We start from the raw sequence: 98,317 nt of genomic DNA on the forward strand, positions 1-98,317 counted from the left end.
TATTCGGATCGCGGTAGCCAATTCACCAGCGCCGACTACCAGCGCTTTCTGAATCGCAACACGCTGGTTTGCAGCATGAGTGCCGTCGGGCATTGCGGCGACAACGCTGCCTGTGAAGGCTTCTTCGGTCAGCTCAAACGGGAGCGCGTTGTCCATCAGTCGTATCGAACTCGTGATGAAGCACGGGCGGATCTATTCGACTACATCGAGCGGTTTCATAACCCACGAATGCGTTGTAGAGTCGCCCGGCAAGATCTGAAGTTTTCAGCCCTTTTCAAACCGTCCGTGGAAATGGGGTAGACCCCCGGGGTAGAACCCAGCAGGCTTTCACCATCACGATGGCTTATCAGGCAGGGCCATATCTGATGGCCCTGCGGAAGGGTCAGGACGCTAGCTCTGCCGGTTCGAAACTGTCGGCGCGGGCCATGTGCCACATGCGTTCGTAGAATTCGCCCTTGATCTGCCCACTGAGCAGTTCGCCTGGGGCGAGGAATAAGTGCTGTTGCGAGAACAGCTTGATCTCGGTGGCCGACAGACGTTGCACTAGGTGTTTGGCGTCGATCTGCGACGGGTGTTCGAGGCCGGCGGCAGCGAGCATTTCGGCCAGGGCCTTGAGCGTGTTGCGGTGGAAGTTGTAGACGCGCTGGGCCTTGTCTTCGACCACCAGAGCGCGCTGGCGCAGCGGATCCTGGGTGGCGACCCCGGTGGGGCACTTGTTGGTGTGGCAGGACTGCGACTGGATGCAGCCGATGGCGAACATGAAGCCGCGCGCCGAGTTGGCCCAGTCGGCACCGATGGCCAGTACCCGGGCGATGTCGAAGGCGCTGACGATCTTGCCGCTGGCGCCGAGTTTGATCTTGTCGCGCAGGTTGCTGCCAACCAGGGTGTTATGCACGAACAGCAGCCCCTCGCGCAGCGGCACACCGAGGTGATCGGTAAATTCCAGCGGTGCGGCTCCGGTGCCGCCTTCCTTGCCGTCGACCACAATGAAGTCGGGCAGGATGGCGGTTTCCAGCATGGCCTTGACGATGCCCATGAATTCCCAAGGATGCCCCAGGCAGAGCTTGAAGCCCACCGGTTTGCCGCCGGACAGCTCGCGCAGACGGGCGATGAACTGCAGCAGCTCGATGGGTGTGGAGAAGGCACTGTGGCACGATGGCGAGATGCAGTCCTGACCCATGGGCACGCCACGGGTGCTGGCGATTTCCTTGGTGATCTTATGTTTCGGCAGGATGCCGCCATGGCCCGGCTTGGCACCCTGGCTGAGCTTGATTTCGATCATCTTCACCTGCGGGCTTGCCGCCTGAGCAGCGAAACGCTCGGGGTCGAAGAGACCCTCCTCGGTGCGGCAACCGAAGTAGCCACTGCCCAGTTCCCAGACCAGGTCGCCACCATGCTCGCGGTGATAGGGGCTGATGCTGCCTTCACCGGTGTCATGGTAGAAGTTGCCGAGTTTGGCGCCCTGGTTCAGAGCCCGGATGGCATTGGCGCTGAGTGAGCCGAAGCTCATGGCCGAGATGTTGAACAGCGAAGCGGAGTAGGGCTGGCTGCACTGTGGCCCGCCAATGTCCACCCGGAAACCGGCCGGATCGGACAGTGGTGCCGGGCGCATGGAGTGGCTGATGAATTCGAAGTCGTTCCGGTACACGTCGCTCAGGGTGCCGAAGGCCTTGTCGGCGCCTTCGTTCTTGGCGCGGGCGTAGACCAGCGAGCGCTGGGCGCGGGAGAACGGCAATTGCTCGGCGTCGCCTTCAAGCAGGTACTGGCGGATTTCAGGGCGGATGCCCTCGACCAGGTAGCGGATGTTGCCCAGGATCGGGTAGTTGCGGCGAACCGCGTGTCGGGTCTGCAGCAGGTCAGCGATGCCGATCAGGCTCAGAACTGCGGTTGTCAGGGTGAAAGGCCATATCCACTCGTGGGAGATGAAGGGCAGGCTGACAAGGGTGAACAGGGCGCAGAAAGCGAAGAAGGCGTAACGGCTGAGCAGAGAAAGGTTCATGCAGGCTCCGGTTACATGGATTAAGCAGGAACTTTAGACCAGAACCATTCATTTAGTCATGTTCTGTCCATCGGGACAGCATCGGGGGTTGAGGACGAATGACGCCGGCCTGTGGCACACTCAGTGGCCCGAAGCCAGCCGTCGTCAAAGTCTGGTTCGGGATTCCCGTTTCTCGGCCGGCGTCTTGGTTGCCGGCCTACTGCCCGAGGCCGCCAGCGGCCAAGAAAGAGGAAAGACCGTGCATAACGTCGTGATCAGTGGTACCGGCCTGTATACCCCGGCTAACAGCATTTCCAACGACGAGCTGGTGGCATCCTTCAATGCCTACGTGCAGCAGTACAACGTAGACAACGCCGAGGCCATCGCCCGGGGCGAGCTGGAGCCACTGAGCGAATCCAGCAGCGCTTTTATCGAAAAGGCTTCCGGCATCAAGAGCCGTTTCGTCATCGACAAGGACGGGATCCTCGATCCGCAGCGCATGGTGCCGCGCATTCCGGAGCGCTCCAACGACGAGTGGGGCATTCTTTGCGAGATGTCCGTGGCCGCTGCCCAGGAAGCTTTGCAACGTGCCGGGCGCAGTGTTGAGGATATCGATGGAGTAATAGTCGCCTGTTCCAATCTGCAGCGTCCCTATCCTGCCGTGGCCATCGAAGTGCAGGCTGCGCTGGGCATCAAGGGGTGGGGCTATGACATGAACGTGGCCTGTTCCTCGGCCACTTTCGGCATCCAGGCTGCCACCACCGCGATCCAGGGCGGACAGGCGCGCGCCATCCTGATGGTCAACCCGGAAATCTGCACCGGCCACCTGAACTTCCGTGACCGCGACAGCCACTTCATCTTTGGTGACGCTGCCACTGCGGTGATTCTTGAACGTGCCGACCTGGCGACCTCCGCTCACCAGTTCGAAGTGGTCAGCACCAAGCTGCTGACGCAGTTCTCCAACAATATCCGCAACAACTTCGGTTTCCTCAACCGGGCGGCCGAGGAAGGCATCGGCGCCCGCGACAAGCTGTTCGTGCAGGAAGGACGCAAGGTGTTCAAGGAAGTCTGCCCGATGGTGGCCGAGCTGATCGCCGCCCACCTGGCGGAAAACCAGCTGGAGCCGACCCAGGTACAGCGTTTCTGGCTGCACCAGGCCAACCTCAACATGAACCTGCTGATCACTCGCAAGCTTCTGGGGCGTGATGCCGAGCCGCACGAGGCGCCGGTGATTCTCGACACCTACGCCAACACCAGCTCGGCCGGATCGGTGATTGCCCTGCACAAGCATCAGGACGACCTGCCGGCCGGCAGCCTGGGTGTGCTCAGCTCCTTCGGCGCAGGTTATTCGATCGGCAGTGTAATTTTGCGCAAGCGTTGAACTCTTTATAGGAATGCCTGATGTGCGCGGGGTGTTCGAGCTCCGTGCACAGGCTTTACCTACAGGAGTCTCATGTCCGATTCTGAATTGCTGGGTCGTCTGCTCGCCGGTGAGCAGAAGGCCTACTGCGAGCTGGTTGCTCGCTATCAGGGGGCAATGCGCGCGGTGGCCTATGCCATTGTCGGCAGCCGTCATGCCGACGAGGTAGTGCAGGATGCCTGGCTTGCCGTGGTGCGTAGCCTCAATGGTTTCCTGGGGCGCTCCAGCCTGAAGACCTGGTTACTGACCATTACCGCCAAGACCCGTCTCAAGCACAACCGTCGCGAAGTGCTGCTCGACGACCTGGCCGCGCCCCACGGTACGGTGGGTGACGAGCGTTTGGCCGATGACGTGCTCGAAAAGCTATTGCTCACTGCTTGTGGGGAGAGTCCATATAGGAATTGTTAGGCGTTGCTCTCATGACTGTTGACGTAGTAACCCATAGCTCCCCTGCTTCTTGTATGTAACGGCCTTGCTGCCTTTAAGACGCCTAACGCCAGTGGTAATGGGCGACGACGGAGCGCAGCGTAGTTGGCGTCCCGTTGACCACCTTGTTATGAGATTTGCGACTTGGTGTCAGGTAGACAGTCAGCAAATTCTATTTGAATAAGTGGCATTTTGCCACGCTGCGCACCACCACCATGCAATATGACCAATAGCATTCCTACCATTACTGACACACCATTGGATATTCGGACCATCTGCTCGAGTAAAGGAAGTGGATAGCCTTTGCTGTGGCGGTGGATTGCATGAATACCGCCGTGGATGAACGAACTTAGAGGCTTCCAAGAGTACTCTTTAAATTCCAGCAGCATATTCACCGGTTCCTGGGGTGCTTTACCCTGTAATTTCTCAAGCATTTCGCTGAGCATCGGAAGCCTATTCGCTTTATTAGCTGCCTCTTGTGTCAGCTCACTGGTCAACTTAGAAACGGCGGTGTCGGAAGCCGCGTAGAGAAGCCACATTGCCCTGACCAGAGCCTCATACTGAAGACGAACAAGTCCCGTCGCGGAGGTGAGATTGCCACCCGAAATCAGCATCTTCGCGCTTTCAGCATGCTCGAATGCAATACTACACATGACTCTACTAGCCATGACTCTCTCCGAATCATCAAAAGGAGCGAGCGCTAAAAACTCCAAGAGTCTGCTTTCGAGTTCAGCAGATCGTGATAGCAGACTATTTATCAATGGTGTCCCTACTTATAACGTTTGGTTAAGGGGCGGGCTTTAGCCCGTCCCAGTGAGCGTAGCGAGCGGTTTGAAGCATTTGTTAGCCTTCAGGTAACACTTGATTTGCTGCTAAAACCACAACGTCTTGACCAAAACTATTTTTGAAGGCGTGCACTGTTCCTTTTACTCTGATCTTAGAATGCGACTTTAATTTCAAAACCTCGCCTGTTAACTCCGTTGGTACGGTTAGCGCAAAATCTGGAATCGCTAAGTCGTTGCTTCCGAGAGGGGTGCTTTGACTAGTATAAGAGCTATCTCTATGGTTTAAGGTTATGACATTGTCTGGAAATTTAATTCCGTATACTTGCTCAAGGTTCCAGGGGCCAAGATATGTTGCCTGAATCTCAATTTCAGTATTTATATGTTTTTTGGCTAGTTTTGAATTTGAAAGTTCTTGATATGGTATAGAAAGCTCTACTGGCGTTGTTTTTATTACAATGCTGGTTTCTGGTTTGTCCATGATTATGGACTGGATGTCGGCAAGAAAACCTGTAACCCCAATAAGAAGTGTTCCGCAGGTTGCTAAAGTCAATTTGCCTTTAAATGTGCTGAAAATTTTCACGAATTTTCCTTCTGAAGGCTAACGCCCGCAGCATGCGCGGCTTTGGAATGGGGGCGAAGCCGCCATGGAAAAGACGTCGCCGTGCCTGCGATGGTTATACCGATTCATACTCACTCGGATGATTGAGCTCACGCTTTTTCCCCTTGAACGCCTCGTAAAGCGCCCGATGGCGACGGAGACCGTATTCGTCTGAACGGGTGTCGTAGGCAGCTACCCATTCGATTAGATTTTCCAAGTTTTCATCCTGCTCTTCTTTCGAGCTGAATTTCTCTGGCTCCCAGGGGCGCGCGCGACAATGAGCGATACAAATCTCAACTCCGGGGTTCAGAAAAATGAGTTCGTCACACTCGCACATAATCGGCTCGATGATGTCTGCGTAACAGCCTTCAATTATCCAGCTCTCATTATGGGCAATAAAAAGCCTTACATCCGCGATGCTATCTTGGATCGGGCGCCGCTGCGCCCCATTGTGAAATGCCACTTCATCAAGAGAAAGGCGAGCGGCTGGATGTTTGGCAATTAATCTCTTTGAGAGAGTGCTTTTACCAGCACCGGCATTTCCAAGAAGTATCGTTCTCACCGCGCTGTTCCTTCCTCGGTATAACGTTTGGTTAAGGGGCGGGCGTTAGCCCGTCCCAGTGAGCGCAGCGAACGGTTTGAACCTATTGTTAGGCTTTAACACGGGCATGCGGCCTCGAAAACTATTGCACCTAATTTTTGGATTTCTACGGTAAGGTCTTCGATATTAGGAAATGTTTTTAGCGATTTTGTGCGGTACTCAAGCTCTTTTCTCTTGTACAAGTTCGCAAGCTTATTTAGCTGCTCGAAAGAGGCGCTTTTTGATATGCCTTTTTCTTTTGATTTTTTGATGAGTCTTTTCAGATCATGGCCAATTGTTTTTAGTTCGTCAGAGCTTAGGCCTTGGTGAAATAGATAGGACTTTAGGGTTAGCTCAGCTGCGTGACCTAGTAAGTAATAGGATACAGAGCGGTAATTTATTTTGGTGGGCGGCGTGGCCTGTAATGTTATTGCCGCCTCAAGAAACTCTGTTGCGAGAGAAAATAATGTGCTTTCGTCTTCGCTGCGATCGCCTGCGGTGTTGAATATTTTTGAGTAGCACATTTATGAGCCTAACGTTTGGTTAAGAGGCGGGCTTTAGCCCGTCCCAGTGAGCGAAGCGAACGGTTTGAACCAATTGTTAGATCTTGCATGGTGAATTTTTAAACATTCTTTGAATTGTTTGAGTGTGCTCATTTTTGCTGGCTGAATAAAATATTTTTCTGTCCAAAAGAATGCGTTTCATTGAGATGTTTGAAATCAAGTGACCGGGTTTCACCTGAAGTGTAATAGCTTTTTCAATTGACTCACCAGTAACCTCTATCTCGTAAACTTCAATTTCCCCGTTTTCCTTTCGCTTTGAGCCTTTGTGAAGGAAATGTATTTTCTGCTCTTTAATCATATGGAATACCCAACGATTGAGATAGCTGGCGGTCAAAAACGCAGCTATTACTGACCAGCAAAGGAAGCGAGGGAAAGTTGACGCATTATGAGTTCTTCAATAGACCTCCTACCAGTTTCACCGCCTGCAAGGTTTCAGGTGGAAAATAACTATTCTCTCGGATGTTTGCGTACATTTCCTGGAGGCTCTGCTCAAATGCGGGAATAAACTCTGGGTTTGTCTTTCCTATGGTTTGCACGAGACAGGCTGTCAAAACTGCGATTGTTTGAGCTGCTTGATCTGGAAGAGGGTTGGACATATGTATTTCTCCGAATTGAAAAATCTAACGTTTGGTTAAGGGGCGGGCTTTAGCCCGTCCCAGTGAGCGAAGCGAACGGTTTGAACCAGTTGTTATATTGCACGTTAATGACCAATGGCCATCCACGTGATTTCTTTTACCCCAGGAACACAGGGCTTCCCTTCGGAGTTAATAAACTTAGCTCTCATGCCACTTCTGGTCGCTATGTAAGTGAAATACTCTGCTGGAAAAAATTCAGGCTGCAGCTTCTGGAGAGGAAGTGGGAGGCTTTTAAGAAATTCGAAATATGCAATATTATGTTCTTTTTTGCCGGGAATGAGGTATTCAATACCCTCAAGAATTTCCTCCTCAGACAAGAAAAACATGTAGTTCAGTACGATGGAGTCGAAAGTCTCTCCATTTTTCAATGGGGCTTTGTATCGGTGGAATAGCTGGTTTCTAGTTTGCTCTGTGGGGATTGCAGAGATGTTGGATATACCTAGAGCTGATTTGGCTATTGTTTCTTCAGCATGCCTTAGGACGGTGCATCCTGCCCATTCTTGCCTAAGTTCAAATTTAGCAAGCTCTGGAAAACGCTCACTTAGGAAAATATTTCGCTCTTCGTCGTGCAAAAAGTTTCCTTGGCTTATTGCGCCTCGAAGTGGAAGCTTATTTTTAAAGCCAAGCTCAAGAAGCAACGACACCGCGCTTATGAAGTTGTTTACATTGTAAACATCATCAATAGGGCATGAAACTAAAACGATTGAGTCGAACAAGAACTGAGAGAAATCAAAGTTTTTCCTTCCAGTGTTGTCACCTTGCGCGGCAAAGAATGTGGCGTTTTTTGCCTCATCGATAAACGAAGAGTACTGCTTGTGTAAGGATTCAATTTCTTCACTTTCGAGGCGTGCTGAAAAGCCTAGGACGTCTAGAAAGGCTATTAGACGATTTTCTAAATTGACTATCACAGCGCCTCCTCGGCAAGTGCAATATAACGCCGAGCACAGCGGCGACCTTGGAGTGGCGACGAAGGAGCCACGTAAAGGGCGTCCGGCGGCCATCGGTCGCGAACTGCTGCGATTTGTTATAACTTGCGCCCAAATATGACTTCATTGTGATATGAAATGCTACGCTCAGATATCCTGTGGTCCTCTGTAGTCCTCAAATCTGAGAGAGTTAATTTAATAGCGCCATAATCACATAGAACGTGGTGATTTGGGCATAGGACTATCACATTATCTGGAACATCAGATCCGTTGTGAGGCGCGCCCAAAGGTATGATGTGGTGAGCTTCAGAATAGGTTTTCCCGTCAGATAGACTAACCACCATGCCACAGATCTGACAGTGATCCTGATGCAGGACTTTTATCTTCCTGGCCAGAACCGTGTCCCGCAGAACCCGATATGTCAGCGAATAAGCTCGACCGGGCTCCTCAACACCGTCCGGCAAATCCGAAGCTTTTGGCGTTTCTTCCAGATATGAACGTAGGCCCCAAACGCCAGCACCCAACCCTTCCACGGAAAAGAACAGGTCTCGCCCCTCTTTAAAACCGGCAGAATCAGACGAAAGATCTTGAATGCGCCGTCTTACAACCGATTTCCATGTGCTCGGGAGCCCAGTGCGAATTCGCTCAATCTCGGCGTATAGCGAATCGTAGCTCGCACTTCCACCAAGATTTTTAAATGCTTTAATAATGTCTTCATCCCAACTCGACATCAGGATTCCCCGTTATAACGTTTGGTTAAGGGGCGGGCTTTAGCCCGTCCCAGTGAGCGAAGCGAACGGTTTGAACCAGTTGTTAGGCTTTGGCTGGGTGACTGACAATTTTACCTTTCTCACCATAGGCAGATTCCCACTCTACTACCACCCCAAATCTTTTCGCTATCTGGCTAGCAAAACCTTTGACGTCGTTTGCAATTCGTTTTCTTGTTTCTTTGTCTGCTGGCAAATCGTATTTGAGGGTGTCCCACTTTATCTCAATAATTGAGCACACCTCGTCTTTGGATATGGCGCTTCCTGGCTTAAGTTTATTTATAGATATACCGAATTCTGAAGGTAGATTCTCAACGATATTGAGGAGTTCTTTAAATTCCACTTTCGCCCCGTCTAAATGATACGAGGTGGATTTTATGATTGCTGGGCCTAAGCCTTTATTGATTAAGTAAAAGCCACACTTGAAGTTGATCGAGTCTCTATCTATTGCGTCATACAAATGCGGGCTAACCGTTAGTCTGTTATGCCTTCTACTGCTAATGATTGACCAGACAGCAACAAATAGCGCCAGTAACGCAATAACTGATCTTGGGTCGAATAACTCAGTTAGGGTCATGTGGTTTCCTGTTCTGGTAGGCCTAACGCCTCAATAACCGGCGCAGCTTTGCTGCGTCCGGCGCCGAAGGCGCGAAGTTGATTGATTTGTTAGAGCTTTGCTCACAACAGGCTCAATATATCTCCAACGACCAAGTATGTATAAACAACATAGCGGTCTGCTTCTTCTTTGGAAACAGCAGCGTGGGAGCCTTTTTGGGCTGCTTTAAATACGCTATCAAGCCTATCACCTACAAACCCGAGATGACTTCCAACAATTTCTTCAAACCTTTCTGATCCTGCATTTTCCTCTAGAAAAGCTATCAATCTGTTTATGTAGTTATCCGGACCAAGTTTTATTATTCGTTTTTTTCCGCCTATTTCTTTTTCAATATCATGTCTTGGTGGATACAACGAATCTGCCAGATCCTGGAGAATTCGACGACAACTATGGACGGCATTGGCCCAGTCCTCTGGGTTCTCGGATTGCAAGTTCTCATAAACAGCCGCAAGCTTCTGGGCCGCATCTGGAACTCTCTCACCAATGGCGTTATCCACGCCTTCACGTACTCGCGAAAATATATCGTCTGCTATTCCGGAGAATTTGAGTTCATGATGCCGCTTTAATGCATATGAATATATGAACGACCGCCGTGATGATAGTCGGCGCTGAGCGCGGGCTGCATTCGTCCGAATAGTATCCCTCTCGAATTTATTCCCAACGGGATTCCAGACCATTTGGTTTGGATTAGCTGATGATACTGAGACATCAGGATCACGGGCGGCGACTAACGCCGAGTCAGCAGACTTTACTTCCTGCTCCAGCTCCTCGATCGAAGTTGTATATATGTAATTATTTATTTTTTCTGTTTTTGCATCTTTCTGCTGGTACTCACGACCCGCAATAACGGCAAGACGATAAATATCAGGATTCACACCATTAGGAGAGGAAGGATACCCGCTAGCCTCTAACTCCATTATTTTTTGACTATCAAAATCATTTAACAGTCGAGCCAGCCTAGATGCTTTCAGCAAAATATTTGCTAAAGGCATTTCGCTTAGCTCAATATTCTTTAGTATGTCTTCCGATAATGCCAGCGCTTCTCGCATGGCTTGTCGGGAAGGAGGTATTTGTTCACTCATACTCTATTGCTCTAACGTTTGGTTAAGGGGCGGGCTTTAGCCCGTCCCAGTGAGCGCAGCGAACGGTTTGAACCATTTGTTAGGCCGTTTCTGTATGTGCTGCCTGGAAAGGGCTATCTGCTCTTGCACGTTATTGGAGTTAGAATTCACTTTCTGGTTTTAGATATACCGTGCCGTTGGCGTATTCGAATATTTCTAAAGTTTGTACCGTGCGGCCGTCGATTTTTATATGGGCGTGAAGTGGTTTATCACTATTGTCGTACGGATGTCTCTCTTCTTCATAAACGTCTATTTCGATACGATCTCCATAGGCATCAATAAACCAGTTGTATTCAAATTCTGGTTCGTCAAGGCTCTCTTCATACTCGATGTCTACGAGTTCGCATCCATCGAAATATAGAATTGTTCCATTGATAATTACGCTATATCTGAAATTTTCCATGTTTCCTCCAGTGCCTAACAGTGATTAGATGGATGGCGGTGCTAATCCGATAGTAGAGCCTTCCATATAACTCCGCATCATCCTCGTAGCTGCCCTGGAAAAATTCCTTTCAAATCATGGTCTTACCGGCCATCTTTCTATGTCTGGGCGTATTCGCTTGACTTCCTATTTTTGCTCTACCATTACTACTGTACAAAAATACAGCTATGGAGTCGGCCATGGAAACCTCCACCAAACCTCGCCTACAAGAGCAGTTCAGGACGGTGATGCGCTTACATCATTACAGTATTCGCACAGAAAAATCCTACTGGTACTGGATTCGCTATTTCATCCGTTTCCATCAACTGCGCCATCCATTGGAGCTTGGTGCTGCCGAGGTCAACGCCTTTCTCACCTGGCTAGCAGTTGAGCGCCAGGTGGCAGCCGCGACCCAGAATCTGGCACTTAATGCACTGGTTTTCCTTTACGCCAAGGTGTTGCAACAACCCCTCGGACAAGTTGGAGAGGTCGTACGCGCAAAACGCTCGGCGCGTATTCCCTGCGTACTCACGCATGAAGAAGCCACGGCGCTCATTTCCAGACTTCGCCAACCGCATCAGCTACTGGCTTCGCTAATGTACGGCGCCGGCTTGCGAGTGGTGGAGGCCGCACGTTTGCGTATCAAGGATATGGATTTCGATAGGCAGGTCATCACCATCCATGATGGCAAAGGCGCCAAGGATCGAACAACACTTCTGCCGGCGCCCTTGATCACACCTCTGCTGGAGCGCAGAGAGCGTATGTTTCGCGCTTGGAAGCAACAGGATCGGTTTTATCACGCTCCCGTCAGCCTGCCATTTGCCTTACGTCGCAAATACCCAAATGCTGGGCGTTCATTCGAGTGGCAGTGGCTATTTCCATCGACGGGGCTTTGTACGGATGAGGACGGGCAGATTGTTCGTCATCACCTTCACGTCAGTGCCATTCAAAAGGCAGTCAGACATGCAGTACGGCAATCCAACCTGCGCAAGTCTGCAAGTTGCCATACCTTTCGCCACAGTTTCGCCACCGAGCTACTGCGTCGGGGTAGCGATATACGTACAGTGCAGACGCTACTGGGGCACGCGGATATACGTACGACGCAGATTTATACACATGTGCTGGGCCAGGGGTTTGCTGGTGTGGTCAGCCCGCTGGGTTGAGCGAGATCGTCATGGCGGTATTCTCGGGTTGCATCCGGGTTACAGAGATCGGCAAAGCGAGGGCTTGGGCAGCGCTTCCATTATCTGTAGATACAGATCTTGCAAACGCTGGGCGTCCTCTTTATCCAATGCTTCTTGCTACAGATGGCGGGCGAATACGTCCTCAACGCTCAGTTCGTCGAGTGTTTCACGCACGTCGCTGGCTACGCTGGCTGCGGTGTTACCACGCTCACGGTGGATGCGCAGTACTTCCACTGGAAGCCCTTCACAGAGTGTATTGATGCGGCTCTGCAGGTCACTCAGGTAGTCATCGATGTTGACCTGTACTTCCGCCACACGGGCCGCTCGGGCGTGCCCTGAACCGCTACATCGGCGATAGCGTCGGCCTGTGCCTTGAGCGAGCCTCGCAGGCTGGTCATGGGTTGGAACACCGGCACGAGCAGCGGCGTAATCGACCGCAACGCGCCATCGATAAATTCCAGCGACGCGTAGTGTGGGTTAGCCGCTTATCACATCTACCGGACGATTCGCCGTGCCTGGCGTGGAGTAACCCACCATCGGCACAACGCGAGGCATCGTCTGGCGGGTTACGCGGCACGCCGCTCTCATCGGTGCCTGCCAGATGAGTGTTCAGCGCCGCTAACCCGCCCTACGAGGAGCCTCCGGCATTTGCCCAGGCATCACCTGTGTGGCCCGTGACGAAACGTCAACAGACCCTAGCCCAGCGGATTGTCCCGGCGCCGGCTTTCGCGGAATTCGCCCGGCGTCTGCCCGGTCCAGTTCTTGAAGCTGCGGTGAAAGGAGCGGGGTTCGGTGAAGCCCAGATAGCAGGCGATGTCCTGGATCGCCAGGTCGCTGCGCAGCAGGTAGTGCTTGGCCAGTTCCTGGCGCAGTTCGTCGAGTATCTGCTGGTAGCTGGTGCCGGCCTGCTGCAGGTGGCGCTGCAGGGTGCGCACGGTCATGTCGAACTTCTCCGCCACCCGCTCCTTGCGCGGCAGGCCGTCCTTGAGCAGCAGGCGCAGAGCGTTCTTCACCCGGTGTGGCAGCGGCTCGTCATCGTCCAGTCCGGCCATCAGGGCCAGGGCATGTTCTTCCAGTGTGCGCAGCAGGTTGGCGTCGGCCTGGCGCAACGGCACGCCGAGGTAGTCCAGCGGCACCAGCAGGGCGTTGCAGCTTTGTTCAAAGCGCACCGGGCAGCCGAACAGAGCCTGGTATTCCTCCAGTTCGGTGTCGGCCGGTTGCGCGTGCTCGAACCACACTTCGCGCGGTGAATGCTCGGAGTCGGCGATCCAGCGGGCGTACAGCAGCCAGGACGCGAGCACGTTCTCCACCATGTGCCGGTGCACCTCCGGCGCCTGATGGCGACAGTTCCAGATCAGCCGCACGTGATCCTCCGCCGCCTCGATACGGCTGGTGCCCATGTCGCCCACCAGTTTCTCGTAGGGCACGATGCGGCTCATGGCTTCGCCCAGGGTGGCGCAGTTCATGGCGATGTAGCCCAGCACGCTCCACGAACCGGGCTGGACGAAACGCGCCGAGTGCAGGCCGAACAAGGGGTCGCCCGACACCTCGATCAGATGCGCCAGCAGGCGCTCATGCACCTCGCTGGGCATGCGCCTGCCGTTATCGGCCAGATCCTGCGCCTGGATGCCGGCGGCGCTCAGCGCACGATCGATGTCCAGACCGAGCTGTTCGGCCTGGCGCAGGTATTTGAGCAGGGCCGGAACCGAGGTGTAACCGAGGTTTTCCATGGATTCTTCTTGTTCTGGGTGCCTGTCTTGATTGGCGATAGCGCCTGTCCCGATTCGACAGTGACGCAAATCGGCGGCTGGCTAGTATAGGCAGCCATGAATGCTGACCGGAATGGGGGATGTGATGCGACGCTGGAACGGATGGGGTGACGAGGCGACTCAGGTTGAGCTGCCGGCCCATGGCGAGGCCTTTCTCGCTGAGTTGGTCGGTGTGGGCCAGCGTCTGACCGATGCCAGCCTGGAACAGGTAATGGCCCGCGTGCCGGCTTCGCGCCTGACGGCGCATCCGCTAATCAGTCTTGATGCCGAGGTGCGCGTGCGCCATGCCCGTGGGCAGAGTCTGCCGGACTGGCTGGCGATGCGTTCCGGCGACTTTGGCGTGTTTCCCGATGGGGTCGCCTTCCCGGAAACGGCCGCGCAGATCCGCGAGCTGTTGGCCTGGGCGCAGCAGCATGACGTGACGCTGATTCCCTATGGGGGGGGCACCTCGGTGGCCGGGCATATCAACCCGCTACCGGGCAGCCGGCCGGTACTGACGCTTTCACTGGAGCGCATGACGCGCCTGCTGGAGATCGACGAGGAGAGCCTGATCGCCACTTTCGGCCCTGGTGCCAATGGCCCGCAGGTTGAAAGCCAGTTGCGCGCCCGTGGTTACACCCTGGGGCATTTTCCTCAGTCCTGGGAGCTGTCGACTCTCGGTGGCTGGGTTGCCAGCCGTTCCAGTGGCCAGCAGTCGCTGCGTTACGGGCGCATCGAGCAACTGTTTGCCGGCGGCAAGCTGGAGACCTTCGCCGGCACTCTGGAGAGTCCCACCTTTCCGGCTTCGGCTGCCGGGCCGGATCTGCGTGAACTGGTGCTGGGCTCGGAAGGGCGCTTCGGGGTGATTTCCGAGGTGCGTGTGCGCATCAGTCCGCTGCCTGAACAGGAGCGCTTCTACGCGGTATTTCTGCCGGACTGGCCGCGAGCATTGAGCGCGATTCGCCGTCTGGCGCAGGCGCGGGTGCCGCTTTCCATGCTGCGGCTGTCCAATGCCGTGGAAACCCGCACGCAACTGGCGCTGGCCGGCCATCCGCAGCAGATCGCTCTGCTGGAGAAGTATCTGGCTCTGCGCGGGGCGGGCGAGGGCAAGTGCATGCTGACCTTCGGCGTGACCGGCAGCCGTGTGCAGAACGCTGCTTCGCTGAAGCAGGCGAGAAGGCTGCTGAAGGGCTTCGGCGGGGTGTTCACCGGCACTCTGCTGGGCAGGAAGTGGGAGCAGAATCGCTTCCGTTTTCCTTATTTGCGTCACGGGCTGTGGGAGTGCGGCTATCTGGTGGACACCCTGGAGACCGCCACCGACTGGGCCAATGTCGACAACCTGCTGAACCGCATCGAGGCAGCCCTGCGCGAGGAACTGGCCGGCGACGGCGAGCGGGTGCACGTATTCACCCATCTGTCGCACGTCTATGGCGAAGGTTCGAGCATCTATACCACCTATGTGTTCCGTCCGGGGGGCGACTACACCGAGGCGCTGGCGCGCTGGCAGCGGCTGAAGGGCGCCGCCAGCCGGGTGATTGCCGCCAACCGGGGCACCATCAGTCATCAACATGGCGTTGGCCGCGATCATGCGCCGTACCTTGCCGTGGAGAAGGGCGAGTTGGGCATGGCTACGCTGCACAGCCTGGCCCGGCATTTCGACCCCGAACGTCGTCTCGCCCCTGGCGTGCTGCTGCAAGATCATGACTAGGGGCGGGAGGCAGGCATGAGTGAAAGGCGCTGGAACGCTGCCTGGCGTGAGCAGGCGCTGCCGCAGCTGGCCGCGCAGGAGTGGGATCTGCTGGTGATAGGGGGTGGCATCTGCGGTGCCGGCATCCTGCGCGAGGCGGCCAGACGCGGCTGGCGCTGTCTGTTGCTGGAGCAGCGCGATTTTGCCTGGGGCACCTCCAGCCGCTCTTCGAAGATGGTGCACGGCGGGCTGCGCTACATCGCCAAGGGCCAGTTGCGCCTGACCCGGGACTCGGTGCGTGAGCGCCAGCGCCTGCTCGGTGAGGCACCTGGGCTGGTGGAGCCGCTGAGTTTCATGCTGCCGCACTATCGTGGAGGTTTTCCCGGGCCTCGGCTGTTTGGCGCTCTGCTGAACCTGTACGACGCGCTGGCCGGCCGGCGCAACCATCGTTTCTACCCGCCGCAACTGCTGCGCTATCAGGCACCGGGGCTGAGCGAGGCAGGTTTGCTCGGCGCCACGCAGTTTTTCGATGCGGTGACCGATGATGCCCGCTTGGTGCTGCGAGTGCTGGGCGAGGCGCGTGCCGATGGCGGTGAGGCGCTTAACGGCATGCGCGTGATCGAGTTGTTGCGGGAGGACGGTCGGGTGGTCGGGGTACTGGCCGAGGATAGCGAGACGGGTAAGCGCTACTCGCTGCGCAGCCGTGCCGTGGCGCAGGCCATCGGTGCCTGGGCCGAGCGCTTGCGCCAGCCGGACAGTGTCCGGATTCGTCCGCTGCGCGGCAGCCATCTGCTGTTGCCGGGCTGGCGGCTGCCAGTGGCCCATGCCTTCAGCTTCATGCATGAGCAGGATGGCCGGCCGGTATTCGTCTTTCCCTGGGAGGGGGCGACGGTGATCGGCACTACGGATCAGGATCATGCCGACGATCTGGATCGCGAGGCCGCCATCAGTCCGGCCGAGGTGCGCTATCTGCTGCAGGCTTGCGCCCAGTCGTTTCCGACGGCACGGATCACGCGGCGCGACGTATTGTCTTGCTGGGCCGGTGTGCGACCAGTGGTCAGCGATGGCCAGGCCGGACTGAAACCCTCGGACGAAAAGCGCGAGCACGCTCTGTGGCTGGAGCCGGGGTGCGTGACTCTGGCCGGCGGCAAGCTGACCACCTTCCGCTTGCTGGCACTGGAGGTGCTGCGGGCCTGCGCCGGCTTCACCGGCCGGTCGCTGGCGGACAGTGGCGGTGCCGTGTTCAACCGCCCGAATGAGCCGTTGGCCGGCCTGAGCCCGTCTCTTGGGCGGCGTCTGGCTGGGCGGCATGGCCGCCAGTTGAGCGGCGTACGGCGTCTGATTGATGAACTTGGTGAAGAGCGGGTCGACGCCAGCGACATTCTCTGGGCCGAGCTGGCCTGGGCTGCCGAGAGCGAGCTGGTATTGCATCTGGACGATCTGCTGCTGCGGCGTACCCGTCTCGGGCTGCTGCTGGCCGGCGGCGGGCGTGACGAACTGCCGCGCATCCGCGCCCTGTGCCAGGCCCGGCTGGGCTGGAGTGATGCACGCTGGCAGCAGGAAGAAACCGACTATCTGGCATTGTGGCAGCGCTGCTATGGCCTGCCGGAGGATGACGCATGATGGGCCTTTCGCGCCCCTGCGGGCAGGTCGCCGTGAGCGAGCCTAGCTATCTGCTGAGCATCGACAATGGCACCCAGAGCGTGCGTGCGCTGTTGTTCGACACCGCCGGCAACCTGCTGGGCAAGGGCAAGGTGGAGCTTGAACCGTACTATTCCCGCGAGCCCGGCTGGGCCGAGCAGGACCCGGAATACTACTGGGCCTGTCTCGGCGAGGCCTGCCGGCAACTGTGGCAGCAGGTGGGCATCGATCGCAGCCAGATCAAGGGCGTCGCCGTGACCACCCAGCGCGGCAGCATCATCCATGTTGACGAACAGGGCGCGCCGTTGCGTCCGGCGATTCTCTGGCTCGACCAGCGTCGTGCCGAGATAAAGGGGCGCATCAAGGGCCTGTGGGGATGGCTGTTCAAGCTGGCGCGGGCCGAGGATGCTGTGAATCACTTCCGTGGTCAGGCCGAGGTCAACTGGGTTGCCCGGCACCAGCCGGAAATCGCCGCGCGCACGCACAAGGTGCTGTTGCTTTCGGGCTTTCTCAGTCATCGCCTGTGCGGTCGTTTCGTCGACTCCGCCAGCAGTTGCGTGGCTTATCTGCCGTTCGATTACAAGCGTCTGCGCTGGGCTGAGCCCGGGGACTGGAAGTGGCAGGCGCTGGCGGTTCGCCCCGAGCAGTTGCCGGCGCTGTACAAGCCGGGCCAGGAGTTGGGTCGTATCACTGCCGAGGCCAGTCGCCATACCGGGATTCCCGAAGGGCTGCCGCTGATCGCCGCTGGTGCCGACAAAGCCTGTGAAGTACTCGGCGCCGGTGTCCTGGATCCGGCCACCGCCTGTCTCTCCTATGGCACCACGGCCACCATCAACACCACCCGGCGCCGCTATCTGGAAACCATCCGGCTGATTCCTCCCTATCCGGCGGCACTGCCGGATCATTTCAACACCGAGGTGATGATCTTCCGCGGCTTCTGGATGGTCAGTTGGTTCAAGCGTGAGTTCGGTCTGTGCGAGATGCAGCGCGCCGAAGCCCTGGGGGTATCGCCCGAGGCGCTGTTCGATGAGTTGGTCAACGCCGTGCCACCCGGCTCAATGGGGTTGATGCTGCAGCCCTATTGGTCGCCTGGCGTCCGTGAGCCGGGCCTGGAAGCCAAGGGTTCGATCATCGGCTTTGGCGACGTGCACACCCGGGCGCACCTGTACCGGGCGATTCTGGAGGGGCTGGCCTATGCCCTGCGGCAGGGCAAGGAGCGCATCGAGAAACGCTCCGGAACCCGCATCCGCCGTCTGCGGGTGTCTGGCGGTGGCTCGCAGAGCGATGCGGCCATGCAACTGACTGCCGATATCTTCGGCCTGCCTGCCGAGCGTCCGCATCTATACGAAACCAGCGGGCTGGGCGCGGCGATCAACTGCGCGGTAGGTCTGGGACTGCATGCCGACTACCCGACGGCCATTGCCGCGATGACTCGCGTGGGCCGCATATTCGAGCCCGATCCTGTGGCGCAGCCCACCTACGAGCAGCTTTACGGACAGGTCTATCTGCGCATGTACCGCCAGCTCAAGCCGCTCTACCAGCGTATCCGCCGGATTACCGGATACCCGGCCTGAGCTGTCTCAGGCCAGTTCCACCAGGACAATTTCGCTGTCTTCCCGGGCTTCGATGTGCAGCAGCGTTTCCCCCTCGATAGCCACGCCGTCACGGGCCTGGGCAGCTATGCCGTTGACCGTGAAGGCGCCGCTGGCCGCGACCAGGTAGGCGCGTGCACCTTCCGCCAGGGGATAGTCGGCAGCGCTGCCGGCCCTGAGGGTGGCGGCGGCAAGGCGCGCATCGGCACGTAGCGGCAGGGCCTCGCCATCTTTGTCATGACCGCTGGCCAGCACGATGAACTGTCCGGCACGTTCGTCGCGCGGAAACGGACGAGTGCCCCAGCGTGGCGGCAGGCCGAGGCGGTTCGGTTCGATCCAGATCTGAAAGATCCGGGTGGTGTTGTCCTCAAGGTTGTATTCACTGTGGACGATTCCGCTGCCGGCGCTCATTACCTGGATGTCGCCTGCCTCGGTGCGGCTTTCGTTGCCCAGGCTGTCGCGGTGGCTGATGGCCCCTTCGCGTACGTAGGTGATGATCTCCATGTTGTGGTGTGGATGCGGGGCAAAACCGGATTGCGGGGCGATTTCGTCGTCGTTCCAGACCCGCAGGCGGCCCCAGTTCATCCGCTCGGGATCATGGTACTGAGCAAAGGAAAAGTGGTGACGGGCGCTGAGCCAGCCGTGGTTGGCGGCACCAAGCCCGGCGAACGGACGTACTTCGATCATGGTCAATCTCCTGTGGGTGCGGCGCTATCGCGCACGGCGTTGATGGGCGCATGATCTTTTTTATTTTATCGATTTAATAGTGCAATTTATCCGATAAAATCATCGATTTTTTAGATGCGTTAGGTGCCGTAACCGGTCGAGACGCATCCTCAGGGAGGTGTGTGATGGGCGAGCGCAAGGCCTGGCTGATCCTGCATGGCAAGCAGGCACTGAACGAGGACGTGAGGGTGGCCGTAAGCGCTATGCGCGAGCGTGGCTGGGAGATGGCAGTACGTCCGACCTGGGAGGGTGGTGATGCCGAAAGACTGGTGCAGGAGGGACTGGCGGCCGGTTATCGGACTCTGGTCGCCGGCGGTGGTGACGGGACGCTGCGAGAAGTGACCGAGGCGCTGTTACAGGCAGGCAGCGCGGCCAGCCTGGCACTATTGCCGCTGGGCACGGCCAATGATTTTGCCCATGCCGCTGCTATTTCGCTGGTGCCGTCCGATGCGCTGGCGTTGCTTGAGCACGAGCCTGTGGCGGTGGATGTCGGGCGGGCAGATGAGCGGGTGTTCCTCAATATGGCCACCGGTGGCTTTGGCTCCAGCGTTACCGCCAGCACCTCGGAAGAGTTGAAAAAGGTTCTCGGTGGCGCCGCCTACCTGCTTACCGGCCTTGGCCGCTTCTCCGAGGTGCGTGCAGCGACCGGGCGTTTCGTCGGGCCGGACTTCGAGTGGCAGGGAGAGTTTCTTGCGCTGGGTATCGGCAATGGCCGGCAGGCTGGTGGCGGGCACCAACTCTGTCCGGAGGCCAGCATCGATGATGGACTGCTGGATGTGTGCATCGTGCCGGCCGCGCAGGATGTAGTGGGAGCCCTGGGGACGCTGATTAGCGGCGGAATACTTGGCCTGCAGAGCGTGGCGATCAGCGCCCGTTTGCCGTGGCTGCAGGTTGAAGCCCATGAGGCGCTGGATCTGAACCTGGACGGTGAACCTCTGAGCAGTCGGCGCGTACGCTTTAGTGTCGAGCCTGCGGCTCTGCGCATGCATTTGCCGGCGCATTCTCCACTGATCGGTCGCTGGCAAGTGGCACGGGGCTAAGGCATGATGGCCTAGTGCTATTTTTGGGTGGGGAAGTGCCGGCAAGCCCTGACAGAAGTGAGAGAGCAATGCTCACTTGCAGCGCGTGAGTTCGGTTTGAGTTCGCACGCGGCGATTTTCGCGCGCAAGGTCGGCTTCAGTTCGCCGCAAACCGGCCGATAACTCCGACGCAGGCCCCATGGCATGACCCGGTGAGTCCGGGCGGTGACAGACGCCTATGCTCAGAACACAGACCTTGGAGTAGATGATGGCCAGCATTCTTGACTCGGTGGATCAACGCACGCAACTGGTCGGCGAGAATCGTCTGGAGATTCTCATGTTCCGCCTGGCTGGTCGGCAGTTGTTCGCCATCAACGTGTTCAAGGTGCAGGAAGTGCTGCAGATGCCCAAGCTGACGCTGATTCCCCAGCGCCACCGACATGTATGCGGCGTGGTCAATCTGCGTGGCCAGACCCTGCCGGTGATCGACCTGTCCCAGGCCATCGGCATGCGCCCGCTGGTGCCGGATGAGAACAGCACCATCATCGTTACCGAGTACAACCGTTCGGTGCAGGCCTTTCTGGTCGGTAGCGTCGACCGCATCCTCAACCTCAATTGGGAATCGATCCAGCCGCCACCGGGTGGCGCGGGGCGTCAGCACTATCTGACCGCCATCACCCGGGTGGATGAGCAGATCGTCGAGATCATCGATGTGGAGAAGGTGCTGGCCGAGATCGTACCGATGAGCACCCGGGTTTCCGAGGAAAGGCTCAGTGATCCACTGCTGCAGAAGGCCCGGGGGCGGGAAGTGCTGCTGGTGGACGACTCCAGTGTGGCCCTCAACCAGTTGCGCGAGACCCTTTCGCAATTGGATATCCGCATGCACATGGCCAGCGACGGCCTGAAGGCGCTCCGGCTACTGAAGAAGTGGGCCGACAGCGGCACGGTGATGACCGACAAGTTGCTGATGGTGTTCACCGACGCCGAAATGCCGGAGATGGACGGCTATCGCCTGACCAGCGAGATTCGCAACGATGCCCGCCTGCGCGACCTTTACGTGGTGCTGCACACCTCGCTGTCCGGCAGCTTCAACGAGGCGATGGTGCGCAAGGTGGGCTGCGACAATTTTCTCTCCAAGTTTCAGCCGGACAAGCTGGTCGATGTGATCCGCCAGCGTCTTGAGCTGGACGAGTCTTGTTAGGCGTCTCCGGCATGGGTTGTGGGGCCGGTCGCCAGGCCGTATAACGGCCTTTTGCCAGAGGAAGCCTGATTCATGCCGAGTCTCTCGGGCCTGTACCGCTATCCGCTCAAATCCGCACGTGGCGAAGTGCTGCAGCGTAGCGCCGTCGATGCCCTTGGTCTGCATGGCGATCGCCGCTGGATGCTGGTCGATGCCGCCAATGGACGTTTTCTCACCCAACGCCTGTTGCCTCAGATGAGCCAACTGAGCGCGTTGTACGACGAGCGTGGCGGGTTGCAGCTCAGTGCTCCCGGGCACGAAGCGTTGAGCGTAACGCTGCCGGCTCCCGGGGATAACCTGCGCGGGGTGATCATCTGGCGTGACGGGTTGCAGGTTCCGGATGCCGGCGATGTGGCTGCTGCCTGGCTGGAGCAGGTGTTGGGCAAGCCCTGCCGTCTGGTGCAGATGCCCGAGGAGCGGGCCCGCCAGGTGGATACTGTCTATGCCCGGCCAGGTGACCGGGTAGCCTTTGCCGACGGTTTTCCACTGCTGCTGATCGGTCAGGCCTCGCTGGATGATCTGGTGCAGCGAGTCGGCCGGCCACTGTCGATGCTGCGCTTTCGCCCCAATCTGGTGGTCAGCGGTTGCGAGCCCTATGCCGAGGATCGTTGGAAACGCATTCGTATCGGTGAGCTGGAGTTCGAGGTGGCCAAGCCCTGTTCTCGCTGCATCCTTACCACGGTGGATCCGGAGCGCGGCGAGCGTGACCCCGAGCGTGAGCCGCTGAGTACGCTGCGGCAGTATCGCGAGCGCGAAGGTGAAGTGCTGTTCGGGCAAAACCTGCTGCCGCGCGGCATTGGTGAGCTGCGTCTGGGCATGCCGGTTGAGGTGCTGGAGTAGCCCGCCTGCGTCAGGCCGCGCAAGCGGGCCGCTGGTGTACTACTGGTCGTCGAAGTAACGTTCGTTCCAGGCCACCAGCGGGTGCGGTGCGCCCAGTTTCTGACCATAGATCACCGAGTAGGACAGCACGTTCTGCACGTATTGGCGGGTTTCATCGAAGGGAATGTTTTCCACCCACACGTCATAGCTCAGGTGATTGGCCCCGCGCAGCCACTGGCGTACCCGCCCGGGGCCGGCGTTGTAGGCGGCCGAGGCGAGTACCCGGTTGCCGTTGAACTGGCCATAGACCTGGCTCAGGTAGGCTGCGCCAAGCTGGATGTTGATGTCCGGATTCAGTGCCTGCTGCGGTGAGGTCAGGGGTATGCCGAACTTGCGCGCGGTTTCCTTGGCCGTTGCCGGCATCAGTTGCATCAGGCCCATGGCGCCGACGTGAGAGCGGGCGTCGGCCATGAAGGCGCTTTCCTGGCGGGTGATGGCGAACACCCAGCTCGAGTGCAGGTCGCGGCGTCTGGCTTCGCGGACCAGTTCGTCGCGATGGGCCATGGGGAAGCGCACGTCCAGATCGTCCCAGTACTGGGCCTGGCTGATGGTGCGGATGGCCGGGAAATACCATTCCATTTCGTAGGCCAGGCGCGCCTGTGCCACTAGTTCGTCACGGCTGAACAGACGGCTGACGTGATACCACTCGCGACGACCGTCGACGATCTGGCCGCGAGCATGAAACTCCATGGCCCGCTTGATGCCGGCGGTGTTGCGCACTTTCTGCACGACCTTCGGGTCGAGTGCCAGTGGCTTGTGGTTGAGCTGGTAGGGTGCCTTGACCTGGTCGGCCGCCATAAAGCCGTAGAAATCACGTTCATTGGCCAGGGCCTGGTAAAGAGCGAGTGGCTGCTGGCTGTTGGGCTGGGCCAACTGCAGGCTGCGTGCGTTCCAGTAGCGCCAGCGGCTGGTGCTGGCCAGTTCGGCCGGCATGCGCTGGGTCAGCTGGTAGGCTTCGTCCCAGCGGCCGTGGCGTAGCAGCAGGCGGGCGCGCCATTCACTGACGGTGTTGTCACGCAGCTGCGGATCGTACTGAGTCATTACCTGCAGGCCGCGCAGGTCAAAGCGTTGTGCTAGGCGCAGGCCGATCTGCCGGGCTATGGCCAGCTTTTCTTCTTCGGAGAACTGCAGGCGCTTGGCATAGCCCTCAAGCAGAGCCAGTGCGTCCTCGGGATTCTGCCGCGCCAGACGACGCAGGCCGAGACCGACCACATCGGCCATGGCCGCATCGGCAGGAGCGAAGCGTGCCGTGTCCTTCAGAAGCAGCGGCTTCTGCGCCACTTCGACCAGCAGGCGGCCGCGCTCGCCCAGGGTCGGCATGCCCTTGATCAGGAAGTTGGCCAGGCCGTAGTTGCCGCTTTCCACCGCCAGTCTGGTGCGTTGCCAGCGCAACTGCTCGGTGAGCCCGCCTTCGGCGGCCCAGCGCTCGAACAGCGGATCACAGGCATTGGGCTGAGACTTGCCCACCAGCCAGAGCTTCTTGGCGGTGGCGTGAGCCTCGGCGGCGGGCCGCTGGTTCATCTGATACTGGCCGTAAAGGCAGTCCAGTTCGGTGAAATTCAGAGCTGGGTCGTAGTGATCGAGAAACGGCTTCCAGTCGCCGCGTTCGGCCAGCATGCGCAGCCAGCGCAGCTTCATCCAGCCGATCTGCGGCAGGTCGCCATGTTCGGCGAGGAATTTCTCGACCTCGGCATTGCTGGCCGTCTTCAGGCGATTGGTCAGCTCGTCGTAGGCGAGGTAGGGCGTCAGCGGGTAGTCGCGCAGAGCGTTGGCATAGCGCTGGTAAGGGGCACTGTCGCCTTTGGCCAGGGCACGTTTGGCCTCGTCGTAATACAGGCGCTGTTGTGCCAGGCTGGCGGCTTCAGCGCTGGCCAGGCCGGCGCTGGTGGTGAATATCAGGCAGGAGAGAACAGAAAAAAGACGACCGCGCATGGCATTTCCAGGATGCTGAGAGTGGGGCCGCAGGTTCCGTCCTGCGACATGTCCCTAGCTTAGCGTTTCGACGGGGTGCGGTGAATGCCGCCGGGCGGGGTGGACACATATGGCAAACAAGCGGAGCGGCATTCGCTGGAGGCGGCGCGGGCTGCGCGCAACTCGGGTAGAATGCGCCCCCTGTTTCCGGAGGTGCCCCATGACACTGCTGAAGTTTGCCGACGTATCCCTCGCCTATGGCGCCATGCCCTTGCTCGATGGTGTCTCCTGGCAGATCGCTCGGGGCGAGCGGGTATGCATCATCGGTCGCAACGGTACAGGCAAATCGAGCATGTTGCGCCTGGTCAAGGGAGACCAGATGCCCGATGACGGCGAAATCTGGCGGGCCCCGGGGCTGAAGATCGGCGAGCTGCCGCAGGAACTGCCGCGTGCTGATGATCGCACGGTGTTCGATGTGGTGGCCGAGGGGCTGGCCGGGGTCGGCGAGCTGCTGGCGCGCTATCACCACCTGGCGCAGCACATCCGGGGTGACGACGATCTGGAACAGCTTACCCGCGTGCAGCAGGAGCTGGAGGCGAAGGACGGTTGGCGCCTGCAGCAGCTGGTGGAAAGCACTCTGAGCCGCCTGCAGCTGCCGGCCGACAAGACCCTGGCCGAACTTTCCGGCGGCTGGCGTCGTCGGGTGCTGCTGGCCCAGGCGCTGGTCAGCGAGCCGGATCTGCTGCTGCTTGATGAGCCAACCAACCATCTGGATATTGGTGCCATCGCTTGGCTGGAGGAAGCGCTGCGCGACTTCACCGGTGCGGTACTGTTCATCACCCACGACCGTGCCTTTCTGCAGGGGCTGGCCACGCGCATCCTTGAGCTGGATCGCGGTGGGCTGATCGACTGGAGTGGCGACTATGCCAGTTTCCTGGTGCACAAGGAGCAACAACTGGCAGCGGAAGAAAGCGCCAATGCCCTGTTCGACAAGCGGCTGGCTCAGGAGGAGGTATGGATTCGCCAGGGTATCAAGGCGCGCCGTACCCGTAACGAAGGGCGCGTGAGGGCGCTCAAGGCAATGCGTGCTGAGCGTGCCGAGAGGCGTGAGCGACAGGGCAAGACGAACCTGCAGATCGAGGCGGCGGACAAGTCCGGCAAGCAGGTGATAGTGGCAGAAAATGTCAGTTTTGCGCACGCTGGGGGAGTTCCACTGGTGCGCGACTTCTCCCTGGTGCTGCAGCGTGGTGACCGCATCGGCCTGCTCGGCGCCAATGGCAGCGGCAAGACCACGCTGCTCAAGCTGCTGCTGGGCGAGCTGCAACCTTCTGCTGGCACGATAGTGGCAGGGACGAAGCTGGAGGTTGCCTACTTCGACCAGTTGCGTCACCAACTGGAGCCGGAAAAGACCGTTATCGACAATCTTGCCGAAGGCCGCGATTTCATCCTGATCAATGGCCAGAGTCGGCATGTGCTCAGCTACCTGGGAGATTTCCTGTTCAGTCCGCAGCGGGCGCGAACGCCGGTCAAGGCGCTGTCCGGGGGGGAGCGGGCGCGTCTGTTGCTGGCCAAACTGTTCAGCAAGCCAGCCAACCTGCTGGTGCTGGATGAGCCGACCAACGATCTGGACGTGGAAACTCTGGAGCTGCTTGAGGAAGTGATGTTGGGCTTCCCGGGAACCGTGCTGATGGTCAGCCACGATCGGGCGTTCCTCGACAACGTGGTTACCAGCACCCTGGTATTCGAGGGTGAAGGGCGGGTGCGCGAGTATGTCGGCGGCTATCAGGACTGGCTGCGTCAAGGTGGTTCGCCGCGTCTTTTGGGCGTTGGCGAAAGTCGTTCGGTCAAGGCCGAGGCGGCTGTTGTCGCGCCGCAGCCGGTGGCAGTCGCCGTGGCGGCGCCTGCAGCGGCCGAGCCGGCGAAGAAGAAGCTGAGCTACAAGCTGCAGCGTGAACTGGAAGCCATTCCAGAGCAGATCGATGCTCTGGAGCAGGAACTGGCCGGGCTGCAGGCGCAGATCGCCGATCCGGCCTTCTATCAGCAGGCGGTGCAGGTAACCTCGCAGGTATTGGCGCGTTTCGAGAGTCTCCAGGCGGAACTGGATCGGCTGCTCGAGCGTTGGGCAGAACTGGAAGCCTGAGCAGGGCCACCCTGGATCGATGCATGCCGTGACGGTGTGTCAACGGGGAAGGCCCTGACGGGCGGAGAACCGCATGAGCATCGAGTACCGCATTACTCTCGACGACAACCATCAGTTCAGTTACCGGATCGAACTCAACCGCGAGTACGATCCGCAATTGGCGGAACAGGCGCCGGCATGGACCCGGCTAGGGCATCAGCAATGCAGCAACTGTCCGCTCAATCGCGAGCAGTTCAGCCATTGTCCGGCAGCGGTCGACCTGCATAGGGTGGTCGAGGATTTTCGTGGCCTGCCGGCTTTCAAGAAGGCCAGTGTCTGGGTGCGCACGCCCGAACGTGAATACACCAAGATCCTGGGCGTGGAAGAGGGGCTGCGGGCGCTGCTCGGGGTTATCATGGCCACCAGCGCCTGCCCTCTGCTGGGGCGCCTGCGACCGATGGCTCAGCATCATCTGCCGTTTGCCAATACTCAGGAGTTCATCCTGCGAGCAGTGTCGTTGTACCTCGCCCGGCAGTATTTCAACATGCGTGAAGGGCGCTGGGCCGACTGGGAGCTGAAGGGACTGGTGCGTCTGTTCCTGCAGCTCAAGCTGGTCAACCAGGCCTTCTGGCAGCGCATTCACGATACCTGTGAAGGCGACTCCAATCTCAAGGCATTCCTGACCTTCTTCTCTCTGTCCTCAAGCATGACGGTATCGCTGGAGACGCAGTTGCAGAAGATCCGTCCTCTGGTGATGAGCTCCGGTGACGCTTTCGAGTGAAGCGTCGCCGGAAGGTGCGCACGGAGACGGTCTGAAAAGGTCTTAAGCCTTCTCGGTTTTCTTCAGGCGCACTGCCAGTACATCGCAGGGTGCGCCGTGCAGCACGTCGTTGGCGGTGGAGCCGAGCAGCAGGGCGAGGCCGTGGCGGCCGTGGCTGCCGACCACGATCAGATCGCAGTCCTGCTCTGCGGCCAGGCGGTGGATTTCCTGGCGCGGCTGGCCGTAGGCCAGATGAAGCTGATCGGCACTCAGTTCCGGGTACTTGCCGGTAAAGTTGTTCAGACGCTCGCGGGCTTGCTCGAACTGCTGCTGCTGAAGCATTGACAGGTCCATCGGAACGTCGCCGCCGAACGCCATGGCCATCGGCTCGACGATGTGCACCAGAGACAGTTTCGCACCACTGGCCAGGGCCAGCGTGTGTGCGCGAACCACTACGGGGTCGCACTCCTCGGTCAGGTCGACGGCGACCAGAATGTGCTGATAGGGCATGGTTGGATTCTCCTCGGTTGGTAAGGCGTCTGTAGGCAAGTATGGATCCGTGGCACCGGTTACGGGGGGGCGTTTGTCGCAAAACACCGTAGCAGGAGTGTCACAACTGCCGGGCAGCATACTGGGCGGATACGTCTTCAAGCCCCTCAATGATGCTGTCGGAATACTTGCTGATCAGAAAGGGCACGCTGTTTTCGTTGTAATTGCGCAGTGATTTTTCGATGTAGCGCCACTTGGTGGTGATGTTCTGCAGTGCCGAGCTGATCTGTGGCGTGTTCTGCGGAGCGTTGGCCAGTTTGTCGAGACGGCTGGCGAACTGGCCGGCCAGTTCGTCGAGCGCGCGCTCTTCGCCACCACCGAAGAAGCTGTTGCCAATCGAGGCGCTGCGCGAAGCGTAATCGGCGGCCATACCCTGCATCAGCAGGCTCTGTTCCCGGCTTACCTGAGTCAGGGGAGGAACAGCCTCGCCGCTGTCCTGCTGGATCTGTTGATAGAGCTGTTGGCTGAGCTGCATCAATTTCTGGTTGGTCTCGGCCAGATCCGCCACCGGCTGCAGTTCCGTGTAGCCCTGGTTGCGCATTGCCTCCATCAATTTCAGCAGGCCCTGCCGGTAGCGCTGCCAGCCAGCTAGCAGTTGGGTCTGCAGCTCGGTACTGGCATGACCGGGCATCTGCCCCAGGCGCTCAAGGTTGTTCTGGCCTTCCTGCAGGGCATCACTAATCTGGCGGGCATAGCGCTGGTCGCCTTCCATACTGTTGTACATGTAGAAATCACCCAGGCTTCTCTGCAGCGCCAGGCGCATTTGGTGCAGGTGCAGCAGGTCGTCGGCCGGGGAGGCCTGGGGCAGGGTCGGGTAGAAGAAAGCGAAAAGGAAAACGAGCAGAGCGCTCAGGGGAAGGACAAGCGAACGGCGGTTCGACATGGGCGACTCCGTATGGCCCATCGAGGGGCTCGAATTGTTGTTGTATTGATCTCGGTTGGCATTGATCCAGCCGAAATTGCTCCGACTGTACCCGCCGTTTTGCGTTTTGGCTAGATTTCGTGTTATTGCAATTATCGCCGCCAAAATCTGCTTTTTGTCTGACAATCGGCACAGTTTCTTGAGATTTCGTCCGTGCTTGAGCAGCTGTGAAGTTGGCTGACAGGTTACGCAAGGCTAATTGACAAGTGCCGGCTTTTGATTGATGGTGTGCACACCCAAATCAAACGGGCGTATGAATTGAGCGTTTGCCTGGTCAGGCACGCTATTACAGCCCGAACATCGCGTCGGCGGGTGTGTCGTACCGATAGGGGCTATGCTCGTCGGCAGCGCCATGAGCTGGCCTTGCGGTTGGCTCCGATGTGTACTGTTCAGCTTCCATACCGTGGAGATCAGTTGATGATTTACGAAGGTAAAGCCATCACGGTTAAGGCTCTTGAGAGCGGCATCGTCGAATTGAATTTCGACCTCAAGGGTGAGTCCGTCAACAAGTTCAACCGTCTTACCCTCAATGAGCTGCGTGCTGCTGTCGATGCAATCAAGGCCGACGGTTCCATCAAGGGCGTGATTGTCACCAGTGGCAAGGACGTGTTCATCGTCGGTGCCGATATCACCGAGTTCGTCGACAACTTCAAGCTGCCCGACGAAGAGCTGGTCGCTGCCAACCTGGAAGCCAATAAGATCTTCAACGACTTCGAAGACCTGCCGGTACCGACCGTGGTCGCCATCAACGGTATCGCCCTGGGCGGCGGTCTGGAAATGTGTCTGGCCGCCGACTACCGTGTGGCCAGCGAGAGCGCCAGGATCGGCCTGCCGGAGGTCAAGCTGGGCATTTACCCGGGCTTTGGCGGTACCGTGCGCCTGCCGCGCGTGATCGGCGCCGACAACGCTGTCGAGTGGATTGCCTCCGGCAAGGAAAACAAGGCCGAGGACGCCCTGAAAGTGGGTGCCGTGGATGCTGTCGTAGCGCCGGCCAAACTGCAGGAAGCCGCACTGGATCTGGTCAAGCGCGCCATTGCCGGCGAGCTGGATTACAAGGCCAAGCGTCAGCCCAAGCTGGAGAAACTCAAGCTCAACGCCATTGAGCAGATGATGTGCTTCGAGACCGCCAAGGGTTTTGTCGCCGGTCAGGCCGGCCCGAACTACCCGGCTCCGGTCGAGGCCATCAAGACCATCCAGAAGGCCGCCAGCCAGGGGCGTGACAAGGCGCTGGAGATCGAGGCCGCCGGCTTCGTCAAACTGGCCAAGACTTCGGTTGCCGAAAGCCTGATCGGCCTGTTCCTCAACGATCAGGAACTGAAGAAAAAGGCCAAGAAGCACGATGAAATCGCCCGCGACGTGAAGCTGGCTGCCGTGCTGGGCGCCGGTATCATGGGTGGCGGTATCGCCTACCAGTCCGCTTCCAAGGGCACTCCGATCTTGATGAAGGATATCCGTGAAGAGGGTATCCAGATGGGTCTGAATGAGGCCTCCAAGCTGCTCGGCAAGCGCGTCGAGAAGGGCCGCATGACCCCGGCCAAGATGGCCGAGGCGCTGAACGCGATCCGTCCGACCATGAGCTACGGCGATTTCGGCAACGTCGACATCGTGGTCGAGGCGGTGGTCGAGAACCCGAAGGTCAAGCACGCCGTGCTGGCCGAGGTGGAAGGTCATGTGCGTGAGGACGCCATCATCGCCTCCAACACCTCGACCATCTCCATTACCTACCTGGCCCAGGCGCTCAAGCGTCCGGAAAACTTCGTTGGCATGCACTTCTTCAACCCGGTGCACATGATGCCGCTGGTCGAGGTGATCCGTGGCGAGAAGTCCAGTGACGTGGCTGTTGCCACCACCGTGGCCTACGCCAAAAAGATGGGCAAGAACCCGATCGTGGTCAACGACTGCCCTGGCTTCCTGGTCAACCGTGTGCTGTTCCCGTACTTCGGCGGCTTCGCCAAGCTGGTCAGCCTGGGGGTCGACTTCACCCGCATTGACAAGCTGATGGAGAAGTTCGGCTGGCCCATGGGCCCTGCCTACCTGATGGACGTGGTCGGAATCGATACCGCGCACCATGCTCGTGACGTAATGGCCGAAGGCTTCCCGGAGCGCATGAAGGAAGAACGCAAGACCGCCGTCGACGTACTGTACGAGGCCAACCGCCTTGGCCAGAAGAACGGCAAGGGCTTCTATGCCTATGAAACCGACAAGCGCGGCAAGCCGAAGAAAGTGGCCGATGCAGACATCGCCGCGATTCTGGCGCCGATCGTCTACGAGCAGCGCGAGTTCAGTGACGAGGACATCATCAACGCGCTGATGATCCCGTTGTGCCTGGAGACTGTTCGCTGCCTGGAAGACGGTATCGTCGATTCACCGTCCGAAGCAGACATGGGCCTGATCTACGGTATTGGCTTCCCTCCCTTCCGTGGTGGTGCGCTGCGCTACATCGATTCGATTGGTGTGGCCGAGTTCGTTGCACTGGCCGACAAATACGCTGACCTGGGCCCGCTGTACACCCCGACCGCCAAGCTTCGCGAAATGGCCGCCAACGGCCAGAAGTTCTTCGGTTAAGCGTGCCACGACTAGAGCGAGAGTGAATTTATGAGCCTGAATCCTAGAGATGCAGTGATCGTCGACTTCGGTCGTACCCCGATGGGTCGTTCCAAGGGCGGCATGCACCGCAACACCCGCGCCGAAACCATGTCGGCGCACCTGATCAGCAAGCTGCTGGAACGCAACAGCAAAGTCGACCCGAAAGAGGTCGAGGACGTGATCTGGGGTTGTGTCAACCAGACCCTGGAGCAGGGCTGGAACATCGCCCGCATGGCTTCGCTGATGACCCAGATCCCGCACACCAGTGCCGGCCAGACCGTCAGCCGTCTGTGCGGTTCCTCCATGAGCGCGCTGCACACTGCCGTGCAGGCAATCCAGACCGGCAATGGCGATGTATTCGTTGTCGGTGGTGTGGAGCACATGGGCCACGTCGGCATGATGCACGGCGTCGATCCGAACCCGCATTTGTCGCTGTACGCTGCCAAGGCGTCCGGCATGATGGGCCTGACTGCCGAAATGCTGGGCAAGATGCACGGCATCACCCGTGAGCAGCAGGATGCCTTTGGTGAGCGTTCGCACCGTCTGGCACACAAGGCTACCGTTGAAGGCAAGTTCAAGGACGAGATCATCCCGATGCAGGGTTATGACGAGAACGGCTTCCTCAAGGTCTTTGACTACGACGAAACCATTCGTCCGGACACTACCCTGGAGAGCCTGGCTGCCCTGAAGCCGGCCTTCAACCCGAAAGGCGGTACCGTGACTGCTGGCACTTCCTCGCAGATCACTGATGGTGCTTCCTGCATGATCGTCATGAGCGCCCAGCGCGCCAAGGATCTGGGCATCGAGCCGATGGCCGTTGTTCGCGCCATGGCTGTAGCCGGCGTGGATCCGGCGATCATGGGCTACGGCCCGGTCCCGTCCACTCAGAAAGCGCTCAAGCGTGCCGGCCTGACCATGGACGACATCGACTTTGTTGAGCTCAACGAAGCCTTCGCTGCCCAGGCTCTGCCGGTGCTGAAGGATCTGAAGCTGCTCGACAAGATGGACGAGAAGGTCAACCTGAACGGCGGCGCAATCGCTCTGGGCCACCCCTTCGGTTGTTCCGGTGCCCGTATCTCCGGTACCCTGCTCAACGTCATGAAGCAGAATGGCGGCACGCTCGGCGTGTCCACCATGTGCGTGGGCCTTGGCCAAGGCATCACCACCGTCTTCGAGCGCGTCTAAGCGACCCCGTTTAAACGCAAGCGGACAGAAACCGGGGCCCCGTGCCCCGGTTTTGCTTTTTACGGCTTTTTATTTCGGGAACCTCTCATGCAGTTGCAGCCAGGACTCTATCGCCATTACAAAGGCCCGCAGTATCGTGTATTCGGGGTGGCACGGCATTCCGAGAACGAGGAGGAGCTGGTGGTCTACCAGGCGTTGTACGGCGAGTTTGGGCTGTGGGTAAGGCCGCTGAGCATGTTCTGCGAAGAAATTGAAGTGGACGGCAAGCGTGTTCCACGCTTTGCTTTGATTCAGGCCGACGTCAGTCCCATCGGCAGTTTGGGAGGCTGATTGCGCAGCCCCTGCGCTTGACCTTCGCTTGGTCGCCACTATATATAGCGGGGCCTTAGAAGCTGTTCACGATCTGTTGCGCGTCGGCGCTACTGCGTTAAGAGCAAGCTTGGACAGTGACTTGTCACTGAATGTCAGGAGGACGGCCCGAAGGGCGAGTGAAACGAGTAATGCTCATTTACCACTCGTAAACTCCACTTCCTCGCTTGTTTTTGCGGGACTGCCACCGGATTTGTATCACTCTGGCTCACGATCTCGTGAGCAGGCTCATAGGACTTCCAGTCCTCTATATTTCGCAATTCAGGAATTTTCTGATCCATGGGCAAATCGCTGGTCATCGTGGAATCCCCGGCCAAGGCCAAGACCATCAACAAGTACCTGGGCAGCCAGTACGTGGTGAAGTCGAGCATCGGCCATATCCGTGACCTGCCTACCAGTGGTTCGGCCAGTGTCGGCAAGGAACCGGCCAAGCGTGGCAAGGCTGCCGCCGAGGCGCCTGCACTGTCGCCGAAGGAAAAGGCCAAGCGTCAGTTGTTCGCCCGCATGGGCGTCGATCCCGAGCACGGCTGGAAGGCCAAGTACGAGATCCTGCCCGGCAAGGAAAAGGTGATCGAAGAATTGCGTCGGCTGGCCAAGGATGCCGACACCATCTATCTCGCAACCGACTTGGACCGTGAGGGGGAAGCCATTGCCTGGCATCTACGTGAGTCTATCGGTGGTGATGACAGTCGCTACAAGCGCGTAGTGTTCAACGAGATCACCAAGAAGGCGATTCAGGAGGCTTTCGCCAATCCGGGCGAACTGGACATCAACCGGGTCAATGCGCAGCAGGCCCGACGCTTCCTCGACCGTGTGGTGGGCTACATGGTTTCGCCGTTGCTGTGGTCGAAGATCGCCCGCGGCCTGTCGGCCGGTCGCGTGCAGTCGGTAGCAGTAAAACTGGTGGTCGAGCGAGAGAAGGAAATCCGTGCCTTTGTACCGCAGGAATACTGGGAGGTGCATGCCGACCTCGGCACTGCGAAGAACGCCAGGGTGCGCTTCGAGGTGGTGCGCGAAGGCGGTGCTGCCTTCAAGCCGGTCAATGAAGCACAGGCCATGGCCGCGCTGGAGAGGCTCAAGGCTTCCAGCTACAGCGTGGTCAAGCGCGAGGACCGTCCGACCAGCAGCAAGCCCTCGGCTCCCTTCATCACCTCCACCCTGCAGCAGGCGGCGAGCAACCGTCTGGGCTTCGGCGTGAAGAAGACCATGATGATGGCCCAGCGTCTCTATGAGGCGGGCTATATCACCTATATGCGTACCGACTCGACCAACCTGTCGGCCGATGCCATCGACATGGTGCGCGGCTTTATCGACGACGAGTTCGGCAAGAAATACCTGCCGGCCAAGCCGAATGTCTATTCGAGCAAGGAAGGCGCCCAGGAGGCGCACGAGGCGATCCGGCCGTCCGACGTCAACCTGCGGCCGAACCAGTTGTCGGGTATGGAGCGCGATGCCGAGCGACTGTACGACCTGATCTGGCGTCAGTTCGTGGCCTGCCAGATGCCGCCGGCCGAATACCTGTCTACCAGCGTCACCGTGGCCGCCGGCGACTTCGAGCTGCGTGCCAAGGGCCGTATCCTCAAGTTCGACGGCTATACCCGCGTACTGCCGCAGCAAAGCAAGCCGGGCGAGGATGATGTGCTGCCTGACATGAGTGAGGGCGAGGCTCTCAAACTGCTGCAGCTCGACCCCAGCCAGCATTTCACCAAGCCGCCGGCGCGTTACTCCGAGGCCAGTCTGGTCAAGGAGCTGGAAAAGCGTGGCATCGGCCGTCCGTCCACCTATGCGGCGATCATTTCCACCATTCAGGAGCGCGGCTATGTGACGGTACACAACCGCCGTTTCTATGCCGAGAAGATGGGCGACATCGTCACCGAGCGTCTCGACGAGAGTTTCGCCAACCTGATGGACTACAGCTTTACTGCCACTATGGAAGAACATCTTGACGATGTGGCTCAGGGTGAGCGCGAATGGAAGCACCTGCTTGACGAGTTCTACGCAGACTTCCGCAAGAAACTGGAAGCCGCCGAGGCGGGTGAGGGTGGTATGCGCGCCAACCAGCCGACGCCGACTGATATTCCCTGTCGCGAGTGCGGTCGTCCGATGATGATTCGGACTGCGTCCACCGGGGTCTTTCTCGGTTGCTCAGGCTACAGTCTGCCGCCCAAGGAGCGCTGCAAGTCGACTATCAACCTGGTGCCTGGCGACGAGATTGCCGCGGACGACGAGGGCGAGTCGGAGTCGCTGGTACTGCTGGGCAAGCACCGCTGTCCAATCTGTTCGACGGCCATGGATGCCTACCTGCTGGACGAGACCCGCAAGTTGCACATCTGTGGCAACAACCCGGACTGTCACGGTTACGAGATCGAGCAGGGGCAGTACCGCATCAAGGGTTACGAAGGGCCGAGCCTGGAGTGCGACAAGTGTGGCAGCCAGATGCAGCTCAAGACCGGGCGCTTCGGCAAGTTTTTCGGCTGTACCAACAGCAGTTGCAAGAACACTCGCAAATTGCTGAAGAATGGCGAAGCGGCGCCGCCGAAGATGGATCCGGTGAAGATGCCGGAACTGAAGTGCGAGAAGGTCGACGATACCTATGTGTTGCGTGACGGCGCCTCTGGTCTGTTCCTTGCTGCCAGTGGTTTTCCGAAGAACCGTGAAACCCGCGCGCCGCTGGTGCAGGAGCTGTTGCCGCATCGCCACGAGATCGATCCTAAGTACCACTTCCTGCTGGACGCGCCGGTGCTCGACCCGGAGGGACGTCCGACAGTAATTCGCTATAGCCGCAAGACCAAGGAACAGTACGTGCAGTCCGAAGTTGACGGCAAGCCAACCGGTTGGCGCGCGTTCTACGATGGCGGCAAGTGGAAGGTGGAAGACAAGCGCTGAAAAATTCTGGCACAGTTCGGGCTTCCCCGGCTGTGCCCCCTTGTTGCGGCAGCAGGCTTGTGCGCACTGGCTGCCTGTGGCGCGGGTATGAAGCATCAGCAGTGGAGAGCGCCAGCATGGCCAACGAACGCTATACCCGGACCAATCAGAAAATATTCTTTGCCGGCATTGCCCTCGACAACTGGCGTCGGGCAGCTGTTTCCCATGCGTTCAATACTGCGGCGTTGGTTCAGGCCGAGCGCGAGGCGGCACTGTTTCATCTCTATGGCGGACTTTTGGGGTTGTGCCATGAGATTGCCGGTTACTACCGCATGGCCGATGCGGCTCCGGAGCGTGTTGAGGACTTTGTCCAGCCGATCGTACTCGAGCGCTCGCCCTGTCCGGAGCTGGCCGAGCTGCTGGAGTTGACACAGCATCGCGAGACCTGGCTGGCGCAACTGCTGGCAGCCTATGCCGCCTTGTTTCAGCCGCCACGTGAGATGCCTAAGAGCCAGGTCGATCCGGCCATGCCTCTGATCACTGCGGTAGGTATCGGTAACGAACGGACGGAGCCGGATCTCGACGAGCTGGATGCCTGGCGTCTGCAACTGAAGGCGTTGGTACTGCACTTCCGTGAAGGTCTGAGCGAGTGTTGAGTGTACTTATCTGGACGGGTGGCTGGGGATGATGTTGTCCAGCTGCTATAATGGCGCGTTTTCTCATCGAGACAGACCTCATGCCCACATCCTTTCTGGAAATCGTCGAACTGCCCGATGGGCGCATTGCGCTGCGTCGCGCAGAAGATGAGGAGGCGCTGGTGACGCTGGACTTTTCCGCTGATGCCAAGGAGTTCCTGCAGGGGCAGCATGTGGAGGTGGCCAAGGCCATGCTCAATGTCGGCGTGCAAATGGCTGGGCGTATGGCCGAGGGTGATTTCAGCACAGAGGACGAAGGGCCACGCGTGCTGCACTGATGGTGGTGTTACAGTCCTGTCTACGGGCTCCTGCGGGAGCCCGTTTCATTTTCCGTCGATACCGCTTGCCCGAACTCGGGTGGCGTTCACATCCCGCCTGCTAGGAACTTCGCCTTCGGAGTGAGCGGGGCGGGGTATGAGCGCTGTTGCGATTTACTGCGGAGTTGGTAGTGCGTGTCTGGCTCGATTTGTCGTGGTGACACATCTGTACCGATTTTTACGAAGCTTATCGCTTCGCGAGCAAGGCGGATAAGCTCAGCCCAGGCTGATATTGAGGCTTTGAGCCTGACCGTCCCGGGCTGCCCGGGCCAGGCGAAGACGGCTGCTTCCGGGCATCGGGTGGAGCCAGCTGATTACCGTGTGGCTGCGGCCGAGTCGGAGGGCTTCTTCCGCCAGTTCCAGCGGACTCTGACCTCGGCGTGGATGCAGAAGCAGGATGCGTTCGCGGTTGAGTCCGGCGTCGCGCAGCCAGGCTTGGGTCAGGCTGGCTGGCGGTGCTACCAGGGTCAGCCAGCGGGCGTCCTGATTCTGGCTTAGTTCGCGGAGGATCGGGGCCAGCAGGTGCAGGCAGTGGCCGGTGGCGCCACGCAGAACCAGCTCGCTGAAACCTTGTTCGTCAAATGCGTCGACGTGGCTCTGCTTATCCAGTAGCTCTTGTGAAGCCGTTGCGGCGAGAAAGGCATCGAACAAGGGGAGTTGGGGGCGTTCGAACGACTGCAGCTGCATACAAGCCTCCTGCGGGGGGTTATCGGCGGATGACGCCAACGCTGAGACCTTCGATCACCAAATCCTGGTGCTCGAGATCCACTTCTATTGGAGAGAACTCCGGGTTTTCAGCCAGCAGCCAGACCTTGTTGCCCTCGCGTTTGAAGCGCTTGACCGTCACCTCGTCATCGATGCGGGCAACGACGATCTGGCCGTTGCGGGCCTCTCGGGTGGTATGCACGGCCAGCAGATCGCCGTCGAGGATGCCGATGTCCTTCATGCTCATGCCGCGTACGCGTAGGAGATAGTCGGCCCTGGGATGAAAGAAGGTCGGATTGATCTGGCAGGATTCCTCGATATGCTGCTGTGCAAGGATGGGTTCACCAGCAGCAACGCGGCCTATCACCGGCAGACCCTGCTCCTCCTCGGTAGGTCCCGGTTCAAAGCCTGGAATGCGGATGCCGCGCGATGCGCCGGGCGTCATTTCGATGGCGCCCTTGCGGGCCAGAGCGCGCAGGTGCTCTTCGGCGGCATTGGGGGACTTGAAGCCGAGCTCCTGGGCAATTTCGGCCCGGGTGGGCGGATAGCCGTTGTCCTCCAGGCAACGCTTGATGAATGCGAGGATCTCGGCTTGGCGGGGCGTCAGTTTCAGCATGGCGTGCTCTGTTTTTTTATACAGGTGCTGGGATTATATACAGTCATCTGTCATTGGCAATGATCTATTTCATGAGGGGGTGAGTGCCCTGTGTGGTCAGGGAAGATGATCGGACGTCCCCCCTGTTGTAAGCTGTGAGCGGCTGGCCAAAAGGCGGCCGCTGCGACTTGACAATTCGATGGTGTGAAACGTATGTTTCAAACGAGTGTTTGTCAGGTGATCAGTTATGGCCCAGTCGGAAACCGTTGAGCGCATTCTCGATGCTGCAGAGCAGTTGTTTGCGGAGAAAGGTTTCGCCGAAACCTCATTGCGGCTGATCACCAGCAAGGCCGGGGTTAACCTGGCTGCTGTCAACTATCACTTTGGCTCGAAGAAGGCGCTCATTCAGGCAGTATTCTCGCGTTTTCTCGGGCCTTTCTGCGCTAGTTTGGAGAAGGAGCTCGACCGCCGTCAGGCCAAGGCCGAAGCTCAGGCCTCGCTGGAGGAGTTGCTCGAGCTGCTGGTAGAGCAGGCACTGGCAGTCAAACCGCGCAGCGGCAATGACCTGTCGATTTTCATGCGTCTGCTCGGGCTTGCTTTCAGCCAGAGTCAGGGGCACCTGCGCAAGTATCTCGAAGAGGTATACGGCAAGGTTTTTCGTCGCTATATGCTGCTGGTGCATGATGCCGCGCCGCGCATTCCGCCGTTGGAGCTTTTCTGGCGCGTGCACTTCATGCTCGGCGCAGCGGCCTTCAGTATGTCCGGGATCAAGGCGCTGCGGGCCATGGCTGAGAATGACTTCGGGGTGAATACCTCAATTGAACAGGTGATGCGAATGATGGTGCCTTTCCTCGCCGCTGGCATGCGTGCCGAGTCCGGGGTGGTCGATCCTGCGCTGGCTGATGCTCAGCTCAGGTCGCGCAGTAAATCTGCCGGAGCCTCTGGCAAGGCCTGACACATCCACCAGGCGGCAGTGGGCTTGTCGTCGGGCATCGGCTAAGCTAGGCGCCATGCCGGATCTTGACCTGTTGCATATATCCATTGCCGATCAGATGCTCTACGCCTTTCGTGAAGGGCGGTTGCTCCTGCGTCTGCCGGTGTCCACTGCACTTAACGGCGTCGGTGAACTCAATGGCAGTGGTTGCACGCCGCGCGGCCTGCATCAGGTACGTGCGCGTATCGGTGCGGGCTTGCCCTTGGGGGCAGTGCTGCGTGGAAGACGCTGGACGGGTGAGGTTTGGTCGCCCGACCTGCACGACCGGTTTCCAGGTCGGGATTGGATCCTGACTCGCATTCTCTGGTTGAGCGGCCTGGAGCCTGGGCGCAATCGGCTCGGTTCGGTCGACACCTTTCGTCGTTACATTTATCTGCACGGTACGCCGGATACTGAACCGATGGGGCAGCCGCTGTCCCATGGCTGTGTCCGCCTGCGCAATACCGATATGCTGACCCTGTTCGAGCGTGTCCCGGCCTATTGCAGGGTGCGCATCGACGAGGCGCCCTGCCCGCAGTGGGCTGCCTGACCTTTCGAAGGATACCCCCAAATGCAAGGCTCTCTGATGATGGATGTCGGCGGTACCTGGCTTACTGCCGAGGATCGCCACCTGTTGCGTCAGCCCGAAGTGGGCGGCTTGATCATTTTTGCCCGCAACATTGAATCGCCGCGCCAGGTGCGTGAATTGTGCCAGTCGATACGTGCGTTGCGTCCGGATCTGCTTCTGGCAGTGGATCAGGAGGGTGGGCGGGTACAGCGCCTGCGCCAGGATTTTCTGCGACTGCCGGCAATGCGTGAGTTGGCGGCCTGTGACGATGCAGAACTTCTGGCTGAGCATTGTGGCTGGCTGATGGCTACCGAGGTACTGGCCGTTGGCCTGGATTTGAGTTTCGCCCCTGTGCTGGATCTCGATCACCAGCGCAGTGCAGTGGTTGGTAGTCGCGCCTTCGAGGGTAATCCACAGCGGGCGGCGGTGCTGGCAGGTGCCTTCATCCGCGGCATGCATCAGGCCGGAATGGCCGCGACGGGTAAGCATTTTCCTGGCCACGGCTGGGCTGAGGCCGATTCGCATGTGGCAATCCCGCGCGACGAGCGCAGCCTGGAGGAAATCCGTGCCTGTGACCTGCAGCCGTTCCGCCTGCTGGCGAGTGAGCTGGATGCGGTAATGCCGGCACATGTCATTTATCCGCAGGTGGACGAACAACCGGCCGGCTTTTCACGGCGCTGGTTGCAGGACATTCTGCGGGGTGAGCTGGGTTTCGATGGGGTGATCTTCAGTGACGACCTGTCCATGGCCGGGGCTCATGTGGCCGGTGATGCCGGTCAGCGTATCGAGGCTGCGTTGGGGGCAGGCTGCGATATGGGATTGGTGTGCAATGACCGGGCTGCTGCCGAGCAAGCACTGATTACCCTGCAGCGGCTGAAGGTGAAGGCGCCGGAGAGACTGCTGTGCATGCGTGGGCGCGGTCATGCCTGTACCAACTACCGTGAGGTGGCGCGTTGGCAGCAGGCGGTCGCTGCATTGCGTGGCGCCGGGCTGCTGGATCGATAGGGCTGCGTTACGGCGCGAGAGCCGCAAAATGCGGCCCCGTAGATTTCCGTCTCAAAGTGGTGAGAGGCGAATCAATGCGCCGAGGCTGCCGCGGTCGAGGTAGGTCAGGACATTGTCCTTCAGCCGTTGGGTGAGTTGCAGGTACTCGCTGGCTTCAAGCAGGCCGTCATTGCTGAAGTGGTTGATCCACAACTCCATCTCCAGGGCAGTGAAGCGATCCTCAGTCAGTTTTATCAGGCCTTCGACCGGGTGATGGCCGAAATGCGCTTCGCCGCTGCTCACCGCCACGCTGCTGGGGGCGTTGCCGACGCTTTGGCTCCAGGCCTTGTGCAGTAGCAACTGGTAGCCGTTTTCCGGGGTCAAGCGGGCTGCTTCGGCATTCAGGCTGGTGGATCGTTCGCTGGCGCCGATGGGCAGGGCGTTTCCAGCCCAGTCGTCGGGGGACGGGCGGGGAGTGATGATCGGTTCGCCGGCCTGGCGAAATACCAGCAATTCCACTTGGTACAGGCGTTCGGCGAAAGCATTCGGTGCGAGCAGAAAGAGCAGTAGGGCGGTCAGATGCAGGGCGCGCATATGGCAGTCCTTCAGGTTGTGGGCGCGAGGCGTTCGAATAGTGCTTCAAGGGTATTGAAGCGTTCTTCGCTGCGTTCCATTGGCAGTTGAAGCTTGAATACGGTGGCACCTTCGAACTTGTAACGTTTGGGCTGAGCCTGAATCAGTTTGATCAGGGTCAAGGGATCTACGCAGGTTTCCGCGGCAAATTCGATACGGCCGCCCTGAGGGCCGGCGTCGACCTTGGTGATGCCGAGCCTGTCGGCCTGCAGCTTGAGCAGGGTCAGGCGTATCAGGTTCTTGGTCGGCTCCGGCAGTAGGCCGAAGCGGTCGATCATCTCCACCTGCAGCTCCTTCAGTTCTTCCTCGTTGGCTGCATTGGCGATGCGCTTGTAGAGGATCAGGCGGCTGTGCACGTCCGGCAGGTAGTCCTCGGGAATTAGCGCCGGCACCCGCAGGTTGATCTCGGGGCCACCGCCCAGCGGTTGGTCGAGGTTGGGCTGCTCGCCCTTCTGGATGGCCTTGACCGCCCGTTCGAGCATTTCCATGTAAAGCGTGAAGCCGACGGCCTGGATCTGGCCGCTCTGGCCGTCGCCGAGCAGTTCGCCGGCACCGCGGATTTCCAGGTCGTGGGTAGCCAGGACGAAGCCGGCGCCCAGATCCTGGGCATTGGCGATGGCTTCCAGGCGCTTTTCCGCGTCAGGGGTCATCTGCTTGCGTGGCGGCGTGAGCAGGTAGGCGTAGGCCTGGTGGTGACTGCGGCCGACCCGGCCGCGCAACTGATGCAGTTGGGCCAGGCCGAACTTGTCGGCGCGTTCGATGATGATGGTGTTGGCGCTCGGTACATCGATGCCGGTTTCGATGATGGTGGAGGCCACCAGCACGTTGAAGCGCTTGTGGTAGAAGTCGCTCATTACCTGTTCCAGCTCGCGTTCGCGCATTTGCCCGTGGCCGATGCCGATGCGTGCCTCCGGAACCAGCTCGGCCAGCTCGGCGGCGCACTTTTCGATGGTCTTCACATCGTTGTGCAGGTAGTAGACCTGGCCGCCGCGCAGCAGCTCGCGCAGCAGGGCCTCCTTGATGGTCGGCTTGTTGGCCTCCATGACGAATGTGCGTACCGACAGTCGGCGCGCCGGTGGCGTGGCGATGATTGACAGGTCGCGCATGCCGGCCACGGCCATGTTCAACGTTCTGGGAATCGGCGTAGCTGTCAGTGTGAGGATGTCCACCTCGCTGCGCAGCGCCTTGAGCTGCTCTTTCTGACGCACGCCGAAGCGGTGTTCCTCGTCGATGATCACCAGCCCCAGGTTGTGAAACTTGACGTCGTCCTGCAGCAGCTTGTGGGTGCCGATGACGATGTCCACCTTGCCTTCGGCCAACTGCTGTATCGCGCCTTCGACTTCCCTGGCGCTCTTGAAGCGGCTCATTACCTCGACCTTTACCGGCCAGTCGGCGAAGCGGTCGCGGAAGCTGTTGTAGTGCTGTTGGGCGAGCAGGGTGGTGGGCACCAGAACCGCCACCTGCTTGCCGCTGTGGACAGCGATGAAGGCCGCGCGCATGGCCACCTCGGTCTTGCCGAAACCTACATCACCGCAGACCAGGCGATCCATGGGTTTGCCCGACAGCATGTCGGCGCGTACCGCGTCGATGGCCGCCTGCTGATCCGGGGTCTCCTCGAAGGGGAAACCGGCACTGAAGGTGGCGTAGTCGGCGGCCGGGTCGCGGAAGGCGAAGCCTTCCCGGGCCGCGCGGCGTGCGTAGATGTCGAGCAGCTCGGCAGCGACGTCGCGCACCTGTTCGGCGGCCTTGCGCTTGGCCTTTTGCCAAGCCTCCGAACCCAGTCGGTGCAGTGGTGCCAGGGCATCGTCGCTGCCCGTGTAGCGGGCGATCAGGTGCAGGCTGGCAACGGGTACGTAGAGCTTGGCTTCGTCGGCGTACTGCAGGGCAAGAAACTCGGTCGCCTGGCCGTCGAACTCCATGGTGACCAGGCCGAGATAGCGGCCGACGCCATGGTCGATGTGTACTACCGGTGCGCCTTCGCGCAGTTCGGTAAGGTTCTTGATGACATTGTCGCCGCCGTCGCGCGATTTCTCGCGGCGTCGACGCTGCATGACGCGCTGGCCGAACAGCGGGCTTTCCGCGATCAGAGCCAGTTCCTCAAGCAGCAGGCCTTCATCCAGCGGCGCGATGCAGATGCACAGACGCTCGGCGCTGGCCACGAAAGCCGGCCAGCCGTCCACCTCCCGGGGCTTGAGCTTGAGTCGGGCGAGCAGCTCCAGCAGCACTTCGCGGCGACCGGCCGATTCCGCGCAGAACAGTACACGCCCGCTGTGCTGCTCAAGGAAACGGCGCAGTGCCGCCATTGGTTCGCCGGCCTTAGCCTGGATCGCCAGATCCGGCAGTGGACGGGCCTCGAAGCGCGCTTGGCCGACGCCTGGCTCGATATCCTGCGGGTTGACTACTACCCGTGGCCAGTCCTTCAGGCGGGCGAAGCAATCCTCCACCGGTAGGAAAATTTCCGCAGGTGGCAGGATCGGTCGCTCCGGATCCACTCGGCGATCTTCGTAGCGACTGCGTGCATCCTGCCAGAACTGCTCGGCGGCCTTCTCGATGCCGGCCAGGGAAAACACCTGGGTATTGCCCGGCAGGTAGTCGAACAGTGTGTCGGTCTGCTCGAAGAACAGCGGCAGGTAGTATTCGATGCCCGCAGGGGTGATGCCGCTGGTCAGATCCTGATAAATCGGGCAGCGGCGGAAGTCGACGTCGAAGCGCTCGCGGAAGCGGTTGCGGAAGTTGCTGACGGCCTTCTTCTCCAGAGGGAACTCGCGGGCCGGCAGCAGGCGGATCGACTCCACTTTGTCTACAGAACGCTGGGTCTCCGGGTCGAAGGTGCGCAGAGTTTCGATCTCGTCGTCGAACAGGTCGATACGGTAGGGCGTGTCGCTGCCCATGGGAAACAGATCGATCAGGGCACCGCGCACAGTGAATTCGCCGTGCTCGCTAACTGTGTCGACATAGCGATAGCCGGCGGCCTCGAGCCGGCCACGGGTTTCCTCGACATCGAGCTTCTGGCCAACGTCCAGTACCAGGCTGCTGCCCAACAGGAAGCGCTTGGGCGCCAGGCGGTGCAGCGCGGTGGTGATAGGAACCACGAGAATACCGCTGGTCAGTTCGGGTAGCCGGTAGAGCGTGGCCACACGCTGGGAAATGATGTCCTGGTGAGGGGAGAACAGATCGTAGGGCAGTGTTTCCCAGTCTGGAAAGTGCAGTACCGGCAGGCTGGGAGCAAAAAATGCCAGCTCCTCCTGCAGACGCTCGGCGCTTTGGCTGCTTTCGGTAAGTACCAGGGTAAAGCGTTCGGCATTGCTGGCGGCCTCGGCGATGGCAAGGGCCAGAGCCGCGCCCGGTAGATTGCCCCACTGCTGCTTGCCGGCACTGGCCGGCAGGGGCGGGAGTTTGAGTACGGTCTGGGACGTGGTGGACACGGGGGGCTCAGGGTAGTTCGGACAAGGTGCCGATTGTAGCGAGGCGGAGCGAAGGTGTCAGTGCCGTCAGCTGTGCATTGCTCCGGCCTGCAAGCGCCGTCATAATGTAGCCCCTTTTTTCAGCCCCTACATGTGGAAGGTACTGCCCGTGACTCAGAAGCCCGACCAGTGTCTCGGTGAATGGATTGATCGTGAAGCCCTCGCGGAAGCGATGATTCCGCTGATTGGTCAGCTCTATCGCAACAACAATGTCGTGACCTCGATCTATGGTCGTGGTCTGATCAATCGTTCGGTCATCGACATCCTCAAGGCTCACCGCTTTGCTCGTCACCGCCTGGCAGATGAAACCGAACTGTCGGTGCACGACACCTTCCCCATGCTCAAGGCCATGAGCGAGCTGAAGCTGGGTGCCGCTTCCGTTGACCTGGGCAAACTGGTTGCCAAGTTCAAGGCCGAAGGCGCCGGTCGCAGTGTCGAGCAGTTCGTCAGGGACGAGCTGGAGGTGGTGGTAGGCAAGCAGAACGGCGCTGCCCGTGAAGGCACTGATGTCGTGCTGTACGGTTTCGGTCGTATCGGTCGTCTGCTGGCACGTATTCTGATTGAGCGTACCGGCGGTGGCGATGGTCTGCGCCTGCGTGCCATTGTTGTGCGCAAGGGTGCCGAGAACGACCTGATCAAACGTGCCAGTCTGCTGCGTCGCGACTCGGTGCACGGCAAGTTCAACGGCACCATTACCATCGATGAGGCCAACAACACCCTGATCGCCAATGGCAATCTGATTCAGGTGATCTACTCCAACGATCCGGCTTCGGTGGACTACACCCAGTACGGCATCAAGAACGCCCTGCTGGTGGACAATACTGGCAAGTGGCGTGATGCCGATGGTCTGGGGCAGCACCTCAAGTGCCCGGGCATCGACCGAGTGATCCTCACTGCGCCTGGCAAGGGCGAGCTGAAGAATATCGTGCATGGTATTAACCATGGCGACATCACCGCCGACGACAAGATCATCTCCGCTGCTTCCTGTACCACCAATGCCATCGTGCCGGTGCTCAAGGCAGTCAATGACAAGTTCGGCATTGTCAACGGCCACGTCGAGACCGTTCACTCGTACACCAACGACCAGAACCTGATCGACAACTTCCACAAGGGCAGTCGCCGTGGTCGCAGTGCCGCGCTGAACATGGTGATCACCGAGACCGGTGCTGCCACTGCCGCTGCCAAGGCGTTGCCGGTGCTCAAGGGCAAGCTGACAGGCAATGCCATTCGCGTGCCGACCCCGAACGTCTCCATGGCCATCCTCAATCTGAACCTGGAGAAGGCCACCAACCGTGACGAGATCAATGAGTACCTGCGCCAGATGGCCATGCACTCGGATCTGCAGAAGCAAATCGATTTCGTCAGCTCGCAGGAAGTGGTCTCCACCGACTTTGTCGGTTCGCGCCACGCCGGTGTGGTGGATGCCGAGGCGACCATCTGCAACGACAACCGTGTAGTTCTGTACGTCTGGTACGACAACGAATTCGGTTACAGCTGCCAGGTTGTTCGCGTCATGGAGGAAATGGCCGGGGTCAACCCGCCGGCTTTTCCGCGCTAATCGCCTCTGTCGCTAGGGAAACGGGAGCTTCGGCTCCCGTTTTTCATTCTGGAGAGATTAGCCTTTGGTCGTAGAGATACCTTTGCAGGGGTGGCTTTGCGGAGTGTCGTGACCTGTCTTTAGGGTTGTGCGTCAAATTGCCGCATCCCTTGTGGATCGCGCTATTGCGCTGTTCTTGCGGGAATTTTCCGGTTTTGGAAGGTGATCGCTTGGACTGTTTTTTCGGAAGCAAGACTATTGCCAACTGTTACCAAATAACTCAAAAAAACAATCGCTTGGGTGGTCAGGCAGGGGGGGGGTATTTATAATCGGGCAGATTTCATGCCCGGTTTCGGTTTCGCTTTCCACGTCTCCAGCAATGGATGTCGTGGTGTCGAGCTTTGGATCTCGGATCCTCCGTCACCTACTTAAAATTTTTATAAATCAAGTGGTTAGGCAACCCTATGATCAAGATAAAGCTTGGGCTCGATTTGCCCATAACGGGAGGGCCGGCACAGCACATAGATGCAGCCAGGCCTGTCCGGAGCGTGGCCGTACTTGGCCCCGACTACCACGGAATGAAGCCAACCATGGAGGTGGAGGTCGGCGACCGGGTTAAGTTGGGGCAGGTGCTGTTCAGTGACAAGAAGACTCCAGGAGTCTACTTCACGGCTCCGGCTGCTGGTGTGATCAGTGCCATTCATCGTGGCGAGCGCCGTGTATTGCAGTCGGTGGTGATCGATGTTGAAGGTGACGAACAGGTCAGCTTCAACCAATATTCCGCCGAGCAACTGTCGCTTCTGAGCCAGGAGCAGGTGCGCGAGAATCTGCAGCAATCCGGACTGTGGACAGCGCTGCGCACTCGTCCTTTCAGCAAGGTGCCGGCTCCGGACGCCCAGCCCAGCTCTATCTTCGTCACCGCCATCGATACCCACCCTCTGGCTGCCGATCCGAAAGTCATCATCGCCGAGCATCCTGCCGACTTCGAAAGCGGTTTGAAGGTGCTCTCGCGCCTGGCGCGGATCTTCCTATGTAAGGCCGAGGGAGTCAGTCTCCCCGGTGAAGGGCTCGCCGATGTCCACAGTGAGAGCTTCAGTGGCCCGCATCCGGCTGGTCTGCCGGGCACCCATATCCATTTCCTTGATCCGGTGAGCGAGACCAAGACTGTCTGGCATATCGGTTATCAGGACGTAATTGCCATCGGCAAGCTGTTCACGACCGGGCAACTGTGGGTTGAGCGCGTCGTGGCTTTGGCCGGCCCCGTGGTGGAGAGGCCACGTCTGGTGCGTACCCGTCTGGGTGCCAACCTGGAGGAGCTGGTTGCCGGCGAACTCAAGTCGGGCCAGAACCGCGTTATCTCCGGCTCCGTGTTCGGTGGCCGTACCGCACGTGGTCCGTTCGCTTTCCTCGGCCGTTATCACAATCAGGTTTCCTGTCTGAGTGAGGGTAGTGAGCGCGAGATGCTGCATTATCTGCGTGCTGGGGTGAACAAGCATTCGGTGCTCAACGTATTCGTCTCCAAGCTGATGGGCGGAAAGTTGTTCGATTTCACTACCACCACCAATGGCAGCCCTCGCGCCATGGTGCCGGTCGGCAACTACGAGGCCGTCATGCCGCTAGACATCCTGCCGACCCAGCTGCTGCGCTACCTGATTGTCGGTGACACTGAGATGGCTCAGAAACTGGGTTGCCTGGAGCTCGACGAAGAAGACCTGGCGCTATGTACCTATGTGTGCGCCGGCAAGTATGAATATGGCCCGATCCTGCGGGACAACCTCACCCGCATCGAGAAGGAGGGTTAATCCGTGGGCATTCGTGCATTCCTCGATAAGATCGAGCACAACTTCGAGAAGGGTGGCAAGTACGAGAAGTGGTATGCGCTTTACGAAGCGATCGACACTTTCTTCTATCGCCCGGGCAGTGTTACCAAGACCACGGCGCATGTGCGAGACGGCATCGATCTCAAGCGCATGATGATCACCGTCTGGCTGTGCACCTTCCCGGCCATGTTCTTCGGCATGTGGAACACCGGCTACCAGGCCAACCTGATCTTCGCCAACAACCCCGAGCTGCTGGCTAGCCAGGAAGGCTGGCGCTTCGGCCTGATCGGCGCGCTGGCCGGCTTTGATCCGAACAGCCTGTGGGACAACTTCGTCCAAGGCGCGGCGTACTTCCTGCCTATCTACGCTGTGACCTTCATCGTTGGCGGTTTCTGGGAAGTGCTGTTCGCCTCGATCCGTAGGCACGAGGTCAACGAAGGCTTCTTCGTCACCTCCGTGTTGTTCGCCCTGATCCTGCCGCCGAGCATTCCACTGTGGCAGGTGGCACTGGGCATCAGCTTCGGTGTGGTAATCGGCAAGGAAGTGTTCGGCGGCACCGGCAAGAACTTCCTCAACCCGGCGCTCACTGGCCGTGCCTTCCTGTTCTTCGCTTACCCGGCGCAGATGTCGGGCGATGCGGTATGGACTGCCGTGGACGGCTTCGCTGGCGCCACTTCGCTGAGCCTGGTGGCTTCCGGCGGCATCGAGAGCGTGATCAACAGCGGCATCACTTGGATGGACGCCTTCATCGGCACCATGCACGGCTCGATCGGCGAAACCAGTACGCTGGCCATCTTCATCGGTGGCGCGGTGCTGTTGATGACCAAGATCGCTTCCTGGCGCATCGTCGCAGGCGTCATGCTGGGCATGATTGGCCTGAGCAGCCTGTTCAATCTGATCGGCTCCGATACCAACCCGCTGTTCGCGATGCCGTGGTATTGGCACATGGTGGTGGGCGGCTTTGCGTTTGGCATGATCTTCATGGCGACCGACCCGGTGTCGGCCTCCATGACCAACACTGGCAAATGGATCTTCGGCGTTCTGATCGGCGTGATGGTCGTACTGATTCGTGTGGTCAACCCGGCCTTCCCCGAGGGCATGATGCTGGCGATCCTGTTCGCCAACCTGTTTGCACCGCTGATCGACCACTTCGTCGTTCAAGCCAATATCAAGCGGAGGCTGGCACGCAATGTCTAGTCAAAAAGAATCCACTGCCCGCACTCTGGCGGTGGCCCTGTTGGTGTGCCTGGTGTGCTCGGTGTTCGTAGCCGGCGCTGCTGTGGCACTGAAGCCGACCCAGGTGGAAAACCGCCTGCTCGACAAGCAGCGCAGCATTCTGGCGATTGCCGGGCTGGGCGACGCGGGCATGAGTACGGCGCAGGTCAAGGCGCTGTTCGATGAGCGCATCAGTGCGCGTATCGTCGATCTGGAAAGCGGCACCTTCAGCGACGCTCAGGATCCCATTACCTTCGACCCGCTGGTGGCCTCCAAGGACCCGCAACTTTCCAAAGCCCTGCGCGGCTCCGAAGACATCGCCTCGATCAAGCGCCGCGAGCGCTACACCACGGTGTACCTGGTCGAACGCGACGGCGAACTGGAGACCCTGATCCTGCCGGTGCGCGGTTACGGTCTATGGTCGACTTTGCACGGTTTCATGGCGCTCAAGGGCGACCTCAACACCGTTCAGGGGCTGGGCTTCTACCAGCATGCCGAGACCCCCGGTCTGGGAGGCGAGGTGGACAACCCGAAATGGCGAGGCCTCTGGCCGGGCAAGGCCCTGTTCAACGAACAGGGCGATCTGGTCATTCAGATCATCAAGGGCAACGTCGACGCGCAGAGTTCGCAGGCTAAGCACCAGGTCGATGGCCTGGCGGGTGCGACCCTGACCCAGAATGGCGTGAATAATCTGTTGCATTTCTGGCTCGGTGAGAACGGCTTCGCGCAGTTCCTCGCCAACTTGCAGAAAGGGGAGGCCTGATCATGTCGCAGCCAACCATTAAAGAAGTCCTGCTCAACCCGATCTTCAACAACAACCCCATCGGCCTGCAGATCCTGGGAATCTGCTCGGCCTTGGCGGTGACCTCGAACCTGAAGACCGCGCTGGTGATGTCGATCGCCCTGACACTGGTGACCGGCTTCTCCAACCTGTTCATTTCCATGATCCGTAGCCAGATCCCAGGCTCGATCCGCATGATCGTGCAGATGGTGATCATCGCCTCGTTGGTAATCGTGGTCGATCAGGTGCTCAAGGCCTATGCCTTCAGCCTGTCCAAGCAGCTGTCGGTGTTCGTCGGCCTGATCATCACCAACTGCATCGTGATGGGCCGTGCCGAAGCGTTCGCCATGCAGAATCCACCTGTGGTGTCGTTCTTCGACGGTATCGGCAACGGTCTGGGCTATAGCGCCATGTTGATCGCTCTGGGTGTGATCCGCGAGCTGTTCGGTGCCGGCAAATTGATGGGTTACGAGATCATCCCGGTGATCAATGATGGCGGTTGGTACCAGCCCAACGGCATGCTGCTGTTGCCGCCTTCGGCGTTCTTCCTGATTGGCCTGTTCATCTGGGGCATCCGTAGCTGGAAGAAAGATCAGATTGAGCAGCCGAGCTTCAAGATGGCGCCTCAGGTATCGAACAAGGAGGCCTACTAATGGAGCACTATCTCAGCCTGCTGGCCAAGGCCGTGTTCGTCGAGAATATGGCGCTGGCCTTCTTCCTCGGCATGTGTACCTTCATCGCCATCTCCAAGAAGGTCGAGACCGCAATCGGTCTGGGTATCGCGGTGATCGTGGTGCAGGTCATCACCGTACCGGCGAACAACCTGATCTACACCTACCTGCTCAAGGATGGCGCGCTGGCCTGGGCCGGCCTGCCCGAAGTAGACCTTAGCTTCCTCGGTCTGCTCAGCTACATTGGCGTGATCGCGGCCATCGTGCAGATTCTCGAGATGCTGCTGGATAAGTACGTGCCAGCGCTGTACAACGCGCTAGGTATCTTCCTGCCGTTGATCACCGTGAACTGCGCCATCATGGGCGGCACCCTGTTCATGGTCGAGCGCGACTACAACCTGGCCGAAAGTACCGTGTACGGCTTTGGTTCGGGTTTGTCCTGGGCTCTGGCTATTGCCGCGCTGGCCGGCATCCGCGAAAAGCTCAAGTACAGCGATGTACCGGCTGGCCTTCAGGGACTGGGCATCACCTTCATCACCATCGGTCTGATGTCGCTGGGCTTCATGTCCTTCTCCGGCGTGCAGCTGTAAGGAAAGGATGAACAGATGAATTACGAAATCTTCCTCGCGATCGGCATGTTCACCGCCATCGTTCTTGCGCTGGTGCTGATCATCCTCGCTGCTCGAGCCAAGCTGGTTTCCAGCGGTGATGTGAGCATCGAGATCAACGGCGAAAAAACCATCGTGGTACCGGCTGGCGGCAAGCTGCTGCAGACCCTGGCCAACAACAACATCTTCTTGTCTTCCGCATGCGGCGGCGGCGGTACCTGTGCCCAGTGCAAATGCATCGTGGAAAGCGGTGGCGGCGAGATGCTGTCCACCGAAGAGTCGCATTTCACCAGGCGCGAAGCCCGTGAGGGTTGGCGTCTGTCCTGCCAGACCCCGGTCAAGCAGGACATGAAGATCAAGGTGCCGGAAGAAGTCTTTGGTGTGAAGAAGTGGGAATGCACGGTCGAGTCCAACCCGAACGTGGCCACTTTCATCAAGGAGCTGACCCTGCGTCTGCCTGAGGGCGAGAATGTCGATTTCCGCGCTGGCGGCTATGTGCAGCTGGAGTGCCCGCCGCACACGGTGCACTACAAGGATTTCGACATACAGCCCGAGTACCGTGGCGACTGGGACAAGTTCGACCAGTGGAAGTATGTATCCAGGGTCGATGAGACCGTGATTCGTGCCTACTCCATGGCCAACTACCCGGAAGAGAAGGGGATCGTCAAGTTCAACATCCGGATCGCCTCGCCGCCTCCCGGCAAGGATCATCTGCCGCCCGGCAAGATGTCGTCCTGGGTGTTCAACCTCAAGGAGGGTGACAAGGTCACGGTGTACGGTCCGTTCGGTGAGTTCTTTGCCAAGGATACCGATGCCGAGATGGTGTTTATCGGCGGTGGTGCCGGCATGGCTCCGATGCGTTCGCATATCTTCGATCAGCTCAAGCGCCTGAAGTCCAAGCGCAAGATCAGCTTCTGGTACGGTGCGCGCTCGCTGCGCGAGGCCTTCTATGTCGAGGAGTTCGACAAGCTGGCTGCCGAGAACGAAAACTTTACCTGGCACCTTGCGCTGTCTGATCCGCAGCCCGAGGACAACTGGACCGGTTACACCGGCTTCATCCATAACGTGCTGTATGAGAACTACCTCAAGACCCACAAGGCTCCGGAGGATTGCGAGTTCTACATGTGTGGTCCGCCCATGATGAACGCGGCGGTGATCAAGATGCTGACCGATCTGGGGGTCGAGCCCGAGAACATCCTGCTCGACGATTTCGGCGGTTAAGCATGGCGTCTGCCGTATTTCAGCCCGTTATCGCTGTCGCCCTGGCGGCAGCCCTAACGGGCTGCTTTCATTCTGAGCGCATCGAAGAGTTTGGCGGCCCGACCATGGGCAGCACCTATTCGGTGAAATACGTCCGTGCCGAGGGCGTTGCCCCGCAGGCTGAACTCAAGGCAGCGACCGAAGCCATTCTTGCCGAGATCGACTTGCAGGTGTCCACCTATCGCAGCGACTCGCTGATCGAGCAGTTCAACCGGGCGCCGGCAGGAACCTGTCAGTCCATGCCTGAGGGGGTGCTGGAACTGGTGCGTGCCGGCGAGCGTCTGCATCGGGAGAGTGGCGGGGCCTTTGATCTGACCCTCGAACCATTGCTCAACCTATGGGGGTTTGGTCCCAGGGGGCAGGGTACGGCGGTGCCCAGTGAGGAACAGTTGGCTGAAGTGCGTCAGCGTGTTGGCCAGCGGTATCTGCGTATCGACGGTCAGCAGCTGTGCAAGGACGCTGCGATTGAGGTGGACTTCAACAGCATTGCAGCAGGTTATGCGGTGGACCGTATCGTTGCCCGGCTTGGCGAGCTGGGAGTAAGCAGCTACCTGGTTGAAGCCACCGGAGAACTCAAGGCAGCCGGACTCAAGCCGGATGGCAGTCACTGGCGCATCGGTTTGGAGGCGCCGCGTGATGACCAGCGTGTGGCGCAGCGCATTCTGGCACTCGATGGCTATGGTGTTTCCACATCGGGCGACTACCGCAACTACTTCGAGCAGGACGGGCAGCGCTACTCGCATACACTTGATGCCTTGACCGGCCGGCCGGTCAATCACAAGCTGGCGGCGGTGACCGTGGTTGATCCGTCGACCTTGCGTGCGGATGGGGTGTCTACTCTGTTGATGGCGCTGGGACCGGAGGCCGGTCTGGCCTTTGCCGAACGTTACGCAATCGCGGCGTTTTTCGTCACGCGTGAGGGCGAGAGTTTCCGCACGCACGGGACGACCGCATTTGAGCAGCTTTTTGCTGCAGGAGAAGCGCAATGACTTTCCTGGTGGTATTTCTGGCCATGCTGCTGATCGTTGGCATGATGGCCATCGGCGTGATCATGGGCCGCAAGCCGATCGCCGGTTCCTGTGGTGGTATCGCCAATCTGGGGATCGAGAAGGAATGCTCGATCTGTGGCGGCAGCCGCGAGAAGTGTGAAGAGGTTAATCGTGACAAGAGCGAGGCGCCGCGCACGGATCTGGCCTACGACGCGACCAGACGCTGAGCGTGACGATTGAGATTGACCGCCGGTGCTCACACGGCACCGGCCCTGCCGGAGGTGCGCCATAAGCGCTCCGGCGTGATCTGAAGGAGTGAAAATGGCGGTCTACAACTATGATGTCGTGATTCTGGGCTCCGGCCCGGCTGGTGAAGGCGCAGCGATGAACGCAGCCAAGGCCGGGCGCAAGGTCGCGGTGGTGGATAACCGTCCGTTAGTAGGCGGCAACTGCACTCACCTGGGCACCATTCCGTCCAAGGCGCTGCGTCACTCGGTGCGGCAGATCATGCAGTTCAACACCAACCCGATGTTTCGTCAGATCGGCGAGCCGCGCTGGTTTTCCTTCCCGGACGTACTCAAGAGCGCAGAGAAGGTAATCGCCAAGCAGGTTACTTCACGCACCGGCTACTACGCGCGCAATCGCATCGATACCTACTTCGGCACGGCCAGTTTTGCCGACGAGCATACAGTCGAGGTGGTCTGCCTCAATGGTGCGGTGGAAAAACTCGTGGCCAAGGATGTGGTCATCGCCACCGGCTCGCGCCCCTACCGTCCGGCCGATATCGACTTCCGCCATCCGCGTATCTACGACAGCGACACCATCCTCAGCCTCGGCCATACACCGCGCCGGCTGATCATCTATGGTGCCGGGGTAATCGGCTGCGAGTACGCCTCGATCTTCAGTGGTCTGGGGGTACTGGTTGACCTGATCGACAACCGTGACCAGCTGCTGAGCTTCCTCGATGACGAAATTTCCGATGCGCTGAGCTACCACCTGCGCAACAACAACGTACTGATTCGTCACAATGAAGAGTACGAGCGTATCGAGGGGTTGGAGAACGGCGTGATCCTGCACCTGAAGTCGGGCAAGAAGATCAAGGCCGACGCGCTGCTGTGGTGCAACGGCCGTACTGGCAATACCGATCAGCTTGGGCTGGAAAATATTGGTATCAAGGTTAACAGCCGCGGCCAGATTCAGGTCGACGAGCATTACCGGACTGATGTCAGCAATATCTACGCCGCTGGCGACGTCATCGGCTGGCCGAGCCTGGCCAGTGCCGCCTCCGACCAGGGCCGTTCCGCTGCCGGCAGTATCGTTGACAACGGTAGCTGGCGTTTCGTCGATGACGTGCCTACCGGCATCTATACCATTCCGGAGATCAGTTCCATCGGCAAGACTGAGCGAGAGCTGACCCAGGCCAAGGTTCCCTATGAAGTAGGTAAGGCGTTCTTCAAGGGTATGGCGCGTGCGCAAATCTCGGTCGAGCCGGTGGGCATGCTGAAGATCCTGTTCCACCGCGAAACCTTGGAGGTTCTCGGTGTGCACTGCTTCGGCTATCAGGCGTCGGAGATCGTGCACATTGGCCAGGCGATAATGAACCAGAAGGGTGAAGCCAACAGCATCAAGTACTTCATCAACACCACCTTCAACTACCCGACCATGGCCGAGGCCTACCGGGTGGCGGCGTTCGACGGCCTCAACCGGCTTTTTTGACCGGCTCCGGCCGGCGGCCTGAGCCGGTCGGGGAGACAGGCTGGATAGCAGTTTCCGAGTGGCGCTGGCCGAATCGGGAGAGCTTCTAGCTTCTTCAGGTGCAGGCAATGAAAAAACCGGCGGTTTGCCGGTTTTTTCGTATCTGGTAGGAAGGATGTTCAGCCACGCAGCGTGCGTACTGCCAGACCCGGAAAGTCAGTGATGATGCTGTCGGCTCCGAAATCGGCCAGACGGCGCATCAGCGCTGGTTCGTTGACCGTCCATACCGACACGTGCAGACCTTGCTTCTGGGCCTTGATCAGACGCTCCGGAGTACACAGCGTCCAGTTCAGTGCCAGCAGATGGCAACCGTAGTGGGCAGCAACCTTCAGCGGGTCGAGCCAGGCATACTCGGCTACCAGCCCGCGCTGCAGGTGCGGAGTCAGCTCGCGGGCGGCAGAGAGCACGGTGCGCGAGCTGGAGGTGATGGTAATGTGCTTCTCCAATCCATACTGCTGTGCCAGTGCGGCAATGGCCTGCACGGTACGTGCGGCACGGTTCTTCGAGGCGCTCTTGACCTCCAGTTGCCAATGCTCGAAACGGCATTTCTCGAACAGTTCGGCCAGTCGGGGGATCGGGCAGGGCTGGATCCAGCCGGGGCCACCCTTGCGTGCGTCGCGGCCTACCAGATCGGCTGCGTCATGTTCGGCCACCTTGCCGCGCAGTCCGGTGGTGCGACGCAGAGTCGGGTCGTGGATCACCATCAGCTCACCGTCGCGAGACAGGTGCAGGTCGAGTTCACAACGGTCGACGCCGTGTTCCAGGCAACGCTGGAAACTGGCCAGGGTATTTTCCGGGGCTTCGCCCTTGGCGCCGCGATGGCCGTAGATGAGAGTCACTGTTGCTCCTTGGCGGGGGACAGGTGGCGGGCGTGGTGATGACGCACGCTGTTGATCACGTGGTCATATTCGAAATAGACACTGAAATTGCGGTAGTCCCAGCGGCTGATGGGCGGCTGGCCTACCGCGGCGTGCTCCCGATCGGCCAGTCCGAAACGCTCAAGTACCGAGCTTTTAGACTGGCCACGTTGGGGCAGGTTGCGCTCGTCAAGGTCCGCTCCCTGGGCACCGAGGGGAATGGTCAGGGTGTCGGCCAGCAGCAGAGAAGGGGCGAGCAGGGCAAGCAAGAAAACGAAACGACGCATGAGATCTCCTGAAACAGGGGTCATACACGGGCCTGGCGACGCTCCAGGGCCTGTTTCTGCAGGATATAACGGGCCAGCAGCTGACGCTGTGAGTCGGTCAGCGCTTCAAACTCGGCACCGATGCGGTAGCGGCCGTCGGGGCGCTGGCTGCAATGTACTACCCGAGCGCGTAGCAGCAGACCGAGTGCTTGCGGCATGAGCACCATCTTTAGTGCCAGATGGCTGTCCCGGCTGACGGGCTGTTCGCTCTCGAAACTGATGCCTCCTTCGGACAGCGATACCCTGCGCGGCGAGCCGACGCCCTGCAGCAGACTTTGGGCCAGAGCCTGGCCGAGCAGATCGATGCGCTTGTTGATCACTTTCAGGTAGCTGGCCAGGGTGCGGTCGCGTTCGCTGATATGGCGTAGCAGGTGCTGCGACTCGAAATCCATCAGGTGCAGCTCGCTGAGCAGATTGAACAGCGGCGAGGCATCCTGAAGCGCATCTGCCGAGTGGGCAGATGCGCCTTCGAGCTGGGTGAATTCCAGTGCGATCGTGTCTTCGATGCGATAGTATTCGCGGCGATCATCTACATCGTGTGTCGACATGGCGAACCCATGACAGCGGTGGTGGTCAGAGAACTGGTTGACGATCCCGCACGCAGCGGGCTCGGTCTGGTACTGAGTGTAAGGCCGTGCGCCAGGGCCTGCCACAAGGACGTTCCTTTTTCCCCTGATCCTTCCCCGACATGTTCAGACCTCTGTACGTATACATCGGTACGCGCTACACGCGCGCCAAGCGGCGCAGCCACTTCGTTTCCTTCATTTCGCTGACTTCCATGCTCGGCCTCACCCTCGGGGTGGCGGTGATGATTCTGGTGCTGTCGGTAATGAATGGCTTCGACCATGAGATGCGCACCCGAGTGCTGGGCATGATTCCCCACGCGACGGTGGAATCACCGACTCCGGTTTCCAGCTGGCAGGCTCTGGCCGATCAGGTGGCGCGGCACCCGCAGGTGGAGGCGGTGGCTCCCTTTACCCAGATGCAGGGCTTGCTGACCCATGAGGGCAAGGTGCAGAAGGTACTGATCAATGCGGTTGATCCGCTGCTGGAGCGCAAGGTCTCGATAATTGACGGTTTTTTTCGCGAGGGCAGCCTGGACAGCCTGCAGCCGGGTGAATTTGCCATGATCATTGGTGACAAGGCTGCGGCCAAGCTGGGCTTGAAGCTGGGTGACAAGGTCACCTTCGTCGCTCCCGAGGTGAGCGTAACCCCGGCCGGGATGTTTCCGCGTCTGAAACGCTTCACTGTGGCCGGCATCTTCCATGTCGGTGCGGGCGAGATCGATGGTGCCTTGGCGCTGGCCAACATCGGTGATCTGGCACGTTTGCAGCGCTGGCAGCCGGATCAGGTACAGGGCCTGCGCTTGAAGTTCGACGACCTTTTCCAGGCCCCGCGTGCAGCCTGGGAAATCGCCCAGACTCTTGACGGCGACTTCTATGCCCGCGACTGGACGCGCAGCCATGGCAATCTGTATCAGGCCATCCGTATGGAAAAAACCATGATTGGCTTGCTGCTGCTGCTGATCGTTGCGGTAGCAGCCTTCAATATCATTTCCACGCTGGTGATGGTGGTGGCCGACAAGAAGGCCGACATCGCCATCCTGCGTACCCTGGGCGCCACGCCACGGCAGATCATGGCCATCTTCATGGTGCAGGGCAGCATCATTGGTGTCGTTGGCACGCTGATCGGCGGCGTGCTCGGCATTCTCGCCGCGCTTAACGTCAGCGCCGTGATCGCCAGCATCGAGCAGTTGCTGGATATCCAGTTCCTCAATTCCGATGTGTATTTCATCGACTACCTGCCGTCGCAGCTGCAACTGGCCGACGTGGTCACGGTCTGTAGCGCAGCGCTGCTGCTGAGTTTCCTTGCCACCCTGTATCCTGCCTGGCGTGCTGCACGTACCCAGCCGGCCGAGGCCCTGCGTTATGAGTGATCCGATGAACGAGCCAGTCAAGCATCCGTGCAATGCCGTCCTGAGTTGCCGTAACCTGGGCAAGCGTTATGAAGAGGGGCCTGAGTCGGTGGTGGTGCTTCAGGGGCTCGATCTGGAGCTGTTTCCGGGAGAGCGCGTAGCAATCGTCGGTAGTTCCGGTTCGGGCAAGAGTACTTTGCTGAACATGCTCGGCGGGCTGGATACCCCCAGCGAAGGCAGTGTCTGGCTAGCCGGAGAACAACTCTCGGCACTGAGTGAGACGGCCCGCGGCCTGTTACGTAACCGCGCGCTGGGCTTTGTTTACCAGTTTCATCACTTGCTGGCGGAGTTTACCGCGCTGGAAAACGCCTGCATGCCGCTGCTGATTGGCAAGACGCCGATCAATGAGGCACGCGAACGTGCCACGGCGCTGTTGCAACGGGTAGGTCTGGGACATCGCCTGCACCACAAGCCGGCCGAGCTGTCAGGTGGTGAACGCCAGCGCGTGGCGATCGCCCGGGCACTGGTCAATCGCCCCGGGCTGGTGCTGCTCGACGAGCCCACTGGCAACCTTGACCAGCACACGGCCGAAGGCATCCAGGAACTGATGCGCGAGCTGAGCGAGGACTCCTGCACCGCGTTTCTGGTGGTCACTCACGATATGCAACTGGCACGCAAGATGGATCACGTGCTCAGCCTGCAGGATGGCAAGCTGGTGGCTCTCTGATGTTCCGTCCGCTGAGTCTGTTCATTGGTACCCGCTACACGCGGGCCAAGCGCCGTAACCACTTCATTTCCTTCATTTCGCTGACCTCGATGATCGGTCTTGGCCTGGGCGTGCTGGCAATGATCGTGGTTTTGTCGGTGATGAACGGTTTCCAGAAGGAAATGAGTACGCGCATTCTCGGTATGGTGCCGCACGCCATGCTCTACGGCAGTGAGCCGGTCGGTGACTGGCAGGCTCTGGCTGGGCGGGTGCAGGCCAATCCGCAGGTGCTGGCGGCGGCACCCTATGCCGAGCTGGAAGGTATGCTGTCACATCGCGGGCAGATGCAGCCGGTGCAGATCCAGGGCGTCGATCCGGACGAGGAGGCAAAGGTTTCCATCCTGCCGGAACATATCCGCCAGGGGAGTCTGGCCAATCTGAAACCGGGCGAATTCGGTGTGGTAATCGGCGCTATTACCGCACGACGTTTCGGCTTGCAGGTGGGCGACAAGCTGACCCTGATCATTCCCGAGCCGAGCAGTGCGCCGGGTGGCGTTACGCCGCGCATGCATCGACTCAATGTGACGGCAGTGTTTCAGGTCGGAGCCGAGCTGGACGGCTCGCTGGCGCTGATACATGTCGCCGATGCCGCTGCCATGCTGCGTCTGCCGGAAGGCACGGTGCCCGGGATTCGTCTGGCGCTGAAGGATCTTTACCAGGCGCCGCAGGTGTCTGCGACGCTGGCTGGCGAGCTGGGCAGTGGTTATCGTGCCGACGACTGGACGCACACCCAGGGTAGCCTGTTCAGTGCGATGAAGATGGAGAAGACCATGATCGGCCTGCTGCTGCTGCTGATCGTTGCGGTAGCGGCCTTCAATATCATCGCCACACTGATCATGGTGGTGGCCGACAAGGGAGGCGATATCGCCATCTTGCGTACTTTGGGCGCCACGCCACGGCAGATCATGGCGATCTTCATGGTGCAGGGCACGGTCATCGGTATGGTCGGCACGGTGCTCGGAGCGGTACTAGGTGTTCTGGCGGCGCTCAACATTTCCTCGCTGGTGGCCTGGATGGAGTCCCTGGCCGGACAGCGGGTGCTTAGCTCCGAGGTCTACTTCATCAACAGCCTGCCTTCGGATCTGCAGTGGCTGGATGTGGTGCTGATCTGTTCGGCAGCCCTGATCCTCAGCTTCCTCGCCACCCTCTATCCTTCCTGGCGCGCCGCTCAGGTGCAGCCGGCTGAAGCTCTGCGCTACGAGTAGCGTCCGGTCCGGCTCCGGCCGGGCTAAACTTGCGCTCTGTCGGGCCATGATGGTCCGGGTACAGGGAGCACATCGATGCGTGCAGGGATGCTGGCGCTGGCCTTGGGACTACTGTCGCTTCGCTTTCTTCCGACCTTGCCGCCGGGCTGGCTGCTGATCCTGAGTGCTGTCGTGGGCCTGGGATTGCTGCTGTCCAGGCTTTATCCCGTTGGTTTTTTCCTGCTCGGCCTGGCCTGGGCCTGCACTTCGGCGCAGTGGGCTCTGGATGATCGTCTGGCGCCATCACTCGATGGGCGTACTCTGTGGCTGGAGGGGCAGGTGAGCGGGCTGCCGGCTGTGAAGGATGGCGTTGTGCGCTTTCAACTGGTCGACGCCCAATCGCGCCGGGCCGCATTGCCGCAGCGTATCCGGCTGTCCTGGCGCAACGGCCCGGAGCTGCGCAGCGGCGAGCATTGGCGGCTGGCCGTGACCTTGCGTCAGCCAAACGGGTTAGTCAATCCGCAGACCTTTGATTACGAAGCCTGGCTACTGGCGCAGCGTATCGGCGCAACCGGCTCGGTAAAGGCCGGGCAGCGACTGTCGGAGGCCGGCGGTTTTTCCGCCTGGCGTGACAGCCTGCGTCAGAAGCTGCTGGAGGTAGAGGCTTTCGGACGAGCCGGGGCTATCACTGCACTGATACTGGGGGATGGCTCTGGGCTCAGTCGCGAGGACTGGCGACTGCTGCAGCACACCGGCACTGTGCATCTGATGGTTATTTCCGGCCAGCACATTACCCTGCTGGCCGGGGTGCTTTACGCCTTGGTGGCTGGCCTGGTACGTCTGGGCTGTTGGCCCGTACGCTGGCCATGGCTACCCAGCGCCTGCTTTCTGGCATTGGCTGGTGCACTGCTCTATGGCTTGCTGGCAGGCTTCGAAGTACCGGTTCAGCGAGCCTGCGTGATGACCGCTCTGGTATTGCTATGGAGGTTGCGCTTTCGTCATCTGGGCGCCTGGTGGCCGTTACTGTTGGCATTGCTGGTGGTGTTGCTGGGCGAGCCGCTGGCCGTATTGCAGCCCGGATTCTGGCTTTCGTTTGTCGCGGTTGCCGTGCTGATTCTGGTTTTTGCCGGGCGACTGGGACGCTGGGGCAGTTGGCGAAGTCTCGGGCGTGCGCAGTGGACAATGGCCATCGGTCTACTGCCGGCGATGCTGGCACTGGGCTTGCCGGTCAGCTTCAGTGGGCCGCTGGCCAATCTGATTGCGGTGCCTGTTGTCGGGATACTGGTGGTGCCACTGGCGTTGCTAGGCACCGTGTTGCTGCCATTCCCCTGGCTGGGGGAGGCTGTGCTATGGCTGGCTGGCGGTCTGCTGGTGTTGCTGTTCATGGTGCTTGAGGGGATCGCTCTCTGGCTGCCGGCCTGGTTGCCTGCGCTGGTGCCTGTATGGGCGCAGCTACTGGCAGTATTGGGATGCGTGTTGCTGTTGTTGCCGAGCGGAGTCCCGTTGCGACTGCCCGGCTTGCTGTTACTGCTGCCAGCGCTCTGGGGGCCTAGCAGGGCATTCCCAGACGGACAGGCAGAGGTCTGGCTGTTCGACGTCGGGCAAGGGTTGTCAGTGCTGATTCGCACCCGTGAACATGCATTGCTGTATGACGCCGGGCCGAACTTCAGCGATTTCGACACAGGTGAACGAGTGGTTCTGACTTCACTGCGGGCCCTCGATGTACGGCGGCTGGATCTCTTGCTGCTTAGTCATGCCGACAACGACCATGCGGGTGGGGCGGCCGCCATTGTCAGCGGGCTGCCGGTAGCTCAGGTGCTTAGTGGCGAGGTCGCGCGTCTGGCTCCAGGATTGCCAGGGCAACCCTGCCAATCTCAGCAGTGGCGCTGGGATGGCGTGGATTTTCAGCTCTGGCGCTGGCAGGCAGCCAGCTCGGGGAACGCTTCATCCTGCGTACTGCGGGTAACTGCCGGCGGGGAGAGCCTGCTGCTGACCGGTGACATCAACAGCGCCGCCGAGCTGGCCTTGCAACGCAGTGGTCTACCGTTGCGCGCAGACTGGTTGCTGGTGCCGCACCATGGCAGCCGCAGCTCGTCCTCGCCGGCTTTCCTCAATGCCGTTGCGCCACGCGCTGCACTGCTGTCGCGAGGGCGTCACAACAGTTTCGGCCATCCTCATCCGCAGGTTCGGGCGCGTTATGCAGAGCGCGGCGTGGCTTGGTATGACACGGCGCAACAGGGCGCGCTGAGTCTGCGGCTGGGTGCTTTCGGGGAGGCTCGCGGGTTGCGTGAGGAAAGGCGATTCTGGCGGGAAAAATGAGAACACGCAGCGGTGTGGCAAGGCACCTCTATGCTAGAGTTGCGCCACTTATACGAGGGGGAACCAATACCGTGTGGGAACTGGTCAAGTCCGGTGGCTGGGTGATGCTGCCGATCATTCTCTGTTCCATCGCCGCTGCCGGCATCGTTATCGAGCGCCTGTGGACGCTGCGTCCTTCCCGCGTCGCTCCGGCCAATCTGCTGGCCCAGGTCTGGCAGTGGCTCAAGGACAAGAAGCTCAACAATCAGAGTCTTAAGGAGCTACGTGCCCATTCACCACTGGGGCAGGTATTGGCGGCCGGTCTGGCCAACTCCAAGCATGGTCGCGAGGTCATGAAGGAGTGCATCGAGGAGGCAGCCGCCCGTGTGATTCATGAGCTGGAGCGTTATCTCAACGCTCTCGGCACTATTGCAGGCGTCGCTCCGTTGCTCGGCCTGCTCGGTACCGTACTGGCGATGATCGATATCTTCGGCGCCTTCATGGGTTCGACCAGTGGCGCCAATACCCAGATGCTTGCCGGCGGTATTGCCAAGGCTCTGATCACTACCGCAGCGGGTCTGATCGTGGCGATTCCTGCGTTGTTCTTTCACCGCTTCCTTACCCGTCGTGTCGACGAACTGGTGGTGGGCATGGAGCAGGAGGCTATCAAACTGGTGGAAATGCTGCAGGGCGACCGTGAGGTCGATCTGGTCGATGCACAGGCTGCTGCATCCGCTGCAAGGCCGAGCCGCAAGGAAGGACGCAAAGCGTGAAGTTCCGGCGTAGTCGGCGCGAGAACGTCGAGATCAATCTGGCTCCACTGATCGACGTGGTGTTCATCCTGCTGCTGTTCTTCGTGGTAAGCACCACCTTTACCCGTGAGACCCAGTTGAAGGTGGATCTGCCGGAGGCAGCCAGCGGCACGCCGCCGGAGCAGACTCAGCTCAAGCAACTGGAGATCCTGGTCGGTGCCGATGGTGCCTTCTCGGTCAATGGCCAGGCGCTGCTGGAAAGCAACCTGAGCAACCTGATGGCGGCACTGCAGAAAGAGTCGGAGGGTGACAACAGTCTGCCGCTGATCATCAGTGCCGATGGCAAGTCCCCGCATCAGTCGGTGGTCACCGCCATGGACGCGGCCGGCAAGCTGGGTTTCACACACCTGCGTATTACCACGGTGGAAGCACAGGAAAGCCCCTGAGTGAGCGTGTCGGATCGTCTGCTTGAGGCTTGGTATCGCGGACATCCGGCGCTGGCGCTGCTGCGCCCGCTGGAGTGGCTATACCGCCGTGTGGTGCAGCGTCGGCGTCAGCGCTTTCTGCTCGGACGCAGCGACAGCTATCGGGCGCCGGTACCTGTAGTGGTGGTGGGCAATATCACCGTGGGGGGTACCGGCAAGACTCCACTGATTCTGTTTCTGATCGAGTACTGCCGTGCGCACGGGCTCAAGGTTGGAGTGGTCAGTCGTGGTTATGAGGCCCGGCCTGCCCACTTGCCTTGGCGTGTCCGAGCGGAGGATCCGGCAGAGCAGGCTGGTGACGAGCCGCTGCTGATCGTCCAGCGCACCGGGGTGCCGCTGATGATCGACCCGGATCGTGCGAGAGCGGTGCAGGCACTGCTGGCGCAAGAGCAGTTGGATCTGATTTTGTGTGACGATGGCCTGCAGCACTACCGCCTGCAACGTGATCTTGAGCTGGTGTTGATTGACGCAGCACGCGGGCTGGGTAATGGCCGCTGCCTGCCCGCAGGCCCCTTGCGTGAACCGGCCGAGCGACTGACCGAGGTCGATGCCGTGCTGTTCAATGGTGTCTGTGCTGATCAGGCGGACGGGTTTGGTTTTACCCTGCAGCCCGGAGCGCTGGTGAACCTGCTCAATGGTGAACGGGTCGGACTGGATCACTTCCCGCCTGGGCAGTGCCTGCATGCTGTGGCCGGCATTGGCAATCCGCAGCGTTTCTTCAATACCCTCGAAGCGCTAAACTGGCGCCCGGTTCCGCATCCCTTTGCCGATCACGCCAGCTACGATGTGGCACAACTGAGCTTCGAGCCGGCGCTGCCGGTGCTGATGACTGAAAAGGATGCGGTTAAATGCCGGGCCTTTGCTGCCGCCGACTGGTGGTACCTGACCGTCGACGCCGTGCCGACGCCAGCGTTCATCGCATGGCTGGATGCCGAGCTGGCCCGCCTCATTCCGGGGTATGTGTAACCCCCAAGGGATTCCGACATGGATCTGAAACTCCTCGATATTCTTGCCTGCCCGATCTGCAAGGGACCGTTACAGCTTTCCGAAGACAAGACCGAACTGATCAGCAAAGGGGCTGGGGTAGCTTACCCGATCCGCGATGGCATCCCGGTGATGCTGGAGAGCGAAGCCCGTACCCTCACCACCGAAGAGCGCCTGGATAAATAGATGAGTACCGCTTTCATCGTCGTAATACCCGCCCGCTACGCTTCCACTCGTCTGCCGGGCAAGCCGTTGCAGGTCATCGCCGGCAAGCCTATGGTGCAGTACGTCTGGGAGCAGGCGCAGAAGAGTTCTGCCAGCCGCGTGGTAGTGGCAACCGACGACGTTCGCATCGTAGAGGCCTGTCAGGCCTTTGGCGCCGAGGTGCTGCTGACAAGGGCTGATCACAACTCCGGCACCGACCGGTTGGCCGAGGTAGCGAGCCAATTGGGCCTGCCGAGCGAAGCCATAGTGGTTAACGTGCAGGGTGACGAGCCCCTGATCCCGCCGACTATCATCGATCAGGTGGCGGCCAATCTGGCAGCCAATCCGCAGGCCGGTATCGCCACGCTGGCCGAGCCCATCGAAGATGCGGCGACACTGTTCAATCCCAATGTGGTCAAGGTGGTTTCAGACAAGAATGGCCTGGCCCTGACTTTCAGTCGAGCACCGCTGACCTGGGCTCGCGACGCCTTTGCCGTCAGTCGCGAGGTGCTACCGCAGGGGGTACCGTACCGTCGTCATATCGGTATCTATGCCTATCGTGCCGGCTTTCTTCATGATTTCGTGGCCTGGGGGCCGTGCTGGCTGGAAGATACCGAGTGTCTGGAGCAGCTGCGAGCGCTATACAACGGTGTCCGTATTCATGTTGCCGATGCGCTCGAGGCGCCGCCTGCCGGTGTCGACACGGCTGAAGATCTGCAGCGCGTACGCAAGCTGCTGGGGGCAGAATGAAGGTTCTGTTCGTCTGTCTCGGCAATATCTGTCGTTCTCCCACGGCCGAGGGCGTGTTTCGCCACAAGCTGCGCGCAGCCGGGCTGGACTCGCGGGTGCAGGTGGATTCGGCCGGTACGGCCGACTGGCACAGCGGCAAGCCTGCCGATGCCCGTACCCGGCAGGCGGCGTTGCGCCGAGGCTATGACCTCTCGGCTCTGCGTGCCCGTCAGGTTGAGGTGGAGGACTTCCATCGCTTCGATCTGATCTTGGCGATGGACGAAAGCAATTTGCGCAATCTGCAGGCTATGCGCCCGGACGATGCCAGCGCCGACCTTGATCTGTACCTGCGCCGCTACAGTCTGGCTCTTGATGAGGTGCCGGATCCCTACTATGGAGGGGAAGATGGCTTCGAGCAGGTGCTGGATCTGATCGAACAGGCCAGTGAGGCACTGCTCAGCGAGGTTCGGAAACGACTGTGAGCCTGAATCTTCAGTCCGATGTATCGCTGCGCCCCTACAACACCTTTGGCGTTGATGTACGGGCCCGACTGTTCGCCGAAGCCCATGACGAGAGCGAGGTGCGCGAAGCCTTGCGTCTTGCTCTGCAACACGGTGTGCCGCTGCGAGTAATCGGTGGTGGCAGCAATCTGCTGCTGACCCGGAATGTGGAGGCGCTGGTGGTGCGTATGGCCAGTCGCGGCATCCGTATTCTCGAAGATGATGGTGACAGGGTGCTGGTCGAGGCGGAGGCCGGCGAGCCCTGGCACCCCTTCGTGCAGTGGAGTCTGGCTCAGGGGCTGGTGGGGCTGGAAAATCTCAGCCTGATTCCGGGGACTGTGGGGGCGGCGCCGATCCAGAACATCGGTGCCTACGGCGTTGAGCTCAAGGATCTGTTTGCCGGACTCACGGCTTTGGATCGGCAAAGTGGCGAGCTGCGCGACTTCTGCCTGGATGACTGCTCCTTTGCCTACCGCGACAGCTTGTTCAAGCAGCAGCCGGATCGTTGGCTGATCCTGCGGGTACGCTTTGCCCTCAGTCGCACAGCCTCTCTGCTTCTGGACTACGGGCCGGTGCGCCAGCGTCTGCATGAGCAGGGCATCGAAGTGCCGACCCCGCAGGATGTCAGCCAGGCTATTTGCGCCATCCGCAGTGAGAAGCTGCCGGATCCGGCCAAGCTGGGCAACGCCGGAAGCTTTTTCAAGAATCCGTTGATAGCGGCGACACAGGCTGAAGGGATTCGTGCCGAATATCCGGATCTGGTCAGTTATCCGGCTGCTGATGGGCAGGTGAAGCTGGCGGCTGGCTGGTTGATCGAGCGTGCCGGCTGGAAGGGCTATCGCGATGGTGATGCCGGCGTACACCGACTGCAGGCGTTGGTGCTGGTCAATTACGGCAGGGCCAGTGGCGAAGAGTTGCTGAATCTGGCGCGACGAATCCAGGCAGACATCCATGAGCGCTTCGGTGTATCGCTGGAGATTGAGCCCAACGTGTTCTGAAATAGCCGGGTCAAATGAAAAGAGGATGCCAGTGCATCCTCTTTTTTGTCGCATTTAAGTGCTCTTGAACGGAAACAAAAGGGGGATGCCGCGGCATCCCCCTTTTGTTGTGCTGGATCAGGCCAGAGGCTTGATCGATTCTTCGCCAGTGGCGTCCTGCACTGCTTCGTCCGTGCCAGGAGCTTGCTGCGTCTCGTCGGAAAGCTGCTCGATCGGGGCCGGAACAGCTTCGCTGGCCGGTGTCTCTTCCACAATGGCGGGCGAAACGACTTCGCCAGATTGTACGGTTTCTGTAGCAGGGGCTTCGGCAACCGGCGATTCTTCAACCGCTACCTCGGCTGTTTGTGCCTGGGCCGCGGCGGCAGCCTCGGCGGCCTCGCGCGCAAGGCGCTCAGCTTCACGCTTGCGCCGGCGTACTTCGCGTGGATCGTTCGGTGCGCGGCCGGTCGGCGTGGTCACTATTAGGGCAGTTTCCGCTACTGCTGGTTGTGCAGCAGGCGCTGGCTCGACAATCACGGTCTCGACTTGCACTTGGGCAGATTCGATGGCCGAAGCTTCCTGCTCTGGTGGCTGCTCGGCTACAGTTTCCTCGCTCTGAACCGTCGGAGCCGGTTCCTGAGCCAGTTGTTCGCTGGCGCTGACAGGAGTTTCGGCGGCGACCGCTGTCTCCTCTTGAACCGGCGCTGCCGCAGGCTCGAAGGACTCGGTCTGGCTGGCTTCTACAGTTTCTGTGTGCGGCTCGGCAGCATGGCTGGTTTCGGTAACGGTCTCGGCAACTGCCACTTGCGCGGCAACGGCAGGAGCTACCTGGGCTTCACCGTCTTCCGTCTGCAGGCCGTCGTGCTCACGTTGGCGTTCGCGGCGGTTGCTGCGACGGCGCTGGCCACGGGAGCGGCGACGCGGGCGCTCGTTCTCGGCTGTGTCTTGCTCATCATCCTGACGCAGTTCATCGTTCGGCAGCAGCTCTTCCTGTAGTTCCTCGACTGGCTCGGGACGCAGTTGGCGCTCTTCGCGCGGTTGGCGCTCCTCGCGTTGCGGGCGCTGGCGTTGCTGTTGGCGCTCATTGCGTTCTTCACGCTGAGGCTGCTGGGCAGTATTGTCCAGCGGCTCGCGCAGCTCGCGAACGCGCTCCTCACGTGGCTTTTGCTGCTCGCGACGGTTATTTTGCTGCTCGCGCGGCGGGCGTTCGTTCGACTTGCGCTCCTCTTCACGGCGGCCACCGCGGTTACGGCTTTGCTGACGGCCGTTGCGGCGCTCTTCACGCGCAGGACGCTCGTAGCTCTTCTTCTCGCTTTCGCTGGCGGCCGGTTTGCTCGGCTCTTCTTCCTTGCTGGCAAACAGGCTTACCAGCGATTTCACCAAGCCTTTGAACAGGCTTGGCTCCGGAGTCTTGGCCGGTGCCAGCGGTGCCTGCTCGGCAGTTACCGGCGCGCTGCTGCGCGGTGCGGCCTTGATGGCAGCCTCCTGGCGAACCAGGGTGCGGGTGGCGGAGGCGGCGGCCGGAGCCTCCTCGGTTTCTACCGAGGCGGCAATCTCGTAGCTGGACTGACCGCTGAGGGCTTCCGGACTGTCGTCGCGCAGGCGCTGTACTTCGAAATGCGGGGTTTCCAGATGATCGTTGGGGATGATCACGATGCGCGCACGGGTGCGCAGCTCGATTTTGGTGATCGAATTGCGTTTCTCGTTGAGCAGGAAGGCGGCAACCGGGATTGGTACCTGTGCACGTACCTCGGCGGTACGGTCTTTCAGTGCCTCTTCTTCGATCAGGCGCAGGATGGCCAGCGACAGTGACTCGACGTCACGGATGGTGCCCTGACCATTGCAGCGTGGGCAGACGATGCCGCTGGTTTCGCGCAGCGACGGGCGCAGGCGCTGGCGAGACATTTCCAGCAGGCCGAAGCGCGAGATGCGTCCAACCTGCACGCGGGCGCGATCCGCTGCCAGCGCTTCACGTACCTTGTCTTCCACGGCGCGTTGGTTCTTGGCCGGCGTCATGTCGATGAAATCGATGACGATCAGCCCGCCAATGTCGCGCAGGCGCAACTGGCGAGCGATTTCCTCGGCAGCTTCCAGGTTGGTCTGCAGTGCGGTTTCCTCGATATCGCTACCTTTGGTGGCGCGGGCCGAGTTGATGTCGATGGAAACCAGAGCTTCTGTCGGATCGATGACGATGGAGCCACCGGAGGGCAGTTTTACTTCACGCTGGAAGGCGGTCTCGATCTGGCTTTCGATCTGGAAGCGGTTGAACAGCGGGACGCTGTCATCGTACAGCTTGATCTTGCTGGCGTACTGCGGCATCACCTGCTGAATGAAGGCCAGGGCTTCTTCCTGAGCTTCAACGCTGTCGATCAGTACTTCGCCGATGTCCTGGCGCAGGTAGTCGCGGATGGCGCGGATGATGACGTTGGATTCCTGATAGATCAGGAAGGGGGCTGGACGGCTGGTGGAAGCTTCCTTGATGGCGGTCCACAGTTGCAGCAGGTAGTCCAGATCCCACTGCATTTCCTCGCTGGAGCGACCCAGGCCGGCGGTACGCACGATCAGCCCCATGTCGGCCGGAGCGTTGAGCCCGTTGAGTGCCTCGCGCAGCTCGTTGCGTTCCTCGCCCTCAATGCGACGGGAAATGCCGCCGGCACGCGGGTTGTTGGGCATCAGTACCAGATAGCGGCCAGCCAGGCTGATAAAGGTGGTCAGAGCCGCACCCTTGTTGCCGCGTTCTTCTTTCTCGACCTGGACGATAACTTCCTGGCCTTCCTTGAGTACGTCCTTGATATTGATGCGGCCGCCTTCAGGGGTCTTGGAGAAGTACTCGCGGGAGATTTCCTTGAGGGGGAGAAAACCGTGGCGCTCGGAGCCGAAATCGACGAAGGCGGCTTCCAGGCTGGGTTCGATGCGGGTGATGCGGCCTTTGTAGATGTTGGCCTTCTTTTGTTCGCGGGCGCCGGACTCGATGTCCAGGTCGTAGAGCTTCTGGCCGTCTACCAGCGCTACACGCAACTCTTCGGGTTGAGTTGCGTTAATCAGCATTCTTTTCATGTGGTACCAATGGGCTTCGGGCTGGCGGAAGCCACGTTAGGCACGCACGACTCTCAGGGCTGTGTCTGGCGTGTCAGAAACGGTCGTAAATCGTTCCACTGTCAAGCGACGGCCTCGGGCGGTCGCGACGGACGTCTCCTGCTTGCTGTCGTAACAGAAAGCGCTCAAGTCAGGAGGAGGAATCAGCTGAAGGCCGCGGACGAGATGAAGCGTCTTTGAATCGAGCCGGAGGCTACGCAGGCCGACAGTTGTACATCTCCACCCTACACGTATCACTGAAAATCGGGTGCCGCGCGCAAAATCCGCAGCGGTTGTTTTTACCGTGAGCGCCTTGTCAGGGCGAATCACGCATCATACTCAAGGCGTTATTTCCGAGCCTTTCGCGGCCATTTGCGGCGAAATTCCCGTCGGACGGCCTCTCGTCCAGAAAGGGTTGCACGGGCAGGGGATGGCAAATTCGGGCATACATCCGCAGGCCTGGCCGCTTTTGGCGGCGTTCGCGACTATATCAGTAATGATTAAGTGCTTCAATTCCATAAAAAATTGTTATGATTGCGCGATGACTACTCCCGCCTCTCCAACCTCTGGCGTTCAGTTGCTCGAGGTTGCACCGGAATTCGCCGGCCAACGCATCGACAATTTCCTTCGCACGCAGCTCAAAGGTGTGCCGAAAACCCTGATTTACCGCATCCTGCGCAAGGGTGAGGTGCGTGTGAACAAGGGGCGGATAAAGCCCGAATACAAGCTGCGGGCCGGCGACATTGTGCGTGTGCCGCCGTTACGGCTGGCCGAGCGCAACGAGCCCGAACCGCTGGCCCAGGGCCTGCTGGAGCGTCTGGAAGCGGCCATCGTTTACGAGGACAAGGCGCTGATCGTGCTGAACAAGCCGGCTGGCATTGCAGTGCATGGTGGTAGTGGTCTGAATTACGGCGTGATCGAGGCCTTTCGTCAGTTGCGCCCCGACGCCAAGGATCTGGAGCTGGTGCATCGCCTGGATCGTGATACTTCCGGTCTTCTGATGATCGCCAAGAAGCGCAGCATGCTGCGTCATCTGCATGAGCAACTGCGGGGTGACGGTGTCGACAAGCGCTATATGGCGCTGGTGCGTGGCCACTGGGCGACAACCAAGAAGCAGGTCAGTGCGCCACTGCAGAAGAGCAACCTGCGTTCCGGTGAGCGGATGGTCGAGGTCGACGCCGAAGGTAAGGATGCGCTGACGCTGTTTCGTGTGTTGCGCCGTTTTGGTGATTTCGCCACGCTGGTGGAGGCGCGTCCAGTGACTGGCCGCACTCATCAGATTCGCGTACACGCCAAGCATGCCGGGCACAGCATTGCCGGCGATCCCAAATACGGTGATGACGATTTTACTCGAGAAATCCGCGAGCTTGGCGGCAAGCGCCTGTTCCTGCATGCCTACCAATTGATTGTGCCGCTGCCTGAAGGTGGTGAGCTGCGTCTGGAGGCGCCGGTGGATGATATGTGGGCAAGCACGCTGGAGCGACTGGGTGCCTGACTATCGTCTGCTGATCTTTGATTGGGACGGGACGCTGGCGAACTCCATCGCGCGTATCGTCGAGGTCATGCATCTTGCTGCGGACAGCTGCGGTTTGCCGCGTTGTAGTGATGACAGGGTGCGCGGCATCATCGGTCTGGAGCTGGGGCGCGCTATTGGCGTGCTTTATCCCGAACTTGATTCGGTGCTTGCCATCGATGGTGTGCGGCGTGCTTACAGCGAGCACTACCTGTTGCTGGAGCGTGAGCCTTCACCGCTTTACGACGGGGTGGTGGAATCGCTTGCGGCGTTTCGCCGGCAGGGATATCGGCTGGCGGTAGCAACCGGCAAGGGGCGTAGCGGTCTGCAGCGTGTTCTGGCTGGTAGAGGCTGGCTGGATTATTTTGATGTCACGCGCTGTGCCGACGAGACTGCCGGTAAGCCGGATCCGCGTATGCTTCATGAGATACTTGCGCATTGCGCGGTGGAGCCGGAGCAGGCGTTGATGGTGGGGGATTCGACGTTCGATCTGCAGATGGCGCGGAATGCCGGAATGGATAGTGTGGCTGTCGGCTACGGAGCGCAGCCGCTTTCGGTGTTGCGACAGCACGGCCCGCGTCTGGCGATCAATCATTTCAATGAACTGCGGGCTTGGTTGGAAGGCCGTCCGCTGCAATGTGAGACAGAGGCGAGCGAAAATGTCGGGTGAGTGGAAGTCATCGCCCCCCTCCGTGAATGGGGATGACAAAAGCTGGAAACTGCTGGAAAAGGCGTTGCTGGCTAGTGTGGCGGAGCAGCGGCGCTCGCGGCGTTGGGGGATTTTTTTCAAGCTTCTGACCTTTGTCTACCTGTTTGGTGCACTGGCGCTGTTCATGCCGTTGCTGGATTTGAAGGGCTCGTCGTCGGCTGATGGGCATACGGCGCTGATCGAAATTCGCGGCATGATTGCCGATCGTGAGGAGGCCAGTGCCGACAATGTAATCGGCAGTCTGCGTGCGGCCTTTGAGGATGCCGGAACGCGAGGTGTGATTCTGCGCATCAATAGCCCAGGAGGCAGTCCGGTGCAGTCCGGCTACATCTATGACGAGATCCGTCGTCTGCGTGCCGAGCATCCGGATATCCCGCTATATGCGGTGATTACTGATCTTGGGGCCTCTGGAGCCTACTACATTGCCAGTGCTGCCGATCAAATCTATGCCGACAAGGCCAGTCTGGTTGGCTCCATTGGGGTTACAGCAGCCAGTTTCGGCTTTGTCGAGGCAATGGAGAAGCTGGGGGTGGAGCGGCGTGTCTATACCGCTGGCGAGCACAAGGCCTTTCTCGACCCCTTTCAACCGCAGAAGGACGAGGAAACCCGCTTCTGGCAAGGTGTTCTGGACACTACCCATCGTCAGTTTATCGATAGTGTGAAGGCGGGACGGGGTGAGCGTCTTAAGGCCGACGAGCATCCCGAACTGTTCTCCGGTCTGGTTTGGTCGGGCGAGCAGGCGCTGGAGTTGGGGCTGGTGGACGGGCTGGGCAGCTCCAGTTTTGTTGCGCGCGAAGTGGTCGGTGAGAAGAATCTGGTGGATTTCACCGTGCGGGATACGGCCTTCGATCGTTTTGCCAGGCGGCTGGGTAGCAGTGTGGCTGACCGTATCGCGCTGTGGATGGGGGTTCAGGGGGCGGTGTTGCGCTGAGGCGCGGCACCGGTTTACGGAATCTCGATACCTTCGGCTTGCAGCATGTCCACCAGGCGTATCAGTGGTAGGCCGATCAGGCTGGTGCTGTCGTCGCCTTCGGTGCGACTGAACAGGCTGATGCCGAGTCCTTCGGACTTGAAGCTGCCGGCGCAGTCGAATGGCTGCTCGCGCTGGAGATAGCGCAGGATTTGCGTGTCGTCGAGAGGGCGGAAATGCACGCTGAAAGGGATGCAGTCAACCTGACAGCGTCCGCTTACGCTGTTGAGCAGGGCCAGGCCGGTGAGAAAGGTTACGCTGCTGCCGCTGGCAGCGCGCAGTTGGGCCTGGGCGCGGGGCAGGTCGTGGGGTTTGCCCAGAATTCGCCCGTCGGCCAGGACGGCGACCTGATCCGAGCCAATGATTAGGTGTGCAGGGTGCTGATCCGTTAGTGCTCGCGCCTTTTCTTCGGCCAGACGGCGCACCAGATCGATGGCGCTTTCGTCTTCCCTTCGGCTCTCGTCAATGCTGGGCGACTGCCAGGTGAAGGGGAGTTGCAGGCGTTCGAGCAGGGTGCGGCGGTAGGGGGAGCTGGAGGCAAGCAGCAGTGGCAGCATGGTCTCTTCCTTTATATAGGGGCAGCGCGGGCGATTCTACTGATCCCCGCCTGGCGGTAACAGCCGAATTTCCTTTGACACGGGCAGGGTGCATCCCTAGAATGCGGCGCCTATGTTGAATGGGCCGATTCCACCTCACGTTGATCCGCGCAAGCTCGCCGACCGCGAAGCCACCCTCGAAGGGCAGCTCGAACTGGCCAGCCTGCAGCGTCTCTGCGACCCGCTCGCCGATACGGCGGGCATGGTGCAGGCGAAATTTCATTTCGGGCGTGACGAGCAGAAAACTGTGGTGATCCGCAGTGAGCTCGAGGTTGAGGTCAAGATGGTCTGCCAGCGTTGTCTGGAGCTGGTCGCGCTACCCATCCGCAGCGAGTGTGAATACGCGGTGGTTCGGGTTGGAGCGAACACTCAGTCCTTGCCCAAGGGCTACGACGTGCTGGAAGTGGGTGACGAGCCGCTGGAATTGCTGGGGCTGGTCGAGGACGAACTGCTCCTTGCCCTGCCGATCGTTCCTGCTCATGCCCCAGGTGATTGCCAGCCGCCGGGCGGTCTCGACGAGTACGAGCCGGGCGAGGACGAGGTATCGCGGTCCAACCCGTTCAGTGTATTGGCGCAGTTAAAGCGTGACCCAAACGTTTAGGAGTTAATGAGTTATGGCTGTTCAGCAGAACAAAAAATCCCGTTCCGCCCGCGACATGCGCCGTTCGCACGACGCACTCGAGGCTAACGCTCTGTCCGTGGAGAAAAGCACCGGTGAGGTTCACCTGCGCCACCACGTATCTCCGGAAGGCGTTTACCGTGGTCGCAAAGTGATCGATAAGGGCGCTGACGAGTAATCCTTGTCCGCTCCGATCATCGCGATTGATGCAATGGGTGGGGACTTCGGTCCCCACTGCATTGTTCCGGCCTGCCTTGCTGCGCTGGCCGAGTTCCCCTCGCTGCATCTGACCCTCGTCGGTCAAGACTCCCTGATTGAAGAACAGCTCGCTCGTCACTTCGGTGTCGACCGCAACCGCCTGCGCGTGAAGCATGCCGGTGAGGTGATCGCCATGGATGAGCGTCCGGCCCAGGTGCTGCGTGGCAAGCCTGATGCCTCCATGCGTGTGGCGCTGGATCTGGTGCGTCAGAGGCAGGCTGCGGCCTGCGTCAGTGCCGGCAATACTGGTGCGCTAATGGCGCTGTCGCGCTATCTGCTCAAGACTCTGCCCGGGATCGATCGGCCGGCCATGGTTAGCCCGATTCCTACCGAACGGGGCGCCTGTTACCTGCTGGATCTCGGCGCCAATGTCGACTGCAGCGCCGAGCACCTCTATCAGTTCGCCATTATGGGCGCCGTGGCTGCCGAAGCATTGGGCGTGAAGCGACCGCGAGTGGCGTTACTGAACGTCGGTACCGAGGAAATCAAGGGTAATCAGCAGGTCAAGCTGGCGGCGAGTCTGTTGCGGCAGGCCCGTGGATTGAACTTCGTCGGCTACATAGAAGGCGATGGTGTCTATCGTGGTGAGGCTGATGTGGTGGTGTGTGACGGTTTCGTCGGCAACATTCTGCTCAAGTCCAGTGAAGGGCTGGTGCGTATGGTCACCGGACGGCTTGAGGCGCTGTTCAATGATGGTCTGTTCGCTCAGGCTATAGGAACTCTGGCTATGCCGCTGCTGCGCCGTCTGAAGGCTGATCTGGCGCCATCACGGCACAATGGGGCGAGTTTTCTCGGTCTGCAGGGAATTGTGGTCAAGAGTCATGGGGCAGCGGGGCAGGAGAGCTTTCAGAGTGCGATTCGCTGCGCGTTGCGCGAAATTGAGGAGAATCTGCCGCAGCGACTGCATGGTCGACTTGAGGACTTGTTGCTGTAGACTCGTCGCGTTCGATGCTTCGGCTGCTCTGTCGTGAATGTGACCGGGGTAGTTGAGATGCCATCCAACTGACTGTTTCGACGTCGGTTTCATTGCCGGCGTGATCTTTAGACACAAGGGACTTATTCATGTCAGCATCCCTCGCATTCGTCTTTCCCGGTCAGGGTTCCCAGGCCCTGGCCATGCTCGCCGAGCATGGCGCCAGCCAGCAACTGGTGCGTGACACCTTTGGCGAGGCTTCCGAAGCTCTTGGTTACGATCTTTGGGCTCTGACCCAGCAGGGCCCGGAAGAACAACTGAACCAGACCGACAAGACCCAGCCGGCCATTCTTACCGCTTCCATCGCTCTGTGGCGTTTGTGGCAGGCCGATGGTGGTGCAGCTCCGGCATTCGTTGCCGGTCACAGCCTGGGTGAGTACTCGGCGCTGGTTGCTTCCGGTTGCATCGACTTTGCCGATGCGGTGAAGCTGGTGGAGCGTCGTGGTCAACTGATGCAGCAGGCCGTGCCGGCCGGGCAGGGCGGTATGGCGGCGATCCTTGGTCTGGAGGACGCTGATGTACTGGCTGCCTGTGCCGAAGCCGCGCAGGGCGAAGTGGTCAGTGCGGTGAACTTCAACGCGCCGGGTCAGGTGGTGATTGCCGGCAGCGCGGCGGCCGTTGCGCGTGCCATCGAGGCATGCAAGGCGAAGGGCGCCAAACGCGCCATGGCATTGCCGGTGAGCGTCCCCTCGCATTGTGCGCTGATGAAACCGGCGGCTGAGCGTTTCGCCGAGTCGATCGAGTCGTTGTCTTGGCAGGCGCCGCAGATTCCGCTGGTACAGAACGTCAGTGCTGCGGTGGTATCGGATTTGGCTGAGCTGAAGGCGGATTTGCTGGCGCAGCTTTACAGTCCGGTGCGTTGGGTCGAGTCCATGGTGCGGTTGTCCGAGCAGGGGGTCACCGATCTGGTCGAGTGTGGCCCTGGCAAGGTGTTGAGTGGACTCAACAAGCGCTGTGTCAAAGGCATCAATACTCACAACCTGGATACCCCGGATGCCTTCGCTGCCGCACGTGCAGCCCTGGCCTAAGCAAGGAGAACGAATCATGAGTCTGCAAGGTAAAGTCGCTCTGGTAACCGGCGCCAGCCGTGGCATCGGCCAGGCTATTGCCCTCGAGTTGGGGCGCCAGGGTGCCATTGTCATTGGTACCGCCACTACTGCTTCAGGTGCCGAGCGCATTGCCGAAACCCTGAGGGCCAATGGCGTCGAAGGCGCCGGACTGGTGCTCGACGTGGGCAGCGACGAATCGGTGGCCAGCACCCTCGAACACATTCAGCAACATCTTGGTCAGCCGCTGATTCTGGTGAACAACGCCGGCATTACCCGTGACAACCTGATGCTGCGGATGAAGGATGACGAGTGGCATGACGTCATCAACACCAACCTCAACAGTCTGTACCGTTTGTCCAAGGCGGTGCTGCGTGGCATGACCAAGGCCCGCTTCGGGCGCATTATCAACATCGGTTCGGTAGTCGGGGCGATGGGCAATGCCGGTCAGGTCAACTATGCGGCGGCCAAGGCCGGCCTGGAGGGCTTCAGCCGGGCGCTGGCTCGTGAGGTAGGTTCGCGCGGTATCACGGTAAACTCCGTGGCACCGGGCTTCATCGATACCGACATGACTCGCGAACTGCCGGAAGCGCAGCGCGAGGCGCTGCTGACCCAGATTCCACTGGGGCGTCTGGGGCAGGCCGAAGAGATCGCCAAGGTGGTAGGTTTCCTCGCTTCCGATGGCGCAGGCTATGTCACCGGGGCTACCATCCCGGTCAATGGCGGTATGTACATGAGCTGAAAATGCTGCCTCCGGTTTGCCGGAGGCGTGCGAATGTGACGCGGATCACCGGAAAACTGTCATAGTGCCTGTCTAAAATCCGTTATAAAGCTGCAACAGGTTTATAGACAGATCGTTGAAGTGTTCCTAAGGGATCCCCGCATTCAGCTTGAAATGCTAAAAACCCTTTCTATACACTTGGCCGCTACCAGCTGCCTGGATTTGTCCAATTAGGAGTGAAAACAAGGTATGAGCACCATCGAAGAACGCGTCAAGAAAATCGTTGCCGAGCAACTTGGCGTCAAGGAAGAGGAAGTAACCAACGGTGCTTCCTTCGTTGAAGATCTGGGTGCCGACTCTCTTGACACCGTGGAGCTGGTGATGGCTCTCGAAGAAGAATTCGAGACCGAGATCCCGGATGAGCAAGCAGAGAAGATCACCACCGTTCAGGAAGCCATTGATTACGTGACTGCCCACGCGCAATAAGTCACAGTCAACTGCCTGACTGAGAAAAGCCGCACTGCCCTAATCAGGCGTGCGGCTTTTCTTTACGTGCAAGGCGCCGTGTCGCCTAGAACAAGAGGAGATTGCTGTGTCGCGTAGACGCGTCGTGGTTACCGGTATGGGCATGTTGTCGCCACTGGGTAACGATGTGCCGAGCAGCTGGCAGGGCATTTTGGCCGGGCGCAGTGGCATCGGTCTGATCGAGCATATGGACCTGTCCGCCTACTCCACCCGTTTCGGCGGATCGGTCAAGGGATTCAACGTTGAGGAGTATCTTTCCGCCAAGGAGGCGCGCAAGCTCGACCTGTTCATTCAATATGGTCTGGCTGCCTGTTTCCAGGCCATGCGTGATTCCGGACTGGAAGTCACCGATGCCAACCGGGAGCGTATCGGTGTGGTCATGGGTTCCGGTATTGGCGGGCTGACTAATATCGAGAACAACTGCAAGTCGCTGTTCGATCAGGGGCCGCGGCGCATTTCGCCTTTCTTCGTGCCCGGCTCGATCATCAATATGATTTCCGGCTTCCTGTCGATCCACCTGGGACTGCAGGGGCCGAACTATGCCATCGCCACAGCCTGTACCACCGGTACTCACTGCATTGGCATGGCTGCGCGCAATATTGCCTACGGCGAGGCCGATGTGATGGTCGCCGGCGGCGCCGAGATGGCCGCCTGCGGACTGGGCATGGGCGGTTTCGGCGCGGCGCGTGCATTGTCGACCCGCAACGACGAGCCGACCAAGGCCAGTCGTCCGTGGGACAAGAACCGTGATGGCTTCGTGCTGTCTGATGGTGCCGGCGCACTGGTGCTGGAAGAGCTGGATCACGCCAAGGCGCGTGGCGCCACCATTTACGCCGAACTGATCGGTTTCGGCATGAGCGGCGACGCCTTCCACATGACCTCGCCTCCCGAGGACGGTGCCGGCGCGGCACGTTGCATGGCTTCGGCGCTGCGTGATGCCGGTCTCAACCCGGATCAGGTGCAGTACGTCAACGCGCACGGGACTTCCACTCCGGCCGGCGATCTGGCTGAAGTCGCGGCGGTGAAGAAGGTATTTGGCGAGCATGCCTACAGGCTTTCGGTCAGTTCGACCAAGTCGATGACCGGTCATCTGCTCGGTGCGGCCGGAGCGGTGGAAGCCATCTTCAGCGTGTTGGCAATTCGCGACCAAGTGGCGCCGCCGACCATCAACTTGGACGAACCGGACGAAGGTTGCGACCTCGACTTTGTCGCACATCAGGCCAAGGCAAGGCCGATCGAGGTGGCGCTGTCGAACTCCTTCGGTTTCGGCGGTACTAACGGTTCGCTGTTGTTCCGTCGGTTCCAGGGATGATGCAGAGCTGGGTCAACGGCGCGCCTGGCGATCTGCTGTCGGTTCGCGATCGTGGCCTGGCTTACGGCGACGGCCTGTTTGAGACGCTCGCCGTACGTGGTGGGCGAATTCGCTTGTTGTCGCGACATCTGGCGCGCCTTGCCGAAGGTTGCCGGAGATTGTCGTTACCGCTGGATCTGGCACTGGTAGAAGCCGAGTTGACGGCCTTCGCTGCACAGACAGGTGAAGGTGTGGTCAAACTGCTGGTAACTCGTGGTGAAGGGCAGCGCGGCTATACGCTGCCCGATCCCTGCCAGCCGCTACGGATTCTCCAGGCCGGGCCGCTGCCGCAATATCCGGCGGCCCACGCCGAGCAGGGTGTGTGTCTGTTTCCCTGTGCCACCCGACTGTCCGAGCAACCGCTATTGGCCGGGCTCAAGCATCTCAACCGTCTGGAACAGGTGCTGGCCCGAGCGGAATGGCAGGGGGGCGAATACGCCGAAGGGTTGATGCGCGATGCTCACGGTCGAGTGATCGAAGGGATCTTCAGCAACCTGTTTCTGGTACGCGACGGGGCGCTGCTTACCGCCGAGCTGTCGCGCTGCGGCGTTGCCGGAGTTATGCGTGCAGAGATCCTTGAACGGGCGCATGGCCTGGGTTGGCCAGTGGCAATTCGCGATATTGCCTACGACGAGCTGCTGGCAGCCGACGAGGTGTTTCTCTGCAACAGCCTTTACGGCATCTGGCCGGTGCGGACGCTGCAGGCACGGCACTGGCCGGTCGGGCAGCTCACCCGTAAACTGCAGGGCATTCTTGACGATTTGATGAGTAACTGACTGGTGCTACGCAAGATTCTGCTGCTGCTCGAATGTGGCGTGCTGTTGGCAGCGGTGCTGGTGATCGGCGCGGCCTGGCAACAGAACCGGGCACTGCAGCAGCCCCTGCAACTGAGCGAGGAAATGCTCCTGGAAGTACCAGCCGGCTCTACTCCCGGTGGCCTGCTCAACCGCTTACAGGCGCAGGGCGTGATAGATGGAGCACTCTGGCTGCGTCTGTACTGGCGCTTCAATCTTGGGGGGGCTGCTCTGCACAGTGGCGAATACCGCTTGCAGCCAACCCAGAATGCCCGGGAAATGCTTGCTCTGTGGCAGCGCGGCGAGGTGGTGCAGTACAGCCTCACGCTGGTGGAAGGCTGGAATTTCCGCCAGGTACGCGCTGCGCTGGGGCGCCAGGAGCGCCTGGAGCAGCGTCTGGCCAACCTCAGCGATGCCGAGCTGATGAAGCGATTAGGCCTGGCAGGGCAGAATCCGGAAGGGCGCTTCTTCCCGGACACCTACCGCTATGTGCGTGGCATGAGCGACGAGGATTTGCTGCGCCAGGCCAATGCGCGACTGGAGTCGGTGCTGGCCGAGGAGTGGCAGAAGCGTGCCGACAACTTGCCCTATCGCGAGCCTTACGATGCTCTGATCATGGCCTCGATGATCGAGAAGGAAACCGGTGTGCCGGAGGAGCGGGAAGCGATTGCCGGAGTCTTTGTCCGCCGGCTGCGCCTGGGCATGCGCCTGCAGACCGACCCGACGGTCATTTATGGCATGGGTGAACGCTACAACGGCCGTATCACTCGGGCTGATCTGCGTCGGCCGACGCCTTACAACACATACACCATCGACGGCATGCCGCCGACGCCGATTGCCATGGTGGGGCGCGAGGCGATTCGCGCCGCGCTCAACCCGGCCGACGGTCGTGCGCTGTATTTCGTCGCCCGCGGCGACGGTAGCCACGTATTTTCCAATACTCTGGCCGAGCACAACCGTGCTGTACGCCAGTATCAGCTCAAGCGGCGTGCCGACTACCGTTCCAGCCCGGCACCGCGTGTGGCGGACGAAACTGAATAAGGGCTCTTCGTGACTGGTCTGTTTATTACCCTGGAAGGCCCGGAAGGTGCCGGCAAAAGCACCAATCGCGACTATCTGGCCGAACGTCTTCGCGGTCGCGGCGTAGAGGTTCTGCTTACCCGCGAGCCGGGCGGTACGCCACTGGCTGAGCGGATTCGCGAACTGCTGCTAGCACCGAGTGACGAACCCATGGCAGCCGATACCGAGCTGCTGCTGGTATTTGCCGCACGTGCCCAGCATTTGCAGCAGGTGATACGTCCGGCTCTGGCGCGCGGCTGCGTGGTGATCTGCGACCGCTTCACCGATGCCACCTATGCCTACCAGGGCGGTGGTCGCGGCCTGTCCGGCGAGCGTATCGCCGAGCTGGAGCATTTCGTCCAGGGCGAGCTGCGCCCGGATCTGACGCTGGTCTTTGACCTGCCGGTGGAAATCGGCCTGGCCCGTGCCGCAGCCCGTGGTCGTCTGGATCGTTTCGAGCAGGAGCAGCGCAGCTTCTTCGAGGCAGTGCGCCAAACCTACCTTCAGCGTGCTGCACAGGCGCCGCAGCGTTACCGGGTGATGGATGCAGGCCAGTCCCTGGCGCAGGTGCAGGCTGATATCGATGCACTGTTGCCGGAGCTGCTGGAGGCCTGTCGTGGCTGAGCTTTATCCATGGCAGGTGCCGCTCTGGCAGCAACTGGCGGGGCGCCGTCAGCATGCCCATGCCTACCTGCTGCAAGGGCCGGCGGGCATTGGTAAGCGGATTCTGGCCGAGAGCCTGATGGCCCATCTGCTTTGTTCCGCCCGTAGCGGCCTGGATGCCTGCGGTCAGTGCAAGTCGTGCCAGTTGCTGGCTGCAGGCACTCACCCGGACAGCTTTGTGCTTGAACCTGAGGAGGCGGACAAGCCGATCAAGATCGATCAGGTACGTGAACTGGTGGACTTCGTGGTGCAGACCGCACAGCTCGGTGGTCGCAAGGTCGTGCTGCTGGAGCCGGCCGAGGCGATGAATCTTAATGCTGCCAATGCACTGCTCAAGAGTCTCGAGGAGCCTTCCGGCGATACCGTGCTGCTGTTGATCAGTCACCAGCCGAGCCGGTTGTTGCCAACCATCCGGAGTCGCTGCGTGCAGCAGTCCTGTCCGCTGCCGGGGGAGGAGCAGAGTCTGTCCTGGCTGGCGCAGACTCTGCCGGAGTTGAGCGAAGAGGGGCGGACCGAGCTGCTGACACTGGCCTCCGGCTCTCCGCTGGCCGCCCAGCGCTTGCATGAGCAGGGTGTGCGGGAACAGCGAGCGCAGGTGGTGGACGGGGTCAAGAAGCTGCTCAAACAGCAGGTTGCCCCCAGCCAACTGGCCGAGAGCTGGAACGCCTTGCCGCTGAATCTGTTGTTCGACTGGTTCTGTGAGTGGGCGCAGCTGATCCTGCGTTACCAACTGACCCATGACGAAAGCGGGCTGGGGCTGACCGACATGCGCAAGGTGGTACAGTACCTGGCCGACAAGACACCACAGCCTCGGGTGTTGGCCATCCAGGAGTGGCTGCTGGGGCAGCGGCAAAAGGTGCTGGGCAAGGCTAACCTGAACCGTGTACTGCTTCTCGAAGCCTTGCTGGTGCAGTGGGCAAGCCTGCCCGGGCCGGGCTAGAATCGGTGTTCATGCAATAGACGTCAGGAATGTGTCGATGAGTCTGCCACCCAATCTGGGGCCCCGTAACGGCATTTTGTCCCTGACCATCAAGGACAAATCCGTGTTGTATGCGGCCTATATGCCCTTCATCAAGAACGGCGGCCTCTTCATTCCCACCAACAAGAACTACAAGCTTGGTGACGAAGTGTTCATGCTGCTCAACCTGATGGACGAACCGGAAAAGATTCCCGTGGCCGGCAAGGTGGTGTGGATCACCCCCAAGGGCGCTCAGGGTAGCCGCGCCGCGGGGGTCGGGGTGCAGTTCAACGATGGCGACAACACCGCCCGCAACAAGATCGAGACCTACCTTGCCGGTGCGTTGAAATCGGATCGACCGACCCATACCATGTAACCATCGGGTCGTCTGTTCGCCGGCTGGCCTCCAGCCCGTGAATGCTTTCGATTACAATCCGGTGTTTTTCCTGTGCCGGGTTTTCTGCTGTGCTGATTGACTCCCACTGTCACCTTGATCGTCTTGACCTTGCTGCCCATGGCGGTTCGCTGGATGCAGCTCTGGATGCTGCGCGTGCCGTCGGTGTCGGGCATTTCCTGTGCATTGGCGTCAGCGCCGAAAATGCCGCGATAGTACGCAGCCTGGCGGCGCGTTATGCGGATGTCGACTGCTCTGTGGGGATTCACCCGCTGGATCTGCAGCCTGGCGCCGAGCCGGCGCTGGACTGGTTGCTGGGCGAGCTGGCGCATCCAGAGGTGGTAGCCATTGGTGAGACGGGGCTGGATTACCACTATGAACCCGAGTCGGCCGCCCTGCAGCAGACATCCTTCCGGTTGCATCTGGAGGCCGCTCGCATCACTGGCAAACCGGTAGTTGTGCATACCCGCGAAGCCCGCGCCGACACTCTGACACTGTTGCGTGAGGCAGCGCTACCGCAGGCTGGCGTATTGCACTGCTTCACCGAGGATTGGGAAATGGCCCGCGCAGCACTGGATCTGGGTTTCTATATCTCGCTATCGGGCATCGTCACCTTCCGTAATGCCGATGCGCTACGTGAGGTGGCGCGACAGGTGCCGGCGGATCGTCTGCTGGTGGAAACCGATTCGCCCTATCTGGCGCCGGTTCCACATCGTGGCAAGCCCAACCTGCCGCAATACGTGCGTGAGGTGGCGCAATTCCTTGCCGATCTGCGCGGTGTGGACTTCGAGACCCTGGCCGAGCAGAGCAGCTGCAACTTCAAGCGGTTGTTCCCACTAGCCCGAGTGGCCTGAGTCTGCCGGGTGACGGCAAAAAAAACCCGGATTCTGGGGGGGCGAATCCGGGTCAAGATCATTAGGAGTAAATCAAGGTACGCGATCCACGCTACCTTGGCTGGCGGGGCACTTGGGGGGATGCCGTGCACCAGTAAGCTTCAGTATTGGTCATATGCTCTGGGCGTCCAGAGCAGATCGTGCATTTTTTAAACAGATTTGGAATACCCGGGAAGCTGCTGAGTCCGACGCAGCCTTTGTCGCCTGGCGGCACGACCGAAGGGCTGTACGTCGCTTGCGCCTTTCAGCGTCCAGCCAGGTTGGTCAGTACGTCGATAGTCTCGTCGATTACCGACACAGAGGTGTAGAAGTGCGGCGATAGACGCATGCCGGGGCCGCGCAGTATACCGATCACTCGCTCCTGGCGTAGACGCTGACATAGCGTGGTGCTGTCCCAGCCGGCCAGACTGAAGTTGACGATGCCGGCGCGCCGCTGTGCTTCGGTCGGGCTTTGTAGTGTGGCAGCGGGCAGAGCCCGGATACCCATCGCTCAGATGCTGCACTCGTTCTTCCAGAAGTTTGGCAACCTGATCCATGCCCACTTGCTCCAGCAATGACAGTCTGGCCTCCAGGGCAAAGGCAGCGAGCATGTTCGGGCTGCCGCATTCGAATCGTCGTGCGCTGCGGGCCGGTTGCCAGTCCAGGCGGGTGTAGTCGCCGGCATGTTCGAGCATGTGCCAGCCGTACTCATGCAGTCTGAGGTGGTTGCGAGCTTCGCTACGGCAGTAGAACACCCCGAGGCCTTCCGGGCCGAGCATCCACTTGTGACCATCGGCCATGGCGAAATCGCAATCATAGGCCTGCACGTCGAAGGGAACAGCGCCGAGTTGCTGGATAGCATCGATGCAGAACAATACACCATGCCGGCGACAGCTCTGACCGAGGCGGGGCAGATCCAGACGCAGGCCGCTGGCGAACTGCACTGCGCTGACCGACATCAGCCGTGTGCGCGGGGGTGATGGCTGCCAGCAGGTTCGCTTCCAGATCGCGCCCCTGCAGACTCACTTCAATCACTTCGACCCCACGGTCGGCTAGGGCAAGCCAGGCGATGCGATTGGAGGGAAATTCCTCGTTGCTGATGATCACCTGGTCACCAGGCCGCCAATCCAGACTGAACGCCACGAAGGACAGTGCTTCTGAGGTGTTCTTGACCAGTGCGATATCACCCGTGCATGTTGCGTTCAACAGGCGCATAAGGCGTTCGCGTAGGCTTCGCTCGACTTTCAGTCAGTCAGGATAGTCGCATGCACCTTGTCTTACGTTCACCTCTGAGAACCGCTGAACCGCTTCAGCACTGCGTTTCGGCCAAGGGGCGACCGCCGCGTGGTTCAGGTAACGCAGGCCGCTTTCCTGGGGAAACTCATCATGAAATGCGTACATGGTCGGATGATCCGTGCAATTTGAATGCATTTGGGCATAATAGACAGCTTCGATTTTTGACTCTCTAGTCCCTTTATGCAGAAAGAACCCCGTAAGGTCCGCGAATTCCGTCGCCGTGAGCAAGAAATTCTCGACACTGCGCTGAAACTCTTCCTCGAACAAGGGGAAGACAGCGTCACCGTCGAGATGATCGCCGATGCGGTTGGTATCGGCAAAGGCACAATCTACAAGCACTTCAAGTCCAAGGCGGAGATCTACCTGCGCTTGATGCTCGACTACGAGCGTGACCTGAACGAGCTGCTGCATTCCTCTGATGTCGACCGGGACAAGGAAGCACTGTCGCGTGCTTACTTCGAGTTCCGTATGCGTGACCCGCAGCGCTATCGGCTGTTCGACCGTCTGGAGGAGAAGGTGGTCAAGGGCAATCAGGTGCCGGAGATGGTCGAGCAGCTGCACCGTATTCGCGCCTCCAATTTTGATCGGCTGACCCAACTGATCAAGGGGCGCATCGCTGAGGGCAAGCTGGAGGACGTGCCTCCGTACTTCCATTACTGCGCAGCCTGGGCTCTGGTGCATGGTGCCGTGGCGTTGTACCACTCGCCATTCTGGAGCAATGTGCTGGAAGATCAGGAAGGTTTCTTCCAGTTCCTCATGGATATTGGTGTACGCATGGGCAATCGCCGCCGCCGCGATGCCTGAGTGCTGCCTTGTCGGTGGCTGGACTGTTTCGCCACCGGTAGGGCGATATACTCCGGGCCTTACCGGATCGGAGTGAACCATGATCGTCGACCGCCAGGGCAGACGTTTTCGCAATCTTCGCGTCAGTCTGACGGCTGCCTGCAACTACGCTTGTACGTACTGCGTGCCCAACGGCAAGCGTTTGGTCGCCTCTCAGGACGAGCTGTCGGCAGAGGCGCTGGCCCGAGGAGTGGCTTACCTGATTGAAGCCGCCGGTATCGAGCGCTTGCGTATCACTGGCGGCGAGCCACTGGTCAGCCCCCGTCTGGAACCCTTTCTGCGTGAGATCGGTCGCTTTGATCTCGACGACATCAGCCTGACGACCAATGGTCAACTGCTTGAGCGGCGCCTTGCACTGTTGCTGGGGGCGGGTATCCGCCGTCTCAATGTCTCGCTCGACACACTCGATAGCGACGCCTTTCGCCGCATTGCCCGGGGCGGTGACCTGGCCACGGTGCTTGCCGGCCTGGAGGCGGCGCGTGATGCCGGCTTGAAGGTCAAGGTCAATATGGTGCCGCTACGCGGACAGAACCTCGACCAGGTGCTGCCGCTGCTTGATTATTGCCTGGAGCGAGGCTTCGAGCTGCGTTTCATCGAGCTGATGCGTATGGGCCATCTGGCGCGCGATGCCAATGCCTTCAATCAGCAGTTCGTTGGCCTCAACGACCTGCTGGCGCTGATCGCCGAGCGTTACCAGTACGTCCAGACTGATGCACCGGTCGATGCCACGGCCATGCGCTACAGCATCCCCGGGCTGGGGCATTTTGGCGTGATCGCCAACGAGAGCGTGCCGTTCTGCCGTACCTGTTCGCGCCTGCGCCTGTCTTCTACCGGTTGGTTGCATGGCTGCCTGTCCTCAAGCAACCGGCATTTCATCGGTGATCTGCTGGATAAACCCCATCACCAGGCGCTGCCGGCGCTGCAGCGGCTGCTGGTACGGGCCCTGGCCGACAAGCAGGATTTGGCCTTTGCCGGTGGTGTTACGGTGATGAAGATCATCGGTGGCTGAGCAGGGTGTGGCTCGGCAGTCAGCAGCTGTGGGGATAGACTGTGCGGGCCTTTCTTGGTGTGAGAGTTGTCCATGTCCCTGGCATTTCCCATTCATTACATCGAGCCGGTGTTTCGTCCGCCAAGTGAGGCGCATTCGCTGATCCTGCCCGTGACCAATGGCTGTTCGTGGAACCGCTGCACGTTCTGTGAGATGTACACCGCGCCGCAGAAGAAGTTTCGTGCCCGTGACGAAGATCAGGTATTGGAGGAGATTCGTTGCGCCGGTCAGCAATTGATCGTCCAGCGGGTATTTTTGGCCGACGGCGACGCCTTGGTGCTGCCGACGCGACGGCTTCTGAACATCCTTGAGGCGATCCGCGAGCACATGCCGCAGGTGCGCCGGGTATCCAGCTACTGCTTGCCGCGCAATCTGCGCAAGAAGTCGGTGCAAGAGCTTCGTGAGCTGGCCGACGCCGGTCTGAAGATGGCCTATGTTGGTTGCGAGTCCGGCGATGATGAGGTACTGATGCGGGCCAGCAAAGGCGAGACCTTCGACTCCAGCCTGAGCGCCTTGGACAAGCTCGGGCAGGCCGGCATCAGCCGCTCGGTGATGATTCTCAATGGCCTCGGTGGCCAGCTCCTGAGCGAGCAGCACGCCGACAGCTCGGCGCGACTGATGAATGCGGCGCAGCCGGAATACCTGTCCACTCTGGTGGTCAGTTTTCCTTATGGTGAGGCGCGATTTCGCGAGCGTTTTCCGGCCTACCGGCCTCTGAGCCAGCAGCAGTTGTTCCGGGAGCTAGAACGCCTTTTGCAAGGGCTCGAACTGGAGCAGACGGTATTTCGCAGCGACCATGCATCCAACTATCTGGTGCTCAAGGGTGCGCTGGGACGGGACAAAGAAAGGCTGCTGACCGAGGTGCGCAACGCCATTGAGCGGCCGCAGCAGGCCAATCTGCGTCAGGAGTGGCAGCGCGGCCTGTAGCCTTGCCATGGCTGATGTGAATCTCTGGCGCAGAATCTGCATCTGTCCTTTGTCCGCCGGTTTTCCGACGCCGGCACGAGGAGGAGCTTTTCATGCGTAACCTGTTTTTGCTGCTCGCCCTGCTGGGTTTGGGGGGCTGCATGAAGGTCAGCGACCTGGCCGACGGTGCCGAGTACCACCTGCGCGACGCCGGCTTTCTCGACCACGGCCGCACTGAGCGCATGGCCTCACGACGCCTGCAGCAGGACTCCTTCATCTACATCGCCCAGGGCCACTTTGTACCGCCGGGCCACGGCTACCCACGCCCCAATGTGGTAGCCGAGGAAGCGTTCAAGGGTTTTGTCGAGTATTTCCCGCTGGTGCGCCGGGCCAAGGCGCCGCTGGGTATGGAGGAAGCCATGAGCGAGGCGCGAGCTGCCGGTGCCCACTACCTGTTATATGGCCGTTTCGCCTATAGCGACGATCGTATTGGCACGCTGGAGGAGTGGGAGGATCAGGAAGCGCTGGATCGCCTTGGCACGGATCGAGCTGTGATTCAGCTGATGCTGATCGAGACTAATACCCGCTACCTGGTGGACACTGTACGCATCCGCAGTCGTGGCGGTTTTCTGACCTTTTACGATGCCCAGCCGCAGGATCTGATCGGCCCGCCGTTGCGCGACTACGCGCGCAGTCTGCTGGGAGTCGGGCGCTAAGTAGGTGGCGCCTGGGTAGTCGAGCCAGCTGTTGTTTATGGCTGGATTTTGGCGTGTCCATGCACACGTGCACTTGCCGAGTGTATCCTCATGACCGTTGAACGATTCGCAGAGGAGCGAGGTATCCCATGAGCGATCCAGGCAAGGCCGGCGATCTGCTGACGCAGATTCCCCAGAGCAAGGGGCTGCCTCCAGTAGAGAAGTGGAATCCGGATTTCTGCGGCGATATCGACATGCGCATTGCCCGTGACGGTACCTGGTACTACATGGGTACGCCCATCGGTCGCAAGCCTATGGTGCGACTGTTTTCCACCATCATCCGTCGTGATGGTAATGACTATTTCCTGGTCACCCCGGTGGAAAAGGTAGGTATCCAGGTAGAGGACTCGCCCTTTGTCGCCGTTACCCTGCAGGTCGACGGTGAGGGTGAGAGCCAGTTATTGCGCTTCACTACCAATGTTGAGGACGAGGTGGTGGCCGGGCCGGAACATCCCATTCGCGTGGTACTCGATCCGCTTACTCAGGAGCCTGCGCCGTATATCCACGTACGGCGCAACCTCGAAGCGTTGATTCACCGCAACGTGTTCTACCAATTGGTGGGGCTGGCGGTGCAGCAGCCGCTCAATGGGCAGATGTGGCTCGGCGTATGGAGTTCGGGACAATTCTTTCCCATCGGGCCTTCACCGGACTAATCGTGACTGGAGGCGCGCTGACTGCCCGAAAAAGCCCGGGTCACCTGCTAAGCGATTGAAAATGCAAAAAAATATGCATCGCCTAGTTGACAGTGCGTGTAGCTAATAGAATAATGCGCGCCGTCGGCTACATAGCTCAGTCGGTTAGAGCGCAGCATTCATAATGCTGATGTCCCAGGTTCAAGTCCCGGTGTAGCCACCATATTTTTCAAAGGGTTAGCTTCGGCTAGCCCTTTGTCGTTTCTGGGGTAGTGACTACGAAGTGACTACACCCTGTCTACGCTTCAGCGGCACCACTGCTGCTCGCACGGAACGCCGTCCTGGTTGCCATCCATCTTCGTGCCAGGGCAATTGTTCAAAAAGAAGGTAGCTTCTTCACAAGATCTCATCTGCGAACAATGAGTGCGACCATCGCAGCGATACTTCGCCGCCTGCTGTGAATCTCTAGCAGCGGATACAGGAGACGAAGATATAGAGCTGCCTGAACTGAAAGACGGCAAAAAGCTATTGAGCGAGAAGCCTTCCGATGGCTGCTTGATTATCGGCTCGTTCAGCAATGTGCCATCGTTAGAAATATTGGTAATCACTGGGCTTGCAGGTTGGTTGAAATAGAAATGCCAGATCCCAAAGCCGACAGCTAGCAACACAATCCATTTTTTCATAGCACATTCCTTACCCGGACTAGACGTTCCAGGGATCTACCAAGGCAACGCCCAGCGTTTCGAAGTGGCGAATATTGCGAGTTGCGATCACGGCATCATGTAGCCGACCAATTGCAGCGATCTGCGCGTCGGCCATATCAACCACTCTCCCTTTCGCCTCGGTTTCTGCGGCTATCTCTGCGTAGTGCACAGCGGCATCTGCATCGAACGGCAGGATGTTGCCCGCGAAGTCTTCATCGAACATGATCGAGGCTACATCGAGTAATCCTTGCTTGCGCTTCCCGTCAGGCATCCGGGCAATGCCATAGAGAATTTCCGCAACGGTGATCGAGGTAATTACCAGATCCCCGGCAGGCTGAGCGTCAACCCATTCCAGAACTTGAGGGGCAGGCTTAGCACGCATGAGTTCCGACAGCACGTTGGTATCAAGCAGGATCATTAATCGAAGCTCGCTGCACGGGCTTTGGTTTTGCGCTCGGGCAATTCAAGGTCAGCTCCACCGACAGCGGCAAAGCGGGAGTGAATACGACTGCCTAAGCCCCCACGCTTTTCTTGACGTGACAAAGCCTGCCGAATGATGAACCGGACTTCTTCTTCCATCGAGCGACCGTGGCTAGCCGCGACAATGCGGAGCTGAGCTTTCAGATCGTCGTCGAGGTTTCGAATAGTGATGGCGGCCATAGTTACCTCCCATGGATTCAGTGCAATCATTGATAGCATACATGCACGCAAGTTACACGCATACCACGGCATGACCGCTCTGATTGAGAGGGGAGAGCCTAAGCGCCGACTCCAGATGATCAGGCGACAGATGTGCATAGCGCATGGTCATGGTGATGGACGAGTGACCGAGGATCCGTTGCAGGCCCAGGATGTCACCACCGCCCATCATGTAATGGCTGGCGAAGGTATGCCGAAGGATGTGGGTCATCTGGCCAGGTGTGTGGAAGCCGCAACGCTGGTAAGCAGATCGAAATGCCGACCGGCAGGGCATGAACAGCCGGCCATTGCCGGGCATACCCACCTTTAATGCAATCTCTTCGACTTCTTTGGGGATCGGCACCGACCGGGACTGACGGTTTTTGGTCCGGTGAAAGTGGGCCTTGCCGCCGAAGATGGCACCGCGTTGCAGGGACTCGGCTTCATCCCATCGAGCACCCGTGGCCAAGCAGATCAACGCAACCGGATAGGTATGGTTGTTGGTCGAGCGTTTGCACTCTTCCAGCAGTTGCTCGACCTGTTGCAAGGTCAGAAACGTCAGCTCGGTCTGGTCGGTCTTGATCTGGCGAACCTTGGCCAACGGGTTGTTGCCGACCCAGGCACCCAGGCGGATCAGTTCGGAGAAGACAGCCGACAGGTAGCGCTGTTCATGGTTGACGGTGTGCGGGCTGACGTCCTTGAGACGGGTCTGGCGATAGCGTGCCCAGGCGAGGGCATCAAAGTCGGAGACCATCGGGTTGCCGAGACGTTCGACCGTGGCCAGGGTGCGTGCAAGGCGGTGCTTGGCATCCTTGAGCGAGCAGCCGTGCAGGTCATGCCAGAGCGTCACCAGATCCGACAGGCGATCATCGAGCGGCCGGCCGGTAGTGTTGAGGCTGGCGAAGAACTCCGATTCATAGCGCTGGGCTGCGGCCTTGGTCTTGAAACCCTTCTTGCGAATACGACGACCCGAGCGGCCGTTTTCGTAGAAGTCGGCGGTCCAGGTGTTGCCGTCTTTCCTGGCCGTCATACAGCACGCCCCCAACGAACATGGCGTTCTTCAAGGATGCCTTTGATGTGCTTATACAGCCCGTCTTCATCCATGCCTTTGGCGGCATAGTGGTCGCGGATCACCGGCCAGCACTCCCAATCCTTGAGCCGGTGAAATGCTCGCCTAGCGCCCACTCGCTCCCGTGCCAGCAGACTGACGAAGTTTCCCAGGAACAGCTCCACGTTCTTGCCGGAGAAGCCCCGCGAAGTCTTGTATTGGCGCTTGTACTCGGTTTCATCCACCAGGGAATCCACCGGCAGATCCACGCGCACGTCGTCACGGATCAACGTCCAGATCGGTTCGAAGTAGCCAGGACGGGCAAGCAGCTTGAACTGGCGCAGGCCATAGCGCCACAAGCCGTCGAGGTGTGGAGCGAAGGCAGCGTAGCTGTTGGTTTCGATGGTCTGGCCGGTCTGCAGATCGAACGAGCCGGAGGCGAACTGTTGGATGACAGAGTGGTGGTAACGCAGTTCGACACGCCAGACGTCTTGCTCTGGGTCGTAGTTGTCCGGATCGGCTTCGTCGAAGCTATCGCGACGCCTCCAGACGCCTTCCCAGTAGTCGAGCTTGTCGATGGAGCGGGCCTGTTCTGTCTTGTTGTAGATACCGAGCTGGACGCCACCAGCAGAGCCGAACAGGTAGGACTGGCCTTTGCCGTAGGTGGCAGACTCCAGCGTCCACTGGATTTCCTTGATGCCGGAGATATCACGGGCTGCGCGTGCGCGGCAGTGCATCCGGGCGACCAGATCAGCGGGCGGTTGCCAGCCCTGCAGGTCTAGCGCGAGGTGGACCGCGCATTGGTTGCGCTCGACGTTGGTCAGCACATGGCCGGCGTAGTAGTCCAGGCGTTCCTGCAGGCGCTCGGGGCAGAACTGGTCGATGGCATGCGGTGACACCTCGATTTTCAGGTGTGGGCCGATGTTTTCGATCTTAGCGTTGAAGTTCTTGATCAGCAGGATGATGCCTAGGTCAGCGTTCTGGAGCTTGTACTGGTAGCCAGAGTCCTTGCTAACACGCCCGGAGTGCCAACGCTGGCCAGCGAAATCTACGATGGTGCCGGGCTTATCGAACAGGCACATGATTTCAGGACGGATCAGACCGCGATACAACTGGCGGACGGTATCGACGCTGCAGGCCAGGATTCGAACGCCGGATAGATCCACGAAACCGCCCGCCCGAGGATCACAGAACAGACGACTTTTCGGGTTCTCTTTCCCCGTTTCGATATCAATGCGGTAGTAGTCCTTTGGTGCGCTCATTCTCTGTATCTCTCTGGTGTAACGTGGTTACTAAAATCTGTTTATCTGACGTGCTACAGGGACGTCAGGGAGCCGGCTGCGCCGCGCTGGCACCGGCGCCGGTTGCGCTACGCTGACCAGCGCCGGTGTCAGGTTCGCGGCGCGCCGGACTTACCGACGCCACCGGATCTATCACGCTGGTTACCGCTCCACGGCCCGTCCAGGGCGTGACCCGTTCACCGTCTACGTCGCAGTACATGTCCAGCTGCCCTGGGAAGAATCGGCATTCGCTGATAGGGAGAATCCGCGTCAATCCGCCGTTGGATATCAGCACCACGCGGGCGGTCTTGCTGACGTGTCGGGGCTTGTCGTAGTCCTGCCAGTAGGTGGCCTCGGTTGGTTCAGGCTCTGGCCTGGGTGGTGACCACGTGCCAGTGGGCGAATGGACGTAGCCGCCCACGCGCCATGTCAGGGACATGACGGGGCCATCCGGTCTGGTGCTGTACACCGCAGCGGCTGCCCGATGGGTTCGGTTCTGCGCCTCTGGCTCGGCCTTGGCCTGTGTTGATTGGGCGTGCCTTGCCTGGGAGGGCGGTGGCTCTGGCGAGAAGAACCGGTTGATGCCGTATACGCCGAAGGAGGCACCGCCGACGATGATCGCCAACAACCCCCACAAGCCCCAGGAGCGCAGGATAGAAGCGCGGCCATCGGCCTTGGATTCGTCGCCCACCTCGCCCGTGGCCGATTGCGTGGCGGACTTGTAGTAGCACCACACGGTGGGCTTGAAGGTGCCAGCGGTTTGCCGCAGCAAGGCCGATTTCGGCGGCCGCTGACCTTTGGCGGCACCCCGGTAGATATCGACGCGGTAGAACTTCTTGGACTTCTTGACGATACGGTAGGTGGTTTCGACCAACAGCGTGACCCAGGAGGCGATTTGCTCAAGATCCTGAGTTACCAGAATGACCCGCATGGACTGGCCTTTGTCGTCGACACGATGGCGGTGCTCAGCCAGCAGGGCCTTATCTTCCAGTGGTGCGGCGTTGGTCTTTTGCCCCTTTGGCCAGCGGCGCCAGAGTTCATCGAGCACCAGCACGCAGCCATTGGGAGCCAGTTCGGCCAGGTCACGGCGCTCATACCAGTCCGCTGGCAGTTGATCGATAGTGCCGCCGAAATCGGCCAGCAGCGCATCTACCTCAAGCGGGATATTTGTCACAACATGCCGCCCTTGCTTAAGGCTCGGGATAATGACGTGTTCGACAACGCCATAACTTTTCCCGTGGCCGGGCATGCCGGTGTAAGCATCAATGGCCATGGGTCACCCGATGAGCGGAATACGGCGAATCACGAAGCGAACCAGGTAGGCAAGCAAGACTACCGTGACGCCGAAATCGAGCTTGAACATAGAAGTGAAGAAGATCACCTCGGGCGGGATGCTCTGCATGGCGTTAGCAGCATCATGAAAGAACTGAGGCACCGGGATGGCCTCGAAAAACTTCACGACCGCTTCACAGATGCCGCTGAACACCCACTGAGGGAAGCTCTCCAAGAACTCAACAAATGAGTCATAGACATCCTGCAGCCAGTCCAGCAACTTACTTGGGAACGACCACAGCCAATCAGCGAAACGACCTAGTTTCTCAAGCATGAGTCACCTCTTTCGGCACTACGAGGACAGGACAATACGCACCGCTAGCAGTGACCAGACTGCGATCATGAGAGCGGTGAAAATGCCGGATATCTGCGGCCACAGAGTGCAGTGACCATCAAAGACAACATTTTGGCCGAACAGCTTGACGGAGCCGGACGGGCACACGCCGTCACCCGAGGGGAAAGCAATACCGGTCACCGCGCTGCCTATCGGTGAGTTGAGCACCCCGTCATAGACGCGCTGGAATGACTCGTCAAAGCCGGGAATCTTTTCAGCACCGCCAAAATAACTAGGAGCTACAAAAGCACAGTCGTCGCCGTCGCAGAAACCAGGGCCGGAGCCTTCGCCTTCGCCTTCACCGTCCCCGTCGCCGTTACCGTTTCCATTACCAGAGCCGCCGCCAGTGTTGCCGCTACCGGAGCCATTGCCGTCCCCGTCGCCATTACCGGAGCCGTCACCATCCCCGTTATTGCCGCCTCCCGAGTCACCGCCCCCGGAGTCACCGCCCCCGGAGTTACCACCTCCAGAGTTACCACCATCATCGCCACCGTTATCACCGCCTCCCGTGTCACCCCCGGGCGGGTTTCCATTGTCGTCAGGGTTCTTTGCGCAGGTAGTACCAGACCATCCGTAGCCAGGAGGACAGCCAGGATCATTAGGGTCAGACGGAGGAACATCCGGAGTATCAGGGGGATTAAGCACATCGCCCGGCGCACCTAAAGGCGCATCCGGCTCATTACACGAATCACCCGTGCCAGTGCCGATATGGTTGCAATAACCCGTATCGGCTGAACCGATATCTTTATAACAACTAGAAGCAGTGTTATCGATGCTGTAGGAGCAGCCGCCGAAGCACACCGACGACCCCAGAGGGAAGCTGGTGGAAACGTAGTTGCGGCCACCGTAGTTGATGATGGGGCCGCTGGGGGATTTGAAGATGCCTGGTGACAGATTTGAGCAATCACGAGGCATGCAAGACAAGCCTGATTCAGCCACGCCACCAGGACATTGCTCGACATGCCGAACCCATGTCCCGATATGCCAAATCTGCCCATCCGGGCCTCGCGTACCTTTACAGTCTCCCGATGCATCGGCGCTGGTGACCTGGGTCAGCTTGTAACCAAACTTGCTCGCAAGTGCCTGGCAGGCGGCCTGATAAGTGGAAAACGGCCCAACAGTTTCAGTTTGCGCCGTATACGGAGACTGGCCACTTGCAGTGTAAGTAACCAGTTCATCACCATAAACCGGAAGAAGGAGCATCCAGAACAACAGCAGAGCAGCAGCCACATGAAGCGGCAAGACCGGCATCATCACTCACCACCTCGAAAAAATGGCGTAAGCGCAGGCACAGCCGATGCAGAAGAAGGCGAATTCCCACAGCGCTTGCATGACGACCTCGCAATGAGAAAGGCCGGCGCTGGGCCGGCCTGGGTGGTGGAGCGCTTTAGCCGCGCAGGAAGCCGAGGACGATGCGGGCGCCCTTGATGCCGGCGTAGACCACCGCCAGCAGCGCAGCGACGGCCAGAACGCCGGTGGCGATAGTGCCGAAGTCCACATCGCTCATGACGGCGCTGTAGTCCCAGCCGTCGGCAAAGGTGAGGGTGGAAACGGCGGCGAAAGGCAGAGCCAGTGCCAGATCACGGGAAACGCGTTTGATTTTTTGCATGGTGATGCTCTCCAGAAGGTTCAGCCGTGCCGGATGAAGTCGAGAATGGCTTTGCAGCCGATCCCGATCAGGAGCACGGTGGTTACGAGGGAAAATCCGATCCCGAACAATTGGGCCAGCACGGCTGGGTCTAATTGGCTCGGGTCGAACTGTTCAGGCAGCTGGATCAGCACCCAACCGCCAGAACACAGGGGCGCACCGCCTGCATCGACCGATAAAGCACCGTCACAGGTGAGCGCGTAAATCATTCGCCAGAAAACTCAATGTCAGATTCGAAGGGCTCGCAGTCAGGACAGACTGCGAAATGAGGCGGCAGACGAAGATCAGGCAGCAGGTCGCTTTGCGGCGCAGGCAGCGCCATAAGCTTGCCCATATCGTTTCCGCAGCAGTCGCAGAAAACCCGATCTTCGATCAGCATGGCCGCCCCTCCCGATTAGTTGGCCTTCACCTGTTGCTGCTGTTGGGCGGCTTGCGGGGCCGGTTTGCTGGCCTGAGCGGGCTTGGCCGACTCGACGTGCAGGACGATGAACTTGCCAGCGTTCTTGGAGCCACGTTCGATCTCGACGGTTACGCGGGCGGTTTCCAGCACGTCGAGGCCTTTGCAGGCGTTCCACACTTCTTCGCGGACGTCTTCGGAGACTTGCATCGAGAGCAGCGAAATACCCACGTCCTTTTCGCCGTCCGGTTCGTCGCCCAGGTACAGCTTGACCAGGTCCACGTTGTCGAACTTCACGCGCTCAGCGCTGATGAATGCCAGTTCCATAGTGGTGCGTGCCATGTTGTGTTTCCTCGCTTGGTTGCGCCTTATTGCGCGGGTTTGCCTTTCAGCAGGCCGAGCGAGTCCACACGGGCAAACTTTCGTTTTTTGCCCGAGGTGGTTTTCTCGACTTGCCGAGGTTTTCAGTTAGCGCCGCTGGTGCAGCGGGTTTGGTTCAACACCAAGGGCCGCGGCCCTTGTCATCCCGTTTCGCCACCGCCGACCGCGACTGGCGGGGATTGCGCGGTTCGGTCAGGCAGACCGCGCGGGCCAGTCACGGACGCCGGAGGCGACGAGGTTTGCTGGTTGCTGCCGACGCGGGAGCCGTCCATACGGCCAAACCAGTAGCCGACCACCAGACAGTTGATCAGCAGCAGGCCAAGGATCAGCAGCGAAGGCAGGTCGAGAACGATCATGCCCGCACCTCCAGCAGATCCAGGCTGGCCTGACATGGCACCGCCTCCCGCACCTTGCCGTTCAGCACGTCGATGACATGACGGCCCCATTGATCGGCGATGGCATCGGCAATGCCCTGATAGGTGCGGGAACGGTTCTTCCAGCGATCCGGCCCCGGTGCCATGTAATGCACCACCGGAGCGCGGCCTTCGACAATCTCGGTGGGCCGGAGCAGCGG

Annotated in this window: 101 protein-coding genes, 1 tRNA gene and 3 pseudogenes; 64 read left to right on the plus strand and 41 right to left on the minus strand. The window is 59.8% G+C overall.

Features of this window, described 5'->3' with window-relative positions; genetic code table 11:
- A partial coding sequence (locus NCCP436_RS13950) for an IS3 family transposase (protein ID WP_220804598.1) occupies positions 1-300 on the plus strand: 300 nt, incomplete at its 5' end.
- Between the two features lie 82 nt (positions 301-382).
- Here NCCP436_RS13950 and NCCP436_RS13955 read toward each other — a convergent pair.
- On the minus strand, positions 383-1,999 hold the full coding sequence (locus NCCP436_RS13955) for an FMN-binding glutamate synthase family protein (protein WP_220804599.1): 1,617 nt from the start codon (positions 1,997-1,999) through the stop codon (positions 383-385).
- A 238-nt stretch (positions 2,000-2,237) separates the two neighbouring features.
- Here NCCP436_RS13955 and NCCP436_RS13960 point away from each other — a divergent pair, with 238 nt between their 5' ends.
- On the plus strand, positions 2,238-3,359 hold the full coding sequence (locus NCCP436_RS13960; protein ID WP_220804600.1) for a beta-ketoacyl-ACP synthase III: 1,122 nt from the start codon (positions 2,238-2,240) through the stop codon (positions 3,357-3,359).
- Between the two features lie 72 nt (positions 3,360-3,431).
- A pseudogene (locus NCCP436_RS13965) lies at positions 3,432-3,749 on the plus strand (RNA polymerase sigma factor); the annotation flags it as partial.
- A 203-nt stretch (positions 3,750-3,952) separates the two neighbouring features.
- Here NCCP436_RS13965 and NCCP436_RS13970 read toward each other — a convergent pair.
- The 10 genes from NCCP436_RS13970 to NCCP436_RS14015 form a co-directional block, all read right to left on the minus strand.
- Entirely contained in the window at positions 3,953-4,492 is a 540-nt protein-coding gene (locus NCCP436_RS13970; RefSeq protein ID WP_259651500.1) for a DUF6988 family protein, read from the minus strand.
- A 175-nt stretch (positions 4,493-4,667) separates the two neighbouring features.
- Positions 4,668-5,189: a hypothetical protein gene (locus NCCP436_RS13975; protein WP_220804602.1), complete on the minus strand. Its 522-nt coding sequence runs from the start codon at positions 5,187-5,189 to the stop codon at positions 4,668-4,670.
- A gap of 94 nt (positions 5,190-5,283) precedes the next feature.
- Entirely contained in the window at positions 5,284-5,769 is a 486-nt protein-coding gene (locus tag NCCP436_RS13980) for a hypothetical protein (protein ID WP_220804603.1), read from the minus strand.
- 95 nt (positions 5,770-5,864) lie between these two features.
- Complete coding sequence (locus tag NCCP436_RS13985) at positions 5,865-6,311, minus strand: hypothetical protein (RefSeq protein WP_220804604.1); 447 nt, start codon at positions 6,309-6,311, stop codon at positions 5,865-5,867.
- 422 nt (positions 6,312-6,733) lie between these two features.
- Positions 6,734-6,946, minus strand: coding sequence for a hypothetical protein (locus tag NCCP436_RS13990; RefSeq protein WP_220804605.1), 213 nt, complete (start codon positions 6,944-6,946; stop codon positions 6,734-6,736).
- 104 nt (positions 6,947-7,050) lie between these two features.
- The gene (locus NCCP436_RS13995; protein WP_220804606.1) at positions 7,051-7,893 is read right to left on the minus strand and encodes a hypothetical protein; all 843 of its coding nucleotides are present in this window, start codon (positions 7,891-7,893) and stop codon (positions 7,051-7,053) included.
- A gap of 116 nt (positions 7,894-8,009) precedes the next feature.
- Complete coding sequence (locus NCCP436_RS14000) at positions 8,010-8,642, minus strand: HNH endonuclease (protein ID WP_220804607.1); 633 nt, start codon at positions 8,640-8,642, stop codon at positions 8,010-8,012.
- 82 nt (positions 8,643-8,724) lie between these two features.
- The gene (locus NCCP436_RS14005) at positions 8,725-9,255 is read right to left on the minus strand and encodes a hypothetical protein (RefSeq protein WP_220804608.1); all 531 of its coding nucleotides are present in this window, start codon (positions 9,253-9,255) and stop codon (positions 8,725-8,727) included.
- Positions 9,256-9,356: 101 nt separating this feature from the next.
- On the minus strand, positions 9,357-10,376 hold the full coding sequence (locus NCCP436_RS14010; RefSeq protein WP_220804609.1) for a hypothetical protein: 1,020 nt from the start codon (positions 10,374-10,376) through the stop codon (positions 9,357-9,359).
- Between the two features lie 139 nt (positions 10,377-10,515).
- Entirely contained in the window at positions 10,516-10,818 is a 303-nt protein-coding gene (locus tag NCCP436_RS14015; protein WP_220804610.1) for a hypothetical protein, read from the minus strand.
- Between the two features lie 218 nt (positions 10,819-11,036).
- Between NCCP436_RS14015 and NCCP436_RS14020 the strand changes: the two genes are divergently transcribed.
- The gene (locus tag NCCP436_RS14020; RefSeq protein ID WP_220804611.1) at positions 11,037-11,999 is read left to right on the plus strand and encodes an integron integrase; all 963 of its coding nucleotides are present in this window, start codon (positions 11,037-11,039) and stop codon (positions 11,997-11,999) included.
- A gap of 138 nt (positions 12,000-12,137) precedes the next feature.
- Here NCCP436_RS14020 and NCCP436_RS17890 read toward each other — a convergent pair whose 3' ends face one another.
- Both NCCP436_RS17890 and NCCP436_RS14030 read right to left on the minus strand, forming a co-directional pair.
- Positions 12,138-12,335: an exonuclease SbcCD subunit D C-terminal domain-containing protein gene (locus tag NCCP436_RS17890; protein WP_375709497.1), complete on the minus strand. Its 198-nt coding sequence runs from the start codon at positions 12,333-12,335 to the stop codon at positions 12,138-12,140.
- A 380-nt stretch (positions 12,336-12,715) separates the two neighbouring features.
- A complete protein-coding gene (locus tag NCCP436_RS14030; protein ID WP_220804612.1) occupies positions 12,716-13,750 on the minus strand; it encodes an AraC family transcriptional regulator in 1,035 nt (344 codons plus the stop codon).
- 124 nt (positions 13,751-13,874) lie between these two features.
- On the opposite strand from NCCP436_RS14030, the gene NCCP436_RS14035 reads away from it, so the two are divergent.
- From NCCP436_RS14035 to NCCP436_RS14045, 3 genes are read left to right on the plus strand one after another with little or no spacing between them, the layout of a single operon-like run.
- The gene (locus NCCP436_RS14035) at positions 13,875-15,476 is read left to right on the plus strand and encodes an FAD-binding oxidoreductase (RefSeq protein WP_220804613.1); all 1,602 of its coding nucleotides are present in this window, start codon (positions 13,875-13,877) and stop codon (positions 15,474-15,476) included.
- 15 nt (positions 15,477-15,491) lie between these two features.
- Positions 15,492-17,078 (plus strand): glycerol-3-phosphate dehydrogenase/oxidase, encoded by a 1,587-nt coding sequence (locus NCCP436_RS14040; RefSeq protein ID WP_220804614.1) that lies wholly within the window; start codon positions 15,492-15,494, stop codon positions 17,076-17,078.
- Entirely contained in the window at positions 17,078-18,670 is a 1,593-nt protein-coding gene (locus NCCP436_RS14045) for an FGGY-family carbohydrate kinase (protein WP_375709498.1), read from the plus strand. The genes NCCP436_RS14040 and NCCP436_RS14045 overlap by 1 nt, the downstream gene beginning before the upstream one ends.
- A gap of 6 nt (positions 18,671-18,676) precedes the next feature.
- On the opposite strand, the gene NCCP436_RS14050 is transcribed toward NCCP436_RS14045, so the two are convergent.
- A complete protein-coding gene (locus NCCP436_RS14050; protein ID WP_220804615.1) occupies positions 18,677-19,375 on the minus strand; it encodes a pirin-like bicupin family protein in 699 nt (232 codons plus the stop codon).
- A gap of 164 nt (positions 19,376-19,539) precedes the next feature.
- Between NCCP436_RS14050 and yegS the strand changes: the two genes are divergently transcribed.
- The 3 genes from yegS to NCCP436_RS14065 all read left to right on the plus strand — a co-directional run bounded on the left by yegS (position 19,540) and on the right by NCCP436_RS14065 (position 22,513).
- Positions 19,540-20,454, plus strand: a complete 915-nt coding sequence (gene yegS / locus NCCP436_RS14055; RefSeq protein ID WP_220804616.1) for a lipid kinase YegS — start codon at positions 19,540-19,542, stop codon at positions 20,452-20,454.
- A 247-nt stretch (positions 20,455-20,701) separates the two neighbouring features.
- Positions 20,702-21,634, plus strand: coding sequence for a chemotaxis protein (locus NCCP436_RS14060; protein WP_220804617.1), 933 nt, complete (start codon positions 20,702-20,704; stop codon positions 21,632-21,634).
- 72 nt (positions 21,635-21,706) lie between these two features.
- The gene (locus NCCP436_RS14065; protein WP_220804618.1) at positions 21,707-22,513 is read left to right on the plus strand and encodes an MOSC domain-containing protein; all 807 of its coding nucleotides are present in this window, start codon (positions 21,707-21,709) and stop codon (positions 22,511-22,513) included.
- 39 nt (positions 22,514-22,552) lie between these two features.
- Here the strand turns inward: NCCP436_RS14065 and NCCP436_RS14070 are convergent, their stop codons facing one another.
- Positions 22,553-24,484: a transglycosylase SLT domain-containing protein gene (locus tag NCCP436_RS14070; protein ID WP_220804619.1), complete on the minus strand. Its 1,932-nt coding sequence runs from the start codon at positions 24,482-24,484 to the stop codon at positions 22,553-22,555.
- Between the two features lie 199 nt (positions 24,485-24,683).
- On the opposite strand from NCCP436_RS14070, the gene NCCP436_RS14075 reads away from it, so the two are divergent.
- Together NCCP436_RS14075 and NCCP436_RS14080 are read left to right on the plus strand one after the other, a co-directional pair.
- On the plus strand, positions 24,684-26,603 hold the full coding sequence (locus NCCP436_RS14075; RefSeq protein ID WP_220804620.1) for an ATP-binding cassette domain-containing protein: 1,920 nt from the start codon (positions 24,684-24,686) through the stop codon (positions 26,601-26,603).
- 73 nt (positions 26,604-26,676) lie between these two features.
- Positions 26,677-27,363: a DUF6901 family protein gene (locus NCCP436_RS14080; RefSeq protein WP_220804621.1), complete on the plus strand. Its 687-nt coding sequence runs from the start codon at positions 26,677-26,679 to the stop codon at positions 27,361-27,363.
- A 42-nt stretch (positions 27,364-27,405) separates the two neighbouring features.
- Here the strand turns inward: NCCP436_RS14080 and NCCP436_RS14085 are convergent, their stop codons facing one another.
- Positions 27,406-27,852, minus strand: a complete 447-nt coding sequence (locus NCCP436_RS14085) for a universal stress protein (RefSeq protein ID WP_220804622.1) — start codon at positions 27,850-27,852, stop codon at positions 27,406-27,408.
- A 100-nt stretch (positions 27,853-27,952) separates the two neighbouring features.
- Positions 27,953-28,774: a hypothetical protein gene (locus NCCP436_RS14090; protein ID WP_220804623.1), complete on the minus strand. Its 822-nt coding sequence runs from the start codon at positions 28,772-28,774 to the stop codon at positions 27,953-27,955.
- A 456-nt stretch (positions 28,775-29,230) separates the two neighbouring features.
- Between NCCP436_RS14090 and fadB the strand changes: the two genes are divergently transcribed.
- The 6 genes from fadB to NCCP436_RS14120 all read left to right on the plus strand — a co-directional run bounded on the left by fadB (position 29,231) and on the right by NCCP436_RS14120 (position 36,791).
- Positions 29,231-31,378, plus strand: a complete 2,148-nt coding sequence (gene fadB / locus NCCP436_RS14095; RefSeq protein WP_220804624.1) for a fatty acid oxidation complex subunit alpha FadB — start codon at positions 29,231-29,233, stop codon at positions 31,376-31,378.
- A 30-nt stretch (positions 31,379-31,408) separates the two neighbouring features.
- Positions 31,409-32,584: an acetyl-CoA C-acyltransferase FadA gene (gene fadA / locus NCCP436_RS14100; RefSeq protein ID WP_220804625.1), complete on the plus strand. Its 1,176-nt coding sequence runs from the start codon at positions 31,409-31,411 to the stop codon at positions 32,582-32,584.
- A gap of 87 nt (positions 32,585-32,671) precedes the next feature.
- Positions 32,672-32,914 carry a DUF1653 domain-containing protein gene (locus NCCP436_RS14105; protein WP_220804626.1) on the plus strand — a complete coding sequence of 81 codons (243 nt, stop codon included), beginning with the start codon at positions 32,672-32,674 and terminating at the stop codon, positions 32,912-32,914.
- A 318-nt stretch (positions 32,915-33,232) separates the two neighbouring features.
- A complete protein-coding gene (gene topA, locus NCCP436_RS14110; RefSeq protein WP_220804627.1) occupies positions 33,233-35,839 on the plus strand; it encodes a type I DNA topoisomerase in 2,607 nt (868 codons plus the stop codon).
- Positions 35,840-35,955: 116 nt separating this feature from the next.
- Complete coding sequence (locus tag NCCP436_RS14115) at positions 35,956-36,474, plus strand: DUF6586 family protein (protein ID WP_220804628.1); 519 nt, start codon at positions 35,956-35,958, stop codon at positions 36,472-36,474.
- An 80-nt stretch (positions 36,475-36,554) separates the two neighbouring features.
- The gene (locus NCCP436_RS14120) at positions 36,555-36,791 is read left to right on the plus strand and encodes a hypothetical protein (protein ID WP_220804629.1); all 237 of its coding nucleotides are present in this window, start codon (positions 36,555-36,557) and stop codon (positions 36,789-36,791) included.
- A 255-nt stretch (positions 36,792-37,046) separates the two neighbouring features.
- Here NCCP436_RS14120 and sulA read toward each other — a convergent pair whose 3' ends face one another.
- On the minus strand, positions 37,047-37,517 hold the full coding sequence (gene sulA / locus NCCP436_RS14125) for an SOS-induced cell division inhibitor SulA (RefSeq protein ID WP_220804630.1): 471 nt from the start codon (positions 37,515-37,517) through the stop codon (positions 37,047-37,049).
- A gap of 19 nt (positions 37,518-37,536) precedes the next feature.
- Positions 37,537-38,151 (minus strand): transcriptional repressor LexA, encoded by a 615-nt coding sequence (lexA, locus tag NCCP436_RS14130; RefSeq protein WP_220804631.1) that lies wholly within the window; start codon positions 38,149-38,151, stop codon positions 37,537-37,539.
- A 226-nt stretch (positions 38,152-38,377) separates the two neighbouring features.
- Here lexA and NCCP436_RS14135 point away from each other — a divergent pair, with 226 nt between their 5' ends.
- Genes NCCP436_RS14135 through nagZ form a run of 3 tightly spaced genes read left to right on the plus strand, consistent with a single transcriptional unit; the run spans position 38,378 to position 40,676 of the window.
- The gene (locus tag NCCP436_RS14135) at positions 38,378-39,085 is read left to right on the plus strand and encodes a TetR/AcrR family transcriptional regulator (RefSeq protein WP_220804632.1); all 708 of its coding nucleotides are present in this window, start codon (positions 38,378-38,380) and stop codon (positions 39,083-39,085) included.
- 55 nt (positions 39,086-39,140) lie between these two features.
- Positions 39,141-39,653, plus strand: coding sequence for a L,D-transpeptidase (locus tag NCCP436_RS14140; RefSeq protein ID WP_220804633.1), 513 nt, complete (start codon positions 39,141-39,143; stop codon positions 39,651-39,653).
- A gap of 21 nt (positions 39,654-39,674) precedes the next feature.
- Positions 39,675-40,676, plus strand: coding sequence for a beta-N-acetylhexosaminidase (nagZ, locus tag NCCP436_RS14145; protein WP_220804634.1), 1,002 nt, complete (start codon positions 39,675-39,677; stop codon positions 40,674-40,676).
- A gap of 51 nt (positions 40,677-40,727) precedes the next feature.
- On the opposite strand, the gene NCCP436_RS14150 is transcribed toward nagZ, so the two are convergent.
- Both NCCP436_RS14150 and mfd read right to left on the minus strand, forming a co-directional pair.
- Complete coding sequence (locus NCCP436_RS14150) at positions 40,728-41,249, minus strand: CsiV family protein (RefSeq protein WP_220804635.1); 522 nt, start codon at positions 41,247-41,249, stop codon at positions 40,728-40,730.
- A gap of 11 nt (positions 41,250-41,260) precedes the next feature.
- Positions 41,261-44,713, minus strand: a complete 3,453-nt coding sequence (gene mfd, locus NCCP436_RS14155) for a transcription-repair coupling factor (RefSeq protein ID WP_220804636.1) — start codon at positions 44,711-44,713, stop codon at positions 41,261-41,263.
- A 130-nt stretch (positions 44,714-44,843) separates the two neighbouring features.
- On the opposite strand from mfd, the gene NCCP436_RS14160 reads away from it, so the two are divergent.
- The 10 genes from NCCP436_RS14160 (at position 44,844) to sthA (ending at position 55,349) form a co-directional block, all read left to right on the plus strand.
- Complete coding sequence (locus NCCP436_RS14160) at positions 44,844-46,310, plus strand: glyceraldehyde-3-phosphate dehydrogenase (RefSeq protein ID WP_220804637.1); 1,467 nt, start codon at positions 44,844-44,846, stop codon at positions 46,308-46,310.
- Positions 46,311-46,753: 443 nt separating this feature from the next.
- Positions 46,754-48,091: a Na(+)-translocating NADH-quinone reductase subunit A gene (locus tag NCCP436_RS14165; protein ID WP_220804638.1), complete on the plus strand. Its 1,338-nt coding sequence runs from the start codon at positions 46,754-46,756 to the stop codon at positions 48,089-48,091.
- Positions 48,092-48,094: 3 nt separating this feature from the next.
- Positions 48,095-49,306 carry an NADH:ubiquinone reductase (Na(+)-transporting) subunit B gene (locus tag NCCP436_RS14170; protein ID WP_220804639.1) on the plus strand — a complete coding sequence of 404 codons (1,212 nt, stop codon included), beginning with the start codon at positions 48,095-48,097 and terminating at the stop codon, positions 49,304-49,306.
- Complete coding sequence (locus NCCP436_RS14175) at positions 49,299-50,087, plus strand: Na(+)-translocating NADH-quinone reductase subunit C (RefSeq protein WP_220804640.1); 789 nt, start codon at positions 49,299-49,301, stop codon at positions 50,085-50,087. Before NCCP436_RS14170 ends, NCCP436_RS14175 begins: the two co-directional genes overlap by 8 nt.
- Complete coding sequence (locus NCCP436_RS14180) at positions 50,084-50,758, plus strand: NADH:ubiquinone reductase (Na(+)-transporting) subunit D (protein ID WP_220804690.1); 675 nt, start codon at positions 50,084-50,086, stop codon at positions 50,756-50,758. Before NCCP436_RS14175 ends, NCCP436_RS14180 begins: the two co-directional genes overlap by 4 nt.
- A complete protein-coding gene (gene nqrE / locus NCCP436_RS14185) occupies positions 50,758-51,366 on the plus strand; it encodes an NADH:ubiquinone reductase (Na(+)-transporting) subunit E (RefSeq protein ID WP_075746506.1) in 609 nt (202 codons plus the stop codon). The genes NCCP436_RS14180 and nqrE overlap by 1 nt, the downstream gene beginning before the upstream one ends.
- Positions 51,367-51,381: 15 nt before the next feature.
- Positions 51,382-52,605: an NADH:ubiquinone reductase (Na(+)-transporting) subunit F gene (gene nqrF / locus NCCP436_RS14190; protein ID WP_220804641.1), complete on the plus strand. Its 1,224-nt coding sequence runs from the start codon at positions 51,382-51,384 to the stop codon at positions 52,603-52,605.
- 2 nt (positions 52,606-52,607) lie between these two features.
- The gene (locus tag NCCP436_RS14195; protein ID WP_220804642.1) at positions 52,608-53,633 is read left to right on the plus strand and encodes an FAD:protein FMN transferase; all 1,026 of its coding nucleotides are present in this window, start codon (positions 52,608-52,610) and stop codon (positions 53,631-53,633) included.
- Positions 53,630-53,860, plus strand: a complete 231-nt coding sequence (gene nqrM / locus NCCP436_RS14200; RefSeq protein ID WP_220804643.1) for a (Na+)-NQR maturation NqrM — start codon at positions 53,630-53,632, stop codon at positions 53,858-53,860. The genes NCCP436_RS14195 and nqrM overlap by 4 nt, the downstream gene beginning before the upstream one ends.
- A 94-nt stretch (positions 53,861-53,954) precedes the next feature.
- Positions 53,955-55,349 carry a Si-specific NAD(P)(+) transhydrogenase gene (gene sthA, locus NCCP436_RS14205; protein ID WP_220804644.1) on the plus strand — a complete coding sequence of 465 codons (1,395 nt, stop codon included), beginning with the start codon at positions 53,955-53,957 and terminating at the stop codon, positions 55,347-55,349.
- A 158-nt stretch (positions 55,350-55,507) separates the two neighbouring features.
- Here sthA and NCCP436_RS14210 read toward each other — a convergent pair whose 3' ends face one another.
- Genes NCCP436_RS14210 through NCCP436_RS14220 form a run of 3 tightly spaced genes read right to left on the minus strand, consistent with a single transcriptional unit; the run spans position 55,508 to position 57,119 of the window.
- Entirely contained in the window at positions 55,508-56,227 is a 720-nt protein-coding gene (locus tag NCCP436_RS14210; protein ID WP_220804645.1) for a glycerophosphodiester phosphodiesterase, read from the minus strand.
- Positions 56,224-56,532 (minus strand): phosphodiesterase, encoded by a 309-nt coding sequence (locus tag NCCP436_RS14215; RefSeq protein ID WP_220804646.1) that lies wholly within the window; start codon positions 56,530-56,532, stop codon positions 56,224-56,226. The genes NCCP436_RS14210 and NCCP436_RS14215 overlap by 4 nt, the downstream gene beginning before the upstream one ends.
- Before the next feature lie 20 nt (positions 56,533-56,552).
- Positions 56,553-57,119 (minus strand): PilZ domain-containing protein, encoded by a 567-nt coding sequence (locus NCCP436_RS14220; RefSeq protein WP_220804647.1) that lies wholly within the window; start codon positions 57,117-57,119, stop codon positions 56,553-56,555.
- Between the two features lie 140 nt (positions 57,120-57,259).
- On the opposite strand from NCCP436_RS14220, the gene NCCP436_RS14225 reads away from it, so the two are divergent.
- The 11 genes from NCCP436_RS14225 (at position 57,260) to murB (ending at position 67,386) form a co-directional block, all read left to right on the plus strand.
- The gene (locus NCCP436_RS14225; RefSeq protein WP_220804648.1) at positions 57,260-58,507 is read left to right on the plus strand and encodes a lipoprotein-releasing ABC transporter permease subunit; all 1,248 of its coding nucleotides are present in this window, start codon (positions 57,260-57,262) and stop codon (positions 58,505-58,507) included.
- A gap of 4 nt (positions 58,508-58,511) precedes the next feature.
- Positions 58,512-59,213 (plus strand): lipoprotein-releasing ABC transporter ATP-binding protein LolD, encoded by a 702-nt coding sequence (lolD, locus tag NCCP436_RS14230; protein ID WP_220804649.1) that lies wholly within the window; start codon positions 58,512-58,514, stop codon positions 59,211-59,213.
- Positions 59,213-60,457, plus strand: coding sequence for a lipoprotein-releasing ABC transporter permease subunit (locus tag NCCP436_RS14235; RefSeq protein ID WP_220804650.1), 1,245 nt, complete (start codon positions 59,213-59,215; stop codon positions 60,455-60,457). Before lolD ends, NCCP436_RS14235 begins: the two co-directional genes overlap by 1 nt.
- A gap of 75 nt (positions 60,458-60,532) precedes the next feature.
- On the plus strand, positions 60,533-62,755 hold the full coding sequence (locus NCCP436_RS14240; protein ID WP_259651501.1) for a DNA internalization-related competence protein ComEC/Rec2: 2,223 nt from the start codon (positions 60,533-60,535) through the stop codon (positions 62,753-62,755).
- Positions 62,756-62,826: 71 nt separating this feature from the next.
- Positions 62,827-63,507, plus strand: a complete 681-nt coding sequence (locus NCCP436_RS14245; RefSeq protein ID WP_220804651.1) for a MotA/TolQ/ExbB proton channel family protein — start codon at positions 62,827-62,829, stop codon at positions 63,505-63,507.
- Positions 63,504-63,932: a biopolymer transporter ExbD gene (locus NCCP436_RS14250; protein WP_220804652.1), complete on the plus strand. Its 429-nt coding sequence runs from the start codon at positions 63,504-63,506 to the stop codon at positions 63,930-63,932. The genes NCCP436_RS14245 and NCCP436_RS14250 overlap by 4 nt, the downstream gene beginning before the upstream one ends.
- Positions 63,933-64,937: a tetraacyldisaccharide 4'-kinase gene (gene lpxK, locus NCCP436_RS14255; protein ID WP_220804653.1), complete on the plus strand. Its 1,005-nt coding sequence runs from the start codon at positions 63,933-63,935 to the stop codon at positions 64,935-64,937.
- Between the two features lie 18 nt (positions 64,938-64,955).
- Positions 64,956-65,141 (plus strand): Trm112 family protein, encoded by a 186-nt coding sequence (locus NCCP436_RS14260; RefSeq protein ID WP_220804654.1) that lies wholly within the window; start codon positions 64,956-64,958, stop codon positions 65,139-65,141.
- On the plus strand, positions 65,142-65,909 hold the full coding sequence (kdsB, locus tag NCCP436_RS14265) for a 3-deoxy-manno-octulosonate cytidylyltransferase (RefSeq protein ID WP_220804655.1): 768 nt from the start codon (positions 65,142-65,144) through the stop codon (positions 65,907-65,909). It abuts the gene before it with no gap.
- Positions 65,906-66,370 (plus strand): low molecular weight protein-tyrosine-phosphatase, encoded by a 465-nt coding sequence (locus tag NCCP436_RS14270; RefSeq protein WP_220804656.1) that lies wholly within the window; start codon positions 65,906-65,908, stop codon positions 66,368-66,370. The genes kdsB and NCCP436_RS14270 overlap by 4 nt, the downstream gene beginning before the upstream one ends.
- Positions 66,367-67,386: a UDP-N-acetylmuramate dehydrogenase gene (murB, locus tag NCCP436_RS14275; RefSeq protein ID WP_220804657.1), complete on the plus strand. Its 1,020-nt coding sequence runs from the start codon at positions 66,367-66,369 to the stop codon at positions 67,384-67,386. The genes NCCP436_RS14270 and murB overlap by 4 nt, the downstream gene beginning before the upstream one ends.
- Before the next feature lie 117 nt (positions 67,387-67,503).
- Here murB and rne read toward each other — a convergent pair whose 3' ends face one another.
- Positions 67,504-70,422 carry a ribonuclease E gene (gene rne / locus NCCP436_RS14280; protein ID WP_220804658.1) on the minus strand — a complete coding sequence of 973 codons (2,919 nt, stop codon included), beginning with the start codon at positions 70,420-70,422 and terminating at the stop codon, positions 67,504-67,506.
- A gap of 559 nt (positions 70,423-70,981) precedes the next feature.
- Between rne and rluC the strand changes: the two genes are divergently transcribed.
- The 3 genes from rluC to NCCP436_RS14295 are packed head-to-tail and all read left to right on the plus strand — an operon-like array spanning position 70,982 to position 73,593.
- On the plus strand, positions 70,982-71,935 hold the full coding sequence (gene rluC, locus NCCP436_RS14285) for a 23S rRNA pseudouridine(955/2504/2580) synthase RluC (protein ID WP_220804659.1): 954 nt from the start codon (positions 70,982-70,984) through the stop codon (positions 71,933-71,935).
- The gene (locus NCCP436_RS14290; RefSeq protein ID WP_220804660.1) at positions 71,928-72,623 is read left to right on the plus strand and encodes an HAD-IA family hydrolase; all 696 of its coding nucleotides are present in this window, start codon (positions 71,928-71,930) and stop codon (positions 72,621-72,623) included. The genes rluC and NCCP436_RS14290 overlap by 8 nt, the downstream gene beginning before the upstream one ends.
- Entirely contained in the window at positions 72,613-73,593 is a 981-nt protein-coding gene (locus tag NCCP436_RS14295) for a S49 family peptidase (protein ID WP_220804661.1), read from the plus strand. The genes NCCP436_RS14290 and NCCP436_RS14295 overlap by 11 nt, the downstream gene beginning before the upstream one ends.
- Before the next feature lie 14 nt (positions 73,594-73,607).
- Here the strand turns inward: NCCP436_RS14295 and NCCP436_RS14300 are convergent, their stop codons facing one another.
- Positions 73,608-74,189, minus strand: coding sequence for a nucleoside triphosphate pyrophosphatase (locus NCCP436_RS14300; protein ID WP_220804662.1), 582 nt, complete (start codon positions 74,187-74,189; stop codon positions 73,608-73,610).
- Between the two features lie 112 nt (positions 74,190-74,301).
- On the opposite strand from NCCP436_RS14300, the gene NCCP436_RS14305 reads away from it, so the two are divergent.
- From NCCP436_RS14305 to NCCP436_RS14365, 13 genes are all read left to right on the plus strand, one after another.
- On the plus strand, positions 74,302-74,829 hold the full coding sequence (locus tag NCCP436_RS14305) for a YceD family protein (RefSeq protein WP_220804663.1): 528 nt from the start codon (positions 74,302-74,304) through the stop codon (positions 74,827-74,829).
- A gap of 13 nt (positions 74,830-74,842) precedes the next feature.
- Positions 74,843-75,025 (plus strand): 50S ribosomal protein L32, encoded by a 183-nt coding sequence (rpmF, locus tag NCCP436_RS14310; RefSeq protein WP_013791824.1) that lies wholly within the window; start codon positions 74,843-74,845, stop codon positions 75,023-75,025.
- Between the two features lie 3 nt (positions 75,026-75,028).
- Positions 75,029-76,039: a phosphate acyltransferase PlsX gene (gene plsX / locus NCCP436_RS14315; RefSeq protein ID WP_259651502.1), complete on the plus strand. Its 1,011-nt coding sequence runs from the start codon at positions 75,029-75,031 to the stop codon at positions 76,037-76,039.
- A 128-nt stretch (positions 76,040-76,167) separates the two neighbouring features.
- The gene (fabD, locus tag NCCP436_RS14320) at positions 76,168-77,106 is read left to right on the plus strand and encodes an ACP S-malonyltransferase (RefSeq protein WP_220804664.1); all 939 of its coding nucleotides are present in this window, start codon (positions 76,168-76,170) and stop codon (positions 77,104-77,106) included.
- 16 nt (positions 77,107-77,122) lie between these two features.
- On the plus strand, positions 77,123-77,866 hold the full coding sequence (fabG, locus tag NCCP436_RS14325) for a 3-oxoacyl-ACP reductase FabG (protein ID WP_220804665.1): 744 nt from the start codon (positions 77,123-77,125) through the stop codon (positions 77,864-77,866).
- Between the two features lie 228 nt (positions 77,867-78,094).
- Positions 78,095-78,331, plus strand: a complete 237-nt coding sequence (acpP, locus tag NCCP436_RS14330; protein WP_220804666.1) for an acyl carrier protein — start codon at positions 78,095-78,097, stop codon at positions 78,329-78,331.
- A gap of 106 nt (positions 78,332-78,437) precedes the next feature.
- Entirely contained in the window at positions 78,438-79,682 is a 1,245-nt protein-coding gene (gene fabF, locus NCCP436_RS14335) for a beta-ketoacyl-ACP synthase II (protein ID WP_220804667.1), read from the plus strand.
- The gene (gene pabC / locus NCCP436_RS14340) at positions 79,682-80,497 is read left to right on the plus strand and encodes an aminodeoxychorismate lyase (RefSeq protein WP_220804693.1); all 816 of its coding nucleotides are present in this window, start codon (positions 79,682-79,684) and stop codon (positions 80,495-80,497) included. Before fabF ends, pabC begins: the two co-directional genes overlap by 1 nt.
- Before the next feature lie 3 nt (positions 80,498-80,500).
- Positions 80,501-81,556 carry an endolytic transglycosylase MltG gene (mltG, locus tag NCCP436_RS14345; RefSeq protein ID WP_220804668.1) on the plus strand — a complete coding sequence of 352 codons (1,056 nt, stop codon included), beginning with the start codon at positions 80,501-80,503 and terminating at the stop codon, positions 81,554-81,556.
- Positions 81,557-81,565: 9 nt separating this feature from the next.
- A complete protein-coding gene (gene tmk / locus NCCP436_RS14350) occupies positions 81,566-82,198 on the plus strand; it encodes a dTMP kinase (protein WP_220804669.1) in 633 nt (210 codons plus the stop codon).
- Positions 82,191-83,177 (plus strand): DNA polymerase III subunit delta', encoded by a 987-nt coding sequence (locus NCCP436_RS14355; protein WP_220804670.1) that lies wholly within the window; start codon positions 82,191-82,193, stop codon positions 83,175-83,177. Before tmk ends, NCCP436_RS14355 begins: the two co-directional genes overlap by 8 nt.
- 37 nt (positions 83,178-83,214) lie before the next feature.
- Complete coding sequence (locus tag NCCP436_RS14360; RefSeq protein ID WP_220804671.1) at positions 83,215-83,571, plus strand: PilZ domain-containing protein; 357 nt, start codon at positions 83,215-83,217, stop codon at positions 83,569-83,571.
- An 89-nt stretch (positions 83,572-83,660) separates the two neighbouring features.
- Complete coding sequence (locus NCCP436_RS14365) at positions 83,661-84,443, plus strand: TatD family hydrolase (RefSeq protein WP_220804672.1); 783 nt, start codon at positions 83,661-83,663, stop codon at positions 84,441-84,443.
- A gap of 283 nt (positions 84,444-84,726) precedes the next feature.
- On the opposite strand, the pseudogene NCCP436_RS14370 reads toward NCCP436_RS14365, so the two are convergent.
- Positions 84,727-85,709, minus strand: a pseudogene (locus NCCP436_RS14370) (aminotransferase class V-fold PLP-dependent enzyme).
- A gap of 228 nt (positions 85,710-85,937) precedes the next feature.
- Here NCCP436_RS14370 and NCCP436_RS14375 point away from each other — a divergent pair.
- The 6 genes from NCCP436_RS14375 (at position 85,938) to NCCP436_RS14400 (ending at position 90,164) form a co-directional block, all read left to right on the plus strand.
- Entirely contained in the window at positions 85,938-86,561 is a 624-nt protein-coding gene (locus NCCP436_RS14375; RefSeq protein ID WP_220804673.1) for a TetR/AcrR family transcriptional regulator, read from the plus strand.
- A gap of 79 nt (positions 86,562-86,640) precedes the next feature.
- Positions 86,641-87,609 (plus strand): GTP 3',8-cyclase MoaA, encoded by a 969-nt coding sequence (locus NCCP436_RS14380; RefSeq protein ID WP_220804674.1) that lies wholly within the window; start codon positions 86,641-86,643, stop codon positions 87,607-87,609.
- A 72-nt stretch (positions 87,610-87,681) separates the two neighbouring features.
- Positions 87,682-88,575, plus strand: a complete 894-nt coding sequence (locus NCCP436_RS14385) for a radical SAM protein (protein ID WP_220804675.1) — start codon at positions 87,682-87,684, stop codon at positions 88,573-88,575.
- 92 nt (positions 88,576-88,667) lie between these two features.
- Entirely contained in the window at positions 88,668-89,270 is a 603-nt protein-coding gene (locus tag NCCP436_RS14390) for a DUF4823 domain-containing protein (RefSeq protein ID WP_220804676.1), read from the plus strand.
- A gap of 128 nt (positions 89,271-89,398) precedes the next feature.
- Positions 89,399-89,962 carry a DUF1285 domain-containing protein gene (locus NCCP436_RS14395; protein WP_220804677.1) on the plus strand — a complete coding sequence of 188 codons (564 nt, stop codon included), beginning with the start codon at positions 89,399-89,401 and terminating at the stop codon, positions 89,960-89,962.
- Positions 89,963-90,087: 125 nt separating this feature from the next.
- Positions 90,088-90,164 (plus strand) — tRNA-Met (locus NCCP436_RS14400).
- 82 nt (positions 90,165-90,246) lie between these two features.
- On the opposite strand, the gene NCCP436_RS14405 is transcribed toward NCCP436_RS14400, so the two are convergent.
- The 14 genes and pseudogenes from NCCP436_RS14405 to NCCP436_RS14470 all read right to left on the minus strand — a co-directional run.
- Positions 90,247-90,624 carry an excalibur calcium-binding domain-containing protein gene (locus NCCP436_RS14405; RefSeq protein ID WP_220804678.1) on the minus strand — a complete coding sequence of 126 codons (378 nt, stop codon included), beginning with the start codon at positions 90,622-90,624 and terminating at the stop codon, positions 90,247-90,249.
- A 19-nt stretch (positions 90,625-90,643) separates the two neighbouring features.
- Entirely contained in the window at positions 90,644-91,063 is a 420-nt protein-coding gene (locus tag NCCP436_RS14410) for a type II toxin-antitoxin system VapC family toxin (RefSeq protein WP_220804679.1), read from the minus strand.
- Positions 91,063-91,305: an Arc family DNA-binding protein gene (locus tag NCCP436_RS14415; protein ID WP_017361254.1), complete on the minus strand. Its 243-nt coding sequence runs from the start codon at positions 91,303-91,305 to the stop codon at positions 91,063-91,065. Before NCCP436_RS14415 ends, NCCP436_RS14410 begins: the two co-directional genes overlap by 1 nt.
- A 52-nt stretch (positions 91,306-91,357) precedes the next feature.
- Positions 91,358-92,353 carry a tyrosine-type recombinase/integrase gene (locus tag NCCP436_RS14420; protein WP_220804680.1) on the minus strand — a complete coding sequence of 332 codons (996 nt, stop codon included), beginning with the start codon at positions 92,351-92,353 and terminating at the stop codon, positions 91,358-91,360.
- Positions 92,350-93,633: a hypothetical protein gene (locus NCCP436_RS14425; protein WP_220804681.1), complete on the minus strand. Its 1,284-nt coding sequence runs from the start codon at positions 93,631-93,633 to the stop codon at positions 92,350-92,352. The genes NCCP436_RS14420 and NCCP436_RS14425 overlap by 4 nt, the downstream gene beginning before the upstream one ends.
- A gap of 64 nt (positions 93,634-93,697) precedes the next feature.
- On the minus strand, positions 93,698-94,924 hold the full coding sequence (locus NCCP436_RS14430) for a zonular occludens toxin domain-containing protein (RefSeq protein ID WP_220804682.1): 1,227 nt from the start codon (positions 94,922-94,924) through the stop codon (positions 93,698-93,700).
- Positions 94,925-94,927: 3 nt separating this feature from the next.
- A complete protein-coding gene (locus tag NCCP436_RS14435; RefSeq protein WP_220804683.1) occupies positions 94,928-95,257 on the minus strand; it encodes a hypothetical protein in 330 nt (109 codons plus the stop codon).
- Between the two features lie 18 nt (positions 95,258-95,275).
- Positions 95,276-96,571, minus strand: coding sequence for a methyltransferase (locus NCCP436_RS14440; protein WP_259651503.1), 1,296 nt, complete (start codon positions 96,569-96,571; stop codon positions 95,276-95,278).
- Positions 96,572-96,704: 133 nt separating this feature from the next.
- Positions 96,705-96,926 carry a hypothetical protein gene (locus NCCP436_RS14445; protein WP_220804684.1) on the minus strand — a complete coding sequence of 74 codons (222 nt, stop codon included), beginning with the start codon at positions 96,924-96,926 and terminating at the stop codon, positions 96,705-96,707.
- A 20-nt stretch (positions 96,927-96,946) separates the two neighbouring features.
- Positions 96,947-97,174, minus strand: coding sequence for a hypothetical protein (locus tag NCCP436_RS14450; protein WP_220804685.1), 228 nt, complete (start codon positions 97,172-97,174; stop codon positions 96,947-96,949).
- On the minus strand, positions 97,171-97,344 hold the full coding sequence (locus NCCP436_RS14455; RefSeq protein ID WP_220804686.1) for a hypothetical protein: 174 nt from the start codon (positions 97,342-97,344) through the stop codon (positions 97,171-97,173). Before NCCP436_RS14455 ends, NCCP436_RS14450 begins: the two co-directional genes overlap by 4 nt.
- Before the next feature lie 15 nt (positions 97,345-97,359).
- A complete protein-coding gene (locus NCCP436_RS14460) occupies positions 97,360-97,704 on the minus strand; it encodes a hypothetical protein (protein ID WP_220804687.1) in 345 nt (114 codons plus the stop codon).
- 179 nt (positions 97,705-97,883) lie between these two features.
- Complete coding sequence (locus NCCP436_RS14465) at positions 97,884-98,099, minus strand: hypothetical protein (protein WP_220804688.1); 216 nt, start codon at positions 98,097-98,099, stop codon at positions 97,884-97,886.
- Positions 98,096-98,317, minus strand: a pseudogene (locus NCCP436_RS14470) (hypothetical protein); the annotation flags it as partial. The gene NCCP436_RS14465 and the pseudogene NCCP436_RS14470, both read right to left, overlap by 4 nt.

The organism is Pseudomonas sp. NCCP-436, assembly GCF_019656335.1.
Lineage (GTDB): Bacteria > Pseudomonadota > Gammaproteobacteria > Pseudomonadales > Pseudomonadaceae > Aquipseudomonas.

What these genes read in the sequence shown, in the direction of transcription:
- NCCP436_RS13955 (WP_220804599.1), bottom strand. Translation starts at nt 1,999, where the DNA reads ATGAACCTTTCTCTGCTCAGCCGTTACGCCTTCTTCGCTTTCTGCGCC.
- NCCP436_RS13970 (WP_259651500.1), bottom strand. Translation starts at nt 4,492, where the DNA reads ATGGCTAGTAGAGTCATGTGTAGTATTGCATTCGAGCATGCTGAAAGC.
- NCCP436_RS13985 (WP_220804604.1), bottom strand. Translation starts at nt 6,311, where the DNA reads ATGTGCTACTCAAAAATATTCAACACCGCAGGCGATCGCAGCGAAGAC.
- NCCP436_RS13990 (WP_220804605.1), bottom strand. Translation starts at nt 6,946, where the DNA reads ATGTCCAACCCTCTTCCAGATCAAGCAGCTCAAACAATCGCAGTTTTG.
- NCCP436_RS14000 (WP_220804607.1), bottom strand. Translation starts at nt 8,642, where the DNA reads ATGTCGAGTTGGGATGAAGACATTATTAAAGCATTTAAAAATCTTGGT.
- NCCP436_RS14005 (WP_220804608.1), bottom strand. Translation starts at nt 9,255, where the DNA reads ATGACCCTAACTGAGTTATTCGACCCAAGATCAGTTATTGCGTTACTG.
- NCCP436_RS14010 (WP_220804609.1), bottom strand. Translation starts at nt 10,376, where the DNA reads ATGAGTGAACAAATACCTCCTTCCCGACAAGCCATGCGAGAAGCGCTG.
- NCCP436_RS14015 (WP_220804610.1), bottom strand. Translation starts at nt 10,818, where the DNA reads ATGGAAAATTTCAGATATAGCGTAATTATCAATGGAACAATTCTATAT.
- NCCP436_RS14020 (WP_220804611.1), top strand. Translation starts at nt 11,037, where the DNA reads ATGGAAACCTCCACCAAACCTCGCCTACAAGAGCAGTTCAGGACGGTG.
- NCCP436_RS14030 (WP_220804612.1), bottom strand. Translation starts at nt 13,750, where the DNA reads ATGGAAAACCTCGGTTACACCTCGGTTCCGGCCCTGCTCAAATACCTG.
- NCCP436_RS14035 (WP_220804613.1), top strand. Translation starts at nt 13,875, where the DNA reads ATGCGACGCTGGAACGGATGGGGTGACGAGGCGACTCAGGTTGAGCTG.
- NCCP436_RS14040 (WP_220804614.1), top strand. Translation starts at nt 15,492, where the DNA reads ATGAGTGAAAGGCGCTGGAACGCTGCCTGGCGTGAGCAGGCGCTGCCG.
- NCCP436_RS14045 (WP_375709498.1), top strand. Translation starts at nt 17,078, where the DNA reads ATGGGCCTTTCGCGCCCCTGCGGGCAGGTCGCCGTGAGCGAGCCTAGC.
- NCCP436_RS14050 (WP_220804615.1), bottom strand. Translation starts at nt 19,375, where the DNA reads ATGATCGAAGTACGTCCGTTCGCCGGGCTTGGTGCCGCCAACCACGGC.
- yegS (WP_220804616.1), top strand. Translation starts at nt 19,540, where the DNA reads ATGGGCGAGCGCAAGGCCTGGCTGATCCTGCATGGCAAGCAGGCACTG.
- NCCP436_RS14060 (WP_220804617.1), top strand. Translation starts at nt 20,702, where the DNA reads ATGGCCAGCATTCTTGACTCGGTGGATCAACGCACGCAACTGGTCGGC.
- NCCP436_RS14065 (WP_220804618.1), top strand. Translation starts at nt 21,707, where the DNA reads ATGCCGAGTCTCTCGGGCCTGTACCGCTATCCGCTCAAATCCGCACGT.
- NCCP436_RS14070 (WP_220804619.1), bottom strand. Translation starts at nt 24,484, where the DNA reads ATGCGCGGTCGTCTTTTTTCTGTTCTCTCCTGCCTGATATTCACCACC.
- NCCP436_RS14075 (WP_220804620.1), top strand. Translation starts at nt 24,684, where the DNA reads ATGACACTGCTGAAGTTTGCCGACGTATCCCTCGCCTATGGCGCCATG.
- NCCP436_RS14080 (WP_220804621.1), top strand. Translation starts at nt 26,677, where the DNA reads ATGAGCATCGAGTACCGCATTACTCTCGACGACAACCATCAGTTCAGT.
- NCCP436_RS14085 (WP_220804622.1), bottom strand. Translation starts at nt 27,852, where the DNA reads ATGCCCTATCAGCACATTCTGGTCGCCGTCGACCTGACCGAGGAGTGC.
- NCCP436_RS14090 (WP_220804623.1), bottom strand. Translation starts at nt 28,774, where the DNA reads ATGTCGAACCGCCGTTCGCTTGTCCTTCCCCTGAGCGCTCTGCTCGTT.
- fadB (WP_220804624.1), top strand. Translation starts at nt 29,231, where the DNA reads ATGATTTACGAAGGTAAAGCCATCACGGTTAAGGCTCTTGAGAGCGGC.
- fadA (WP_220804625.1), top strand. Translation starts at nt 31,409, where the DNA reads ATGAGCCTGAATCCTAGAGATGCAGTGATCGTCGACTTCGGTCGTACC.
- NCCP436_RS14105 (WP_220804626.1), top strand. Translation starts at nt 32,672, where the DNA reads ATGCAGTTGCAGCCAGGACTCTATCGCCATTACAAAGGCCCGCAGTAT.
- topA (WP_220804627.1), top strand. Translation starts at nt 33,233, where the DNA reads ATGGGCAAATCGCTGGTCATCGTGGAATCCCCGGCCAAGGCCAAGACC.
- NCCP436_RS14115 (WP_220804628.1), top strand. Translation starts at nt 35,956, where the DNA reads ATGGCCAACGAACGCTATACCCGGACCAATCAGAAAATATTCTTTGCC.
- NCCP436_RS14120 (WP_220804629.1), top strand. Translation starts at nt 36,555, where the DNA reads ATGCCCACATCCTTTCTGGAAATCGTCGAACTGCCCGATGGGCGCATT.
- sulA (WP_220804630.1), bottom strand. Translation starts at nt 37,517, where the DNA reads ATGCAGCTGCAGTCGTTCGAACGCCCCCAACTCCCCTTGTTCGATGCC.
- lexA (WP_220804631.1), bottom strand. Translation starts at nt 38,151, where the DNA reads ATGCTGAAACTGACGCCCCGCCAAGCCGAGATCCTCGCATTCATCAAG.
- NCCP436_RS14135 (WP_220804632.1), top strand. Translation starts at nt 38,378, where the DNA reads ATGGCCCAGTCGGAAACCGTTGAGCGCATTCTCGATGCTGCAGAGCAG.
- NCCP436_RS14140 (WP_220804633.1), top strand. Translation starts at nt 39,141, where the DNA reads ATGCCGGATCTTGACCTGTTGCATATATCCATTGCCGATCAGATGCTC.
- nagZ (WP_220804634.1), top strand. Translation starts at nt 39,675, where the DNA reads ATGCAAGGCTCTCTGATGATGGATGTCGGCGGTACCTGGCTTACTGCC.
- NCCP436_RS14150 (WP_220804635.1), bottom strand. Translation starts at nt 41,249, where the DNA reads ATGCGCGCCCTGCATCTGACCGCCCTACTGCTCTTTCTGCTCGCACCG.
- NCCP436_RS14160 (WP_220804637.1), top strand. Translation starts at nt 44,844, where the DNA reads ATGTGGAAGGTACTGCCCGTGACTCAGAAGCCCGACCAGTGTCTCGGT.
- NCCP436_RS14165 (WP_220804638.1), top strand. Translation starts at nt 46,754, where the DNA reads ATGATCAAGATAAAGCTTGGGCTCGATTTGCCCATAACGGGAGGGCCG.
- NCCP436_RS14175 (WP_220804640.1), top strand. Translation starts at nt 49,299, where the DNA reads ATGTCTAGTCAAAAAGAATCCACTGCCCGCACTCTGGCGGTGGCCCTG.
- nqrE (WP_075746506.1), top strand. Translation starts at nt 50,758, where the DNA reads ATGGAGCACTATCTCAGCCTGCTGGCCAAGGCCGTGTTCGTCGAGAAT.
- nqrF (WP_220804641.1), top strand. Translation starts at nt 51,382, where the DNA reads ATGAATTACGAAATCTTCCTCGCGATCGGCATGTTCACCGCCATCGTT.
- NCCP436_RS14195 (WP_220804642.1), top strand. Translation starts at nt 52,608, where the DNA reads ATGGCGTCTGCCGTATTTCAGCCCGTTATCGCTGTCGCCCTGGCGGCA.
- nqrM (WP_220804643.1), top strand. Translation starts at nt 53,630, where the DNA reads ATGACTTTCCTGGTGGTATTTCTGGCCATGCTGCTGATCGTTGGCATG.
- sthA (WP_220804644.1), top strand. Translation starts at nt 53,955, where the DNA reads ATGGCGGTCTACAACTATGATGTCGTGATTCTGGGCTCCGGCCCGGCT.
- NCCP436_RS14215 (WP_220804646.1), bottom strand. Translation starts at nt 56,532, where the DNA reads ATGCGTCGTTTCGTTTTCTTGCTTGCCCTGCTCGCCCCTTCTCTGCTG.
- NCCP436_RS14220 (WP_220804647.1), bottom strand. Translation starts at nt 57,119, where the DNA reads ATGTCGACACACGATGTAGATGATCGCCGCGAATACTATCGCATCGAA.
- NCCP436_RS14225 (WP_220804648.1), top strand. Translation starts at nt 57,260, where the DNA reads ATGTTCAGACCTCTGTACGTATACATCGGTACGCGCTACACGCGCGCC.
- lolD (WP_220804649.1), top strand. Translation starts at nt 58,512, where the DNA reads ATGAACGAGCCAGTCAAGCATCCGTGCAATGCCGTCCTGAGTTGCCGT.
- NCCP436_RS14235 (WP_220804650.1), top strand. Translation starts at nt 59,213, where the DNA reads ATGTTCCGTCCGCTGAGTCTGTTCATTGGTACCCGCTACACGCGGGCC.
- NCCP436_RS14240 (WP_259651501.1), top strand. Translation starts at nt 60,533, where the DNA reads ATGCGTGCAGGGATGCTGGCGCTGGCCTTGGGACTACTGTCGCTTCGC.
- NCCP436_RS14260 (WP_220804654.1), top strand. Translation starts at nt 64,956, where the DNA reads ATGGATCTGAAACTCCTCGATATTCTTGCCTGCCCGATCTGCAAGGGA.
- kdsB (WP_220804655.1), top strand. Translation starts at nt 65,142, where the DNA reads ATGAGTACCGCTTTCATCGTCGTAATACCCGCCCGCTACGCTTCCACT.
- NCCP436_RS14270 (WP_220804656.1), top strand. Translation starts at nt 65,906, where the DNA reads ATGAAGGTTCTGTTCGTCTGTCTCGGCAATATCTGTCGTTCTCCCACG.
- rne (WP_220804658.1), bottom strand. Translation starts at nt 70,422, where the DNA reads ATGAAAAGAATGCTGATTAACGCAACTCAACCCGAAGAGTTGCGTGTA.
- rluC (WP_220804659.1), top strand. Translation starts at nt 70,982, where the DNA reads ATGACTACTCCCGCCTCTCCAACCTCTGGCGTTCAGTTGCTCGAGGTT.
- NCCP436_RS14295 (WP_220804661.1), top strand. Translation starts at nt 72,613, where the DNA reads ATGTCGGGTGAGTGGAAGTCATCGCCCCCCTCCGTGAATGGGGATGAC.
- NCCP436_RS14300 (WP_220804662.1), bottom strand. Translation starts at nt 74,189, where the DNA reads ATGCTGCCACTGCTGCTTGCCTCCAGCTCCCCCTACCGCCGCACCCTG.
- NCCP436_RS14305 (WP_220804663.1), top strand. Translation starts at nt 74,302, where the DNA reads ATGTTGAATGGGCCGATTCCACCTCACGTTGATCCGCGCAAGCTCGCC.
- rpmF (WP_013791824.1), top strand. Translation starts at nt 74,843, where the DNA reads ATGGCTGTTCAGCAGAACAAAAAATCCCGTTCCGCCCGCGACATGCGC.
- fabD (WP_220804664.1), top strand. Translation starts at nt 76,168, where the DNA reads ATGTCAGCATCCCTCGCATTCGTCTTTCCCGGTCAGGGTTCCCAGGCC.
- fabG (WP_220804665.1), top strand. Translation starts at nt 77,123, where the DNA reads ATGAGTCTGCAAGGTAAAGTCGCTCTGGTAACCGGCGCCAGCCGTGGC.
- acpP (WP_220804666.1), top strand. Translation starts at nt 78,095, where the DNA reads ATGAGCACCATCGAAGAACGCGTCAAGAAAATCGTTGCCGAGCAACTT.
- pabC (WP_220804693.1), top strand. Translation starts at nt 79,682, where the DNA reads ATGCAGAGCTGGGTCAACGGCGCGCCTGGCGATCTGCTGTCGGTTCGC.
- NCCP436_RS14360 (WP_220804671.1), top strand. Translation starts at nt 83,215, where the DNA reads ATGAGTCTGCCACCCAATCTGGGGCCCCGTAACGGCATTTTGTCCCTG.
- NCCP436_RS14375 (WP_220804673.1), top strand. Translation starts at nt 85,938, where the DNA reads ATGCAGAAAGAACCCCGTAAGGTCCGCGAATTCCGTCGCCGTGAGCAA.
- NCCP436_RS14380 (WP_220804674.1), top strand. Translation starts at nt 86,641, where the DNA reads ATGATCGTCGACCGCCAGGGCAGACGTTTTCGCAATCTTCGCGTCAGT.
- NCCP436_RS14385 (WP_220804675.1), top strand. Translation starts at nt 87,682, where the DNA reads ATGTCCCTGGCATTTCCCATTCATTACATCGAGCCGGTGTTTCGTCCG.
- NCCP436_RS14390 (WP_220804676.1), top strand. Translation starts at nt 88,668, where the DNA reads ATGCGTAACCTGTTTTTGCTGCTCGCCCTGCTGGGTTTGGGGGGCTGC.
- NCCP436_RS14395 (WP_220804677.1), top strand. Translation starts at nt 89,399, where the DNA reads ATGAGCGATCCAGGCAAGGCCGGCGATCTGCTGACGCAGATTCCCCAG.
- NCCP436_RS14405 (WP_220804678.1), bottom strand. Translation starts at nt 90,624, where the DNA reads ATGAAAAAATGGATTGTGTTGCTAGCTGTCGGCTTTGGGATCTGGCAT.
- NCCP436_RS14410 (WP_220804679.1), bottom strand. Translation starts at nt 91,063, where the DNA reads ATGATCCTGCTTGATACCAACGTGCTGTCGGAACTCATGCGTGCTAAG.
- NCCP436_RS14415 (WP_017361254.1), bottom strand. Translation starts at nt 91,305, where the DNA reads ATGGCCGCCATCACTATTCGAAACCTCGACGACGATCTGAAAGCTCAG.
- NCCP436_RS14420 (WP_220804680.1), bottom strand. Translation starts at nt 92,353, where the DNA reads ATGACGGCCAGGAAAGACGGCAACACCTGGACCGCCGACTTCTACGAA.
- NCCP436_RS14425 (WP_220804681.1), bottom strand. Translation starts at nt 93,633, where the DNA reads ATGAGCGCACCAAAGGACTACTACCGCATTGATATCGAAACGGGGAAA.
- NCCP436_RS14430 (WP_220804682.1), bottom strand. Translation starts at nt 94,924, where the DNA reads ATGGCCATTGATGCTTACACCGGCATGCCCGGCCACGGGAAAAGTTAT.
- NCCP436_RS14435 (WP_220804683.1), bottom strand. Translation starts at nt 95,257, where the DNA reads ATGCTTGAGAAACTAGGTCGTTTCGCTGATTGGCTGTGGTCGTTCCCA.
- NCCP436_RS14440 (WP_259651503.1), bottom strand. Translation starts at nt 96,571, where the DNA reads ATGATGCCGGTCTTGCCGCTTCATGTGGCTGCTGCTCTGCTGTTGTTC.
- NCCP436_RS14445 (WP_220804684.1), bottom strand. Translation starts at nt 96,926, where the DNA reads ATGCAAAAAATCAAACGCGTTTCCCGTGATCTGGCACTGGCTCTGCCT.
- NCCP436_RS14450 (WP_220804685.1), bottom strand. Translation starts at nt 97,174, where the DNA reads ATGATTTACGCGCTCACCTGTGACGGTGCTTTATCGGTCGATGCAGGC.
- NCCP436_RS14455 (WP_220804686.1), bottom strand. Translation starts at nt 97,344, where the DNA reads ATGCTGATCGAAGATCGGGTTTTCTGCGACTGCTGCGGAAACGATATG.
- NCCP436_RS14460 (WP_220804687.1), bottom strand. Translation starts at nt 97,704, where the DNA reads ATGGCACGCACCACTATGGAACTGGCATTCATCAGCGCTGAGCGCGTG.
- NCCP436_RS14465 (WP_220804688.1), bottom strand. Translation starts at nt 98,099, where the DNA reads ATGATCGTTCTCGACCTGCCTTCGCTGCTGATCCTTGGCCTGCTGCTG.